71 protein-coding genes, 5 tRNA genes, 1 rRNA gene and 1 pseudogene are annotated in these 92,001 nt (G+C 66.8%); 60 read left to right on the plus strand and 18 right to left on the minus strand.

From position 1 onward, the window contains the following. The first annotated feature begins 287 nt into the window (after positions 1-287). The 7 genes from AC1AYD_RS09510 to AC1AYD_RS09540 all read left to right on the plus strand — a co-directional run bounded on the left by AC1AYD_RS09510 (position 288) and on the right by AC1AYD_RS09540 (position 8,631). Positions 288-716 carry a holo-ACP synthase gene (locus tag AC1AYD_RS09510; protein ID WP_476502861.1) on the plus strand — a complete coding sequence of 143 codons (429 nt, stop codon included), beginning with the start codon at positions 288-290 and terminating at the stop codon, positions 714-716. A gap of 277 nt (positions 717-993) precedes the next feature. After that, the gene (locus AC1AYD_RS09515) at positions 994-2,832 is read left to right on the plus strand and encodes an alpha-amylase family protein (protein ID WP_476502860.1); all 1,839 of its coding nucleotides are present in this window, start codon (positions 994-996) and stop codon (positions 2,830-2,832) included. A 247-nt stretch (positions 2,833-3,079) separates the two neighbouring features. Continuing rightward, positions 3,080-4,000 (plus strand): biotin--[acetyl-CoA-carboxylase] ligase, encoded by a 921-nt coding sequence (locus tag AC1AYD_RS09520; protein WP_476545078.1) that lies wholly within the window; start codon positions 3,080-3,082, stop codon positions 3,998-4,000. Between the two features lie 101 nt (positions 4,001-4,101). Beyond that, positions 4,102-4,175, plus strand: a tRNA-Gly gene (locus tag AC1AYD_RS09525). A gap of 294 nt (positions 4,176-4,469) precedes the next feature. Further along, the gene (locus tag AC1AYD_RS09530; RefSeq protein WP_476502858.1) at positions 4,470-5,153 is read left to right on the plus strand and encodes a hypothetical protein; all 684 of its coding nucleotides are present in this window, start codon (positions 4,470-4,472) and stop codon (positions 5,151-5,153) included. Positions 5,154-5,309: 156 nt separating this feature from the next. Next, the gene (gene rpsO, locus AC1AYD_RS09535; protein WP_034527929.1) at positions 5,310-5,579 is read left to right on the plus strand and encodes a 30S ribosomal protein S15; all 270 of its coding nucleotides are present in this window, start codon (positions 5,310-5,312) and stop codon (positions 5,577-5,579) included. A 313-nt stretch (positions 5,580-5,892) separates the two neighbouring features. Further along, positions 5,893-8,631 (plus strand): polyribonucleotide nucleotidyltransferase, encoded by a 2,739-nt coding sequence (locus AC1AYD_RS09540; RefSeq protein WP_476545079.1) that lies wholly within the window; start codon positions 5,893-5,895, stop codon positions 8,629-8,631. Positions 8,632-8,805: 174 nt separating this feature from the next. Here the strand turns inward: AC1AYD_RS09540 and AC1AYD_RS09545 are convergent, their stop codons facing one another. Next, complete coding sequence (locus AC1AYD_RS09545; protein WP_476545080.1) at positions 8,806-10,026, minus strand: trans-sulfuration enzyme family protein; 1,221 nt, start codon at positions 10,024-10,026, stop codon at positions 8,806-8,808. A gap of 426 nt (positions 10,027-10,452) precedes the next feature. Between AC1AYD_RS09545 and AC1AYD_RS09550 the strand changes: the two genes are divergently transcribed. The 4 genes from AC1AYD_RS09550 to AC1AYD_RS09565 all read left to right on the plus strand — a co-directional run bounded on the left by AC1AYD_RS09550 (position 10,453) and on the right by AC1AYD_RS09565 (position 16,687). Next, complete coding sequence (locus AC1AYD_RS09550) at positions 10,453-11,037, plus strand: LemA family protein (RefSeq protein WP_476502855.1); 585 nt, start codon at positions 10,453-10,455, stop codon at positions 11,035-11,037. A gap of 52 nt (positions 11,038-11,089) precedes the next feature. Then, positions 11,090-13,360, plus strand: coding sequence for a DUF2207 domain-containing protein (locus AC1AYD_RS09555; protein ID WP_476502854.1), 2,271 nt, complete (start codon positions 11,090-11,092; stop codon positions 13,358-13,360). A gap of 116 nt (positions 13,361-13,476) precedes the next feature. Then, positions 13,477-15,681, plus strand: coding sequence for a DUF2207 domain-containing protein (locus tag AC1AYD_RS09560; RefSeq protein ID WP_476502853.1), 2,205 nt, complete (start codon positions 13,477-13,479; stop codon positions 15,679-15,681). A gap of 142 nt (positions 15,682-15,823) precedes the next feature. Continuing rightward, positions 15,824-16,687, plus strand: a complete 864-nt coding sequence (locus AC1AYD_RS09565; RefSeq protein WP_476502852.1) for an aldo/keto reductase — start codon at positions 15,824-15,826, stop codon at positions 16,685-16,687. Positions 16,688-16,696: 9 nt separating this feature from the next. Here the strand turns inward: AC1AYD_RS09565 and AC1AYD_RS09570 are convergent, their stop codons facing one another. After that, the gene (locus tag AC1AYD_RS09570; protein ID WP_476502851.1) at positions 16,697-18,202 is read right to left on the minus strand and encodes an aminotransferase-like domain-containing protein; all 1,506 of its coding nucleotides are present in this window, start codon (positions 18,200-18,202) and stop codon (positions 16,697-16,699) included. A 486-nt stretch (positions 18,203-18,688) separates the two neighbouring features. Here AC1AYD_RS09570 and AC1AYD_RS09575 point away from each other — a divergent pair, with 486 nt between their 5' ends. From AC1AYD_RS09575 to pstB, 17 genes are all read left to right on the plus strand, one after another. Further along, a complete protein-coding gene (locus AC1AYD_RS09575) occupies positions 18,689-19,417 on the plus strand; it encodes a LysE/ArgO family amino acid transporter (RefSeq protein ID WP_476502850.1) in 729 nt (242 codons plus the stop codon). A 57-nt stretch (positions 19,418-19,474) separates the two neighbouring features. Further along, positions 19,475-21,100, plus strand: a complete 1,626-nt coding sequence (locus AC1AYD_RS09580) for a peptidase U32 family protein (RefSeq protein ID WP_476502849.1) — start codon at positions 19,475-19,477, stop codon at positions 21,098-21,100. 95 nt (positions 21,101-21,195) lie between these two features. Further along, positions 21,196-22,248, plus strand: a complete 1,053-nt coding sequence (locus AC1AYD_RS09585; protein ID WP_476502848.1) for a purine nucleoside phosphorylase YfiH/LACC1 family protein — start codon at positions 21,196-21,198, stop codon at positions 22,246-22,248. Positions 22,249-22,356: 108 nt separating this feature from the next. Continuing rightward, positions 22,357-23,181: an IspD/TarI family cytidylyltransferase gene (locus tag AC1AYD_RS09590; protein ID WP_476502847.1), complete on the plus strand. Its 825-nt coding sequence runs from the start codon at positions 22,357-22,359 to the stop codon at positions 23,179-23,181. Between the two features lie 79 nt (positions 23,182-23,260). Further along, entirely contained in the window at positions 23,261-23,917 is a 657-nt protein-coding gene (locus AC1AYD_RS09595; protein WP_476502846.1) for a pyroglutamyl-peptidase I, read from the plus strand. A gap of 200 nt (positions 23,918-24,117) precedes the next feature. Beyond that, positions 24,118-25,584, plus strand: a complete 1,467-nt coding sequence (locus AC1AYD_RS09600; protein WP_476502845.1) for a cell division protein — start codon at positions 24,118-24,120, stop codon at positions 25,582-25,584. Positions 25,585-25,735: 151 nt separating this feature from the next. Then, positions 25,736-27,085: a C1 family peptidase gene (locus AC1AYD_RS09605; RefSeq protein WP_476545081.1), complete on the plus strand. Its 1,350-nt coding sequence runs from the start codon at positions 25,736-25,738 to the stop codon at positions 27,083-27,085. Positions 27,086-27,690: 605 nt separating this feature from the next. Further along, positions 27,691-28,824 carry a 3-deoxy-7-phosphoheptulonate synthase gene (locus AC1AYD_RS09610; RefSeq protein WP_476545082.1) on the plus strand — a complete coding sequence of 378 codons (1,134 nt, stop codon included), beginning with the start codon at positions 27,691-27,693 and terminating at the stop codon, positions 28,822-28,824. Between the two features lie 84 nt (positions 28,825-28,908). Continuing rightward, positions 28,909-30,099, plus strand: a complete 1,191-nt coding sequence (locus tag AC1AYD_RS09615) for a 3-deoxy-7-phosphoheptulonate synthase (RefSeq protein WP_476545084.1) — start codon at positions 28,909-28,911, stop codon at positions 30,097-30,099. 359 nt (positions 30,100-30,458) lie between these two features. Continuing rightward, positions 30,459-31,778 (plus strand): MFS transporter, encoded by a 1,320-nt coding sequence (locus tag AC1AYD_RS09620; protein ID WP_476545085.1) that lies wholly within the window; start codon positions 30,459-30,461, stop codon positions 31,776-31,778. Between the two features lie 133 nt (positions 31,779-31,911). Beyond that, the gene (gene mtnN / locus AC1AYD_RS09625; protein ID WP_476545086.1) at positions 31,912-32,658 is read left to right on the plus strand and encodes a 5'-methylthioadenosine/S-adenosylhomocysteine nucleosidase; all 747 of its coding nucleotides are present in this window, start codon (positions 31,912-31,914) and stop codon (positions 32,656-32,658) included. 177 nt (positions 32,659-32,835) lie between these two features. Next, on the plus strand, positions 32,836-34,284 hold the full coding sequence (locus AC1AYD_RS09630) for a sensor histidine kinase (RefSeq protein WP_476545088.1): 1,449 nt from the start codon (positions 32,836-32,838) through the stop codon (positions 34,282-34,284). Between the two features lie 85 nt (positions 34,285-34,369). Next, on the plus strand, positions 34,370-35,077 hold the full coding sequence (locus AC1AYD_RS09635; protein ID WP_476545089.1) for a response regulator transcription factor: 708 nt from the start codon (positions 34,370-34,372) through the stop codon (positions 35,075-35,077). Positions 35,078-35,383: 306 nt separating this feature from the next. Beyond that, positions 35,384-36,511 carry a phosphate ABC transporter substrate-binding protein PstS gene (gene pstS, locus AC1AYD_RS09640; protein WP_476545090.1) on the plus strand — a complete coding sequence of 376 codons (1,128 nt, stop codon included), beginning with the start codon at positions 35,384-35,386 and terminating at the stop codon, positions 36,509-36,511. Positions 36,512-36,690: 179 nt separating this feature from the next. Continuing rightward, complete coding sequence (gene pstC / locus AC1AYD_RS09645) at positions 36,691-37,644, plus strand: phosphate ABC transporter permease subunit PstC (protein ID WP_476545091.1); 954 nt, start codon at positions 36,691-36,693, stop codon at positions 37,642-37,644. After that, on the plus strand, positions 37,644-38,642 hold the full coding sequence (pstA, locus tag AC1AYD_RS09650) for a phosphate ABC transporter permease PstA (RefSeq protein ID WP_476502835.1): 999 nt from the start codon (positions 37,644-37,646) through the stop codon (positions 38,640-38,642). Before pstC ends, pstA begins: the two co-directional genes overlap by 1 nt. A gap of 45 nt (positions 38,643-38,687) precedes the next feature. Further along, positions 38,688-39,467, plus strand: a complete 780-nt coding sequence (gene pstB, locus AC1AYD_RS09655) for a phosphate ABC transporter ATP-binding protein PstB (protein WP_055427879.1) — start codon at positions 38,688-38,690, stop codon at positions 39,465-39,467. 717 nt (positions 39,468-40,184) lie between these two features. On the opposite strand, the gene AC1AYD_RS09660 is transcribed toward pstB, so the two are convergent. Further along, entirely contained in the window at positions 40,185-41,579 is a 1,395-nt protein-coding gene (locus AC1AYD_RS09660; protein ID WP_476545092.1) for an NCS2 family permease, read from the minus strand. A 128-nt stretch (positions 41,580-41,707) separates the two neighbouring features. Here AC1AYD_RS09660 and AC1AYD_RS09665 point away from each other — a divergent pair, with 128 nt between their 5' ends. From AC1AYD_RS09665 to AC1AYD_RS09690, 6 genes are all read left to right on the plus strand, one after another. Continuing rightward, positions 41,708-42,469 carry a hypothetical protein gene (locus tag AC1AYD_RS09665; protein WP_476502833.1) on the plus strand — a complete coding sequence of 254 codons (762 nt, stop codon included), beginning with the start codon at positions 41,708-41,710 and terminating at the stop codon, positions 42,467-42,469. A gap of 376 nt (positions 42,470-42,845) precedes the next feature. Next, positions 42,846-43,367: a 50S ribosomal protein L10 gene (gene rplJ / locus AC1AYD_RS09670; protein ID WP_034527148.1), complete on the plus strand. Its 522-nt coding sequence runs from the start codon at positions 42,846-42,848 to the stop codon at positions 43,365-43,367. Positions 43,368-43,495: 128 nt separating this feature from the next. Then, a complete protein-coding gene (gene rplL, locus AC1AYD_RS09675) occupies positions 43,496-43,876 on the plus strand; it encodes a 50S ribosomal protein L7/L12 (RefSeq protein ID WP_101621482.1) in 381 nt (126 codons plus the stop codon). Positions 43,877-44,076: 200 nt separating this feature from the next. After that, positions 44,077-45,531, plus strand: coding sequence for an FHA domain-containing protein (locus tag AC1AYD_RS09680; RefSeq protein ID WP_476545094.1), 1,455 nt, complete (start codon positions 44,077-44,079; stop codon positions 45,529-45,531). Positions 45,532-45,544: 13 nt separating this feature from the next. Then, entirely contained in the window at positions 45,545-49,153 is a 3,609-nt protein-coding gene (locus tag AC1AYD_RS09685; protein WP_476533081.1) for a helicase, read from the plus strand. Then, a complete protein-coding gene (locus AC1AYD_RS09690) occupies positions 49,150-49,350 on the plus strand; it encodes a hypothetical protein (RefSeq protein ID WP_476502830.1) in 201 nt (66 codons plus the stop codon). Before AC1AYD_RS09685 ends, AC1AYD_RS09690 begins: the two co-directional genes overlap by 4 nt. A gap of 9 nt (positions 49,351-49,359) precedes the next feature. Here AC1AYD_RS09690 and AC1AYD_RS09695 read toward each other — a convergent pair whose 3' ends face one another. The 3 genes from AC1AYD_RS09695 to AC1AYD_RS09705 form a co-directional block, all read right to left on the minus strand. Then, positions 49,360-50,058, minus strand: coding sequence for an SAF domain-containing protein (locus AC1AYD_RS09695; RefSeq protein WP_476545095.1), 699 nt, complete (start codon positions 50,056-50,058; stop codon positions 49,360-49,362). Between the two features lie 218 nt (positions 50,059-50,276). Then, positions 50,277-50,462 (minus strand): FmdB family zinc ribbon protein, encoded by a 186-nt coding sequence (locus AC1AYD_RS09700; protein ID WP_034527156.1) that lies wholly within the window; start codon positions 50,460-50,462, stop codon positions 50,277-50,279. Between the two features lie 217 nt (positions 50,463-50,679). After that, the gene (locus AC1AYD_RS09705) at positions 50,680-51,312 is read right to left on the minus strand and encodes a 5-formyltetrahydrofolate cyclo-ligase (protein WP_476502827.1); all 633 of its coding nucleotides are present in this window, start codon (positions 51,310-51,312) and stop codon (positions 50,680-50,682) included. Positions 51,313-51,423: 111 nt separating this feature from the next. On the opposite strand from AC1AYD_RS09705, the pseudogene AC1AYD_RS09710 reads away from it, so the two are divergent. The 14 genes and pseudogenes from AC1AYD_RS09710 to dapC all read left to right on the plus strand — a co-directional run. After that, a pseudogene (locus tag AC1AYD_RS09710) lies at positions 51,424-52,086 on the plus strand (GNAT family N-acetyltransferase); the annotation flags it as partial. Positions 52,087-52,241: 155 nt separating this feature from the next. Beyond that, a complete protein-coding gene (locus AC1AYD_RS09715; RefSeq protein ID WP_476545096.1) occupies positions 52,242-53,648 on the plus strand; it encodes a hypothetical protein in 1,407 nt (468 codons plus the stop codon). A 159-nt stretch (positions 53,649-53,807) separates the two neighbouring features. After that, positions 53,808-54,101: a co-chaperone GroES gene (gene groES, locus AC1AYD_RS09720; protein ID WP_034527158.1), complete on the plus strand. Its 294-nt coding sequence runs from the start codon at positions 53,808-53,810 to the stop codon at positions 54,099-54,101. 148 nt (positions 54,102-54,249) lie between these two features. Next, entirely contained in the window at positions 54,250-55,200 is a 951-nt protein-coding gene (locus AC1AYD_RS09725) for an AAA family ATPase (RefSeq protein ID WP_476502825.1), read from the plus strand. Further along, positions 55,197-57,164: a DUF58 domain-containing protein gene (locus tag AC1AYD_RS09730; RefSeq protein ID WP_476545098.1), complete on the plus strand. Its 1,968-nt coding sequence runs from the start codon at positions 55,197-55,199 to the stop codon at positions 57,162-57,164. The genes AC1AYD_RS09725 and AC1AYD_RS09730 overlap by 4 nt, the downstream gene beginning before the upstream one ends. A 1,601-nt stretch (positions 57,165-58,765) precedes the next feature. Then, the gene (locus tag AC1AYD_RS09735; RefSeq protein ID WP_476545119.1) at positions 58,766-59,851 is read left to right on the plus strand and encodes a transglutaminase-like domain-containing protein; all 1,086 of its coding nucleotides are present in this window, start codon (positions 58,766-58,768) and stop codon (positions 59,849-59,851) included. 254 nt (positions 59,852-60,105) lie between these two features. Next, a tRNA-Tyr gene (locus AC1AYD_RS09740) sits at positions 60,106-60,187 on the plus strand. A 1-nt stretch (position 60,188) separates the two neighbouring features. Next, positions 60,189-60,260, plus strand: a tRNA-Thr gene (locus AC1AYD_RS09745). 4 nt (positions 60,261-60,264) lie between these two features. Then, positions 60,265-60,338 (plus strand) — tRNA-Met (locus AC1AYD_RS09750). 63 nt (positions 60,339-60,401) lie between these two features. After that, positions 60,402-60,569 carry a 50S ribosomal protein L33 gene (gene rpmG / locus AC1AYD_RS09755; protein ID WP_007053013.1) on the plus strand — a complete coding sequence of 56 codons (168 nt, stop codon included), beginning with the start codon at positions 60,402-60,404 and terminating at the stop codon, positions 60,567-60,569. 125 nt (positions 60,570-60,694) lie between these two features. Next, complete coding sequence (locus AC1AYD_RS09760) at positions 60,695-61,945, plus strand: UDP-N-acetylmuramate dehydrogenase (RefSeq protein WP_476545099.1); 1,251 nt, start codon at positions 60,695-60,697, stop codon at positions 61,943-61,945. A gap of 105 nt (positions 61,946-62,050) precedes the next feature. Then, positions 62,051-63,580 (plus strand): amino acid permease, encoded by a 1,530-nt coding sequence (locus AC1AYD_RS09765; RefSeq protein ID WP_476545100.1) that lies wholly within the window; start codon positions 62,051-62,053, stop codon positions 63,578-63,580. A gap of 77 nt (positions 63,581-63,657) precedes the next feature. Then, a complete protein-coding gene (gene fdxA, locus AC1AYD_RS09770) occupies positions 63,658-63,981 on the plus strand; it encodes a ferredoxin (RefSeq protein WP_034527169.1) in 324 nt (107 codons plus the stop codon). Positions 63,982-64,104: 123 nt separating this feature from the next. Further along, positions 64,105-65,277 (plus strand): succinyldiaminopimelate transaminase, encoded by a 1,173-nt coding sequence (gene dapC, locus AC1AYD_RS09775; protein ID WP_476545102.1) that lies wholly within the window; start codon positions 64,105-64,107, stop codon positions 65,275-65,277. Between the two features lie 73 nt (positions 65,278-65,350). Here the strand turns inward: dapC and dinB are convergent, their stop codons facing one another. Then, a complete protein-coding gene (dinB, locus tag AC1AYD_RS09780) occupies positions 65,351-66,625 on the minus strand; it encodes a DNA polymerase IV (RefSeq protein ID WP_476545103.1) in 1,275 nt (424 codons plus the stop codon). 66 nt (positions 66,626-66,691) lie between these two features. Between dinB and AC1AYD_RS09785 the strand changes: the two genes are divergently transcribed. Further along, positions 66,692-67,639 carry an EamA family transporter gene (locus tag AC1AYD_RS09785; RefSeq protein ID WP_476545105.1) on the plus strand — a complete coding sequence of 316 codons (948 nt, stop codon included), beginning with the start codon at positions 66,692-66,694 and terminating at the stop codon, positions 67,637-67,639. Between the two features lie 580 nt (positions 67,640-68,219). Here the strand turns inward: AC1AYD_RS09785 and AC1AYD_RS09790 are convergent. The 9 genes from AC1AYD_RS09790 to AC1AYD_RS09830 form a co-directional block, all read right to left on the minus strand. Further along, positions 68,220-68,375 (minus strand): hypothetical protein, encoded by a 156-nt coding sequence (locus AC1AYD_RS09790; RefSeq protein WP_476545106.1) that lies wholly within the window; start codon positions 68,373-68,375, stop codon positions 68,220-68,222. A 540-nt stretch (positions 68,376-68,915) separates the two neighbouring features. Then, positions 68,916-69,248 (minus strand): HNH endonuclease signature motif containing protein, encoded by a 333-nt coding sequence (locus tag AC1AYD_RS09795; RefSeq protein ID WP_476502817.1) that lies wholly within the window; start codon positions 69,246-69,248, stop codon positions 68,916-68,918. A gap of 314 nt (positions 69,249-69,562) precedes the next feature. Continuing rightward, positions 69,563-69,835, minus strand: a complete 273-nt coding sequence (locus tag AC1AYD_RS09800) for a hypothetical protein (RefSeq protein ID WP_476545107.1) — start codon at positions 69,833-69,835, stop codon at positions 69,563-69,565. Positions 69,836-70,204: 369 nt separating this feature from the next. After that, positions 70,205-70,393 carry a hypothetical protein gene (locus AC1AYD_RS09805; protein ID WP_476502814.1) on the minus strand — a complete coding sequence of 63 codons (189 nt, stop codon included), beginning with the start codon at positions 70,391-70,393 and terminating at the stop codon, positions 70,205-70,207. A gap of 138 nt (positions 70,394-70,531) precedes the next feature. Next, entirely contained in the window at positions 70,532-70,723 is a 192-nt protein-coding gene (locus tag AC1AYD_RS09810; RefSeq protein WP_476502813.1) for a helix-turn-helix domain-containing protein, read from the minus strand. Positions 70,724-71,984: 1,261 nt separating this feature from the next. Then, positions 71,985-74,591, minus strand: coding sequence for a toprim domain-containing protein (locus tag AC1AYD_RS09815; RefSeq protein WP_476545108.1), 2,607 nt, complete (start codon positions 74,589-74,591; stop codon positions 71,985-71,987). A gap of 212 nt (positions 74,592-74,803) precedes the next feature. After that, a complete protein-coding gene (locus tag AC1AYD_RS09820) occupies positions 74,804-75,013 on the minus strand; it encodes a hypothetical protein (RefSeq protein WP_476502811.1) in 210 nt (69 codons plus the stop codon). Between the two features lie 516 nt (positions 75,014-75,529). Further along, entirely contained in the window at positions 75,530-77,020 is a 1,491-nt protein-coding gene (locus tag AC1AYD_RS09825; RefSeq protein ID WP_476545110.1) for a tyrosine-type recombinase/integrase, read from the minus strand. A gap of 211 nt (positions 77,021-77,231) precedes the next feature. Continuing rightward, positions 77,232-77,319 (minus strand) — tRNA-Ser (locus AC1AYD_RS09830). A gap of 316 nt (positions 77,320-77,635) precedes the next feature. On the opposite strand from AC1AYD_RS09830, the gene AC1AYD_RS09835 reads away from it, so the two are divergent. The 7 genes from AC1AYD_RS09835 (at position 77,636) to rpsI (ending at position 85,037) form a co-directional block, all read left to right on the plus strand. Then, entirely contained in the window at positions 77,636-78,988 is a 1,353-nt protein-coding gene (locus AC1AYD_RS09835; protein ID WP_476545112.1) for a CapA family protein, read from the plus strand. Positions 78,989-79,024: 36 nt separating this feature from the next. Continuing rightward, positions 79,025-80,086 carry an NAD(P)-dependent oxidoreductase gene (locus AC1AYD_RS09840; protein ID WP_476545113.1) on the plus strand — a complete coding sequence of 354 codons (1,062 nt, stop codon included), beginning with the start codon at positions 79,025-79,027 and terminating at the stop codon, positions 80,084-80,086. After that, on the plus strand, positions 80,086-80,727 hold the full coding sequence (locus tag AC1AYD_RS09845; protein WP_476502872.1) for an IMPACT family protein: 642 nt from the start codon (positions 80,086-80,088) through the stop codon (positions 80,725-80,727). Before AC1AYD_RS09840 ends, AC1AYD_RS09845 begins: the two co-directional genes overlap by 1 nt. A 22-nt stretch (positions 80,728-80,749) precedes the next feature. Continuing rightward, complete coding sequence (locus AC1AYD_RS09850) at positions 80,750-81,361, plus strand: AbrB family transcriptional regulator (RefSeq protein WP_476533070.1); 612 nt, start codon at positions 80,750-80,752, stop codon at positions 81,359-81,361. A 149-nt stretch (positions 81,362-81,510) separates the two neighbouring features. Further along, positions 81,511-83,676, plus strand: a complete 2,166-nt coding sequence (gene malQ / locus AC1AYD_RS09855; protein ID WP_476533069.1) for a 4-alpha-glucanotransferase — start codon at positions 81,511-81,513, stop codon at positions 83,674-83,676. 399 nt (positions 83,677-84,075) lie between these two features. After that, positions 84,076-84,525 (plus strand): 50S ribosomal protein L13, encoded by a 450-nt coding sequence (gene rplM, locus AC1AYD_RS09860; RefSeq protein WP_476502805.1) that lies wholly within the window; start codon positions 84,076-84,078, stop codon positions 84,523-84,525. A 20-nt stretch (positions 84,526-84,545) separates the two neighbouring features. Next, a complete protein-coding gene (gene rpsI, locus AC1AYD_RS09865) occupies positions 84,546-85,037 on the plus strand; it encodes a 30S ribosomal protein S9 (RefSeq protein ID WP_034527187.1) in 492 nt (163 codons plus the stop codon). A gap of 137 nt (positions 85,038-85,174) precedes the next feature. Here rpsI and glgX read toward each other — a convergent pair whose 3' ends face one another. Further along, positions 85,175-87,940: a glycogen debranching protein GlgX gene (glgX, locus tag AC1AYD_RS09870; protein WP_476545114.1), complete on the minus strand. Its 2,766-nt coding sequence runs from the start codon at positions 87,938-87,940 to the stop codon at positions 85,175-85,177. Between the two features lie 351 nt (positions 87,941-88,291). On the opposite strand from glgX, the gene AC1AYD_RS09875 reads away from it, so the two are divergent. The 3 genes from AC1AYD_RS09875 to AC1AYD_RS09885 all read left to right on the plus strand — a co-directional run bounded on the left by AC1AYD_RS09875 (position 88,292) and on the right by AC1AYD_RS09885 (position 91,271). Beyond that, positions 88,292-89,296, plus strand: coding sequence for a zinc-dependent alcohol dehydrogenase family protein (locus AC1AYD_RS09875; RefSeq protein WP_476545116.1), 1,005 nt, complete (start codon positions 88,292-88,294; stop codon positions 89,294-89,296). Positions 89,297-89,434: 138 nt separating this feature from the next. Next, entirely contained in the window at positions 89,435-90,742 is a 1,308-nt protein-coding gene (locus tag AC1AYD_RS09880; protein WP_476545118.1) for an MFS transporter, read from the plus strand. Between the two features lie 127 nt (positions 90,743-90,869). Continuing rightward, complete coding sequence (locus tag AC1AYD_RS09885; RefSeq protein ID WP_476533066.1) at positions 90,870-91,271, plus strand: VOC family protein; 402 nt, start codon at positions 90,870-90,872, stop codon at positions 91,269-91,271. A 357-nt stretch (positions 91,272-91,628) separates the two neighbouring features. Here the strand turns inward: AC1AYD_RS09885 and AC1AYD_RS09890 are convergent, their stop codons facing one another. Further along, on the minus strand, positions 91,629-91,811 hold the full coding sequence (locus tag AC1AYD_RS09890; protein ID WP_476533065.1) for a hypothetical protein: 183 nt from the start codon (positions 91,809-91,811) through the stop codon (positions 91,629-91,631). 7 nt (positions 91,812-91,818) lie between these two features. Between AC1AYD_RS09890 and AC1AYD_RS09895 the strand changes: the two genes are divergently transcribed. Then, positions 91,819-92,001 (plus strand): 16S ribosomal RNA (locus AC1AYD_RS09895); the annotation flags it as partial.

The following is a 92,001-nucleotide window of genomic DNA, read 5'->3' on the forward strand; positions in this document are numbered from 1 at the left end:
CCGCATGAAACCATCGTCATAACGACGCCTGCGATTCCCGGACATGAGAAACCGCACCTCCAATCATCGAATCCGAATTACTTCAGTCCAACAATCAGGGTGCGGTTCAGACGAGGGGGCTGTCGGCGAAGCCGACTGGGGGAGAGACAGCGGAGTTCCCGCGGTCTCTCCTGATTGTCGTTTCGTGATATCGCCTCCTTCGTCAGAGGGAGGCTTTTTCATATTCGTACATATTCATGCATATTCGTATGCGTATCGATTCGCATGCACATCGATGGGAGGTCATCATGCCGGTGCTGGGACTCGGCCATGACGTGGTCGACGTGGCGGCGTTCGCCGAGCAGCTCGCGTTGCCCGGATCGCGCATGCGCGCGCTGTTCTCGGTGCGCGAGACGCGCCAGGCCGCGGCCCGCGCGGCGGCGAAGCACGACGGCGAGGCCGTGCATCTCGCCGCCAAATGGGCCGGCAAGGAGGCGGTCCTCAAGACGTGGTGCGAGGCCGTGGGGGAGGGGCCGTTGCCGTACACGATCGACGATTTCCCCTGGTCCGGCGTCGAGATTCTCGACGACGCGCACGGCCGCCCGCACGTCGCGCTGCGCGCCGACGTCGCACGCGCGTTGCGCGAGTCCGTGCCCCAGTCCTCCGCCTTCCGCTGGCATGTCTCCCTCACCCACGACGCCGGCGTCGCCTCCGCCGTCGCGCTCCTCGACTCATAACCCCATGGTGCGGTGAAATCCCCATGGTGCGGTGCTGCAAAACGGCCATTTTCCAACGATATGGAGATTGTGTGTTGCCGCACCATGGGAGTGATGGGCGATGGCGGACGGGCGTGGGGTGCAAACGCTGTTACCGTTGCGGCGACGCGTCTCGAAACGGTTTGACACGCCGGTTATCGAACCGGTTTGATAACACGCGCGCGCGACGATACACTGGACACCGTCATCGCATACAACCAACGACGAAGTTAGGCATCGCAGCTAAAAGGAGTCACAGATGGCCGAAACCACCGCAACCAAGTCCGCCCCCGCGACCGACGACGTGTTCGCCGCGCGACTCGCCCGCCATCACGACGAATTCGAATCCCTGTTCCGCATGCTGTACGGCGACTCGCCGGAGCTCGCCGTCTTCGAGCGCGCCATGGCCGAGGCCTACGCCGAGCGCCCCGCCGACCTCAAGGCCCTCGACATCGAGCGCGAGAAGGACCCCGAGTGGTACAAGCGCGGCGACATGTTCGGCATGACCATGTACACCGACCTGTTCGCGGGTGACCTGAAGAAGCTCGCCGGCAAGATCGACTACCTCAAGGAGCAGAAGCTCACCTATCTGCACCTCATGCCGCTGCTGAAGATGCCCCACCCGGACAACGACGGCGGCTACGCCATCGAGGACTTCGACACCGTCGACCCGTTGCTCGGCTCCAACGAGGACCTCGCCGCCCTCACCAAGAAGCTGCGCAAGGCCGGCATCAGCCTGTGCCTCGACTTCGTGATGAACCACACCGCCTCCTCCCACCGCTGGGCGAAGGCCGCCGAGGCCGGCGACCCCGAATACCAGGACTACTACTTCTGCTACGACGACCGCACCATCCCCGACCAGTACGACGCCGTCGTCCCGCAGGTCTTCCCGAACACCGCGCCCGGCAACTTCTCCTGGAACGAGAAGATGGGCAAGTGGGTCATGACCCAGTTCTACCCGTTCCAGTGGGACCTCAACTACCGCAACCCGAAGGTCTTCACCGCGATGATGACCTCCGTCATGCACCTCGCCAACCTCGGCGTCGAGGTGTTCCGCCTCGACGCGGTGCCGTACATCTGGAAGCAGTTCGGCACCAACTGCCGCAACCTGCCGCAGGTCCACACCATCGTGCGCATGATGCGCATGATGCTCGAGATCGTCTGCCCGGCCGTCGTCCTCAAGGGCGAGGTCGTCATGGCCCCCAAGGAGCTCGCCGCCTACTTCGGCACCCCCGAGCGCCCCGAATGCCACATGCTGTACAACGTGTCCATCATGGTGAACCTGTGGGCCGCGCTCGCCAGCGGCGACGTGCGTCTGCTCAAGCGCCAGGCCGACAAGCTCAACGCCCTGCCGGACAACTGCTGGTTCGTCAACTACCTGCGCTGCCACGACGACATCGGCTGGGGCCTCGACGAGGACGAGGAGGTGCGCCTCGCCATCGACCCGCTCAAGCACAAGGAGTTCCTGTACCACTTCTACGAGGGCACCGTGCCCGGCAGCTGGGCCATGGGCGAGCTGTACAACTACGACGAAGCCACCAAGGACGCCCGCAGCTGCGGCACCGCCGCCTCCCTGTGCGGCGTCGAGAAGGCGCTCATCACCCACGACAAGCCCGCCTACGAGAAGTCCATCGACCGCGACCTGCTGCTCCACCGCGCGATGGCGTTCCTGCGCGGCTTCCCGATGCTCAACTGCGGCGACGAGATCGGCCAGCTCAACGGTTGGGACTACAAGGAGGACCCGGACCGCGTGGCCGACAGCCGCAACCTGCACCGCAGCAAGTTCGACTGGAAGAAGGCCGCCGAACGCCACACGTCCGGCACGCTCCAGAACCGCCTGTGGGAGGGCATGGAGTCCCTGCGCGAGATGCGCGACGACCCGTGCTTCGGCCCGGACGCGTGGGTGACCACGTGGGACACCCACGACGACGCGATCCTCGCCGTCCTGCGCAAGGAGGGCGAGCGCACGATTGTCGGCCTGTTCAACTTCACCGACGCCGACACCTACGCCGTGCTCGACAGCACCGCCGACGTCACGCTCCCCGAGCGCGTCGACCTCAAGCCCTACGAGGCGAAGATCATCGTCGCCCACGAGTGAGCGCTCCCCGAATCGTCGTCGCGGGGTGACGCCGCACGCGCCGCTCCACGACGTACCATCATCGGCATCGTGTCCTGTTCCTCTCGGACGCGATGCCGTCCCACCTGTGGCCCCGGCCGCGCGGATCCCCTTCCCGCGCGGCCGGGGCCATCCATATTCCGGCGGCGATCCGGGCGGCGGGTCCGGCGATCCCGCGACGGTGGAAGAACCAGGTCATCGCCCGTCGCCGCGCGCTACAGTCGCGTACATGGGAATCATCGGGAACGATGCGCGCATGCCGCGCACGGAACAGGTCGCCGACCGCGTCGTCGCCGTCGACGAGACCGGATCGACGAACACGCTCGCGCGCGAGCTGGTCGCGTCGGGGAAATTCGCCGGGAAGACCGTCACCGTCGTCGCGGCCGACCGGCAGACCGCCGGACGCGGCCGCCTCGACCACACGTGGGAAAGCGCGCCGGGAGAGTCGTCCACCGTATCGTACGTCGTGACCGTGCCACGCGCGCTCGCCGTCGACGGGACGGTCAACGGCTGGCTGCAGATGACCGCCGGCCTCGCCACGCTCGACGGATTGCGGGCAGCGCTCGCGGAGGTCGGCGCGAAGCCGTTGCGCGATGCGGAATCCGGCGACGACGACGGTGACGACGGCGGTGTCGCGGCCGCCGGCCGTCTCGGACTCAAATGGCCGAACGACATCTTCGTCGGCGGCCTGAAACTCGGCGGCATCCTCGCCGAACTCGTGCCGTTGCCGGAACGTCCCGGAATCCCGGAATCCGACGACGTCGCCATCGTCTTCGGCGTCGGACTGAACCTCGCCGTGCCCGCCGACTGGCTGCCCACGCCGCAGGCCACGTCGTTGCAATTGCACTACGCGCCGTTGCCGTCGGGGGAGGAGATGCGCGACCGGATCGCCGCCGGGACCGTCGTCGCGCTGCGCCGCCGTCTCGCCGCGTTCGCCGCCGGGCCGCGCGACGCGGCGGCGGCGTTGCGGCGCGAGACGGCCGGCGTGTGCGTCACGCTCGGACGCCGCGCCGTCGCGCACTTCACCGACGGAAGTTCGCTGGAAGGCGAGGCCGTCGCGCTGAACGACGACGCGTCGCTCACGATCCGCGACGACGCCGGCGTGACGCACGTCGTGCGCACCGCCGACGTCGGCGTGCTGCCCGCGTGACCTGTGACGACGACACGACGGTGCCGCGCGGGTTGTGCGTCGCGCGGCCTTGTGTATAATGGCACGAGTTGTTTTATCGGAGTGATTCGATGAGACGATGCGCGGATGTAGCTCAATGGTAGAGCCTCAGTCTTCCAAACTGATTACGCGGGTTCGATTCCCGTCATCCGCTCCACTAAGAGCCGACGGGATTCCGCCGGCTTTCTGCGTTGTGAGGGGTGCATTCGAACTGTTCCGAATGCGTATCTTTGTTGCGAGGGGTACCTGATTCCGGATATCCCGGGTACGTGTGGCTTTATATCGGGGTTCATACTCGGGAAACTGGTCTGGAGGCACCCCTCGTAAGCCAGATGGATGTCCGTGACGCGTTCTTCTCCGGCGGCTTGCAGTATCGTGGACGGAAGAAAAACGGCGCGCGCCGTGGTCGGGCGCGACGGATGTGAAGGAACGACGGCAAGCGAGGCGGTATATGGCGGACGAGAGCGAACGCAACGAGGCCACCGAGATCGTGGACGGCAGGGTCGAGACGGTCGAGGTGTCGAAGCATCCGGAGGCGACGATTCCCGAGACCGACCTGTCGCTCGCGGACATCGAACGCGGACGCTCCCACCCCGTGCGCTGGGCCGTGTACGCCGTGGCCGTGCTCGTCGCGATCATCGCGCCGTACTGGTACGGGCGCGCGCTCGCCGTCAACGACACCGCGTGGCTGACCGCGCACCTCGACGAGTTCACGCCGCAGGGCATGACGTTCCTCTCGTGGACGGTCACCCTGACGGCCATCGCCATGCTGGGCGTCGCGATCGTCGACTCCGGGCGGTGGATCTGGCGCATCCTGTTCGTGATCGGGCTCGCCGCCGAACAGTTCGTCGCCGGCGTGGCGCTGCTCAGACTTGACTTCTGGTATTCGACGTACGTCGTGTACGGCGAATCGGCGACCGTCGCGAACGCGGCCAACCTCGGCATCATCGCCGCCGGATTCGGCGTGGCCGTGTTCGCCGTGATCTGGGTGGGTCTGCTCGTCGTCATCAGGAAGGAGTCGCCGCTCAACGTGCTCACGCGCAGCTGGGCGTCGTTCATCCTGTTCTTCGTGATCGAGGTGGCGGCGCTGCTCGTCGTCATGTTCGGCGGGCTGCTCTCCACCGTCGCCGCGTGATTCGTGGCGCGGACGGGCGAGGCGTGTTCGCCGTGCGCGTGACACGCACGTCCGCGCCGTGTCCTATAGTTTCCATTTGGCGTAAATCGCCCGCGGATAGAGAGCGCTCCACGCACCGAGCATGGGGCACCGCGCAACGACCATAAGGAGGATGCCGTGGCACTTACGGCTGAAGAGAAGTCCCAGATCATCAACGAGTTCGCGACGCACGAGGGCGACACCGGCTCCCCGGAGGTCCAGGTCGCGCTGCTCTCCAAGCGCATCTCCGACCTGACCGAGCACCTGAAGAAGCACCAGCACGACCACCACTCCCGTCGCGGCATGCAGATGATGATCGGTGACCGTCGCTCCCTGCTCGACTACCTCAAGCGCAACGACATCAACCGTTACCGTGCGCTGATCGAGAAGCTTGGTCTGCGTCGATAGTACAGACTTCCGCCCGGGCGCCTTACGGCGTTCGGGCGTTTTACATACGCCTGCCAAACGGCAACACAACCGAAGAGGGGACGGATTCGAGAGGACGGGCCGCAAGGTGCGGCCGACGAGAGAATCCGGTTTACGAATCGTGAGTTGACACGAGGGCGCGGCCGGGGGTCGCGCATGGCGACGGCGGGAGGCTCGATCGGAGGTCCGATCGGATGGGGCCGCGCCGCCGGAACGAAAGCGAATGTAAGAGCCTGGCCCGGCTGAAGATGGGCCGCATGGTTGTAGGAAAAGACAAGACAAAGGAGGAACCCTGATGGAGGGTCCCGAAATCAAGGCCGCAGAGGCCATCATCGACAATGGGTCGTTCGGCAAGCGCACGCTGCGCTTCGAGACCGGCCGTCTCGCCCAGCAGGCTGACGGCGCCGTCGCCGCCTACCTGGACGACGACACCATGGTGCTGAGCACCACCACCGCCGGCAACAGCCCGAAGGAGAACTACGACTTCTTCCCGCTGACCGTCGACGTCGAGGAGAAGATGTACGCCGCCGGCAAGATCCCCGGCTCCTTCTTCCGCCGCGAAGGCCGCCCGTCCAACGACGCGATCCTGGCCTGCCGCATCATCGACCGCCCGCTGCGCCCGCTGTTCCCGCACACGCTGCGCAACGAGGTGCAGGTCGTCGAGACGATTCTGTCCGTCAACCCGGATGACGCGTACGACGTGGTCGCCCTCAACGCGGCCTCCGCCTCCACCATGATCTCCGGCCTGCCGTTCTCCGGCCCGGTCTCCGGCGTGCGCCTGGCCCTCATCGACGGCCAGTGGGTCGCCTTCCCGACCTGGTCCGAGCGTGAGCGCGCCGTGTTCGAGATCGTGGTCGCCGGCCGCGTGATCGACAACGGCGACGTCGCGATCGCCATGATCGAGGCGGGCGCCGGCAAGAACGCCTGGCACCTCATCTACGACGAGGGCCAGACCAAGCCGGACGAGACCGTCGTGGCCGAAGGCCTCGAAGCCGCCAAGCCGTTCATCAAGGTCATCTGCGAGGCCCAGAACGAGCTCAAGGCCGCCGCGGCGAAGGAGACCCGCGAGTTCCCGCTGTTCCCGGAGTACACCGAGGACCTCTACAACCGCATCGACGAGATCGCCCACCAGGATCTCAACGAGGCGCTGACCATCGCGGAGAAGCTGCCGCGTCAGGAGCGCATCCACGAGATCAAGGAGCACGTGCGCGAGATCCTCGCCAACGAGTTCACCGACATGGACGACGCCGAGAAGGACAAGGAGCTCGGCAACGCGTTCAAGGAGCTGCAGCGCCAGATCGTGCGCCGCCGCATCCTCACCGAGGACTACCGCATCGACGGCCGTGGCCTCAAGGATATCCGCACCCTGTCCGCCGAGGTGGACATCGTGCCGCGCGTCCACGGCTCCGCCCTCTTCCAGCGCGGCGAGACCCAGATCCTGGGCGTCACCACGCTGAACATGCTCAAGATGGAGCAGCAGCTCGACTCCCTGTCCGGCCCGCAGTCGAAGCGCTACATGCACAACTACGAGATGCCGCCGTATTCCACCGGCGAGACCGGCCGCGTCGGCTCCCCGAAGCGCCGCGAGATCGGCCATGGCGCCCTCGCCGAGAAGGCCCTCGTGCCGGTGCTGCCGAGCCGCGAGGAGTTCCCGTACGCGATCCGCCAGGTCTCCGAGGCCATCGGCTCCAACGGCTCCACCTCCATGGGCTCCGTGTGCGCCTCCACCCTGTCGCTGCTGGCGGCGGGCGTGCCGTTGAAGGCCCCGGTCGCGGGCATCGCGATGGGCCTGGTCTCCGGCGACGTCGACGGCCAGCACATCTACAAGACCCTGACCGACATCCTGGGCGCCGAGGACGCGTTCGGCGACATGGACTTCAAGGTGGCCGGCACCTCCGAGTTCATCACCGCCCTGCAGCTCGACACCAAGCTGGACGGCATCCCGGCCGACATCCTCGCCGCCGCGCTGCAGCAGGCGAAGGACGCCCGCACCACGATCCTCGAGGTCATCAACGAGTGCATCGACGGCCCGGCCGAGATGAGCGAGTTCGCCCCGCGCATCATCACCACCTCCGTCCCGGTCGAGAAGATCGGCGAAGTCATCGGCCCGAAGGGCAAGATGATCAACCAGATTCAGGAGGACACCGGCGCCGAGATCGCGATCGAGGACGACGGCACCGTCTTCATCTCCTCCGAAGGCGGCGAGGCCGCCGAGAAGGCGAAGCAGATCATCGACTCCATCGCCAACCCGCATGTGCCGGAAGCCGGCGAGACCTACAACGGCAAGGTCGTCAAGACCACGTCGTTCGGCGCGTTCGTGAACCTCACGCCGGGCACCGACGGCCTGCTGCACATCTCCCAGATCCGCAACCTCACCAACGGCGAGCGCATCGACCAGGTTGAGGACGTGCTCAAGGAGGGCGACACCGTCGAGGTCGTCGTCCAGGGCGTCGACGACCGCGGCAAGATCTCCCTCGCGATCCCCGGCTTCGAGGATCAGGAGAACAACGCGCGTCGCGGCGGCGACCGTCCGGCCCGCGGCGAGCGCGACGACCGTCGCGGCTCCCGCGGCCCGCGTCGTGACCGTGACGACCGTCGCGACCGCGACGACGATTTCGATGATCGTCCGCGTCGTCGCCGTTCCGACGACCGTGACGACCGTCGCGATGATCGTGATTACGATGATCGTCCGCGTCGCCGTCGCGCCGAGCGTGACTACGACGATCGCGATCGTGATTACGATGATCGTCCGCGTCGTCGCCGTTCCGACCGTGACTACGATGACCGCGACGACCGTCGCGTCTCCCGCGCCGACCGTGATGACGATCGTCCGCGTCGTCGTCGTTCCGATCGTGATGACGACCGTCGCTCCGACCGTGACGACCGTCGCGGCGGCCGTGGCCGTGGCGGCTACGACCGCAATCCGCGCTACGCGACCGACGAGAACTATGACGAGTACCACGCGGACCGCATCGAGCGCACCGAGCGCCCGCGCCGCCGCGTCCGTCGCGACTTCGATCCGTTCGAGGACTGATTCGGACTGATCGGACTGTGGTCGCTGGTTCTCTCTCGGCCCCCCTCTGACGAGGGGGCTGTCAGACGAAGTCTGACTGGGGGAGAGACCTGAACGCAAAACGAGGGGTGGATGCCGACCCATATGTGGACCGGCATCCACCCCTCGTTTGTTCTCCCGCGTATGTCGACCGCGCTACAGCCCGGCCTCGGCGAGGGCGTGGTCGATGTCGCGGATGAGGTCGTCGGTGTCTTCCAGGCCGACGGCGAGGCGGAAGAATCCGCGATGGAACTCCTCCGGGTACAGGTACTGACGTTCGTCGTCCTCGCCGAGGAACACGATGAGGCTTTCGTCATGGCCGAGCGAGACGGCGGACGTGATTACGTTGAGCTTGCTGACGAACCGGTTGTGCCCGTCATGGTCGGTGTCGAGCCCGAACGAGAGGACGCCACCGAAGCCCGCGTCCGGGCGGGCGAGCTGTCGCGCCGCCACGTCGTGGTGCGGATGCGATTCGAGTCCCGGATAGGCGACGAACCGCACTTGCGGCAACGATTCCAGATGTTTCGCGATGGCCAGGGCGGAGGCGTTGTGCTGGCGCATGCGCAACGGCAGCGTGACGGATCCGCGGTTGATGAGCCACGCGTTGAACGGCGAGATGATGCCGCCGTAGTTCACCTGGTAGGTGAAGCGGATCTGGTCGGTGAGCTCCTTGCAGGTGGCGATGGCGCCGCCGAGCGCGTCGCCGTGTCCGTTGATGTATTTGGTGAGGCTTTCGATGACGATGTCCGCGCCGAGGTCGGCGGGGCGCACGTTGAACGGCGAGTTGAACGTGTTGTCGACGGACAGCAGCGCGCCGGCGTCGTGCGCGAGCTTGGCCGCCGCCTCGATGTCCGTGACCTTGAGGGTCGGGTTGGCGGGCGTCTCGATGTGCACGAGCTTCGTGTTCGGGCGGATCGCGTCCGCGATGTTCCGCGGATCGGACGTGTTGACGATCGACGTCTCGATGCCGTACTTCTCCGGCAGGATCTGGTTGAGCAGACGGTAGGCGGCGATGTACGTCGTGTCGGAGAAGATCGCGTGGTCGCCGCGGTTCAGCAGCGTGGTGAACGTGGCGGCGAGGGCGGCGACGCCGGAAGCGAGCACGACCGCGTCCTCCGTGCCTTCCAGGTTCGCGAGCTTCGCCTCCAGATAGCGCTGGTTCGGGTGGCCGTTGCGCGTGTACAGGTTCACGTCGGAGCTGGACCAGTTGATGTCGGAGGGGTCGTAGGGCAGGGCGTAGGCGTTCGCCAGCGTGATCGGACGGCGGATCGCGCCGGTCTCGGCGTCGACCCCGTTGCCGAGGTGGATGGATTTGGTCGCGAACCCGAGGGGCGTGCCGTCGAAGGATTCGCCATGATGTACGAGATCTGAGGTCATGGTTTCGGTTTACCAGCCGCTCGTCTCCCGCGCGAGTGCGCGTGGTCGGCGGGAATCCGCGGAATCGCAAGGTTTGATAGCCTCCCATAGGAAGAACCGTGCCCGATTGCGGTGCTCGCGCTTCTCCACGCGGGGAATCCCTCGCGCTCCGGGCCCATGGTGCGGCGAAAACCCCATGGTGCGGAAAACCGCTCATGGTGCGGTGGCGGGAAACGTTGGTATTCCGCCGTTATGGAGATTATGTGTTGCCGCACCATGGGAGTGTGGTCGGCGGTGACACGCCGGGCGGGGCGATGACCGGTGGATATCTACCGGTTTGTTGCGGGGCGTGGAAGAATGGGTGCAAGCGGTTACGGATGATCGCGGACGATTTGCGGGACATGGGCGCGTGGGTGCGGCCGTGTCCCCCGAGCGAAGGAGCGGGCCATGGGCGGTGCAGCGGTGGCGATAGTGATTGTGGTGGTGATTCTGGCGGTCGTCATCGGACTGGTCGCGTGGACGATCGCCGCCTATAACGGCCTCGTGCAGTTGCGCAATCGGGTCGGCAACGGCTGGGCGCAGATCGACGTGCAGCTGAAGCAGCGCGCCGACCTCATCCCGAACCTCGTCGAAACGGTGAAGGGGTATGCGGCGCACGAGTCCGGCGTGCTCACGCAGGTGACGGCCGCACGCGCCGGCGCGATGGCCGCCGCGGCCCCGGGCGCCACGATCGCCCAACGCGCCGCCGCCGAGAACCAGCTGTCGCGCGCGTTGCTCAACCTTACGGCCACGGCCGAGGCATATCCGCAGCTGCAAGCCAACCAGAACTTCGTGAACCTCCAGAACCAGCTGCAGGCGCTCGAGCAGAAGATCGCGTACGCGCGCCAGTTCTACAACGACGTGGTGATGAAGTACAACACGCGCATCGAGACCGTGCCGAGCAACATCATCGCGGGACTCTTCCACTTCACGCAGGCGCAGTACTTCGCCGCCGACGAGGCGAGCCGCGCCGTGCCGCAGGTGAGGTTCTGACCGGCGGCCGTACGGAACGGGGCGACAAGCTCGTGAAAGGAGGTGGACGACGATGCGCAGACGACTGATCAACGCCGTGTTCGGCGCGCTGATCGCCACGGCCGTCCTCGTGGGCATCCTCGTCATCAGCCATGTCGGCGGCGTCGACGGTGCGACGATGAGCTACCGGACCATCGACTACACGGCCGTCGCCACCGCCGACGGCGATCTCAAGGTCACCGAACACCTCGACTACAAGCTCAAGGCGCGCGAGGACGAGGACGGCCACACCAAACGCTGGAAGCAGCTCTACTGGCAGTACACGCTCGACCCGGAAAAGCTCACCGACATCACGGACATCAGCGTGCGCAACGCCACTACCGGCGAGACCTACACGCGCATCGAACCGCGGAACCCCGACCTTGTCGGCGACGGCACGTGGGACATCGAATACGCGAACCACTGGTACATCGCCGACGTGACCGACGGCGCCGACGACCCGCAGCCCTACGAACCCGGGGAGGACGGGCTCGCCACCGGCTACGGCGCGCCCAAGACCATCGAGATTGGCTGGAACATCCCCGCCGTCAAGGAGACCGACAGTCTGAGATTCGACGTCTCGTTCACCATGCACGACGTCGCCACGAAACACCCGGACGTCACCACCTTCCAATGGGAGCCCATCGAAACCAGCAACCAGGTGCCCGCCGGCGTCGTCACCGGCGTGGTGCGGTTCCCCGAAGGCGTCACGAAAGCCGACGCATGGAGCTGGCTGCACACCGAAAGCGTCAGCGGGACCAATACGGACGCCGAAGGGCGCACCGACGACGGCACCCTCCGCTTCACCGTCCACGACCTCAAGGCCGGCGGCTACATCAACGTCGTCGCCGCCTACGATTCCGAGCACGCCGGCACCGTGAAACGCTCCGATCCCCATATCGGGCTCGCCCGACTCAAAGCGGATGAGAAAGCCAAGGAACAGGCATGGCGGGACCGGCAACGCGGCACCGCCCGACTCCGCCTCGCCACATGGGCGGGCCTCGCGCTCGCGGCCGTCGCGCTCATCGCATGGGCGCTCGCCGCCGTGTTCCGCACGCGCCGTCTCGCCGGCTACCACGGCTCCATCGAATACTGGCGTGATCCTCCCGGCGTCAGCCCCGCCTGCGCCGCCCGCCTCATCGACGCGGTCGACACGCTCCCGTCCGGCAAGACGGGGAAGACCGACGACCGTGCGCTCGCCGCGACCGTGATGGCGCTCGCCGTGAAGAAGGCCATCGCCATCTACCCCGGTTCCGCCGACCTGTACCGCGGCATCGATCTGAGCCGGGCGGACGCGGTCGGCATCTCCCGCATGATCGGCGCCGACCTGGGCAGGATCAACGCCGCGCGCTCCACCAGCACCATCGTCATCCTGCCCGCCGCACTCGGCGCGGGGCGTCCGGGGCTCGGCCTGTGCCGCTCCGAATCCGCCTGCTTGGACCTGCTCATCGCCATCTCCTACCGCGTGGGAGGCCCGGTGTTCGATCTCATGCAGATGCGCGCCGCCTGCAGGAAATGGAAGGACGGCTACAAGCCGCTCGGCGGGTTCGCCGCAGCCGCGGAAAGCGAGTTCATCCTGCTCGACGCCACCCGGTCGACCGTTCCCAGCTACGCGACGCCCGGCATCCTCCTCGTGCTTCTCGGCTGCGCGCTGCTCGTCACCCCGGTCCTCACCTCGAACATCGCCGTGCAGCTGTGCGTGGGCGCCCCGTCGTTCTTCACCGGCGTGTTCACGTTCCTGGCCAGCGCGCCCCTCACGCTCACCGCGCGCGGCCAGGACCTCGGCGGCAGATGCCTGGGGCTCAAACGCTATATGGAGGATTTCTCCGACTTCACCGACCGCGGCGCGGCCGACCTGGCCCTATGGGACTGGTACATGGTGTACGCGGCAGCGTTCGGCATCTCCCGGCGCATGGTGGCCGAACTCGCCAAGGCATACCCCGAGGTTGCCGACCCCGATTGGCTCGACGCGAACGGTTCCGGCTCCCTCTGGTATTGGAGCTACCGTCCGTACCGGTGGCGGAGCCGCCATGACGGTGCGGACACGTCCGGCACGTCCGGTTCCCCCATCGGCGCGGACGGATTCGGCGGGCCGGGCTCCGGCGGCTTCATGTTCGGCGGCGACTCGTTCGCGGCCGGTCTGGGCGACATCGGTTCGCAGCTGAGCTCCGGATTCGCGTCCGTCTCCTCCACGATCTCGGCCGCGGCGCCGTCCTCCGACGGCGGTTTCGGCGGGAGCGGCGGTGGAAGCGGTTTCGGCGGAGGCGGCGGCGGGTCGGGCGGCGGCTCCGCCGGTGGTCGCTGATTCGCGGAACGCCGCGACGGGATGCCGCGGGATATGAACGGATGCGACGGGACACGCCGTACCGGTGGGATGATGGCGTACGGGCATGGAATCTCGAAGATCGGGGGCGACGGGACATGGCGACACGACATGGCAGGACGATGCGGCGGTCCGTCGGAAGACGGATCGGCGGCGCGCTGGTCGGCGGCCTCATCGTCGGGGCCTTGGTCTTCGCCGTGATGTTCGCATCCGTCCACTTCGCCGTCCGGACCTCGCCGATCGGCTACCGCAGTCTCGACTACGAGATGGCGGTGCAACCCAACGGCGACCTCAAGGTCACGCAGCACATCGACGTGAGGCTCGACAAGCGCGACGGCGACGATCCGTGGAGACAGCTCTTCCAACGCTACGAGATCAACAGTTTCGATCTGACGGACATCACCGACATCTCCGTGCGCGACGCCGATACCGGCCAGACGTACACGCAGGAGGATCCGATCTCGCCGACCGACGTTTCCGCCGACGCCCGATGGGACCGCTACCACGCCGGGCACTGGTACATCGCCGACACGGATGCCCCATGGACGGACACGGGCCCGCAGGCGTACACGCCCGGCCGCGACGGGCTCCCCATCTACGACGACCCCACGGAGTATCAGGACTACGCCAAGGTGCACGGACTCGACGACTCGCCGACCAAAACCGTGGAGATCGGATGGAACATCCCCACCACCGTGAAGGCGCGCAGCATGCGCTTCGACGTGACGATGACCCTCGTGGGCGCCGCCACCCTCTACCAGGACGTCGCATCCTTCCAATGGGAGCCGATATCCATCGACAACACAATCCCCATCGGCGCGGTGACCGGAACCATACGCTTCCCCGAAGGCGCCCGCGCGTCGGATTCATGGGGGTGGCTCCACTCCGCGGGAGTCTCGGAGATGTCGCGCGACACGGACGGAACCCTGCGGTTCGCCGTGCGCAACGTGAAGGCCGGGCGGCCTCTCGACATGGTCGTCGCCTACGACGCCGACGTGGTCCGGGACACCTTCCACGGCACGCGCGGCAGCCAATACAGGCCGGTCGGCACCTGGATACGGCACGATGACTGGGCGCAGCTGCCCTCGCTCAAACGGGAGGAGAGCGAGCGGGAACGGCAATGGCACGACCGTCAGCGGCGTAAGGCGACGACATGGGGCGTGGTCGCGGCGATCGGCGCGGCGCTCGCCATCGTCATGACGGCGTTCGCGCTGCGCGCGCTGCTCCGTTCGCTTCATCCCATGCCCGGCGGATCCGGCGACCCCGATGACACCACCGCGCCGGACCTCACGTATGTGCATGAGCCGCCGGATATCAGTCCGATCGGCGCCGCACGCATCGCGGAGATCCTCGGGCTGCCGGGGAAGGGCATGCCCGAAGGGCGTCGCCTGGCGGCCACCATCCTCGACCTCGCGCGCAGGGAAGCGATCGAACTCCGCACCGGTCCGGCGCAGGCCGTGACCATCACGATCCCGTCGCCACGCCGGGAGCACCACGACGGACCGCACCTGCGCCCGTACGAAGACAAGGCGCTGCTCCTGCTGGAAGGCGTTGCCGGACGTCTGGACCGTGACACGTTCGACCTGGACGAGATGCGCGCCGTCTGCAACACATGGAAGGACGGGGCCAAACTGCTCGACGACTACGAACGGGCCTGCAGACGCGAATGCCGGGGTCTCGGCGCTTCGGAACGCTCCGGGCGGATCGTCGGCGCGCTCGCCGCCGTCACCGGACTGTACGGCGTGGTCGCGGCGATCGTCGCCTGGAACGTCACCGGCGATCCCGCATCGGCGGCCATGTTCGTCGTCCCGTCGATCGCGATTGCCGTCGCCGCGGTGACGATCTGTCCCGACGAGACCCTCACCCGCAAGGGGCGGCGGTACGCCCGCCGGGTGTACGGGCTCTACCGCTATCTGGAGGATTCCGGCGGTTCCGCCGATCGTGACTCCGCCGATCGCGACTCCACCGATCGTGACGCCGCCGATGCGGCGTTCCGGGACCGTCTGCTCGTGTACGCGACGGCCATGGGAGTCTCCGGCAAGGTGATGCACGGGTTCGCCGGGGCGTCCGGCGCCATCGGCGGCATCGGCGCGCAGCTGCGCGATCAGCTCGCCAGGGTCGCCGTCGCGATTTGGGCGGCGTCATCGGCAGTGTCGTCGACGTCGTCATCATCGGGCAGTGGTTCCGGCGGTGGTTCCGATGGCATCGGGAGCGACGTCGGCGATGCCGGGAACGGCGGGTTCGACGGCGGGTTCGACGGGACGGACGGCGGTTCCGGCGGCGGATCGTTCGGAGGCCGGTGAGATCCACGGTGAGATCCACGCGGATGCCTACGCTGGAACCGGCATGACGCGCGTCCGCCGCCTCACGGCCAACGAGAGAACGTGAGGCGTGACGGGCGCGACGACGACCAGCCAAGACGGGAACGCAAGGAAGGAGCGCACCATGGCGCTGTACCGCAATCTGGGACCATTCTCCACCACCGCGATCGGCCACGGCGAGATGCCGCTGACCATCGAGAACAACCGCGGGCACGAGGTCGGCATCGAAACGCTGCACGCCTCGCTTGACGCCGGCTGCCGCCACATCGACACCGCGTGGGCCTACTACACGCCCGGCGAGGAGGAACAGACCGGCGAAAAGCTCGTGCGCGAGGCGCTCGCCACGTGGAAGGGGCCGAAGAGCGAGGTGACCGTCGCCACGAAGATCGGTCTGCGCCGCGCATGGGAGGGCGACAAGCCGGTCTGGCCGCGCGACGGCAAGCCGGAGCATCTCATCGAATACGGCAAGCAGTCGGCGATGGCGCTCGGCGTCGACACCATCGACCTGCTCTACCTGCACCGCCACGATCCGGAGGTGCCGTACAACGAGTCCGTCGAGGCGCTCAAGCAGCTCGTCGACGAGGGCGTGGCCCGCGTGGCCGGCGTGTCCAACGCGTCGATCGAACAGATCGACATCGCGCGTTCGATCCTCGGCGACAAGCTCGTCGCCGTGCAGAACCAGTACTCGCCGATCCATCTGGAGACGCAGGACACGCTCGACTACTGCGCGAAGCTGGGCCTCGTGTTCGTGTGCTGGAGCCCGCTCGGCGGCTACCGCCACCCGTACGACGAATCCAAGTTCGACCCGTTCCGCGAGGTCGCGGCCGCGCACGGCGTGAGCTACCAGCAGGTCACGCTCGCGTGGGAGCTCGCCAAGGGCGACCACATGTTCGTCATCCCCGGCGCCCATCGCCCCGAGACGATTCTCGACTCCCTCAAGGCCGACCAGCTCGAACTCACCCCGGACGAGATGGCCAAGCTCGGCTGATTGCCGGTCTCATACCAATCCGGCCAGTACCTGCGCCGCCCCGGCGAACTCCTCCGGGGTGGTGTAGGCGTAGCTCAGGCGCAGGGCGTTGTCGCCCTCGAAATCGTAGATGTCGCCCGGATTGAGCAGCACGCCGCGCTCGGCGGCCTGCTGGAACAGCCGTCCCATGCGCACCGGCTCGTCGAACGTGAGCCAGATGTAGAACCCGCCGTGCGGCACGTTCCAATGCGCGCGCCCGGCGAACAGCCGTTCCAGCGTCTCCAGCGCCGCGTCGCGCCGGCGGCGCAGTTCGGCGCGCAGACGCCCCAGATACTCCGTGTACAGCCCGCTTGTCAGGAACCGAGCGAACACCCATTGGCTGAGCGTGCTCGCGCCGTAATCCATCTGCATCTTCACGTCCGCGAGCCGGTGCACGATCCGCTCGTCGGCCACGATCCATCCGATGCGCAATCCCGGTGCGAGCGCCTTCGACGCGCTGCCCAGCGTGATCACCATGCCCGTCCCGTCATAGGATTTGAGCGCGCGCGGCGTGGACCCCTCGAAGACGAGATCCTGATACGCGCAATCCTCGATGATCGGCAGCCGGTGCGCCACGCACGCGTCGATGAGCGCGCGTCGGCGCTCCTCGGGCATCGTCACGCCGGTCGGATTGTGGTTCGTGGGAATCGTATAGAGGACGGCGTCGCCGGCGTGCTCGTCGCGTTTCGCCATCCGCTGAGGTCCGGCCGGCGCGTTCGTCTCCGTCGCGGCGGACAACAGTCCGTCCAGCGCGTCCACGTCGAGACCGTCGCCGTCCATCGGCACGCCGGCGAGCCGCATGCCCGCCGACTGGAACACCTGCAGCGACTTGATGTAGCTCGGCGCCTCCGCGTAGACGGTCGATCCGGCGGACAGCAGGCTCACCGAGATCATCTGCAATCCCTGCAATGCTCCCGAGGAGACGAGCACCTGTCCGGGGCGGCAGTCGACGCCCCAGTCGCGCATGTGCGCGGCGATCGCCTCCCGCAGCACGTCCAGACCCTCTGGCGGCGGGTAGCCAAGCGCGTCGATCTCGGCGGCCGCCTCGCCGGCCACGCGCCGCCACATGTCGCGCGGGAAGAGCCGTGGGTCGATCTCCCCGGTGCCCAGACGCGTCTTCGTGCGGTCGAATTCGAGCCGGTTGATGGTCTGGATGGTCGCGTTGTTCGCCTTGAAGAATCCGGATGAGACGTAGTCCGCCCAGTCGGGCGCGCCGGGCAGCATCAGCGACCACGTGTTGCTCGCGATGCGCGTGCCGGCCCCGTGGCGCCCTTCGACGATGCCGTAGTCGGCGAGCTCCTGGACGGCGGCGATGATGGTGGACCGGTTCACGCCGAACGATTCGGCCAACGCGCGCTGACTGGGCAGCCTCGCGCCGATCGGCCACGCGCCGGAGGCGATGCGCCCGCACATGTAGTCGACGATCTGCTCGGTGACGGGCGTGGGACTCGTGCGGTCCGGGGCCCAGTCGATGTCGAGCGGCGTGGTACGCGGCATATGCGGCTCCTTGGTGGCTTGTCGGGTGTGGATGTTCCGCTTTGCCTCCCCTCTGACGAGGGAGGTGGCATCGCGCAGCGATGACGGAGGGAGAGACCCCGGCCGTGGGCCGGTGGGGGAGGCGGATTCCGCGCCCCCTTCAGGGGGAGCTGGCGGCCGCAGGCCGGCTGAGGGGGTGTTTGGTTGGGTGGTAAATGCTTGCCTTGGCTGGTTGCCAAGTGTAATCGGTTGCGTAGGATATGGCAACGGCATTGGAATGATGCGGATTGCATGGCATGTGATTCGCATATGGCTGGTTGGCTGAACTGTGTTTGGCTAGTTTTGGCTGGGTGTGGATTGCCCAGCCAAAACCAAAAAGCCGGTTGAGGGGCTGCCGTGACTACCCCTCAGACGGCCTGCGGCCGCCAGCTCCCCTGACAAGGGGAGCCGAGGGACGGGTGGAACCGCGCGTGACGCGGGTGCCGGCCGAGGGAACGAGGAACGAGGATGGGACTGTATATTCAAGGGCTCACGATGGGATTGGCGTACATCGCGCCGATCGGCATGCAGAACCTGTTCGTCATCAATTCGGCGTTGACGCGCACGCGCCGCAACGCGCTCATCACCGCGCTCATCGTCATCTGCTTCGACATGGCGCTGAGCCTGTCCTGCTTCTTCGGCGTGGGCGCGCTCATGCAGGCGCACCCGTGGCTGGAGAACATCGTGCTCGGTCTCGGCGGGCTCGTCGTCATCCGCATCGGCCTCGGCCTCGTCCTCCCCAAGCGTCGCACTACCGAACGCACCGCCGTCTCCGCTCCCGCCGGCGGGAGCTCCCGCGAAGCGGGTGAGGGTGGTCCGGCCGCAGGCCGCTCATCCGCTCCCGCCGCGGACCGTCCGGAGACCGCCCATCCCGCCGCCCGTCTCGGCGCACGCGGACTCATCGACACGATCGGCACCGCCTGCGCGGTCACCTGGTTCAACCCGCAGGCCATCATCGACGGCACGCTGATGCTCGGCGCGTTCGCCGCCACGTTGCACGCCGGGCAGACCACCCCGTTCATCACCGGCGTGGAGACCGCCTCCGTGCTGTGGTTCCTCGGCGTCACGCTCGTCGTCAACGCGTTCGCCCACAAGTTCAGCCCGAGGATCATCGACGTGCTCAACCGCGTGTGCGGCGGCGTCATCGCCCTCTACGGCGTCAAACTCCTCGTCGACTTCGCCCTCGCCGTCCTCTGACGCCGCCCCGCGCCCGCCCCGATTCGTCTCCCCGCGGGCCGCTACACTGTTGGGGTGATGAATACGAATGGCAACAACCCCCTGCGCATGCGCCGCAAGCCCGAAGTGCTCGCCCCGGCCGGCAACCTGCGCGGACTCAAGACCGCCGTCGACTACGGCGCGGACGCCGTCTACTGCGGCGGCAAGGCGTTCGGCATGCGCAGCGCCCCCAGGAACCTCAGCCTCGAGGACTTCGAGGAGGGCGCTCGCTACGCGCACGAGCGCGGCAGCCGCGTCTACGTGACGCTCAACGTGCTGCCCCGCAACGCCGAGGTCGAGGCGATGCGCGACTACATCGGCCAGTTGAAGGGCACCGGCATCGACGCGATGATCGTCACCGACATCGGCGTGATGATGATGGCCCACCAGATCGCCCCCGACGTCGAGCTGCACGTCTCCACCCAGGCCGGCGTCACCAACTACGGCGCCGCGCAGGCGCTCTACGAGTTCGGCGCGCGCCGCGTCGTGCTCGCCCGCGAGATGGACCTGCAGGCCGTGCGCGACATCCGCGCGCGCATCCCCGACGACATGGACATCGAATGCTTCGTGCACGGCGCGATGTGCATGGCGTTCTCCGGCCGCTGTCTGTTCTCCAACTACCTGACCGGCCGCGACGGCAACCACGGCGAGTGCGCGCAGCCCTGCCGCTGGAAGTACTCGATCGTCGAGGAGAAGCGTCCCGGCCAGTACTTCCCGATCGAACAGACCGAGGAGGGCGCGTACCTGTTCAACTCGCAGGACATGTGCATGCTCGACCACATCGACGACCTGATCGACTCCGGCGCCACCAGCCTCAAGATCGAAGGCCGTTCGAAATCCGCGTACTACATCGCCGCGATGACCAACGCGTACAAGACCGCCGTCAACGAATACATGGTTCAGCGCGGCTTCGAGACCGCGGACGGCGACGTCGTCAAGCCGTTCCGCGACCGCGTGATCCGCCCCGGCGACCCTGATTTCGCGAGCACCGCCGACGACGCGATCGAGAAGAACGCCGACCGCGCGTTCGCCGGCGTTCCCGGCGAGCCGCCGGTCGAAGGCGACTCCGAAGACGCCCCCGCCTCCGCCGTCGCGCCGTCCAGGACCGAGGACGCGGCCGCCCGCTCCGCCGGCGGCGCGCAGCTCGACCAGCTGAGCTACAAGGCCCGTTCCGCCCGCCGCAAGTCGAACACGCGCGAGGAGGTGCTGCCCGAAGGCTGGCACCACGCGAAATGCCGCCCCGCGCCGCACGTCGAACTGCCCGGCTGGCTGCTCGACGAACCCGACAAGGTGGCCCACCGCGACTACTCCACCGGCTTCTACTATCCGGAGCGCAAGGTGACGCAGAACACCAACCGCTCCGCCTACTTCCGCGCGTGGATGGTCGTCGGCGAAGTGCTCTCGTGGAGCCCGGAACGCGGCGGCCGCGCGACCATCATGAGCCGCAACAAGATCGAACCCGGCCAGGAGGTCGAATTCCTGCTGCCCGGCGAGGCCCCGCTCGCCTACACGGTGCCCGGCACCGGGCTCGAGGACGCGGACGGCGTGCCCGTCGCCGCGATCAACAACCCGGCGCACGTGTTCTCGCTGCCATGCCCGCACGAGGTGCCCGAGAACGCGGCCATCCGCTCGCGCACGAAGAAACCCACGCTGAAGGCCGAATGACCATGCACCCCTCGCAACGAAGTCCGATCCCGAAAACCGGGGAAATCGACAGCGGACCCGCCTGCGAGGGGTACCCACCCCAAGGAGACACCATCATGAGTGAAATCGACGAGACGATCCTCGACTCGAACCAGATCAGCTCCACCGACAAGGCGGGCCGCCCCATCCCCGTCACCATCCCGATCGCGCTCGCGCCCGGCGTGACCGTCGTCTACACGACGCGCCTCGGGGGACTCTCGACCGGCGACTTCGGCAACCTCAACCTCGGCGGCAAGTCCGGCGACGACCCGGAGGCCGTCCTTTCGAACCGCATCGCGCTCGCCGAGGCGGTCGGCGCACGCCTCTCGCTCGTCTCGCAGGTCCACTCCGGCAAGGCCGTCGACGTGGATGAGGCGTTCGAGATCAACACGCCGTTCGGCTTCGACGTCTCCGGCACACGCACCGGCGAGGCCGCCGCCGAAGCGACCGGCGAGCCGACCGAACCGACCACGCCGACCGAGCCGTCCGCCGCAGCGGCCGATGCCGCGCCGCACGTCGTCGAGGCCGACGGCCAGGTCACCGCACAGACCGGCGTCGCGCTCGGCATGTTCGCCGCCGACTGCCTGCCCGTGCTGTTCGCCGACCCCGTGAGCGGTGTGATCGGTGCCGCCCACTGCGGCCGTCGCGGCCTCGAACGCGGCGTCATCCAGTCGACCGTCGACCTGATGGCCGCCAAGGGCGCGAAACCGGAGAACATCGTCGCCACGCTCGGCCCGTGCATCTGCGGTGACTGCTACGAGGTGGGCGACGAGATCGCCGACACGTTCGTCAAGCGTTTCCCGCTCACCAAGACCGCGACGCGCTTCGGCGGCGCCGGCATCGACATCGCCGAGGCCGCGCGCATCGACCTCGCGTTCGCCGGCGTGCACCGCATCGTCGATTCGATGCCGCGCATCCACGCCGCCACCGAATACCTGGAGGAGGACGCCGAACTCGCCGAACTGTGCCGCGCCGACGGCGAAGGTCCGACCGAGTTGTCCGCGCGCATCGCGGCCATCCGCCACAGCATGTGCACGCTCGAGAATCCGCTGTGGTACTCGCATCGCCGCGCCGCGAAGGCTGGCAAGCGTCACGAGGGCCGTCTCCTCGCGCTCATCGTGCGCCACTGAGCCGTCGTCCCGCATAACGCCCCGCGCCCCGCGTCCGGCGGATATTCCGTGCAGATGCGCGTGTGATTTCCGTCACCGTGCCGGGGCGCGTTCTACGGTGGAGGCATTATGACTGAGAGAGAGAATATGAACCAGCCCGCGCCCGTCGTGGCGGTGGTGCTCGCCGCCGGATTCGGCACGCGATTCGACCCCGACAACCCCAAGCAGCTCGTCTCCGTCGGCGGCAAGCCGATCGTGTGCTGGAGCATCGAGGCGTTCGAGCGGTGCGCGCGCGTCACCGACATCGTCGTCGTCGTCAACCCGAAGGTGCGCGGCGAGGTGGAGCGGCTCATCGGCGAGGCCGCCTACGGCAAGGTGCGCGTCGTCATCGACGGCGGCGAGGAGCGCGTCGACAGCACGGCCGCCGCGCTCGACATGCTCGCCGCGGCCGGCATCCCCGACGAGGCGAAGATCCTCATCCACGACGCGGTGCGCCCGTTCGTCTCGCAGGAGTCGATCGACGGCTCGATCGACGCGCTCGACGAGTTCCGCGCCGCGACCGTCGCGTTCGCGTCCACCGACACCGTGCTGCTCACGCGCGACCTCGGCGACCGCAAGGTCGTCGCGAGCGTGCCGGACCGTCCGGACACGTACCGCGCGCAGACGCCGCAGTCGTTCCGTTTCGCGACGATCCGCCACGCCTACGAGCTGGCCGCCGCCGACCCGGACTTCCATCCGACCGACGACACGCGCGTCGTCGTCGACTACATGCCCGACGAGCCGGTCGCGATCGTCGCCGGCAGCGAGACGAACCTCAAGATCACGACGCTCGCCGACATCCCCGTCGCCGAGCGCATCGCCGCCGACCTCACGCACCACATGACGCGCGAGGAGGCGAAGGCGCGCATGCACGCCATGTTCGCCGGCGCCGCCGCCCAGATGCACCGCCGCTGAGCGCGCGTCGCGCGTCGCGGCGTCGCGGCGGCGGTGCGCGTGCGCGACCGGCCGGCCGCGGACGGGTACACTGGGTGCCATGCAACAGCTCAGTGTCGTGATCTCCGGCTTCGACCACTATGACGACGTCCGCGTCAACCCGTCCTACGAGGTTCCGAAACTGCTCGCCGAACGCGGCGTCGACGGGCTCGACGACGTGGAACTCAGCATCCGCGCGGTGAGCCTGCCCGTCAGCTTCGCCAAGGCGTGGCCCACGCTGCTCGCCGCCATCGAGGAGGCGAAGCCGAACATCGTCATCGCCACCGGGCTCAAGCACGCGGCACGCGGCGTGATGATGGAACGTTGCGCGACCAATCTCATGGACGCCGCCAAGCCGGACGCCGACAACGTGGCGCCGCGGCGCAGGCCGATCGATCCAGACGGTCCCGCCGCCTACTGGACGCGACTGCCGCTGCGCGCGATCATCGCCGATTTCGCGCACGACGGCATCCCCGCGACGTTGAGCTCCGACGCTGGCACGTTCGTGTGCAATTCGCTGTTCTACAACCTGCTCAACTGGGCGCACGGGCAGGAGCGCGTGCTCGCCGGATTCGTGAGCTTCCCGCTCGTCAACGAGTCGCCCCACCCGCAGCATGGCCTGCCGCTGCGCCAGCTCGTCGCCGCCGGCGGCGACGTGGTGCGCGAGACGGTGCGCTACTACCGCCGGCCCAGTTCCAAGGAGATCCTCATCGCGTGACGTGCGCATGGTGCGTGCGTGTGGTGCGTGCGTGCGTGACGTGCGCGGTTGCGTGACGCGCCGGCATCGAACGAAAATGGATGATGCTGTGTGCATTACGGACGTGTTCAGCCTGTTCCCAGCCGCGATGGGATACGATTTTGCTCGATATGCCCGTAGGGCAAGGGTAGAGCGACGTGATGGAGCCGAAAGGATCAGACATGGATCAGTTCCCGATCGTGTTGAGGGGTTACGACAAGGACAAGGTGGACGAGGCCTTCGCCGCCGCGCAGGAGCGCGTGCGTCAGGCGCAGCGCACCCTCGCCGGCATGCGCGAGCAGATCGCGGCCGACGACGACCGCATCCTGCAGCTGCAGGCGCAGCTGGAGGAGGAGAAGAAGCGCAAGCCCACCAAGAACAGCTTCGCCTCGCTCGGCGCCAACGCGCAGCAGATGCTCGCCTCCGCCGAACAGACCTGCTCCGAACTGCTCGAACGCGCCAAGGCCGACGCCTCCACCACGCGCAAGGCCGCCCAGGCCCAGGCCCAGACGCTCATCAACAACGCCAAGCTCGACGCCCAGCACATCGTCGGCGACGCCAACCAGAAGGCCTCCTCGATCCTCGACCAGGCCAACAACGAGGCCGAGACCATCACCACCACCGCCCGCAACGACGTCGCCCAGCTGCGTGCCGAGACCGCGAAGAACGTCACCGAACAGCGCCAGACCGTCGAACTCGAACTGCGCAACTCCCGTGAGGAGCACAACAAGAAGCTCGCCTCCGAGCGTGCCTCGCAGGAGCGCGAGCTGTCGGACCTCAAGGCCACCGCCACCGCGCAGATCGCCGCCCAGCGCAAGAGCACCAACGAGGAGCTCTCCCGTCTCAAGTCCGAGGCGAACGACCAGATCGAGGCGGCGCTCGCCGAGGCGAACAAGAAGCTCGCCGACGTGCGCGAGCAGGTCTCCAAGATGATGACCGACGCCCAGCGCAAGGCCGGTGAGATCACCGACGAGGCCAAGTCGAAGGCGCAGGAGATCACCGACGACGCCGAAGTGCACCGCACGAAGACCATGAGCCAGGTGAACGCCGAGGTCGAGCAGATCCGCACCGACATCGCCGCCCAGCAGGAGGAGGCCACCAAGAAGGTCAGCGAGCTGCTCGACAGCCTCGAGGAGCGCCGCACCGCCGCCAAGGACGAGGCCGACAAGCTCATCAGCCAGGCCAAGACCGTGCGCGAGGAAGCCGACTCCTACGCCGCCGCCAAGCGTTCCGACGCGGACGCCCAGGCCGCCGCCATCCTCAAGAAGGCCGGCGAGGAGGCCGAGACCCAGATCGAGGAGCGCCGCACCGCCGCGCAGGTCGAGCTCGACGGCCTCAAGAAGAACATCAAGGAGCTGCAGCAGCGCGAGGCGCAGATCACGCAGCGCGTCACCGAGCTGCGCTCCATGTTCACCAACGTGTTCTCCGGATTCCTCAACGACCAGGCCGCCGCTCCGGACGTGCCGGTGAACAACGCCGTGGCCGACGGCCAGCAGGCCGACGGCGACGCCGCGCCCGCCGACGCCCCGGCCGGGAACGCCGCCGGTGCCGATGAGGTCGACGACATCCCGGAGATCACCGACGGCGACGCCGGCGACCAGCAGCAGCCGGCCGCGCAGGACGCGCAGGGCGCCGGGCAGCAGCAGTAGCGGCGGTACCGGCAGACGGCGATAGGAGCCCCTGCATGCCGACCAGTCCGGTCGGCATGCAGGGGCTCCCGTGTTTCCGTCATCGCCATACGTCGAGTAAGCTGGTCCCGGTTGTTATCCGCCCACAAGGAAATCAAGGAGATAATCGGACATGACTGAACTGCAGCCGTTGAGCACCGACGCGTTGGACACCCTGCGTGAGGAGTTCGACGCCGACGGCACCAACCGTATGGCGATGAACGCGGTGACCGCCGCCGGCATCGACACCGTTGCCAAGAACTACGATCGCGCGCGCCTGCTGCAGCGCCGCTTCTCCACCGTCGTGGACAACGGCGAGGCCACCCACCAGGACCGCTCCGGCCGCTGCTGGCTGTTCAGCTCCCTGAACGTGGCCCGCTTCGTCGCGAAGAAGAACCTGAACGTCAAGGAGTTCGAGTTCTCCCAGAACTACGCGATGTACTACGACAAGCTCGAGCGCGTCAACTACTTCCTGCAGGACGTGGCCGCCCTCGTGCGCGCCGGCGAGCCCGCCGACTCCCGTCTTGTCCAGCATCTGCTCGCCGACGTGATGGGCGACGGCGGCCAGTGGACGATGGCGATGAACGTCTACAAGAAGTACGGTGCCGTGCCGAAGGACCTCTACCCGGAGACCGCCTCCTCGAAGAACACGGGCGCGATGAACACGCAGCTGCGCCACATGCTGCACACCGCCGTCGCCCGCATGTTCGCCGCCGAGGCCGCCGGCGAGGACGCCCGCATCGACGAGGTCATCACCGAGGCCCGCGCCGCCGGCCACCGCATCCTCACCATCCACCTGGGCGAGCCGCCGGTCTCCTTCGATTGGGAGTGGACCGACGCCGACGGCGAGTTCCACCGCGACGGCGAGATCACGCCGCAGGAGTTCTGGAAGAAGTACGTGGGCTCCGCCGATTTGGAGAGCTACGTCTGCCTCGTCGACGATCCGCGCAAGGAGCACCCGAAGGGCCGCAAGATCGCCATCGAGCACCTCGGCAACGTGGCCGGCGGCGACGCCACCGAATACCTCAACGTGCCGAACCAGTTCATGAAGGACTGCGTGAAGAAGATCCTCGTCGAGCAGGGCATCCCGGTGTGGTTCGGCGCCGACTGCCACCCGTTCATGGACCGCGAGTCCGGCGCGTGGGCCACCGACCTGTTCGAGTACGGTTCGATCTACGACTTCGACTTCGACCTCGACAAGGAGGAGCGCGTGCGCTTCGCCGACTCCGCGATGAATCACGCGATGGCGTTCGCCGGCGTGGACGTCGCCGAGGACGGCGCCACCCGCCGCTGGCGCGTCGAGAACTCCTGGGGCACGAAGATCGCCGACAAGGGCTACTTCACGATGAGCGACGATTGGTTCACCGAGTACGTCTACGAGGTCGCCGTCCCCAAGGCGCTCCTGCCCGAGGAGTACCTCAAGGCCCTCGAAGAAGACGCCATCTCCCTGCCCGCATGGGATCCGATGGGCGCGCTTGCCTGAAAGGCAAGCGCGCCTGAGCCGACATGCCGTATAGCGAACAGCCCGGTGGGCTGTTCGTAGGCATGGCCCGCGGTCGTGAGACCGCGGGGAACGGCGAAGGCAGATCTGAGTCTGCCGAAGGCAGTCAATAATTGCAGGGCGCACTCGCGTGAGAAACTCGGCCCCCTCTGACGAGGGGGCTCCCGGCGGAGCCGGGTGGGGGAGAGACCGCGGCCGCAGGCCGCAGAAGAACGGAATCGGCCTTCGGCCGATGCGATTTTCCCGCGGCCTGCGGCCGCTCTTCCTCTCTCCCTCCGTCATCGCTTCGCGATGACACCTCCCTCGTCAGAGGGAGGCGATGGCAGCTGGCCTCACATCAGCTCGCCTGTCGGCTCGCACATCGCCTACAAACGCCTCCGGCGTTCGCTTCACGGCGAGGTCCCGTCAGGGGGAGCCCGATAACCCGCCGATTCCGGCCGGCCGTTCCACGAAACGGCCGGCCGGTTTCGCATTTCGGGCACGGCACACTACAGTGAAGTGGTCGCCGCACGGTGCGGCGCGTATCGCGCATCGCATGTCGCATGCGCATATATCGAATGACTCATGGTCAAGAAAGGAGAGTCGGCATGGCAGCACTTCGTGGTCCGGACAGTTCCGAGGACGCGCGTCGTTTGGGGGAGCAGGCCGTCTTTCCCGAGACCGTCGACGTCAACATCCGCCAGCTCGACCCGATTCCCGCGCCGCGCGCGTTCCTGAGGGAGCTGCCGCTCACCGACGAGATGAGCGAGCTGGTGCTCACCTCCCGCCAGCAGATCCGCGACGTCCTGCACGGCCGCGACGACCGTCTGCTCGTCATCGTTGGCCCTTGCTCGATCCACGATCCGAAGGCCGCGCACGAGTACGCGGAGAAGCTCGCCGCCGTGAACCGCGAGCTCAACGACCGCCTGCTCATCGTCATGCGCGTGTACTTCGAGAAGCCGCGCACCACAATCGGCTGGAAGGGCCTCATCAACGACCCGGACCTCGACGGCCGGTTCAACATCCGCAAGGGCATGTGGCTGGCGCGCAAGGTGCTCACCGACGTGCTCAACCTGGGCCTTCCCACCGCGACCGAATGGCTGGACCCGATCACCCCGCAGTACATCTGCGACCTGATCAGCTGGGGCGCGATCGGCGCGCGCAACACCGAATCACAGGTGCACCGCGAGCTCGCCTCCGGCCTGTCGATGCCGGTGGGCTTCAAGAACGCGACCGACGGCTCGATCAAGCCGGCCGCCGACTCCTGCTATGCGGCCGCGTTCGAACATCATTTCCTGTCGATCAATCTGGACGGCCGCGTCATCTCGGCGGAGACGAAGGGCAACCCGGACTGCCATCTCGTGCTGCGCGGCTCGAACCACGGCCCCAACTACGACAAGGCGTCCGTCGCCCAGGCGCTGGAGGACCTGAGGAAGTCGAAGGCGTCGGGTCCGAGCGAGCATGGTCTCGTCATCGACGCGGCGCACGGCAACTGCGGCAAGGACGAGGTGCGCGAGGCCGAGGTCGTCGAGGAGATCGCGCAGCGCGTCGCCGAAGGCGAACCGGGCATCCTCGGCGTGATGATGGAGAGCTTCCTCGGCGCCGGCCATCAGAAGCCGGCGCCGCTCGACCAGCTCGTCTACGGCCAGTCGGTGACCGACTCCTGCGTGCCGTGGGACCGCACCGAGGAGCTGCTGCATACGCTCGCCGACGCGGTCGCCGCCCGTCGCGCCTCCCGCTGAACCCATCCGCCGCACTCTCCCGCCGCGGGCGATATCCGCTATCCTTGGGCACTGGATATGTGAGCCAAGGGAGAAGCGATCGTCATGCAGCAACAGCAGCCACTCAACAAGCCGGAGGATCTGAAGGCCATCCGCGAGGCGATGGATGCGGGCAAGAACCCGCTCGTCGCCACGGACGTGCCGCGCTGGGAGGACCAGGTCGGCGTCAGCCGCATCGTGAACCGGCGCGTGCTGGAGTTCGAGGTGCTGCCCACCCCGGCCCAGGTACTCGCCGACCTACCGCTCGGCCCCGAGGCACAGGAGATCGTCGCCTATTCGCGTGACGAGATCCGCGCCTGCCTGTACGGGCAGGATGACCGTCTGCTCGTCGTCGTCGGCCCGTGTTCGGTGCACGATCCGGCGGCGGCGCTCGACTACGCGCGTCGTCTCGCCAAGCTCAAGGACGAGCTCGACGGCCAGCTGCTCATCGTCATGCGCGTGTACTTCGAGAAGCCGCGCACCACCGTCGGCTGGAAGGGCCTCATCAACGATCCGGACATCGACGGCTCGTGCAACATCCGCAAGGGCCTGCTGCTCGCGCGCAGGACGCTGCTCGGCGTGCTCGGCGAGGGCCTCGCCGCCGCCACCGAATTCCTCGAGCCGACCAGCCCGCAGTTCATCGCCGACGCGGTCAGCTGGGGCGCGATCGGCGCGCGCAACACCGAAAGCCAGGTGCACCGCCAGCTCGCGAGCGGGCTTTCGATGCCGATCGGCTTCAAGAACGCGACCGACGGCTCGGTCAAGGCCGCGTCCGACTCCTGCTTCGCGGCCGCGCAGCAGCACACGTTCTTCGGCATCGACCATCTGGGCCGCGCCGCCGTCGTCAAGACGCTCGGCAATCCCGACTGCCACGTCGTGCTGCGTGGCGCGAGTTCCGGTCCGAACTACTCGCGCGAGGACATCGCCGCCGCGTTGGAGACGATCCGCACACGCATGCCCGCCGACTCCGCCGCCGCGCACGGCGTGATCGTCGACTGCTCGCACGGCAACTCCGGCAAGGACGAGCATCGCCAGGCGCAGGTGGTGCGCGAGATCGCCGCGCGCATCGCCGCGGGGGAGCAGGGCATCACCGGCGTGATGATGGAGAGCTTCATCGAAGGCGGCAACCAGCCGGCCGCGCCGCTCGACCAGCTCGTCTACGGCAAGTCGATCACCGACAAGTGCCTGAGCTGGGAGGATACGGAGACGCTGCTGCGTGAACTCGCCGAAGCGGTCGCCACGCGCCGCTGGCGGTGAGGGGGGCCGGGGTCTACCCCTCAGTCGGCCTGCGGCCGCCAGCTCCCCTGTCAAGGGGAGCCGAACCGGTTCTCGTACACGATCGAGCCGGCTCCCCTGTCAGGGGGAGCCGAAGCTTGGTGATGCCGAGGGGTAGCCAAAATACATGGAACGTGGTCCACAATGTGAGCAGTCTCACCGCGGGGTCCGGACGGCGAGTAGACCAATAGGCAGCACAGCGGTGTGCGGACGCCGCTGCAGCCACAAGCCGCCAGCCCGCGCTCCGCGCACCCTGCCGATTCCCCGCGGCGCGACGCATACCGCGCATGGCCCGCGGGGATGAATCCGAGAGATTCATTCAAGAGGGGTTACATCACATCATGTCCGCAACCGCAGTCGCATCCACGGCAACCTCGGCGAAGAAGGACTCCGTTCCCGAGATCATCGCCGCATCGATGGTGGGCACCGCCATCGAGTTCTACGACAACTACTGCTATTCCATCGCGTCCGCCAGCTACTTCGGCGCGATCTTCTTCCCGGCCGCCACCAAGGCCAACCCGGCCATCGGCACCATGCTCGCGTTCCTCACGTTCGCCGTGTCCTTCCTCGCCCGCCCGTTCGGCTCCATGCTGTTCGGCCACTTCGGCGACAAGATCGGCCGCAAGACCACGCTCGTCGTCGCGCTGATGACGATGGGCATCTCCACGTTCCTCGTCGGCTGCCTGCCCAGCTACGACCAGTTGGGCGTGCTCGCCATCATCATCCTGTGCATCTGCCGCGCCTGCCAGGGCGTCGGCCTCGCCGGCGAATGGTCCGGCGCCGCCCTCGTCGCCACCGAGAACGCCCCGGCCCACAAGCGCGCCCTGTACGGCTCGTTCCCGAACCTCGGCGCCCCGATCGGCTTCTTCTGCGCCTACGGCCTGAACCTGCTGCTCGACTCCACGCTCGGCCCGGAGACGATGCAGGCCTGGGGCTGGCGTGTCCCGTTCCTGTGCTCCGCCGTGCTCGTCGCCATCGGCCTGTATGTGCGTCTGCGCATGACCGAGACCCCGATCTTCCGCAAGGCCGTCGCCAACGACCGCGTCGTCAAGCACCCGCTGCGCTCGCTCGTGCCGTACTGGAAGGAAGTCCTTCTCGGCACCTTCGCCATGGGCATCACCTACACGCTGTTCTACGTGCTCGGCACCTGGTCGCTGAGCTACGGCGTCAAGGTCATGCAGCCGGCGTTCACGCAGAACGAGTACCTCGCCATGCAGATGACCTCCGTGGTCTTCTTCGCGATCTTCATCCTCATCTCCTGCGTCTACTCCGACCGCATCGGCCGCAAGAAGGTGCTCATCACCACCACCGCCCTGACGTTCGTCTTCTCGCTGTTCGCGATGCATCTGCTGCAGCACAACGTCGTCACCGTCATGGTGTTCCTGTGCGTCGGCTTCGCGCTCATGGGCTGCCTGTTCGGACCGTGCGGCGCCTACCTGCCGGAGCTCTTCCCGACCAACGTGCGCTACTCCGGCGCGGGCCTGAGCTACAACCTCGCGGCCATCCTCGGCGGCGCGTTCGCCCCGTCCATCGCCACCGCCCTGGTGCAGTCGACCGGCTCCGTCGTGTCCGTCGGCTGGTACATGGCCATCATGGCCGCCCTCGCGCTCGTCGCCCTGTTCCTCATCAAGGAGAGCAAGGACAAGGACTACGAGGCCTGAGCCCATCCGATCCACACCCCCTCAGTCGGCTTCGCCGCCGGCTCCCCCTGAAGGGGGCGCGGAGAGAGATCTGACCATAATCTCCCCTATGCTCGGTTGCGGAAACGCACATCGAGCATAGGGGAGATTTCGTATGACCGGCAAGCATATCGCGTCCGCCGCGGCGGTATCCACCAGGACCATCGCGATCATCGGCGCGCTGGACGAGGAGGTGGCGCTCATCGCCGCCGCCCTCGAGCACGTCGAGCACGACCACGCCGCCAGCCTCGACGTCGTGCGCGGCACAATCGCCACGAACAAGGGCGAGGACCTCACCGTCGTCGCCACCGTGGGCGGCATGGGACTCGTCGCGGCCGCCGCGACCACGCAGCATCTCATCAGCACGTACGCGCCGGACGCCGTCGTCTTCTCCGGCATCGCCGGCAACCTCAACCGCGAACTGCACGTCAACGACGTCGTGCTCGGCGGCACGCTGCGCTTCCTCGACACCGACATGCGTCTCGTCGGCCAGTGGAAGCCCGGCACGCCGGACGAGCCCGTCACCGAATTCCACTCCGACGACCACCTGCTCCACATCGCCGACGAGGCGCTCGACGCGGCCGGCACGAAGCACATCACCGGCATCATCGCCTCCGGCAACTACTTCGTCGACTCGCCCGAGCAGGTGAGCCGCGTCATCCACGACACGGGCGCCGACGCGGTCGAGATGGAGGGCGCGGCGGTCGCGCAGGTCGCCGCGCGCAACGACGTGCCCGCGCTCGTCATCCGCGCCCTGTCCGACAACGCGGACACCGATTACGAGGTCTTCAAGGAGTTCGACATCAGCGAGTACGCGGACACCGCCGCCGCGCTCGCCGTCGACATCCTCAGGCGCATGTGAGCCCACGTCCCGCGGACGTCCGTTTTTCGCCGGAAAAAATGAACATCCGCTGAACTTACGTAGTCCTGCGTGAATCCTACGTGTTCTCCCGCTAGTCTGGAGGGGCAAACGTTTTCGGCCGGCCGTCGCGTCGACGTCCCGTCGCGCGCCGCCGGCCTCCCGTCAGTGAGGTGGAACATGGTCTGGTGGCAGGTGCTCGTTCTGGTCGTCGTCGCGCTCGTCGCGGCGATCGCCGCCTACCGCGACGGCATGGAGCGGGGCGAGCGCGTGGGGCGCGAGTCGCGCCCGCACGTCGCCGCCCCGGTCGACCCCGACGACGTGCTGTTCGGCGGCGAACCGTCGGTGCGCGCGCGGGAGGAGGCGTTCGTCGCGGCGATTCCCGAAGCGGTGATTCTCGTCGACGGCGAAGGCATCGTCCGCTACATGACGAAGGACGCCGCCGAATTCGGGATGAACGAGTCGCGTCATCTTTCGGACGACGACGCGCTCGGCATCCTCGCGCGCGTCGCCGCGGACGGCAAGACGCGCGAACGCGAGATCGAACTGCCCGTCGAGGGCGTGCACACGCTCGCCGGCGTGAACGGCGATTCCGGGCGCGGCGTCGAGGCGGGCAAGGCGATGCCGTCGAACATCCGCTATCTCAGGGTGCGCGTGAGCGCGATCGGCGACGACCTGTACGCGGTCCTCATCAGCGACATGAGCGAGCAGCGCCGGTTCGAGGCGATGCGACGCGACTTCATGACGAACGTCTCACATGAACTGAAGACGCCCGCCGGCGCCATCTCACTGCTCGCCGAGACGATCGGCGACGCCGCCGACGATCCGGACGCCGTGCGCTACTTCGCCGGACGCGTCTCCAAGGAATCGACGCGACTGACCGAACTCGTCCACCGTCTCATCGACCTGCAGAAGGCGCAGGACGCGGCCGGCGTGCTCGACCCGAAGCGTCTCGGCGTGCTCGCCGTCGCGCGCAAGGCCATCGCCGAGAACCAGGTGCAGGCGGACGGACGCCACATCGCGCTCGAACTGCACTATGACGGCGTGCAGGTGCCGGCCGACGCGCCCGGACCGGGGGAGAGGGACGCGATCGTCTCCTGCGACGAGGACTCGATCACCACCGCCGTGAAGAACCTCGTCGAGAACGCGATCCACTATTCGCCCGAACACACGACCGTGCGCATCGCCGTGGGCGCGCGCGACGGCAAGGTGCGCATCCGCGTCATCGACCAGGGCATCGGCATCCCGGCGGAATCCATCGACCGCATCTTCGAGCGCTTCTACCGGGTCGATCCGGCGCGCTCGCGCGCGACCGGCGGCACCGGTCTCGGCCTCGCCATCGTCAAGCATTGCGTCGCCGACTGCGGCGGCACCGTGTCCGTGTGGTCGCATGAGGGGGAGGGGTCCACGTTCACCATCGAGCTGCCGCTCGACGCGGACCAGACGCCGCTCGCCGGTCCGGCCACGGACGGTGCGGACGCTACGGACGCTACGGACACCGCCGGGGCCGCCGGTGCCGCGGACGTTGCAGATGATCGGGGAACGGACGCCCGGAAAAACGTAGTCGGCGATGATGGTGGTACTGATGATTCGCATGATACTGGGAATCACAATGAAAACGACGCGTAATTATTACGTAGTCGAGATTGGGGGCGGATGAACCGTGGGCGAACGACTAGGATTGTCCACGTAACAAAACAGGGGAAAGGTGATCATGACGCGCATTCTCATCGTGGAAGACGAGGAATCCTACAGGGAACCGCTGGTGTACCAGCTTACGCGGGAAGGATACGACGTCTCCGCCGCCGCGACCGGCGAAGAGGGGCTCGAACTGTTCACCAAGGGCGGCATCGACTTCGTACTGCTCGACCTCATGCTCCCCGGCATCGACGGCACCGCGCTGTGCCGCCGCATCCGCGAGCAGAGCTGCGTGCCGATCATCATGCTCACCGCCAAATCCACCGAGATCGACAAGGTCGTCGGGCTCGAGCTCGGTGCCGACGACTATGTGACCAAGCCGTACTCGTTCCGCGAGCTGCTCGCGCGCATCCGCGCCGTCATGCGCCGCAACCAGCAGCCCTCGGGATCGGGCGACGGCTCCGGCGCCGACGACCTGCCGCTCGTGTGCGGCGACATCTCGATGCAGGTCGGCCAGCATCAGGTCACCGTGCGCGGCGAGAACGTGTTCTTCCCGCTCAAGGAGTTCGAGCTGCTCGAATACCTGCTGCAGAACAAAGGCCGCGTCATGACCCGCCACCAGCTCATCGACCGCATCTGGGGCTCCGACTATGTGGGCGACACCAAGACGCTCGACGTGCACGTCAAGCGCGTGCGCGCCAAGATCGAAGAGGACCCGAGCCACCCCAAGTACCTCACCACCGTGCGCGGCCTCGGCTACAAGATCGACAAGCCGGCCGCGTGACCTGCGGCCACGCGCGATCCTTTTTGCCTGCCTTTCGGCAGGCCTTCGCCTTTCAGGCCCCCTCTGACGAGGGGGCTCCCGCGAAGCGGGTGGGGGAGAGACCGGGAAACGCCAAACTACGCGCAAGTCCCCGAAAACGACGTAGGCATTGATTGCGGATTGTTCATCGTCCGTTCACTGATTTCGGCCGGTGAAAGCCGTCGCTCCCTCTAGTCTTGAAGATGTCAAGAAATGACGGACGGTTCGGAATGCGTCTCCACACCACATCCGGATCGCCTCTTGCAAGTGATAGAGGGAAAAGAAACAATGCGTAAGAACATCCTCGTTCGCTCCATTGCCGCCCTGTCCGGCATCGTGATGCTGGCCGGCCTTGCGGCCTGCGGCGACAACACCGCCTCCACTTCCAACGGTGGCTCTGATTCCACCACCAAGTCCGAGCCCATCTCCGGCAACTTCGCCGGCGCCGGCGCCTCCTCCCAGCAGGCCGCCGTCGAGGCTTGGACCGCCGCCTTCCAGGGCACCAACCCGGACGCCAAGATCGCCTACAACCCGTCCGGCTCCGGCGCGGGCGTCTCCACCTTCCTCACCGGTGCCACCGCGTGGGCCGGCTCCGACAAGGCCCTGTCCGACGACGAGGTCGCCCAGTCCAAGACCGTGTGCACCTCCGGCACCGCCTTCGACGTCCCGGTGTACATCTCCCCGATCGCCGTGGTCTTCAACCTCAAGGGCATCTCCGACGCGGGCAAGCACATCGACCTCGACGCCTCCACCATCGCCAAGATCTTCGACGGCAAAATCACCAAGTGGGACGATCCGGCCATCGCCGACCAGAACAAGGACCTGAAGCTGCCCGACACCGACATCACCGTCGTGCACCGCTCCGATAAGTCCGGCACCACCCAGAACTTCGTCTCCTACTTCAAGGACGCCGCCCCGAACGACTGGAGCTACGACCTGTCCGAGAACTGGCCGAACTCCGTCGGCCAGGGCGCCAAGGGCACCTCGGGCGTGATCTCCACCGTGCAGCAGGCCGACGGCACCATCGGCTACGCCGACTTCTCCCAGGTCGGCAAGCTCGGCACCGTCGCCGTGAAGGTCGGCGACACCTACAACGAGATCTCCGCCGAGGCCGGCTCCAAGGTCATCGAGGATTCCGAGCTCGACTCCTCCGCCAAGGGCGAGAACCGCGTGGTCGTGAAGATCAACCACGAGACCACCGCCAAGGGCGCCTACCCGATCGTCCTCGTGTCCTACATGATCGCCTGCCCGGCCTACAAGGACGCGAAGCAGGGTGAGTTCGCTAAGGCGTGGCTCACCTACGTCACCTCCTCCGATGGCCAGAAGGCCGCCCAGGACGCCGCCGGCTCCGCGCCGCTGCCGTCCAGCCTGACCCAGAAGATCACCAAGTCGATCGAAGCCATCAAGACCAAGTGATGACCTTCCCGGTCGCCCATACGGGCGGCCCGGCACGGTCCGAACAGCTTAATTGAAGACACCGAATCTGTGAGCCGCAGTCGTGCGAACGGCTGCGGCTCACAGCCGGTTTCGGAAAACCGTGCCGTGAAGGCCCTCACGCACTCGCAACACGCACCAATTTCCACTAAGGAGAATCCGTGAGTTCGCAAGACACACCGGTCATGCAGCCGGCCGGCGGCAAAACGGCGGACAAGGTGTTCAAGGGCATCGCGTATGCCTGCGGCATCCTGATCCTCGTCGTACTCGCCGCTGTGTTCCTCTTCCTCTTCTTCCGCGCGTGGCCGCTCATCGGCGGTGATCAGGCCGCCAACAGCGCCACCATCTCGAGCTTCACCGGTGGCAAGACCAACAACTTCTGGGGCTATGTGCTTCCGCTGCTCTTCGGCACCGTGCTCGTCTCCATCCTCGCCCTGCTGATCGCCTTCTTCGTCTCGATTGGCATCGCCCTGTTCATCTCGCACTACGCGCCGAAGAAGATCGCCACCGGTCTGAGCTACGTGGTCGACCTGCTCGCCGCCATCCCCTCCGTCATCTACGGTCTGTGGGGCGGTCTGATTCTCGTGCCGGCCATCTACCCGTTCTGGAACTGGGTGGCCACCTACCTCGGCATCATCCCGATCTTCGCAGGCCCCGCCGCCAACCCGCAGCGTACCGTCGCCACCGTGGCCGTCGTGCTCGCCGTGATGGTCCTGCCGATCATCACCTCCATGTCGCGCGACATCTTCCTCCAGACCCCGACCCTCCAGCAGGAGGCTGCCTACGGTCTGGGCGCCACCAAGTGGGAGATGATCAAGCTGGCCGTGATCCCGTTCGGCAAGTCCGGCATCGTGTCCGCCTCCATGCTGGCCCTCGGCCGCGCCCTCGGCGAGACGATGGCCGTGTTGATGATCCTGTCCCCGGGCCTCACCTACTCCATCAAGCTGCTGCAGGCCTCGCAGAACCAGACCATCGCCGCGAACATCGCCGCGCAGTACCCTGAAGCGAACGATCTGGGCGTCTCCACGCTGATCGGAACCGGTCTGATCCTGTTCCTCATCACGTTCGTGGTCAACTACGTCGCCCGTAAGATCACCGAGAAAGCGAGCGTCTGATGGCTGAAGCAACCGCGACCAAGAAGAAGAACCTCGACGGCGCGCCCGTCATCGACTTCGACAAGTTCCGTCCGACCCGCTCCTCGGAGAACGCCCGCAAGCGCAAGGACTACTTCATGACCGGCCTGATCGGCCTGGCCTTCGTCATCGCCTGCCTGCCGCTGATTTCCGTGCTGTGGACCACCATCGTCAACGGTCTGAAGCGACTGAATCTCAACTTCCTGTCCTACAACATGACCGGCGTGGTCGGCGGCAACCCGACCCCGTCCGGCGGCTACGGCGGCGTGCTCCACGCGATCATCGGCACGCTGGAGATCACCGGCGGCGCCATGGTCATCTCCATCCCGATCGGCATCATGTGCGCCGTGTACCTCGTCGAATACGCGCACGGCGGCAAGCTCGCCATGACGATCTCCCTGCTCGTCGACGTGATGAGCGGCATCCCGTCCATCGTCGCCGGTCTGTTCGCCTTCTCGATGTTCACCATCGTGTTCGGCCCCGGTACGATCAACGGCTTCGAAGGCTCCGTCGCACTGTCGCTGCTCATGCTGCCGACCGTCGTCAAGTCCTGCGAGGAGATGCTCAAGATCGTCCCGAACGACCTGCGCGAGGCCTCGCTGGCCCTCGGCGTCACCAAGCAGCGCACGATTACCAAGATCGTGCTCAGGACCGCCCTGCCGGGCATCGTCTCCGGCTGCATCCTCGCCATCGCGCGAGTGATCGGCGAGACCGCCCCGCTGCTCATGACCGCCGGCTACATCTCCAGCACCAACGTGAACCTGTTCTCCGGCCAGATGACCACCCTGCCGGTGTTCGTCTACCAGGAGTACTCGAAGCTCAACGCGAACTGCCCGGCCCACGCGACCGCCGCCTGCGTGCCGACCATCCCGATGGAACGCGCCTGGGCCGCAGCCCTCGTGCTGATCATCATCGTGCTGCTCCTCAACCTCATCGGCCGTCTCGTCGCCAAGGTCTTCGCCGTCAAGACCGGACGCTGAGCCGCGAAACGTAACGCATCGTAAGCAACCAAAAGGAAATTCATCATGGGACAACGCATTGACGTCAACCACGAGAACATCTACTACGGCGACTTCCTCGCCGTGGAGGATGTGAACATCAACATCGAGCCGAACAAGGTGACCGCGTTCATCGGACCGTCCGGCTGCGGCAAGTCCACCGTGCTGCGCACCCTGGACCGCATGCACGAGCTCATCCCCGGCGCCCACGTCGAGGGCGAGGTCCTGCTCGAAGGCAAGAACCTGTACGACAAGGACGTGGACCCGGTCTCCGTCCGCCGTGACGTCGGCATGGTCTTCCAGCGCCCGAACCCGTTCCCGACGATGTCCATCCGCGAGAACGTGCTCGCCGGCGTGCGCCTGAACAACAAGCACCTCAACAAGTCCGACGCCGACGACCTCGTCGAGTGGGCCCTGCGCGGCGCCAACCTGTGGAACGAGGTCAAGGACCGTCTCGACAACCCGGGCATCGGCCTGTCCGGCGGCCAGCAGCAGCGTCTGTGCATCGCCCGCGCCGTGGCCGTCCACCCGCAGGTCGTGCTGATGGACGAGCCGTGCTCCGCCCTCGACCCGATCTCGACCCTGGCCGTCGAGGATCTGATCAACGAGCTCAAGGACGACTACACCATCGTCATCGTCACCCACAACATGCAGCAGGCCGCCCGTATCGCCGACTTCACCGCGTTCTTCAACCTGAAGGCCGTCGGCGAGCCCGGTCACCTCGAGTACTTCGCGGACACCACCACGATGTTCAACAACCCGCAGAACGAAGAGGCCGAGCGCTACATCTCCGGCCGCTTCGGCTGATCGCGCGACGGATATCGCCGTCACTGCATCGGAAAGCCCCGCCGCATACATATGCATTGCCTGTGTATGCGGCGGGGCTTTCCCGTTTCTGTGGCGTTCCTCTATGGGGAACACCACGCCAGCGGTGTCTGCGACGCGTCGGTGTTGCTAGGCATCCGTTTCGTTTCGCAGGGGCGCTTCCTAGTGAAGCATGTGGGGCTCAGCGTGTCCGTTTCGTTTCGCTGAGTTGGCTTCTATCTTCTGGTGAAACGCATGGGGGTTGTGATATCCGTTTCGTTTCGCTGAGCGGGGGAAAGGGGACGCCAGCGGTGTTGAAGGGGGACGCCAGCGGTGTTGAAAGGGACGCCAGCGGTGTCGGATATGCGCCGGTGACTCCGTACCAAACACCCGTTATCCGCTCTTTACAGTGCCAAACACCCGTTTCGAGGGGGTCGAACCGTCCATTTGGCGCTGTAGATACCTGATAACGGGTGTTTCAGCCGGGGAAAGGACAGCAGCGGCCTAGCCTTGGCACAGTTTCGATTTGGTCTCGCCCGGTCCATGCTTGGCCTTGATTCGCCTGGTCTAAGCTCCCTGATTCGTCCTCCGGATATGGAAAGACCCCGCCGAAGCGGGGTCCAGTCATCATGCGCCATGATGAACCAGCCGGCGGCCACCACGTGACCAGCCGACCGTCACCACAGGATCACAGGATCACAGGATCACAGGATCACGCGATCACAGGATCGCCATGCACACGAAGTCGATGACGAACAGCGCGGCCACGACCCAGATGATCGGGTGGACGTCCTTGGCCTTGCCCTTGCAGGTCTTCACGATGCAGTACATGATGAAGCCGCCGGCGATGCCGTAGGAGATCGAGTAGGAGAACGCCATGAAGGCGGTGGCGAAGAACGCGGGGATCGAGTCCTCGATGTTCGTCCAGTTCACTTCCTTGAGGGACGCGGCCATCATGCAGCCGACGATGACGAGCACGCCGGCGGTCGCGGCGGACGGCACGGCGGAGATGACCGGGGCGAGGAAGATGGACAGCGCGAAGCAGATGGAGACGACCACGGAGGTCAGGCCGGTGCGGCCGCCCGCCGCGATGCCCGCGGAGGACTCCACGTAGGTGGTGGTGTTCGAGGTGCCGCAGATCGCGCCGATGGAGGTGGCAATCGAATCGGCGAACAGGGCCTTGTCCATCTTGGAGGAGAAGCCGGAGCCGTTCTCCAGCGCCTTCTCGTCCTCGAGGGAGAAGATGCCGGTGCGGCGGCCGGTGCCGAGGAACGTGCCGAGCGTGTCGAACGTGTCGGACATGGAGAACGCGAAGATCGTGACGATCACGAGCGGAAGCCTCGCCGGGTCGGAGAACAGCGCGGGGAAGCCCTGCGGCGTGAAGATCGCGCCGAACGTGGTCGGCAGCTCGGAGAACGTCTGCGACAGGGACTGGGCGGAGCCGAAGTTGGTCACGCCGAACGGGATGCCGACGATCGTGGTGATGACGATGGCGAGCAGCATGCCGCCCTTGACCTTCATCACGGTGAACACGACGGCGAGGATCAGACCGATGAGGAACACCCACAGCACCGGGGTGTTGAACGTGGCGAGACCCGGCGTTGCGGCGGTGGCGAGGCCCTTGCCGGCGGCCTTCGTGTCCTTCGGCGTGAAGGTGATGAGGCCGACGTTGAGCATGCCCACGTAGGCGACGAACAGGCCGATGCCGCCGCCGATCGCCTGCTGCAGCTGCTCGGGGATCGCCATGATGATCATCTTGCGGATCTTGGTGACGGTGATGAGGATGTTGATCAGGCCGCACAGGAACACCATGCACAGCGTCTCCTGCCAGGTGAATCCGAGGCCGAAGCAGACGGTGTACGTGAAGAACGCGTTGAGGCCCATGCCGGCCGCCTGCGCGTACGGCACGTTGGCGAACAGGCCCATGACGAGCGTGCCGATAATCGCCGCGATGATCGTGGCGAGGAAGACGCCGCCCCACGGCATGCCCGTGGACGACAGGATCTGCGGGTTGACGACGATGATGTACGCCATCGCGAAGAACGTGGTCAGACCGGCCAGGATCTCGGTGGAGGCCGTCGTGCCGTTCTCCTTCAGGTGGAAGAACTTCTCCATATTCTCTTCTTTCCTTGGAATGGTTGGCAAAGCCGTGGCCGATTATATCGCGGGCGCGTTGCGCGGGAGCGGGGCCGGCGGGGTTAGACTGGGCGGCGGAACGATAGGTCTCGCATGATGGGGGAGCGATGGGCAAGCCGGCGGTAGAGGTGTCGATTCGCGCGTGGAGGAAGAACACGGTGCATCCGGGGCAGGAGCGTGGCCGCGTGCTGCTCATGCCGGGCACCGGCTACAACTGCGACCGTCCGTTGCTGTACTGGTCGGCGCAGGCGCTCGTGGAGGACGGCTGGCGCATCGACCGCATGAACGTCGCCCACGCCTCCGACGACCTGTCGACGGTGATTCCGGTATTGAACGGGGCGATCGACGGGTGGGTGGCTTCCGTACGCGCCGAGGCGGCGCCGTCGGAGCGTCCGCCGCGGCTGCTGCTCATCGGCAAGTCGCTCACGACGATGACCTATCCGCACGTCGCCACGACGTTCGGCCTGCCGTTCGTGCTGTTGACGCCGGTGCTGCATCACGCGGACTTCGACCCGTCCGCGCGCGTCATCCCGGTGCCGCGCGTCGGCGACGACATCATGGCCGAGCCGGACGCGCCGGCGGTCGGCGTCGCGCGCGCGGTCGTCGACGGCGACGCCGCCGCGCTCGCGGGCGGCGACGCCGAGCTGGAACGGTGGCGCACGTCGCGGTATCCCGGTCCGGCGCCGCTCGTGTGCGCCGGCACCGCCGATCCGTTCTATGACCGGGCGCGTGCGAACGCGTTGACCCCGCACGTGCACGAGTATCCGGATGCGAACCATTCGATCGAGGTGCCCGGCCACTGGCGCCGTTCCCTCGACTATCTCAAGGAGGTCGCCGCCTCCGTCGCCCAGTACGCCGCCACGATCTGATTGGTGATCGCGGCCGGGTCCGGCTCCCTCGATCGCGGCCGGGTCCGGCTCCCTCTGATGAGGGAGCTGTCGGCGGAGCCGACTGAGGGAGAGACGACCGCGGGGCCGGACGATGGACGACGCGACACGCCCATGTGACGCGTTGTCCGTGACCCCACGTAACTTATCCACTCGTAAACCACAGACCGTTGGTTGAGGTGCGCGTGAGTGCATCTCCGAAGTTCGGCACGCCGAGCCAACGCAGGTTGAGAGATATAAGCCCATTTACGGGTGAGCCGGAAACGGCCTTATGTTGCTCTGCCTGCGCGCAGGGCTTTTTTATTGCCCGGCGGGGCGTCCGAACCTCAGGTCAACGGCCGACTTAGGAAGGAACGCCATGAAGAGGCCCGAAAAGGAAGCGGTGGTCGCTCAGCTTACGGCTCAGTTCCGTGATGCTGACGCGGTCTACCTGACCGAGTACCGCGGGCTTACCGTTCCGCAGATCTCCGATCTGCGTGAAAAGCTAGGCCGCGATACTTCCTACACTGTGGCAAAGAACACGCTGGCACGCATCGCCGCCAAGGAAGCGGGCATCGAGGGTCTCGACGAGATTCTCGCCGGCCCGACCGCCATCACCTTCGTGAAGGGCGACTTCATCGAGGCTGCGAAGACCATCCGTGACTTCGCCAAGGAAAACAAAGCCCTCATCATCAAGGGCGGCTATGCCGATGGCACCGTCTACGACGCTGAAGGCGCCACCAAGCTGGCGGATCTCAAGTCCCGCCCGCAGCTGCTCGCCGAGTTCGCCGGCGACATCAAGGCCACGATGTCCAAGGCCGCGTACCTGTTCAACGCCCTGCCGACCAAGGCCGTGCGTACGATCGATGCGCTGCGCGAGAAGCAGGAGAAGGCCGCCTGATTCATGCCTGGCGCGGGTTCGTCCCCGCCGCGTGAACCGAACGGTCATAACTGAAAAGAAACCAAGTTTTTAGGTGGCGGACGCCCCTCTTCAATCTGTCCGCCGCCAAAGATCGAAAGGAAGCCATAATGGCTAAGTACACCAACGATGAGCTGCTGGAAGCCTTCGGCGAGATGACCCTGGTCGAGCTCTCCGAGTTCGTCAAGGCCTTCGAGGAGAAGTTCGACGTCGAGGCCGCCGCCCCGGTCGCCGCCGTTGCCGCCGTTGCCGGTGCCGCCGCCCCGGCCGAGGAGGAGAAGGACGAGTTCGACGTCATCCTCTCCGCCGTCGGCGACAAGAAGATCCAGGTCATCAAGGCCGTCCGCGCCATCACCAACCTGGGCCTCGCCGAGGCCAAGGGCCTCGTCGACGGCGCTCCGAAGGCCGTCCTCGAGAAGGCCAAGAAGGAAGACGCCGAGAAGGCCAAGGAGCAGCTCGAGGCCGCTGGCGCCACCGTCGAGCTCAAGTAATGCACGCGGTCGGGAAGGCCGCTCATTACCAGCTTCGCACGTTTCTTCGTGCAGGAACCCCGCATCCGTCGCTTCGGATGCGGGGTTTCCCGTATCCGGGCGGATTCTGTCGATTCGTCGGACGATAATGCGAACAAATGCGCCGGGGCATGACACAATAGGAAACAGTGCGTGAAATCATCAGAAAGGGAGGCCGCGCGGTGAGTGAGCAGACGGCGAGCCAGTGGCGATTGAAGGTCGCGGGCGGGGACCAGGTGAACGTGCGTCCGGGCGAAAGCCTCGAAATCGGCCGCAAGCCGCTGCGCCCCCTGCCGGATGAGGGCATCGCCCGTCTGGAGGTCGACGACGCGACCAAATCCATGTCGAAGCGCCACGCCCGGTTCTCCGTGGCGGCCGATGGCGGCGCGGTGCTGCGCGACCTGAATTCGACGAACGGCTCCTACGTGGTGAACGAGAAGGGCGAGCTCATGCGTCTGCCCGCCGGCCGCGACGTGCCGCTGCCCTCCTCGCCGATGCGCATCCAGTTCGGCGACGTGCCGGTCGATTTCGTCCGCGTCGAGCCGGATACGCGCCCCGAGACCGAGGTGCCGAACCTGTTCGACTATTCCACGGCCGCGACGACCCGCCAGGAGCCGGATGCGGCGGACATGTCCGTCGACGAGATCCTCGACCTGCGTGCGGGCGAGCCCACGGCCGTGTTCAACGCGCAGAACGCCCGTCACGCCGCGACCTCCTCGCCGTTGGCGCGCATCGCCGACATCGAGCCGCTCACGTTCGCGCAGGTCACCTCGCCGTCCGACCGGCAGGATGATGCGGACGATCGGGATGACGAGGAGCCGCCGATCGTGTTCTCCGAGGCGGATTCGCGTACCGATCTGCCCGTGACCCCGGCACCGGACGCCGCGGCCGTCGTCGTGCCGGACGATTCCGGAACCGTGAGGAACGGCGCGGACGTCTCCGCAGCCTCCGATGCCTCCGATATCCCCGTCGTGCGGGAGCCGTCGACGGATTCGGTGCCGCTGCACGTCGTCGAGGCGGCCGATCCGGTATCGCCCCGCGACCTGTTCGCCGACGCGATGAACAAGCCCGCCGCCACCGCGCCGGAATCGGCCGCGACGCCCGTTGCCTCGTCGCCGGAGCCCGTCGTGTCGGCCAGGCCCGTCGTGTCCTTCGGGGCCGTCGCGTCGTCCGGCGCCGTCGCGGCGTCCGACCCCACCGTGTCGCCGGAACCCTCCGTGTCGCCCGATGCCGAGGCCGAATCCGCACCGTCCGAGGACACGACCACGCCGATCGTCGTCGGCGCGGCGCGGGAGACCGTGTCCGTCGGCTATGACGATGATGCCACCGGCGTCTACAAGCCCGCCTTCGAACCCGGTTCCGTGTTCGACAAGGTCTCCAAGGGCGAGTTCGGCAAACCGCAGACCCCGATGATCGAAGTGGACGGCCTCACCTCCGAGGACGCGCGCCACACCACCGACATGACCCTCCAGTTCGAGATGGCCCGTCACGCGGAACTGCTGCCCTTCCTCGCGATGAACCCCGCGCTGTACGACGACCTGTACGCCTGGCTCGCCGCGCAGGGCGACGCCGACATCGACGAGGCGCTCGCGCACAACGTGGGCTACCAGGACTACCGTGAAGCGGTCGGAAAGTGAAGGAGAGCGGACGATGAGCGCACAATCCACGAAACCCACGCTCGACTGGCTGCAGCAGTGGCATGACCAGTACAAGGCGGCACTCGTGCCCTCCCCGCTGGAGGACGTCAACCAGCTCGCCGCGCAGCTCGACCTGACGCACGCGCACCCCTCGGGCATCGCCCAGCTGTTCGCGTCCGGGCACGTCACGCTCGAATCGCTGTTCCGCGACAACGGCATGCTGCGCGCCGCGGAACGCCGTCTCGGCCGCGTGCTCGACGACCGCGCCGCCAAACGGCGCGTGAGCGGCGTCGCCGAACTGTCGCTCGTCGTCGGCATCGCCACCTGGCACGGCAACGCGCGCCCGGTGCTGCTCTACCCGGTGCAGGCCGTCGCCTCCACGACGCCCGGACAGTCGACGATCGCGTTCACCGGCACCGTGACGCTCAACGCGTCGTTCGTCGACGCGATGCGCGAGGCCGGCGTCACGCTCGACGCCGACTACCTGTTCGACGGATCGCACTACGCGTCCGGGTCCCCCGAGACGTCCGCCGTGTTCGCCGAGATCGCGAAGCGCGTGAAGCCCGCGGTCGGCGACTTCAACATCGAACGCCATATCATCCTCGGCTGTTTCATGGAGCCGTCCACGCAGATCCTCACCGAGACGCAGCGCATCATCGACCAGCTGGGCGAAGGCCCCAGCGGCAACACGCTGCTCGACGCGCTCGCCGGCGACCGGGATGCCGCCGACACGCTGCGCGGCGCGCCGATTCCCGACTACAGCCCGTTCGACGCCGACCCGCACAGCGAGTACGAGGTGGGCGACGTCGACAACACGGTGCGCTACGCCGCCCAGCTCGCCGCGTCCGGCCACAGCGTGGCCGTCGACGGCGCGGTCGGCAAGGACACGGTCGAACAGGCCGCGGCCATCGCCACCCGTTGCGTGATGAACGGCCGCACCGTGCTGTACGCGCCCGGCGTGGCCGAGCAGAAGCGGCGCTTCATGCAGGTCATGCGCGCCAACGAGACGTCCGGCATGGTGCTCGACATCGCCGACGAGCAGGCGAACGCGGACATCGACCGCCAGCTCATCGCCGCCGTCGGATTCCGGTCCGGCGTGGCCACGCAGCATTTCGACCAGCTGGCCGACGAGCTCGTCGGCGTGCGCTCGCGGCTCACCCGCTATCTGGGCGACCTGCATGGGGTGAGCGAGAAGTGGGGCGTGTCCGCCTACCAGACCATCCAGAACCTGGCGGCGATCTCCGTCGCCCCCACCCACCCCTCCACGCACGTGCGGCTGTCCGAGAACACGGCCCGCAGCGTCGCCGGGCACATCGACGAATGGACGGCGAAGCTCGAACGGGCGGCCGCCGTCGGCGAATACACGATCGGCCCCGACGACACCGCCTGGTACAAGGCGTCCGTCACCAGCGAGCAGGAAGCGGTGGACACCTACCAGCGCGTCGTCGACCTGCTGCAGAAGGTGCTGCCCGCCGTACGCGAGCACGTCGCCTCCACCGTGCAGGCCTGCGGATTCCCCGTGCCCGCCACCGCGCGCGAATGGGAGCGCCAAATCATCGTGCTCAAGAACCTGAGGCGCGTGCTCGACGTGTTCCAGCCGGAGATCTTCGAACGCGACATCGATTCGATGATCGAGGCGACCAAATCGAAGGCCGACCGCAAGGCCGAAGGCACCACGATGGGCTTCTGGGAACGTCGCCGCCACACCCGCGAGGCGAAGTCCCTGCTGCGCGTCGGCGCCCAGGTCGAGGACCTGCACGGCGCGCTCATCATCGTGAAGAAGCAGTCCGAGCAGTGGCGTTCGCTCGTGCCGCACGGCGGATGGCCGGTGCTGCCGCCCAAGCTCGACCAGATGATCGCCGCGCAGGAGACCATGTCGCGCCACATGACCGCGCTCGACACGGTGCTCAGCACCACGCCGAAGGGCGGCGAACTCGAATCCCAGGACTTCAACGACGTGGAGAGCCGGCTCAAGGCCCTCTACGACGACCACAAGTCGCTCGACGACCTGCCCGAACGCTGCCGCCTCGAGAACGAGTTCCAGGCCGTGGGCCTCAACGACCTCGTCGCCGACTTCTCCAACCGCCACGTGGACGCCTCCGCCGTGGGCGCCGAGCTCCAGCTCGCCTGGTGGACCACCGTGTTCGAGGACATCGTCCGCTCCTCGCCGATCATCTCCAACCAGGACGGCTCGGTGCTCGCCAACGCGACCGAGCGTTTCGAGCAGGTCGACGTCGAACACGTGCGCTCCATCGGCCCGATGGTGGCCCAGGAGTCGATGCGCCGTCTGTGCGACCTGCTGTTCGCCCGCACGCAGGAGGCGAACCTGCTGCACACGAAGCTCGCCGGCCGCGGCCACATGCCGCTCGACCGCATCCGCCGCGACCATGCGGAGATCCTCGCCGCCGCCAAGCCGATCCTCATGGCCACGCCGGACACGCTCGCCTCGCTCACCGAGCCGAAGCCGCTCGCCGACGTCGCCATCATCGACGCGTGCGCGCACATCCCCGCCATCCAGCTGCTCAGCATCGTCGTGCGCGTCAAGCAGATCGTCATCATCGCCCATAGGGACACCGTCACGTGCCCGGGGCTCAAGCGACTCATCGACGCGTTGCCCGTCGTCGAGGTGAAGTCGCACCCGGTGCGCCGCGCCCCGAGGCTCAGCGCCTTCCTTGAATCCGAAGGCTACGGCGCCGTCCGCTACGACGTGTGCACCGACGCGGCCCGCGGCCGCATCGCCTACCACAAGGTCGAGGCGACCGGCACGCCCGTGTTCGCCACCGGACTGGTCGAATCCAGCCAGCAGGAGATCGACGAGGTGGTGCGGCTCATCACCGAGCGCGCCCACTCGTTCACCATCGTGCCGGCCAGCTACCTGCTCACCGTGGTCTCGCTCACCGACGTGTTCCGCGTGCGTCTCGGCGCCGAGCTCAAGGCGCTCGCCGCCAAGGACAAGTCGATGAACAGCTTCCTGCGCCATGTCCGCCTCGTCGGCATCCGCGAGGTGGCCGGCGCCCGCGCCACCGACGTGATTCTCGCGATGTGCTACGCGAAGACCTCGCACGGCCGTCTGCTCCAGCAGTTCGGCGCCCTGGAGGACACGGGCGGACGCGGCATGCTGCTCGACGCGCTCGCGCTCGCCGACCATCACGTCGACATCGTCGCCGCGTTCACCTCCGACGAGATGGAGGACGAGCGCATCCACGCGCCCGGCGTGAAGCTGCTCAAGACGCTGCTGACCTGGGCGGAGCATCTGCCCGACGAGCCGGCGCTGCCGGCGTGCCGCGAGTCCGGCAGCAACACGCTGTTCAACGATCTCGCGGACCGCATCCGCGCCCGCGGACTCGACGTCGCCATCGACTACGGCTACGACAACGGCCTGACCATCCCGATGGTCGTCGGCCTCAAGGGCAAGCCGTTCGCCTTGGCCGTGCTCACCGACGACGCCGGGTACATGTCCATCCAGTCGACGCGCGAACGCCACCGCATGCTCACCGCCGACCTGATGACCCTCGGCTGGTCCGCGGTGACCGTGTGGAGCGTCGGCTCGTTCGTCAATCCGGAGAAGGAAGTCGACCGCATCGTCGCCAAGGTCGGCGAGATCTACCGGGAGGTGCAATGAGCGAGTACTCGTCCACCCGACGCACGCCGCGCAAGCACAAGCGCGTCGTGCGCGAGGGCACCGAACGATTCGACGCGGACGGCGTCAAGCTGGAGCCTTCGGACATGATGACCGAGCGCCAGCGCGAGGCCGACGACGACAAACGCATCCTCGGCGAACTGCCGCCGCACTGGGCCGTGTTCAACGAGAAGAGCTGAGCTTCGGCATCACCGGGTCACGGCGACAATCGCGCCGAGCTCGGCCGACGCCATCACCCTGACCGCGGCCTCGGGCGTCATGGCCATCGTGACGACCGCCGTGCCGGCGCCGTTCTCGTCGTGCCGCGCGCGTTTCATCACCAACGCGTCCTCGGCGATCGTGCAGGTTCCCCCGTCGCTGTCCGGTCCGTCGGCCGATTCCCCTGACGGTGGATCGGCCGGGCCGCCGTCGGACGATCCACCGTCGGCCTGGCCGCACCCCACGGCGGACACCAGCCGCACCGTATCCCCGGCGACCAACGCCGAGGCGTCGTTCGACACCGCCACCTGGAGCACTGTCCGGCCGCCCGGCACGACCGGCGCGTCGCGGGCGTTCGTCGGGAAAAGGGGCTGACTTTCGTCCACATCGTTCTGCGCGATCCGCCCCACCACATCGTCGGTACGGGAGAACGCCCCCGCGACGACGGGGGAGCGGGGCGTCTCCACCACGGCGACGTCGCCGGCCCCGATCACGTCGCCGTGCCGGATCGCGCGCGTCGCGACGACCACATCCGTCGTCGCGACCAGAACGTCCACCAGTATCACCGCAATCACCGCGACGACGATGACGCAGCATGCGACGACGATTCGGGTGAGCCGCGCGCGGGCACGCCGCGCGGCGAGCGTGGGGCGTGTGAGCCTCGCCCAAGGCGGATCGGGTATTCTCATATGCCCAGCGTCGGGCATCGGCACGGTCGGGCGCAAACCGTACCGGCAATGTGGACAGAGCCCCCGGAAATCTTCACATCCTGTTCGAACGTGTACGGCGACCGCCGGCACCGCCGGCGCGCCTTGGGCCCCGAACCGGATACGACGAAGGCGGCGTACCGGATGACATCATCCGATGCGCTGCCTTTCCGCGATGCGCCGCCGGCGCGGCGCGGACCTCACTTCTTGCCGGAATCGGTGCGGTAGAAGCCGCTGCCCTTGAACTCAATCGGCACGGCGGAGAAGATCTTGCGCACCTGCTCCTCGTGGCACTGGGGGCAGACGGTGATCGGCGCGTCATCGAACGACTGGCGCTCGGTGAAATCGTAGCCACAGCTCTTGCAACGGTAATGATAGGTAGGCAACGTAATCCTCCAACGAAACGAATCCGGCCCGGAACCCCACGGCATGGCCACCCGGCGAAAAGCCCGCGGCTCCCCGCGTGTCCCGGCATATGCAACCGTACATATCCTAATCGCCCGCGCGACACGTCCCGCCGGAAGCGAACACCGGTTTCCAGCATGCGGAACGGTAGCCGGAACGGGCGGACGGTAGCCGGAACGGGCGGCGAGGCGTCGGGCGTCACGCGAACATCGTCACGCCGTCCGGCGTGAGCGCGCCGTCCACCGGCAGATCATGCGGCTCGCGGGGCAGCGGGTCCGCATCCGCGTCCAGCAGCTCCCACGGCCAGCAGACGGCGACGACCGGCGCGTCGGGCGCGCGATGTCCGAGCGCGCGGTCGTACCATCCGCCGCCGCGTCCCAGCCGGGTCCCCGACCGGTCCACCGCCAACGTGGGGACGATCACCAGTCCGGCCTCGCCCAGCGCCTCGGGTGGCAGCGTCGGCACCGTCGGCTCGTCGGGCCGGTGATGCCCGTTCCCGCCCGCATCCACCGCACGCAGGTCGTCAAGATTGCGCAGCACGCCCCAGCCGACATCCAGCCCCGAGCCCAGCAGCGGCACGAGCACGCGTGCGCCGGCCTCCAGCAACGCGCCCAGCAACGGACGCAGCTCGACCTCCGACCCCATCGAGACGTAGGCCGCGACCGTCATGCCGGCGAGGTCGTCCGTGGGCCAGGGCAGGTCGCGCATCAGCGCGGCCAGACGCGTCCCCGCCTCGGCGCGCTCCCCGGCGGGCACCGTCTTGCGCCTGGCGATCGCCTCATGGCGCAGCCGCCGCTTCGTCTCGATCCGCTCGTCCCGTTCGACGTCCATCGTCCGTCCTTTCGTCCGGTTCCATCCGTTGCGTCCACGGCCGCCGGCGTCGCCGTCCGGCCGTTCATGACGCGCAACCATACGCCGTCGGTTTTTCGCGCGCGTGGCACAATGGTGGGCGTGTCAGTATTCCAGACCATCCGCCACGCGTTCGCGCCCGCCGACCCGAACGCCATCCGCACGCCCGTCGTCCTCAACGCACCGGCTGGAGCGCCGCCGATCACGCTGCGCACGATGAGCGCCGACGACGAGGCCGAGTGGAGCGAGGTGCGATGGAACAACGACGCATGGCTCAGGCCGTGGGAATCCGGCGACCCGATGCACGGACCGGGCATCACGTTCAACCAGTGGATGGCCATCCAACGCCGCAACGAGGAACGTGGCACGGGCATCGTGCTCCTCATCGAACATGGGATGCGCATCGTCGGGCAGATCTCGATCGGCGCGATCACCTACGGCGCGATGCGCACCGGCGTGGTCGGCTACTGGGTGGCGCAGGACGCCGCCGGGCACGGCATCGCGCCCATGGCGCTCGCCATGCTCGCCGACTGGGCGATCGGGGACCCGACCGGGCCCCGCCTGCACCGTCTGGAGATCGCGATCCTGCCGGACAACGCGCGTTCCCTCGCCGTGGTGCGCAAGGTGGGCGCACGACGCGAGGGGTTGCGCGCGAACTATATGTATGTGGCCGGCCGGTGGCGGTCACACGAGACGTTCAGTCTGATCGCGGAGGACATGGGCTCCGGGTTCGCCGCGCGTCTCGTCGCCTGCGGCGGCGACGCGTCCGAGACGGCGGCGCAGGCGGACCCAGCGGCCGCCGACGGTCCGGCGCCCACGGACGCCGCCACGCCGTCCGCCCCTACGCGGGCAATCGACACGCCGCCGCACAATGCGGACAATGTGACGACCGTCTCCTATTCTTGAGCATTATGGGTTACGAGCAGTTGAGCACGATCATCGTGCTCGTCATCGTACTCATCGGAATCGTGGCATGGCTGCCGGTGCGCACGGCCAAAAGCATGCGGCATGTGGAGGAACATCGCGAGGATCGCTTCTCCTCGTCGCTGCATCTGGTCGATGAGCACAGCGGCACGCGATTCAGCGATGACGGTACCTACGCGAAAGGGGTCTTGATGCAGCCGAACGAGAGGCGCGCGAACACGCTTACCCCCGAGCGCATCGCCGAAGTGCGGCGGTTGCGCCGTCAGGCGGTACGACGTCGCCAGATCCTCGTCGTGTCGTTGCTGCTGATCGCCGTCGTCGTCGCCGTGGTCGCGTTCCCTCTGCATTTCAATCCGTGGTTCGCCCTGATCCCCGTCGCCCTCGACGCCGTCGTGCTCGTGCTGGGCGCCCATGCCGCCGGCCAGGCCCGCGCGTGGGAGCGCAAGGTCGCCAGGGCGCGCGCCCGCGAACGCCGTTCGCGCATGGCCAGGACCCGCGCGCAGGCGCGGAACGTCGACGCCGAGACCGCCAAGGTGAAGATGGAGGCCGACGGGCTCAGGAGGTCCGCCGAGGCGATGGCTTCGGCGATCGCCGATGATTCGTCCGCCGCCGGTGCTGTCCGGGGCGAGGAGGTCCCGACCGCCGAAATGGAACGTCGTGAGATCCGCAGCGTGCTGCGTCAGGCGGAAATCGAACAGCGTCAGGCGCTGGCCGCGCACGGCAAGCTCGATGCGCCCGAGGTGCAGGTGGTCGACGTCTCGGCCGCGGGTGCCGAGGCGGCCGCCGCCGGGCGGGATACCTCCGTTCCCGCCGCCACGCCCGCCGCCGCGCAGCAGGACGCCCGGACCGTGCCCTCCGACGCCACCACGGAACTTGCCGAAGTGCGCCCGGCGAAGGCCCTTGACGCGTTCGACATGGCCATCGCCTCGCCGGACCTCATCTCCTTCTCGCTGGGCGAGCCGCGCAACGTGGCCGAAGACAAGCCCGCCGCGCCGGAAAGCCGCGAGATCAAGTCGATGCGTCAGGTCGCCAAGGCCGATCCGGTGGACGCCGACGAGGAGAAGAGGCTCGCCGAGGAGGCGCGCATGGAGACCGAACCCGCCAAGGGCTCGGGCGATGGCGTCGCATCCGACGCCCAGGCCGGGGAGACGACCGGGAAGACGTCGGACGACGCTTCCGTAGCCGCCGACGCATCATCCGCCGTTGCCGACGCTTCCGCCGCGTCCGACGCTTCGGACGGCAGCGTGATCGCCGCGGTGCCGCAGGATTCCGGCGTCTCCGACGTGAACGCGTTCCACGAGTCCGAGGAACAGGCGAGGGTCGCCGTGCCCGCCGCCACCTCCGATTCGCTGGGCCATGACCTGCAGGCCATCCTCGCCCGCCGCAGCTCCTGACGTTCGTTTCTCTCACAGCGTTAGCACTCGAGTTGGCAGAGTGCTAAAAACCGCGCTACCATGTGAGGCAGTGCTTGGGATCGTGCAAGTGATCGTCAGCCTCTTGGGCGTTTCCGGCGCGAAGACATCGAACCTACAAGAAATACGAGGTGACCCACAGTGTCGATCAAGCTCACACCGCTGGAAGACAAGATCATCGTCAAGCAGGCCGAGGCCGAGACCCAGACCGCGTCCGGTCTGTACATCCCGGACAACGCCAAGGAGAAGCCGCAGCAGGGCGAAGTCCTCGCCGTCGGCCCGGGCCGTCGCGATGACAAGGGCGAGCGCATCCCGGTCGACGTCAAGGTCGGCGACAAGGTCCTGTACTCCAAGTACGGCGGCACCGAAGTGCACTACGAGGGTGAGGACTACCTCATCATCGGCGCCCGCGACGTGCTCGCCATCCTCGGCTGAGACACCCGCGCATACGCGTATATCGATTGCGAAAGCCCCGGCGGTCAGCCGGGGCTTTTCTCGTATCCGCTCGCAGCGTATTTGAGACGCCATGCCCGCCGGCCGTACACTGGATGCGGATTCGAGCCCCCGTCGAAGGAGCGCAGTCATGATAGACACGCCCGGCATCCCCTCGCGCATCGCCGCGATGCTCCGCGACGCCTTGTCCTGCCCGCCGGACGTCATCGAGCTCGCCGTCCTCACGTTCGTCGCCGGTGGTCATCTGCTGCTCGAAGACGTGCCGGGCGTCGGCAAGACCACGCTCGCCCGCGCGTTCGCCCGCGCCATCGACGGCGAGGTCAGCCGCATCCAATTCACCCCCGACATGCTGCCCGGCGATCTGACCGGCGTGAGCATCTGGTCGCAGGGCGAAAGCCGGTTCGTCTTCCACCCAGGTCCCCTGTTCGCGAACATCGTCATCGCCGACGAGATCAACCGCGCCAACCCGAAGACCCAATCGGCCATGCTCGAGGCGATGAACGAACGCCAGGTGAGCGTCGACGGCGAAACCCACCCGCTGCCCGACCCGTACTTCGTCATCGCCACGCAGAACCCGATCGAACTGGAAGGCACCTACCCGCTGCCGGAAGCGCAACTCGACCGGTTCATGACCTGTACGGCATTCGGCTACCCGACCGCCGAAGCCGAGGCGCTGATGCTCACCGCCGGCGACTGGTCGCACCCGCTCGACCGTGTGGACCGCGTCTGCTCCGCGGCCGAGGCGGCCGCCGTCCGCCGCAAGGCTCGCGAAGTGACGCTCGAACGTCCGGTCGCCGACTATATCGTCGCCATCACGCAGGCCACACGCGGGCGCGACGGCGTGCGCTACGGCGCATCGCCGCGCGCCAGCCTCGCGCTCGCCGCGATGGCCCGCGCCCGTGCGTTCGTCGACGGACGCTCCTACGTGCTGCCCGACGACGTGCGCACGCTCGCCGTGCCCGTGCTCGCCCACCGGCTCGTGCTCGACGAGACCGGCATGGGGTATGCCGACGGCACGCTGGAACGGGCGCGCGCCGTCGTCGCCGACGTGGTGCGCGGCACCGCGGTCCCGAGGGCATGACCATGCGACGGCCGGGGCGTTCGGAGTGGGGGAGGGGAATCGCCCGGCAGCATATTCCGCGGCTTGACCTGTGGGACCTTCGCCATCATGGTCTGATTCGTCCCACGGCCGCCTGCCTGGCATTGGCCGTGTTCGGCGCGCTCGCCTGCTATGCGGGATTGCTGTTGGACGAGCGCACGCTGATGGCCACGGTCATCGTGGCCGGCTCTCTGATCGTGCTGTCGCTGTCCGCCGCGGTGGTCCAGTGGGCGATGGCCGGGCACGGGGACACGGCACGATCGCCGCGGCTGTTGCTGCCGTCCGAGGTGACGGCCACGGCGTTGTATGAGCGCCTCGACCAATACGGGAACGTCGTCGACCGGTGGGCGGGCGCGTTGCCCCGTGAACGCGGCCTGTACCGGCGGGTCGGCACGCTGCTGCGCTGGCGCTCGCCGTTCGGCCTCTTCGTGGTGCGTCGTCGCGTCGCCGCCGCGGGGGAGACGATGGTGCTGCCCGAGACGGCGGATGCGGCCGCGCGGGAGACGGGCGCCGTCGTCTCCGGGCGGACCGTCGCCTTGAGGGACGCGGAGGATTCGGGGGCCGTGCGCGGCTACGAGCCCGGCGACCCGATCAGACGGATCGCATGGCGGCACAGCGCCCGTCGCGGCAAGCTGATGACCCGTGAGAGCGAGGGGAACGAACGCGCCACGCTGCTGCTGGTCGTGAACGTGGACGGTTCGGATGGCGTGGATGCGCGGCGGCTCGACGGCGCGGTCGCCGCGTTGCTGCCGTATGCGCAGGCATGCCACGGCATGGGGCGCGGCATGGGTCGCGGCATGGACGTGGTGGCCACCGACGGCGTCCATGTGGCCGAAGGGAAGCGGGCGGTCCTGCGGTTCCTGGCCGCCGCGCGTCCGGTCGGCGGGCGGGGTGATGCGCGTGGCCGCGATCGGCTCCGCGGGTGTCTCCGCGAACGAGTGTGTATGGTTCTTGCCCGAGCGTGTATGGTCCTCAGACGTATGTGCATGGTCCGGGGCGCAACCTGCACGATTCCGCAGGCAACATGCAGCATTTCCGCGGCGACCTGCACGGCGTCGGTGGGAAACATCGTCCGGCGCCGTTCCGGGCCGGTCGGGGTGCTGGTCTGCGATGCCGGTGATTCCAACGGTTTGGCGGATGCCCTACGTCGCTCGTCGCTCGCCGCCTCGGTGCGTGTACTCGACCCCACCCCGCAGGAACGGGTCGTGATTACGCAGGAAGGGTCCGAAACCCCGCACGTTCGACCCGAAACCATGCAGGTCCCCTCCCGAACTCCACAGGTTCACCTCGAAACCAAGCGGATCCGCCCCATCGGACCGCGTACGGCCCTGCGGACGCCCCGAATCGTCGCCTCGCTCGCCCTGCTGACGTACTTCGGCGTCATGCTCAAGGCGCTCGTCGGGCTTGTGGAACCCACGGGCTGGTGGATATGGTTCGCCGCCGGGGCACTCGCCGCCGCCGTTCTCGCCTCGACCGTGCCGATGCCGTCCGGACACCCGGTCCGATTCTCTCTGATCCGCGTGTCGGCTTTCGCCTTCGCGGCGGGAATCACGGCCGTCGTACTGGTCGTTGCGCGATTACGCGACGGATCCGGCTCGGTGGGAGGCGGCTCCGGTGCGGGTGGCACAGGCGGTGCGGCCGCTACGGGCTCGGGCGTGCAGGACGGTCTTGCCGGATTCCCGACCCGCCTCGTCGACGCGCTGTCCGTCGGATTCGACCGGCTCGACCGCCAGCTGCCGCCATTGAAGGTCGTTCCGGCGTCCGACATCCTGCTGATCCTCGTCGTCTTCGCGGCCGCCGTCCTCATCCGCTGCCTGCTCCTGTGGCGTCCGGCCGTCCCGTCGTTCGCTGTCCTCCCGTCGTCGCGCTCGCCGCCGACTCCGCGATGCTCGGCCATGTCGCCCCCTGGTGGGCGGTCGCCCTGCTCGCCGCCGCCTTCCCGATGAGCGTGTGGGCGTCGGCGTCCCGTCCTCGCTCCGGTTCAGGTCCCGGTTCGGGTCCCGCATCCGCGACGCCGGCCGCCGCCTGCAACGCGCCGGCCGCCGCCGCACCCGTCCCCTCGGAACCGCCGCGGGCCCTGCGCGCCGCATTCGCCGCGCTTCTGGTCATGGCCGTCACCTTGGCCTGCACCCCTGCCGCCGAGACCCTCGCCTACCGGGTGCCGCTGTCAATCGGCGAGGGCGGCGGCATGTTCTCGTCGAACACGGTCAGCCCGCTCATCGACCTGAAACGCAACATCGACGCCGGTTCCGATTCGGTCGTGCTCGGCTATTCCGCCGACCGCCGCCTGTACCTGAAGCTCACCACACTCGACGCGTTCGATGGCGACACGTGGGGCTACGACCGGGAGCTCGCCATCGACGCCGGTCTGTACGGCTCGGGCATCCGTCTCGGCCGCGACGAGTCCGACGAGCTCACGATGGAGCAGCGCCGTGCCGGCGACCCGATCGGCATCTACGCGTGGCTGCTCGGCTACGCCGGCTACACCGCATCCACCTCCGGCACTGGCACAGCCACCGACGGCACTGACGGCACCCGCATCGACGAGCACACGCTCGAACGCTACGAGACCACCGCGAACGTGCGCATCGACACGCTGCGTTCGCGTTTCCTGCCCGTCCCCGGCATCGCCAGCGGGGCGAACGGCGTCGGCTCCTCATGGCTGCGCTACCGTGACGGCAGCATGGTCAACCGCACCGACGCGACGTCGTCGGGCATGCGGTACGCCGTGTCCGGCACGTATCTGGATCCCATCTCGTCGGCGTCCGGATTCTCCGAGCTCGATCCGGTGCGCGAGGTCGTCGCCGCGCTGGAGCGGCAGCGCGACGATTCCGGCGGCCAGCTTGACGGCTGGCTTGAGGCGCGTCGCGCGATCGCCGATTCGGGACTGGGGGAGACACGCGACGGGTTCGCCGTGATCCGCGCCTCCATCGACGCCGACGGCGTCGTGAGCGCCCCCGACGGCACGCGCATCGGCAAGGTGAGCGCCTACAGCATGGCGTTCTCCGGCGAGCAGGACAACGACCGTGTGTGGGGCGGCGGGACGACGACGCCTTCCGCGGGCCGATACTCCCAGCATCCCTCCCACATCGTCTTCGACGATGCATTCGAGGCGCGATACGGTGCCGACGGCGCCGGCATCGTCTACGGCTTCTCCGAGAACGGCGACGCCGTGACCCTCGTGATGCCCCTTACGAACATGACCGGCTCCGACGGCTCTTCCGACGGCACGCGCGGTTCGTCGCCGTCGATCGACGGCAGGTCCGGGTCCGGCGCGTCGACCGTCTGGGCGCAGAACGCCATCACCATCCTCTTCCAATCCGACACCACCATGTCCATCGCCGTGGAGGCCGGATCCGCCGCCGACGACCGCCGCATGGCGCGCCGCATCCTCGCCATGGTCGCCGCCTCCGACGAGGAGGCCCGAGCGGGCCGCTACACGTCCCTGCCGAAGTCGCTGCCGGCCAATGTGCGCGCCGTCGTGCGCCGGGCGCGCGCGGCCGGCGTCGCCGCGAAGGCCGGGACCTACGACGAGCAGGTGCGCGCCATGCGCTGGCTCGTCGGGTATTTCGCCGACAAGGCCAACCATTTCACGTATTCGCTGGATGCGCCGGACGGCGACGGCCGCTCCAACATGCAGGTCGTCGACGACTTCCTCGACCCCGACACCGGCCATGCCGGCTACTGCCAGCACTACGCCGCCGCGCTCGCCGTGCTCGGGCGCGCGCTGGGCGTGTCGACGCGCATCGTGCTCGGCTACAACGCGGGCACGAACGCGCGCGATGCCGACGGCTATTTCCCGGTGGCGTCGCGTCAGTTGCACGCATGGGTCGAGGCGTATCTGGACGGCGTCGGCTGGGTGCCGTTCGACGTGACGCCGCCGAGCGAGGAGAACGGCATGCTGACGGCCGACGGTTCGCCCGCCGCGTCTGACGCGTCGTCCGCCGGATCCTCGGGCACGTTGACCGGCGACGACGGGTCCGCCATCACCGAATTCGATACGACGGGGAACGACGGCGCGTCCACGCGACGGAACGGCGCGGACGGCGGCGCGTCCGCGAAATCCGACGACACCGTCTCCCGCGACAGGGATACGGGCGGTTCGTCCGAGGCGTCCGGTCCACCCGTCTGGCTTGCACGGCCCGTGGCATGGTTCGCGGCATTGCCGGTCCGATGGCGTGTCGCGCTCGCCGTCGGCGTGGCCGCGGCGGCGCTCGTCGCGTGCGTGGCCGCACCTCGCGCCGTACGCGCCTGGCGTCGCCGGCGTTGCGTCGCCGCCGCGCGCCGCGCCGAGTCCGCTTCCAGCGGCGGTTCCGGTGGCGATGATTCCGGTGATGGCGATGCCGCCGCGTCCGCCGCGTCGCGTGCAGCCGCGTGGCGTATGGCGTGGGCCGAGATCCGTCGCGAGGGGCGTGCGGCCGGTGCACGATGGGATGACGCCGCCACCGACCTGATGATCGCCGATCGCGTCGCCGCCGTATGGCCGGGAGGATCGGATGACGATCGCGGGCATCGCGCCGTGATTCTCCGGGTGGCCCGCGCCGCCGATTCGGTCGCGTTCGGCGGTGGCGCGCCTCCGGTCGATGGTCTGGCCGACGGACTCGATGCGCTGTTCGCGGCGACACGCCGATGAACGGGATTCGGAAGTGGTTCGGACGGCTTTCCGACGTCCTGATTCGGTGCCGGAACCCTGGAAATGGCGTCGCGACACGCCGATGAAGCCGAAAAGTTGCACGTCCTTGTTTCGTTGGAATTCCAACGATTATGACGTATATGGCGGGTGATTTCGCGGGGTGTTCGCCATGTCCGGGTTGCGCGACCGGGAATCCCGTGGCATGATGTTCGAGTTGCCTGACGAGGTCAAGACCTCGGAGGGAAACAGAGACTGGCGGATTTCCCAAGCGGTCAAAGGGAGCTGACTGTAAATCAGCCGCTTCGTGCTTCAGTGGTTCGAATCCACTATCCGCCACGCCCCGATAGCTCAGTGGTAGAGCACTTCCTTGGTAAGGAAGAGGTCGTGAGTCCAATTCTCACTCGGGGCTCTCTGGCGGGGTAGCTCAGCTGGCTAGAGCGTACGACTCATAATCGTAAGGTCAAGAGTTCGAGCCTCTTCCTCGCTACAAATCGCGCCCACCAACCGGTGGGCGCATATTATACCTAGTAAAACACAGAGGTGAATGACAATGGCTAAGAGCGCCGACATCCGTCCGGGCATCACGCTGGCCTGCACCGAGTGCAAGGAGCGCAACTACATCACGACGAAGAACCGTCGTAACACGCCCGACCGTCTCGAGCTGAAGAAGTTCTGCCCGCGCTGCGGCAAGCAGACCGTGCACCGCGAGACCCGCTGAGCGCATTCGAGATTTGCGAAGACCCGACCGTATGGCCGGGTCTTTTCGTATTCCCGGAGGTTTTTCCCGCTTTGTTCATGCCGCTTGCGGGCGAGCCCGCCAAGCCGCGGATAGGATAGGCAACTATGACCAGCTTTGCAGAGATCACCACGATCGGTGTGGGCGGCGAGATCGCCCGTTTCGTCGAACCGACCACGCGCGTCGGCGTCATCGAGGCCGTCGAAGGGGCGGACGCGCACGGACTGCCCCTGTGCGTCATCGGCGGCGGCTCCAACATGCTCGTCTCCGACGAGCCGTTCCCCGGCGTCGTCGTGCGCGACGCGCGCCGCCGCATCACCGTGCCCGACGAGGCGGCCCCCGTCGAAGGAAGCGACCGCACCGTGCACGTGAACGCGGAGGCGGGCGCCAACTGGGACGATTTCGTCGCCTTCACCGTGGAACTCGGCCTGGAGGGCGTCGAGGGCCTGTCCGGCATCCCCGGCACGGTGGGCGCGTCCGTCGTGCAGAACATCGGCGCCTACGGCCAGGAGGTCGCCACGTCCGTCGAATCGGTGGAGGTGTGGGACCGCGAGACGAAGACCACGCGAGACCTGCTCCCCGCCGACCTCAAGTTCGGCTACCGTTCCTCCGCTTTGAAGTCGAGCATGTACGCGGCCCCCGCCACGCCGGCCGACCGCTTCTTCCCGACGCCGCGCTACGTGGTGCTGTCCGTCACGTTCGCACTGCGCCACAGCGCCGAGGGCACGGTCGGATTCGGCCAGCTGGCGAAGGCGCTCGGCGTCGAGGTGGGCGCGCGCATGGCCACCACCGCCATCCGCGACGCGGTGCTCAAGGTGCGTGCCTCCAAGGGCATGCTCGAGGACCCGACCCGCTACGCCCTGCCGGTCATGTCCGACACGAAGCGCGAAGGCAACATCATCGCCGACCTGAAGCGCCTCGCCGCCGCCGGCGCGTCGGCCGACGACGGTTCCGGCCTGCCCGCGCCCGACTGGGACCGCCACAGCTGCGGATCGTTCTTCATGAACCCGATTCTGCCCGAAGCCGAGGCCGCGCGCCTGCCCGAGGACGCGCCGCGCTTCGCCGCCGCGCTGCCCGACGGCACGCCCGGCGTGAAGACCTCCGCCGCATGGCTCATCGATCACGCCGGATTCCACAAGGGATTCGCCGTGGGGGAGCCGGACGGCTCGGAGACCGCGGGGCCGGCCGCGCCGGCGAGCCTGTCCACGCACCATACGCTCGCCCTGACGAACCGCGGGGACGCCACGGCGTCGGATGTCGTCGCCCTCGCCAAGACCATCCAGCAGGGCGTGAAGGAACGGTTCGGCGTGGCGCTCGTGCCCGAACCCGTGTGCATCGGCATCGACCTGCGCCCCTGACCGGCGTCGCGTCCCGAATGTGGGGAAAGGGCCTTCGCGTCGCAATCCGGTGGGCATATACTATGCCGTTGAACCTAACCGGAGAGACAAGAAGGTCCCAGCACCATGCAGATATTCCGAACGAAATCCGTCGAGCAGACCATCGCCGAGACCGGCGAAGAGGGTCGCACGCTCAAGCGCAACCTCACGTGGTGGGATCTGTCCATCATGGGCGTCGCCGTCGCCGTCGGCGCCGGCATCTTCTCCGTGGGCGCGCAGGCCGCCGCCTTCCATGCGGGTCCGGCCGTCATCATCAGCTTCCTCATCGCCGGCGTCGTATGCGGCGCGGCCGTCATGTGCTACGCCGAATTCGCCTCGATGATCCCGGTGGCCGGCTCCGCGTACACGTTCACGTACACCACCGTCGGCGAGGTCGTCGCGTGGATCATCGGCTGGGACCTCATCCTCGAGATGATGATGGCCGGCTCGGTGATCTCCAAATACTGGGGCGTCTACCTGGACGACTTCTTCCACCTCATGGGCTGGGGCGTCGACACGAATCTGACGTTCGGCTCGTTCCACATCGACATCGCGCCGATCATCATCGTCGCGTTCTTCACCACGCTGCTCGTGTTCGGCACGAAGATCGGTGCCCGCGTCGACGGCGCGATGACCGTTCTCAAGATCGCGATCGTCCTGTTCGTCGTGGTCGTCGGATTCTTCTACGTGAAGATGTCGAACTTCACGCCGTTCATCCCGCCGAGCCAGCCCGCCGACTCCCTGCCCGGCAGCTCCGTCGCCGCCGACGTGCTCAACCAGCCGCTGTGGCAGTGGGCGACCGGCATGGTCCCGAGCGTGTACGGCGTGCCCGGCATCCTGTCCGGCGCGGCGCTCGTGTTCTTCGCGTTCCTCGGCTTCGACGTGGTCGCCACCGCCTCCGAGGAGACCGTGAACCCGCACCGCAACGTGCCGCTCGGCATCGGCGTGGGCATGGGCCTCATCATCGTGATGTACATGCTCGTCGCGTTCGTCACCACCGGCATGGTCTCCTACAAGGACCTCGCCAAGCAGGACAGCCCGTCGCTCGCCACCGCGTTCGAGCTGGTCGGCGCGAACTGGGCGGCGAAGATCATCAGCTTCGGCATCGTGCTGGGCCTCGCCACCGTGGTCATGGTGCTGCTGCTGGGCCTCACGCGCATCGTGTTCGCGATGAGCCGCGACGGTCTGCTGCCGCGCGGCCTGTCCAAGACGGGCAGGCACGGCACCCCGGTCGCGCTGCAGATCGGCGTCGGCGTGGTCGTCGCGCTCGTCGCCGCCTGCTTCGACATCGGCGTGCTCGCCGACATGGTGAACATCGGCACGCTCTCCGCGTTCACGCTGGTCGCGATCTCCGTGCCGATCATGCGCGCGCGCCGCCCCGAACTGCCGCGTGCGTTCAAGATGCCCGGCAACCCGTGGGTGCCAATCCTCATCGCCATCGCCAACCTGTGGCTGATGCTCAACCTGTCCGTGCTCACCTGGCTGCGTTTCGTCGTGTGGCTGGTCATCGGCTTCGCGATCTACTTTGGCTACGGCTACTGGCATGCCCGCCTCGGCAGGGGAGCGCTCACCGAGACGCTCTCCGAGGAGACCGACAGGGCCATCAACACCGACTGACGGAGTGTCAAACCGTCCCCGCACGCGCCTAGACTGGACGGTCAGAGTAGTCAGGAACGTGTTCTAAGGAGAATCCCATGCCGTACGTTGTCGCCCAGCCTTGCGTGGACGTGAAGGACAAGGCCTGCGTGGACGAGTGCCCGGTCGACTGCATCTACGAGGGCGATCGTTCCCTGTACATCAACCCGAACGAGTGCGTCGACTGCGGCGCGTGCGAGCCGGTGTGCCCCACCGAGGCCATCTTCTACGAGGATGACCTGCCGGAGGAGTGGGCCTGGTACAAGGACGCCGCCGCCAACTTCTTCGCCGAGGTCGGCGATTTCGGCGGCGCCTCCGCCCACGGTCCAATCGGCAAGGATCCGGCGCAGGTCGCCGCCCTGCCCCCGCAGAACCAGGACTGACCGATTGATTGGATGACTCCCCGCTCCCGGGGAGTCATCGTTGTTTTTATCATGCTCCCCCTTTCCCAGGGGGAGTCGTCGGCTTCGCCGACTGAGCGGGGTTCTCCCCGGAGAGGCATCACCATGGGCTTCCACACCTACTCCTCGCCATACGACTGGTCGCGCATCGCCGGCTACAAGACCACCGCGAAGGCGGTCGACGGGGGCATGATCGACCTGTCCGTCGGCTCGCCGGTCGACCCGGTGCCCGCCAGCGTGCGTGACGCGCTCGCCGCCGCGGCGGACGCGGCGAACGCGCACGGCTATCCGGCGACCATCGGCACGCGCGACCTGCGCGACGCGATCGACGGCTGGTTCCGCCACCTGCGCGGCGTGGACCTGAAAGCCGTCAACGCGGCCGTCGTGCCCACCGTCGGATCGAAGGAGGGCGTCGCGCTGATGGCGTCGCTGCTGCACCTCGGCCCGGGCGACGTGGTCGTCCAGCCGAAGGTCTCCTATCCGACGTACGAGATCGGCACGCAGCTGGCCGGCGCCACCGTGCTCAAGGTCGACGACGTCGCCGACGTGGACTCGTGGAGGAACGTGCCGGGCGTGAAGGCCGTGTGGGTGAATTCGCCGTGCAATCCTTCCGGCGACGTGCTCGGCGCCGACTGGCTCGCCGGCATCGTCGCGGCGGCGCGCGCGATCGGCGCGGTCGTCCTGTCCGACGAATGTTATGCGCTGATGGACTGGCGTTCGAGCCGTGGGGCGGCCGACTCCAACGAGCCCGCCTCGGCGGACGCGTTCAGCCTTTCCGCCACGCCGTGCGCGCTGAGCCCGCAGGTGTGCGAGGGCAGCGCCGACGGTATCCTCGTGCTGTACTCGCTGTCCAAGCAGAGCAATATGGCCGGCTACCGCACCGCGCTCATCGCCGGCGACTACCGTCTCGTCACCGAGATGGCCGAGTACCGCAAGCAGATCGGCGAGATCATCCCCGGACCCGTCCAGGCCGCGATGGCCGCGGGCCTGCGCGACGTCGAAGCGGTGCGCGTGCAATGGCAGCGCTACCGCACGCGCCTGTCGAAGCTCGTCGCCGCGCTGCGCGCGTACGGGTACGACGCGGCGATGCCCGACGGCGCGCTCTACGTGTGGGTGAAGGCCAAGTCCGGCGACTGCTGGACGGACATGGCCGATCTCGCGAAGCTCGGCATCATCGCCAGCCCCGGCGAATTCTACGGAGCCCCCGCCTATCTGCGCTTCTCCGCCACCGCCACCGACGAGGCGATCGAAGCCGCCTGCGCCCGCCTCGCCGCCTGATAGGCCCCCTCTGACGAGGGGGCTGTCGGCGAAGCCGACTGGGGGAGAGACCCACTTATCCGGGTACATGGCCTCACGCGCCGAACCGGGCCGCACCTTTTCCGAACCTCCGGCGCACTTCGTCCAGCGCGCTCTCCGCGCGGCGCTGCCGGTCCGAGACGGTGCTCGCGTCGGCGCTCGTCGCCTCCTCGAGCATGTCGTCCAGTGACGGCTGCACGGCGGTCGCGGCGGCGGCTCCCAGTCCGCTCGCGCTCATCCCCGCCAACCGGATGAGCTTCGGCAGCGGCGCGTCGGGGGAGGAATCTTCGGGCATCCCCAGCATCCCGTGCAGCAGCCGCACGCACACCGGATACAGCGCGCCCGCCGTGTCCACCGGGCGTTCCAGCGTCCGTGACCGCGTCCGGTAGCTCAGATCAGCGAACCGCAGTTTCACCGTCACCGTGCGTGCCACGAACCCTTTGCGGCGCAACGTTCCGGCCACCTCGTCGCACGCCTCGCGCAGCAATCCGAGCACGACTCGCTGATCGGTGGTGTCCTTCAGTAGCGTCTCCTCCGAGCCGACCGACTTCTCCTCGTGCACCGGCGTGACCGTGCGTTCGTCGAGACCATGCGACGCCATCCACAATCCGCGAGCCGCCGCGACCGAACCGGTCGCCTGCTCCAAGGCCCGGGGACTCATCGCCGCCAGATCGGCCACCGAATCCACGCCCCACGCATTGAGACGCTTCTCCAATGACGGCCCGATGCCCGGGATGCCGCGCAACGGCATCATCTGCACGAACTCGGCGGACCTGGCGGCGGGGATGAGCAGCATGCCGTTCGGTTTCGCATTCGTCGACGCCATCTTCGCGACGAGCTTGTTCGCCGCGACGCCCACCGAGCAGGTCACGTGGAAACGGCGCTCCACTTCGGCGCGGATCCATGCGCCGATCGCCGTCGGGCGCTTCCATGCGAGCAGCGCGCCTGAGACATCCATGTAGCCCTCGTCCACCGACACCTGCTCCACCCGGTCGGTCACGGCGTGGAACACCTCGGTCATGATCCTGTGCGAGACCGCGCGGTAGTAGCGCATGTCCACAGGGAGGAACACGCCGTCCGGGCACAGCTGCCGCGCGCGGGCGGACGGCATCGCCGAGTTGATGCCGTAGCGTCGCGCCTCGTAGCTCGCGGCGGACACCACCGAACGCGGCCCCGTGCCGATGATCACCGGCCTGCCCGTGAGTTCGGGGTGACGCGCCACCTCGAGCGAGGCGTAGAACGCGTCCATGTCGATGTGCAGCACCGTGCACCCGGTCTCGTCATGCCCCCAATCGCGTTTCGCGGCGGCCAGTCTTGGTGCGGTGCTCATACCGCCATTCTACGGTCGTGCGTGGCGGGTCGGGATATTACCGTAGGGGATATTACCGTAGGGGATATGAAGCGAGTGGTTGTGAATGCGCTGAACCATGTGCCGGTGGTCGCCATCGTCGTGTGCGAGGCGATCGTCATCTACAGTGCGACCGCCGTCGCGAAACTCGCGTTCACCCAGCTCGACCCGCTGTACGCCGTGTGGTACCGTGTCGGGTTCATGGCCGTGCTGATGCTGTTGTGGCGGCGTCCGTGGCGGGCCGACAAACGTGCGGCGCTGCTCCGTCATGATGCGCGTGGCTGGGGGTTGGTGGTGCTGTTCGGCGTCTCGCTCGCGCTGATGAACACGATGTTCTACGTGGCGATCTCCAACATGGATTTGGGCATCGCCGTCTCCCTCGAGTTCCTCGGACCGTTGTCGGTCGCCGTGATCACCGGTCGCAGCTGGCGTGAACGCCTCGGCATCGGCATCGCCGCGATCGGCGTGGTCCTGCTCGCCGGCATCTCGCTTGCGGATCCGGAGAGCGGCGGCAGGTTCCTCGTCGGTCTGATTGCGATCCTCATCGGCGGGTCGATGTGGGGCGTGTACATCGTGACCGGCAGACGCATCGCCGCGGGCGGCAATTCACTCGACAATCTGTGCGTCGCCGTCACGATCGGATGGGCGGTGCAGTCGCTGTTCCTCGGCGTCCCGGCCGTCACGTACCTCGTCCATCCCAAGGCGACGGCCACGTGGGCGGCGGCTCCCGGCGGCCCGTTGAAACTGTTCGCGCTGCTGTTCCTCGTGTCGTTCCTCGCCTCGTTCGTCCCGTATGTCATCGAGCAGGTGACGCTGCGTCGTGTCACGCCCGCCACGTTCTCCGTCATGCAGTCCATCAACCCGGCCGTCGCCATCGCCGTCGGCCTGGTATTGGGGGAGGTACCCGGATTCGGCGAGATGGCCGGCGTCGCGTTGGTGATTCTGGCCGTCGTCATCACCTTCTCCGGAGACAAGGCCCCCGCCCCGGGGCGATGATCGCACTGCGGCCGACGACGCCGGCGACGCGGAATCCTTTTGCCCCGGATGAGATGGTCTGTGCAACGGGGCCATCCGCGGACATCCATTTGGCTTACGAGGGGTGCCATCGGTTCGGTTTCCGGCGCATGATCATTGGTTTCAAGCCTCGCATACTCAGGATGTCCATGATCAGGTACCCCTTGTAACACGGATACGTGTTGGGAATGACCATGATGTACCCCTTGTAACGCGACATGGGAGCTGAATCGATTTCGTTACCCCGCTATGTACCCCGCACCGTCCCCCGTTTTCGGCATGAAAAAAGGGATTCACGCGAAACCGTGAATCCCTAGCGAGCGGAATGAGGGGGATTCCGTACCGATATGGTCTAAACCGTTGAAAACATTGACATTCAAGGATTCTCTTAAAATCCGTACCCCACTAGGTACCCCACAATCGGCAGTTATCGGCGTGTCGCCACGCGCCAATACGCGCCTTCGCCTATCCCCATCGTAACGCCGTCGCGCTCGCCGGCGAGCGCCGGGGGTTCAGGGTTCGGGCGCGACGCCCACGTGGGACGCCGCGCCGCTGATGACCGCTACACGAGCAGTCGCAGCAGTTGGTACAGCTGCCATATGCTGCACACGTTGAACCGTGTGCCGTCAACCGTGGCGAACATCTCGCCGTCGCCCATGTGGACGACGACTGTCCGCCCGTTCACGGTCAGACTGCCGTGCATCGTGATATGCTTCATCTTGAACCCTTTGGTTAGGGGCGTAAGCCGATAACCAGTCAAGGCCCGATGTCGCAAGCGTCGGGCCTTTTCTTATCGGCTCGCGCCGATTTCGGCCCGTCATATCAACGGGAACGCCGCATGTCACGGCGTCGCGCTCCAGCTTAGCAGCACATTGGGCGGTGGGCACGGGGGAGTGCCCCCACCCCCTACGTGCCGGCTCCTCCCGGCGCATAGCGCCCATCTCTCCCCGCTGAACTTTCCGTAACGCTGAAATGCTGTGAACCGTTGCCGTTATTGATTTTCAGCCTTATAAGCGTTACGTTTCCGTCACCCGTTCCGTCACCTTGTTGCGTCACCGTTAACCGTTAACGTCACGCTTAATGTCACGGTTAACGGTCGATGTCACGGCGTCGCGCCTACTGCCGTAACGGTTTCCGACGATTCGATAACGTAACGCGATAACGTAACGCCGAAAATGCCGGGGGGATATCGGCCCTGCGCCCGAGGGGGCCGCGACGGGGCGGGCGGGGGATGGCCCCCCTACCCGTCGCCCGTGGTCTACCAGTCGCCGCTAGTGGTGAACGGCAACGACGTGGCGCGCGGCAGCGGCTCGCGTGCCAACAAGGCGCGTGCGCGCGTGTCCGTCCCGTCGCTCTTGAGCCTGTTGCAACGGCGGTGGACTAGGCGGCAGTTGGCGAAGCTCAATGGGTCGCCGCCGCGTGACACGGGTACGAGTTCATCGACTTCGGCGCTCATTGGGTGGGGCGTCCTCAACGTCTTGTCCACCGGCCGGCCGCATATGGCGCACACGTCGTAGGCGGCGAGCACGCGCGCCCTCAGTTGCCGGCGTCGCCACCCGTTGCGGTTCCTCGGATTGCCTCTAGTGGTCATGTCCTCCAGTATGCGCGCCCATGACGGGCGACGGGTAGGGGACGACAGCCCGTGTATGCGGCGTGGCGTGGTGGCTGTGTGGTGGTTTGGGGGCCGCGAAGCCAACGATTGCAGTGGTTGCGCGCTCGCGGGCGTGTGGAAAATCGGCCGTGGGGAAAACGGCCCTTCACCCGAGGTGGCCGTGACGGGTCGGGGTAGGGGGTGCCCCCCACCCCGGATATGAGAGAAGCGCCCGTGACGATGACGGTCGGGGTGCTTCCCTCGGGGCGGGGGCGTCATGCGGACGCTTGCCGCGCGTGGTGCTTGAAACGGCGCTATCCGTTGACTCGCTCGACGGTCAGGCCGGGGTAGAGGCCGGTCAGGTGGGCTACCACGGTGCCGATGTCGTCAAGCCATTGTTGCAGCATGTCCGTCTTGTCGGCGAGCGCCAATGGTTCCTTTTCGGTCTCGAACGCCCAATAGGCGACGCTGCCGGGCAGCATGGCGAACGACAGCATGGGGCGCGGCTCGCCTTCGGTTCTCCAGCTTACGCACGCCGTGAAGTCGAGGTTGAACGGCTCACACGTGCTGTCGAACAACGACAACATGCCGTCCTGTTCGTCCGTCTTGCACTCCCAGCCGGGCGTGTGCTCCAGTTGCAGGCGGGGGGGGGGTGTTGTTCCGGGCGGTGTCGATAATGTCGGCCACCTTCCACGGGGCGTGCTTCGGCGGTGCGTAGGCGCGTCCGTCGATTACCGTCATGCGTGTGTAGTCCGTCGTGGCCGCGTTCACCTCGGCCGCTAGGGACTGTTCCGGCGTCTGGCACGCGGGGCACATGAACCCGGTGACGACGCCGTGGGTGAAGGTCACGTTCCACAGGCCGGCGTCGTCCGCGTCCGACCTGTAACGCGCCCCGCATACGCCGCATACGGCACTGGCGGCGAGCGCTTCGGCGCTTACGGGGATGCTCGTGAAGCTCATCGCGTCACCTCCGTGAGCCATGCGGCGAGACGCCGCGCCTGAACGTGGTCGAGGTCGGCCACGACGTCGGTAATGCCCATGTCGCCCATTCGGATTTCAACGCCGGTGGCGCTCGCGGTCAGCTTGAGGGGGCGTGCGGGGTCTCGCGTGTTGTCGAACGCGAGGGATTGCGTGGTGGTTGTCATGGTGTGTTCCTCTCCAGCCGGAACATGCCCCGCGATACGATTGGGGGTGCTTCCGGCTAATGATTTGTTCTAGGTAGGGATTTCGTTATCTGTGAAGCGCTCGGCCCGTTGGTGTTGCAGCACCTTCGGGCCATTTCGCTAATCTCCGATGTGGCGTAGGTCTTCGCAGCCGAGCGCGTCGGCGAGCGCTATAGCCCGCCCCAGCGGCATGTTTTTCCAGTCCTTCGCGCCGTTTTCGTAGGCGCTTATCACCTGTTGCGGCACGCCGCTGACCTCGGCTAGATGTGTCTGTGTCCAGCCCTTCGCCTCTCGGAGTTCCTTAAGGGTCATTCTCACCTCCCACTCTTCGCATATACCTACATTCTACATAGTTATCTATAAACAATCAACTAGATAACTATGTGTAGTGGATGTCGTGACGTGTCCAAGTGGTCGCGGGAATGGTCGGTCTGGTTGCGGAAACGGTCGATTGGACACCCGAAAACGACCAGCCGGACGCCATAACGAACACCCTTGGGCGGCGGTACGACACCGGCGATGCCGGCGTGTCCGCAAATCTTTGAACCCCGCGTACATCTCGGAGACCTCACCGGCGGTCTCGCCCGCGCCGGAACGCACCCCCCCGGTGTGCCGGCGACGCTCGCCGACGCGGCCACGGTATTTGCTTCGCAATCGTCACGAACGCGCGTCATCGCCCGTTGTTCTTACTGCCGCAGCGGTTCCGGCAATTTCATAACAGGGGATAAAACCGAGGTTCGCCACGTATGTACGGGCGGACATGCCACCCGGCGGTCATGGGCCGGCGCGTTCGGAGTCCTCCCCCACGGGGGCCGGTGTCGTCGGCGTGGGGTTGCCGCAGCATGTCCGTCGTGAGCCATGAAGACTCTACGGCGTTGCGCCGGCTGCTGCCGGCGTCGGCGTGCGCGCCCCTCGCGCGCATGATGGGGTACCCCGTCACGGGGAGGGAGGGACACGGGCCACGCGGATAGTGTTCCGGCCGTGAGCGCGATGGGGATTCGACCGCCCCCTCGGTGTCGGCGGCTCCAATGGTCGGCAGCGTCGGCGGGCGCTGCACGTCGGTGTGTACGTCGCGGGCTGCTCCATGCCGCCGCGTGATGGCTGCCGGCGCTCTTGGCGCAAGTGCCCCTATATGCGTCCCGTGGCATCGCCTAGGCGCGTTCCGTGTTCCGTGCGATGGGATTCCCCGTGTCGTGGCTGTCGGGCGTTCTATGGGCCGGTTCCGTGACGTTGCGATGTGGGCGGGGTGTGGTTGTGGCGTTAACGAATGGTTCACGGTTTGATGTGCGCGCCGGTGTGTGCCGACCTAATGCCAAACGATGGTTCATGCCGTTCGAGGGGTGGGGCTTGCTTCATGTGGTGTGTTCCGTGTGGCGTCTACTCTCTCTCACATCCGTGTAGACGCGTCTACACGTCTACACGTTGCGGCAGTAGGGCTAACGGGCGTCTACAGGTGGCGTCTACCCGTCTACCGGGCTGGTCGCTGGTCGCGTCCGGTAGACGGGTAGACGCTGAGTGTAGACGGGTGGAAACCGTTGCAATCATTGATGTAGACGGGTAGACGCGTCTACATTCACTCGGCACCCTCCCGCAAGCACCATAGGGAACCCGAAACCGTGGCTCCGGCCTTCACGCAAGACACCTTCGCGTCATCCTGTTTCGCCATGTCGGCGAGCGCGGTGTTAACGAATGGTCTCCACTTCGGACGTAACCCGTTGCGTATCTGTCTGCCGGTGAGCGATTGCCCGCGTCGTCGTTCGAGGAACTGGAGAATCTTCACGGGCGTGCCTTCGCGTAGTTCGTCCTGTTCGTCGCGTGCCTCACGGGCGGCGGATTGCTTGAGCTTCGCGAGGTCGGCGGCGCGTTCGCGGCTACGGTCGCGCTCCAGTGCCATGCATTGCCGGCGCACCATCTGCGAGTAGGCGAGTACTTCGCCCGATAGTCTCCAGTCATCGACGGTCACGGTCAGCGGGTCAATACGGTCGGGGTCGAGCCACGGCAGCAGGGCGGCTACCTTGAGGCGTACTAGGTTGCCGTGCATGTCGAGACGGTCGCCCGCCTCTCCCGCCACGATGGCGCGCCGCTGCTCGAACGTGGCGCGCCGCGCCTCTTCCGGGTATCTGACCTCGGTCAGAGGGTAGGCGCTGCCGTGGCCCATCATCGCGTAGCGGTCGCCTTGACGGTACAGGGTCTGTATCGCGTCGGTGTCGTCGGGGAACCGTGTGGCGTCGAGTAGCGGGGCCATGCCCGTATGCCCCCAGTCGTCGTACTGGATGACGTGGGCGGGATTGTCGCGCATGTCGGCCCATAGGAACCGTTGCGGCAGTCCCGTATCCGATTGGGAGAACAACAGGCCCGCGTTACCCGGCTGCACACCCGTTATGAGGTTCAGCCGGTACCCGTATCGGGGCACGCGATACGTGTCGGCCGCGTGCTTGGTGCGGCTCCCCAATGGCTCCCCGCTCCATGCCTTCGTCAACTCGCCCGCCAACGTCGAACCCTGACGGGCCATGACCGCACCCAACGTACTCACCTCGGGCACGCTCAACAGGGCTCGACGGTTCACGCACCGCAGCACGGTACGCGGCCCATCCCCGTCCTTGTCGCCGCTCTCATCGGCGACGCGCTCGCAGAACATCGTGGCTAGGCTCTCCCCGCTGCCGGGCTGGGAGGTCACGGCGTCGCGGATGTCCGGCAGCAGAGCGGCGGCGACGCTCTCGGCCGCACCCTTGCCCATACCGCTCGCGCCCACGAGCGCCACGAACGTGTTCAACGACGCGCCGCCCGCGCCAACGAACGGCGGGATTATCACGTGAGGCGGCAGCACCGTAGCCACACGCGCCAATAGGGACATGAATACGCCCCACGGGCTGGTGAGCGACTGCCGGGCCGCGTCACGAATCACGGTCAGATACGGGGCCTCAAGCCAAAACCGCTCAAACCGTTCCATATCCGCCGTATCCACGCCCGTACCATCGTCGTCCGGCTCCACGTCCTCCACGGACACGGCCGTATCGGCGAGCGCCGCCGCTGTGTCCGATATGGGCGTTGGCATGGGTTGTGGCAGTTGCTCGAACCGTTCGCGCAACATCACCGCGTCCGAAGCGTCGTGCGCGGCACCAGCGGCCCGCACCACCGTAAGCGAGCCGGCCACCGGCGTCAGCAGCTCCACCACCTGAGAACGCCACTTGCAGCCCGTCACGTCCCTATCGGCCACGGCGATTACGCGCCCGTCACCTAGCGTGGCCGCGACGTTCTCCACGTCGAGCACGCTTGAGAGATTGCCGCCGCCGCCCGGCGCGGTGGTCGCCGCATACCCGCAAGCCCACAACACGGCCGCGTCCTTCTCGCCCTCCACGAAAAACACCGGATTACCGGCCTTCGCATAAGGTGCCACACGGTCGGCCAACCACAACGAGTGCCGGCCACCGGTATTGCCGTGCTGCCGTATCCGCTTCGCCGGCGAACGCGATACCTCCAGCCCGTCCCCGTACTCGTACACGGCACCACGGGGATTGTCGTAAACCATGACCTCGCGCCCGTTCGAGCCCACGCACGCCGTATCCGCCTGTAGGGCGCTCGCGAGCGTGCCGGCGTAATCCTCGCCGCCGCCGCATGATTTGCACCGCAACAGGGTGGCCGTCGTGAACGGCGCATACAGGACACGCAACGCGTCCGCCTCGCCACACACGGGACACGCGGCAGCAGTCGGCCCATAGGCGGGCGTGACCTCCAGTCGGGTACACAAGTCCCGGAACGGCGTGGAAAGCGTTCCACGCGCCGATTCCGGCACATACGGGGCGGGTATGTCGAACGGCTCCCACTTCACCGCGTCCGCTTCGCGCTGCCGTGTCCTGTCGGCGAGCGCCCGCAACTCTTCGGGCGTGAGGGTGGAATACGTGCGTCGGTAGGCGGTGCGGGCCGCGTCGCGTGTGGGGCGGGGCTTGTCGAACAGGTCGCCCCAGTCCAGTCCCAACGCCTTCAGGACGTCGAGAGGTGTACAGTCCGCGAAGCATTTGAGCAGCACGCACCCGCGTTCGCGCCTGTAGACGACGTGCAGTGAAGGCGCGTCGTCGTCGTGCGCGGGGCATTGAACCATGTAGTCATCGTCTCGGCGGGTCTCTATGCGCAAGCCGTGGGCGCGCGCCGCGTCAAGAATCCTGTCTATCGACGTGCTCATATCATCCCCTCACATATGGCGCGGTGCATGGCCGCGAAACCTTGCGGCGAGCGCCTGTAGGGCTTTCGGGATAGGCGGGTATCGGGCGCGCGTCGAGACCGGCGCATAGCGGCATGAACCGTATCGACGGGCGGCACAGGGGGTGAAAAAAGGTGCGCTGGGTTAGCCCCTCGCGGTTGGCGGGGGCTGTGTTCTCAATGGTCATGGCGGCGTCAGCACCCCACGAACTTGTCAAGAGATGCGGTGGTAATCATCACGCGCGTACCGACCTTGATGGCCTTGAGCTTGCCTTCACGCACGAGACGCATGGTCACGCGTTCATCCTTGAATCCCAACGATTCCGTAGCGGCCTTCAACGGCTCCAGACGGCGGCGCGACGCGGCGTGAGTCGGATTCGTATAGACGGGGGTATTAGTATCCATTATTGACCTCCTTGACGAAGCATTTGCTTCGCGTTTGCTTCAAGCAATTGCTTCGAGCAAATGCTTAAGCAATTGCTTTGTGAGATGTACAGGGTGCGCGTCGGATTTGCGTCCGACGCGCGGGGGGTTGTTGAGCGCTCCGAAGGTACCAGCTTCGGGGCGCTCGTTTTTCTGTTATCGGCGACGGTAGAACGTTTGTGCGGTTCCACGCGTCAGTAAGTAAATATACCGCGCCGCCACGCGACGGTACTTTTCTACTCACGTTTTACTGGAGTGTCGCGGATAATCTACCATTTCCCGTGTTCGATTTCGGGCGGGGAACCGGCGTAGATACGCCATAGAGCGCATATTTCGGACGCGGGGCGATACTTTTTGGTGCATCTGTCAGCATTTGCGCCCATATGCACCTTGTTAGAACAAACATTCGATTCCCTTCCAATCGCACGCCGTAGTGGCGTGTCGCCGAAAGTGATTGTCTCTGGTGTGTGCCGTCGCTTTGTCGTTATTGTCCCTAGGTCATGCAAGTACCTCCCCTAATAGTCCCGTCATGGTCTCCACGCGCACATGTGACGGCAGCAGCTCCAGCACGCGCGCCCGACGCTCCACCGGCAACGGCCGCAGCACGGCTACGCGCTCCACGGTCTCCATGCCGGCGAGCACGTCGGCGAGCGCTCGCAGTTCTCCCGTATCGTCGCCCGTGTTGGCGTCCGAAGCGGTGGCCGGCCCGTCCGACGTCGGTACGGTCGTGGTGTCTGTCGCGCTCGCCGGCGCGTCGTTTCCGTTGTCGTATGCGTTCATGCGGGCCATGACCTCGCCTAGGTGTTGTTCGCCGGTGACTTGGTAGCGGCTCGCGACGGCCATTGTGGTATGCCCGCCCTGTCGCATGACCTCGCTCACCGTGGCTCCCAGTTCCATCATGCGAGAGAGACAGTCCTTGCGGAGGTCGTGCGGGCGCATGGTCTCAAGGCCGGGCACCTGTTCGCGTGCTTTGGCGAACGCGTTGCGGTAGTGCTGCCCATAATGCACGTCGCCGGTGCGGTCGGACGTGAACAGGTGCGCGTCAGAGTCGGTGATTCCACGCTGTTCCATCCATGCGGCCAACCGGTCGGCGAGCGCGCGGGTCATGGGGACGGTACGGATGGAGGAACGGGTTTTCGGTGTGAGTATCGCCGTATCGCCCTTGCCGGTCTTGGGATTCTTCACGCGCTGCACCTGTTCGACCACGTGAATCGTCAACCCGTCAAGGTCGATGTGACGGCGGCGCAATCCCAGCGCCTCACTTTCACGTAGGCCCGCGCCGTTGCATAGCAGCACCACCAGCCGCACCCATTCGGGCATGACGGCAATCAACGCGTCGAGTTGTTCGCGCGTGGGGCGCACCGGCACGTGCTTTACGGCCGGCTTGCCGACCTTCAGCCGGCACGGGCTGGACGGTATGAGCGTGTGTCCTTCGTCGTCTATTGGTGTTTCGGCGGCGCTCTTCATCATCGTGGCGAGGTGACGGTACACGTGGGCGCGCCTGTCCTCAAGGTCGGCGTCGAGCTGCACCGGCCGGAACGCGTCGAACCACCGTTGCACGACTGCCGGGGTTATCGAGGTCATGGGCATATCGCCGAAGAACGGCAGCAAATACAGTTCCAGCGATTCACGGTACTTCTGTTTCGCGGTCTCTTTCAGGTCGGTGCCGTCCGGCTTCTTGCGGTGTTCCACCCACGGGCCGGCATACTCGCGGAACGTGACGGATTCACGCCGGGCCTGTTCCCTCTCCGATTGCGGCGGTGTCCAAGTGCCGGCCTTGATTGCGGTCTGTGCCGCCGTCAACCACGCTTCGCCCTCCCACTCGAACTCTTTCGGCACCATCTTGTAGCAGCGCTGGGGGAGTCCCGGCCATTGGGCGAACGCGTCAATAGGGGTCGCGTATGAGAACTCTAGGTAGTCCCGGCCATGCTTGCGCGTGGGCTTCACGTGGCCGAACGCGCGCCGCTTGCGCTTCGCCTGTCTCGCCATGCAGCACCTCCATGTGGCTTAGTGGGGTACGAGCGTCCCCGGCCGATTTCGTTACCCCACTATGTACCCCACACCGTCCCCATATCCACGCGCCAATACGCACCATCGCGCGAACGGCCGGCGAGCGCCGGAACGGCCCGGAACCGTTGCAATGCCGCCGTTTTCGGCATGAAAAAAAGGGATTCACGAGAAACCGTGAATCCCTAGCGGGCGGAGTGAGGGGGATTCGAACCCCCGAGCCGCTCAAAGCAGCTAACACCTTAGCAGGGTGCCCCTTTCGGCCACTCAGGCATCACTCCACATTGTGTCATGAACACAACAGCATGAAACTATACACCACCCCTCGGATGCGACCCGCCGTATTCACAAAATCCATGATTTTCGCATACCCACATACTGACAGGGAACCTCCGGCACCGCCATCGTGCGTCATGTGTCGCATACCGCGTCGCATGCATATAGGCGGAGCCGGAGGTACGCCATTGTCCGTCCGTCTCCTGCGGGCCATTCTATCCCCAAACGTCGCGCGACACCCGGTTCCCACGGCAATCCCCGTGGCGGCATGGGCGGCGGTATCCTCGACGGAAAGAGCGGGAGAAGAAAGGCAGAGCAGCCATGAGACACATCAACGGCGTCGGTCGTCATACGCCGCCGTCCAACGGACCGTCACACGTCAGGACCATCGTGGTCGTCGCGCTGGTCGCGGCGATCGTGCTCACGTTCAGTGGAGGCGCGTGGGCGGTATCCACCGGCCGGATCGGCGCGGTCGGGGAGACGCCGGAAGCGGCGGAATCCACGGAATCCCGGATCAGGCAGGCCGTGCCCAAGCCCGCCGCCGAGCATCACGGCAACTCCCCGGACTGCCCGGACACGGACTGCATCGCGATGCTCGTCAACGGCGACCTGCTGTTCCGTGAGGGTCTGTGGGAGCATTTCGCGGGGCCGGACACCACGGCCACCGACGGCACCGCGTTCGACTTCGACCCGCTGTTCGAGCCGATGAGGAAGTACATCCAGGCCTCCGACATCGCCGTATGCGAGTTCGAGACGCCGATCGCCCCGCGCGGCGGCCCCTACTCCGCGTACCCGGTCTTCAACATCCCGCCCGAGGTGGCGGACGCCGCCAAGCACGTCGGCTACGATGCGTGCACGCACGCCACGAACCATTCGTGGGACCAGGGCTCCGACGGCATCGCGCGCCTGTGGGACACGCTCGACTCGCTGGGCATCGCCCAGACCGGCTCGTACAAGACCGAGGCGGATTCCGTCAAGCCGCTCGTCATCGACTCGCCGACCGGCGGTGGCAAGCTGGGCCTCGTCACCGGCACCGTCTCGCTCAACGGCCAGACTGCCGACCAGGATTGGCGGGTGGACCGTCTGCGCGAAAGCGGCGACCCGCACCATGATTCCGACATCCAACGCGCGGTCGACAAGGCGGACAAGGCGCGCGAACAGGGCGCCGACGTGGTCGCCATCGCCATGCACTCGGTGCAGGAGTACCTCGACTACGCGGATTCCTGGCAGGTGTCCGAGGCGCACGAGCTCGCCGATACGGGCGCGTTCGACGTGATCTATGGCGCCGGATGCCATTGCGCGCAGCCGATCGAGCATTACAACGGCACGTGGATCGTCTACGGTCTCGGCAACGCGGTCACCGTCACCTCGTACATCCCCGGCAACGAGGTGAACAACCAGGGCGTCACCGCGCGCGTCCAGTTCGCCGGCAAGAAGGGCGTCAAGGGGTCGTGGCGCGTGAGCCGCATCGACTGGCTGCCCACCGCGAACATGCGGCAGGGCCAATACGTGTGGTGCCCGATCTCCTCCGACCGCCCGGACGGCGTGTGCTGGAACGAGACGGAGGACGCGAGGCAGCGCCAGCGCATCTCCGACGTCATCTATGCGATGGGCGCCGACCCGAACGTCGTGCGCGAGTGGAACATCACGGACGAACGACAGGCGACCCGGTGACGCGCACCCACGCCGGCCCGCGCTAAGGTAGGCTCCATGACCATGCCGCACACGCCATCCGCCACATCCCCGATCATCCTCGACACGCAGCCGGAGCGCACCGACCTGCCGCTCGTCGTCATGCCCGCCGTGCTCGGCTCGATGATCGCGCCGCTCACCGCGCAGCTGGAACGTCTGCATGACGTCGCCCGCGTGCGCATGTACGGCGACTTCACCGAGGACGAGGACCTCATCGCCAGTCGCGTGGCCGGCGCGACCGTCATGCTCAACGGCGGTCCGCACATCTCCGACGCGCTGCTGCGCCGCCTGCACGCGGACGGCCTCAAGTGCATCGTGTTCTCCGGCACCGGCGTCGCCAGCTACATCGATCTGGCGCTCGCGCGCGAGCTCGGCATGCGCATCTGCAACGCCGTCCACTACGGCGACGCCGCCGTCGCCGAACACACGTTCGCCCTCCTGTTCGAGCTCACGCGGCATGTCGGCGCGCTCGACGCGGGCGTCAAGGCGGGCGGCTGGTCCGGTCCGTTCGCGGACGGCATGCAGCTCGCCGGCCGCCGTCTCGGCATCATCGGCCTCGGCGGCATCGGCGGCGCCGTCGCGCGGATCGCGCGGGCGCTCGGTATGGACGTGTCCGCATGGTGGACCGGGCATACGCCGGTCGACCGGTTCACGCGGTACGGCGTCACGCCGGTCGACGACCTCGGCGCGCTCATCGCCGCCTCGGACGTCGTCACCGTCCACCTGCCGCTCATCGACGGAGCGACGCGCGGCATCGTCACCGCCGACCATCTCGCACGCCTCAAGCCCGGCGCGTTGTTCGTCAACACGGCGCGCGCCGAGGTCATCGCGCCGGGCGCGCTCGCGGAACGTCTCGCGCGCGGCGACGTCCACGCGGCACTCGACGTGTTCGACAAGGAGCCGCTTCCCACCGACGACCCGTTGCGCGCGATGGACAACGTGATCCTCACGCCGCACGTCGCGTGGCGCACCGACGGCGCGTTCGCCGACCTCACCAGGCAGATGGCGGACGCCACGCTCGCCTACCTCACGGGCGGCGACGTGAACGTCGTCGTCTCCGAACACAATCGCGAGGCGTGATGCGGACGATCCTCGACCCGACGGACCAGCCCGCGCACGACGCGTTCGTCGAGAAGAAATCCGAGTTCATCGGCGACGCCGCGCACGTCGCGACGCTCGACGAGGCGCTCGCCTTCGTCGAGCGGATCCGCGAGCGGCATCCGAAATCACGTCATGTCGCCTACGCGGCCGTCTGCGGCGGCGCCGACGGCCGCGTGGCGGAGCGCATGAGCGACGACGGCGAGCCGTCCGGCACCGCCGGCAAGCCGATCCTCGACGTGATCCGCGCGAACGACCTCACCGACTGCGTGGTCGCCGTGACGCGGTATTTCGGCGGCATCCTGCTCGGCTCCGGCGGGCTCATCCGCGCGTATTCGACCGGTGCGTCGATCGCCGTGAAGGCGGCGCGGCAGGCGGCGATCGTGCCGTGCCGGCGCTACCTCGTCGCGTTGCAGTACCCGCAGCTCAAACGGTTCCAGCAGATCCTCGCCACGGTGCACGGCACGCAGTCCGACGAGACGTACGCGGCCGACGTGACGCTCGTCGCGTCGCTGCCGGTCGACGAAGCTCCGCGATTCGAGGATCTCGTGCGCGAGACGTTCAATGCGACCGTCGTGCCGGAGCCGCTCGACGTGGTGAACCGCGCGGTCGCGCAGGACTGACACGCGCGGTAGGCTGGGGCGCATGAGCGACACCGATTTCGAGCCGTTGACCGTCACCTACGAGCATCTGCGCCATAGCGAGGATTCCGCCGAACTGTCCGAATTCGCGCGACGCGAGCTGCCCGACCGCGCCGACCAGGCCGCGTTCTCGCGCGCCACCGCACTGCTCGAGGCCGTCGGCGGCAACCCGCATACGCCGGTCGCCGACCGCGTCTTCCTCGCAGAGACGATGCCGTTCCCGAACGTGCTCGTCAAACTCGCCGCCGACCCGGAACCCGAAGTACGCAAGGCGGTCGCCGGCAACGAAAGCGACAAGAACTGGCTGGTCGGGCGCCTCACCAAGGACCCGGTGCCCGAAGTGCGCGACGCGGCGCTGCGCAACACGAAGACCTCGTGGAAGATGCGGCTCGAAGGCGCGCAGAACCCCGAGGTGGACGCGGCCACGCTCGCCTTCCTCGCCACGCTCGGCACCGAGCTCGAACCCGGCGCGCCCGCCGTGCTCTCCTCGATGGTGCGGCGCGCGGTGGCGCTCAACCCGAACGCCACGCCCGAGACCGTGGCGAAACTGGCCGACGACCCCTCCGCCGAGGTGCGGCACGCCGTGGCGAAGCGCAAGGCCGCGCAGGCGGGCTGACGGGCCGGCGGGGCCGACGGGATCAGAGAGGCCTTCTCGGGGCCGGCGGGCCGGCCCGAGGCGGCTCACGCGCGCGAGTAGTGTACGGCATCGCCCATGTAAACCCCACGTGTCGGCGTTTTCTCCACCTCGGCGTTACACTGGGAGCCATGACTGAGAGAACGGAAAGCGCTGAGCGGCTCGCCCGTCCGCTGATTCAGCTGGCCAAATTGGTGGGCATCGGCACCAGCTATGTGGGGATGAGCGACGACTACCACGAGATCGAGGACGATGTCCTGGTGGATCTGCTCGCCGCCTTGGGCATCGACGCCTCCGGAGAGGATGCGATCCGCGGTTCCATCAAGCACATCCGCGACGCGCGTCGCAGCCGCCTCGTACCGCCCACCGTGCTGCACACGGTCGGCGAGGACACGCGCGTGCTCGTCAACGGCGGCGTGTTCGACCTGCCGAAGGCGACCATCACGCTCGAAAGCGGCGAGGACTACGGCAGGACGCTCGACTACGGTCCCGGCGACGGCTCGAGGGCCTACGTGCTCAACGACCGGTTCATCACCACGTCGTCGATCACCATCCCCGCCGACCTGCCGGCCGGCTACCACACGCTGCACGTCACGGTGGGCGAGACCACGCAGGACGCCACGCTGATCAGCGCGCCGTCGCGCGTCGAACTGCTCGACGAGATGAAGAACGGCCGCCTGTGGGGCTGGATGGCGCAGCTGTACTCCATCCGCTCCGCGAACTCGTGGGGCGTGGGCGACTTCCAGGACCTCGCCGACCTGCTCAAGGAGGCGAAGCGCCGCACGGGCAGCGACTTCACGCTCATCAACCCGGTGCACGCCGCCGAACCCGTCTCCCCGCTGACGCCGTCGCCGTACCTGCCGATCGCGCGCGGTCTCGTCAACTTCACGTACATCCGCCCCGAGACCATCGAGGAGTACCAGCTGCTCGGCAAGGAGAGCCTCGCGCAGGTCGAGGAGCTGCACTCCTCCGTCGAGCCGCTCAACGGCGACGCCCAGCTCATCGACCGCGATTCGATGTGGCGCGCGAAGATGCACGCCCTGTGGATCATCTTCAAGCTCGGCCGTTCCCCGGAGCGCCAGCAGGCGTTCGCCGACTACTGCAAGGCCGCCGGCGACGACCTCGAAGGCTACGCCACCTGGTGCCTGTGCTACGACAAGTGGGGCGCGCCGACCCGCGAGCTCGACAACTGGGAGCAGAAGTTCACCAAGGATTCGCCCGAGGTCCAGGGGCTCAAGCAGCAGTTCCCCGACACGCTCAACTTCTACCGCTGGCTCGAATGGATCGCCACTGAACAGCTCGACCGCGCGCAGCGCGAGGCCCGTGAGGCGGGCATGCGCATCGGCCTCATGGCCGATATGGCCGTCGGCGTGCACGCGCTCGGCTCCGAGGTCTGGTGGCATCCGGAGAACTTCGCGAAGGGCGCGACCGTCGGCGCCCCGCCGGACATGTTCAACCAGCAGGGCCAGGATTGGAGCCAGCCGCCGCTGAGCCCGATCGCCCTGGAGAACACCGGCTACGCCCCCTACCGCAACCTCGTGCACAACATGTTCGCGCACGCGGGCGCGGTGCGCATCGACCACATCCTCGGCCTGTTCCGCCTGTGGTGGGTGCCCGCCGGGCGCAAGCCGGTGGACGGTGCCTACGTGCACTACGATTCCGAGACGATGCTCGGCATTCTCGCGCTCGAGGCCTCCCGCGCCGACGGCGTGGTCGTCGGCGAGGATCTGGGCGTCGTGCCCGCCTACGTGGCCGATTCGCTGTCCAAGCACGGACTGCTCGGCTGTGCCGTCGAATGGTTCGAGCAGCGCGACGGCAAGTTCCGCGCGCCTTCCGACTGGCGTCCGTACGCGCTCGCCTCGGTCAACACGCACGACCTGCCGCCGGCGGCCGGATACCTGGAGCTGGAGCACGTCGAGCTGCGCGAGCGCCTCGGCCTGCTCACCGAGCCGAAGGAGAAGGTCGAGCAGGACGCCATGAACGAGCAGAACGCCATGCTGGAGATGCTCGTGCGCGAGAACTACCTCGACGCCGACTTCGCCGACCATCGCGAGGACCACGAGCAGGACATCATCGAGGCGCAGTACCGCGCGCTCAAGGGCTCGCCGTGCAAGCTGCTCGCCGCCTCCATCACCGACGCGGTGGGGGAGAAGCGCGCGCAGAACCAGCCGGGCACCAACAACGAGTACCCGAACTGGCGCATCCCGCTCGCCGACGACAAGGGCGACGTGGTTCCGGTCGAAGGCCTGTTCGAGCGCGAGTCCGTGCAGCGCCTCGCCGCCATCATGAACGGCTGACGCGTTCGGACGAACGGTTGATGTGCCGTCCGTGTCCCTGACGGCCGAAAGTCCGCTCCCTTCACGGGGAACGGACTTTCTTTATTCTGCGCCCCCTTCAGGGGGAGCTGGCGGCCGCAGGCCGACTGAGGGGGTGCCGGGAGCGTCGGGGCGGAACGGCCCCGCCCGACTCCCGATTCTCACCGCCACGACACGCCCGGGGTGATGTCAAGGCCGGCGATATACTAGTGGATTGTTGTGTTTCCCTAAGGGGTCCTTCAAAGCGCTTTCCCACTCGCCATCGAGGACTTTCAGGGAGCCCACGGATAAAGAGGTCTGAAGCTTATCGGATCGCGCGCCCTAACCAAGCGCACACCGAGCAGCCGAAGCCCGGAACACAATAGTGAAAAGGTAGATACAGTGAAGACTTTCACTCCGAAGCCAGCTGATCTGACTCATGACTGGTACATCGTCGACGCTTCCGATGTGGTGCTCGGTCGTCTCGCCTCCCAGGTCGCGAACCTGCTGCGTGGCAAGAACAAGCCGACCTTCGCGCCGCACGCCGACTCCGGCAACTACGTTATCGTCATCAACGCCGACAAGATCGCGCTGACCGGTAACAAGCTGGGCAAGGAACTGTACTCGCACTCCGGCCGTCCCGGCGGTCTGCGTCGCGACAAGTACTCCGAGCTGCTCAAGAACAAGCCGGAGCGCATCATCACCTCCGCCGTCAAGGGCATGCTGCCGAAGAACCGTCTGTCCAAGGTGCAGCTCGGCCGTCTGCGTGTCTTCGCCGGCTCCGAGCATCCGCACGCTGGCCAGAACCCGCAGGTCTTCGAGATCCAGCAGGTTTCTCAGCAGGCTAAGTGAACCGAAGGGAGATAGAGAACATGGCTGAAAACACCAACAACTCCGCGGTTCAGGAAACCGAAGAGGAGCTCACCAGCTACACCACCGAGACCAACGCCGGCGCCGGCACCGGCACCTCCGCGATCGAGCCGGGCTACGGCACCGGTCGTCGCAAGGAGGCCGTCGCCCGTGTCCGCCTGATCCCGGGCTCCGGCAAGTGGACCATCAACGGCCGCACCCTGGAGGAGTACTTCCCCTCCAAGCTGCTGCAGCGTGAGGTCAACTCCCCGATTGTGCTCCTCAAGCTCGAGGGCAAGTTCGACGTCGTCGTCCTCGTCGACGGTGGCGGCACCACCGGCCAGGCCGGCGCCATCCGCCTCGGCGTGGCCCGTGCGCTGAACGCGATCGACCGCGACGCCAACCGCGCCGAGCTGAAGAAGGCCGGCTTCCTGACTCGCGACGCCCGCGTCGTCGAGCGCAAGAAGGCTGGTCTCCACAAGGCCCGTCGCGCCCCGCAGTTCTCCAAGCGTTGATTCGCCTGGGCGCTGCCCATCACGACAAGGAACCCCGTCACCGTTCATCCGGTGGCGGGGTTCCGTCGTTTTCGTGGGGGGCTTACGGAGCGTCCCGGGATCTCGCGGAAGACCCCGGGAGCTTGGGACCCCGGTCCTCAGCTCAGCTGCTTCATCAGGCTGATGCTGAGTGCGGGGAACGTCCACACGTTCGTGTCCGGCTCGGATTCCGTCTCGGCCCCGGTCGCGGCCTCCGGCTGCGCCGGTGCGGCGGTGGGTCCGGTGGGTCCTGCGGATTCCGGTCCGGAATCGGCGACGGACGCGTCGGCGTCCTTCACGTTTGCGGCGTTCGTGCCGTTCGTGCCGTTGCCGTTCGCGACGTCCGCGCCACCCGTAGCGAGCGGCGTCGGGATGGCGCCGGCCATGGCGTGCGCCGCCTGCTGCGGCTCCGGCGCGTGCCGGTGCAGCAGCAGTGCCGCGGCCTTCTCGGCTTTCGCCCGTTCCTCCTTCTCCGCGGCGGCCTTCGCCTCCGCGTGGGCGATCGCCTTCATGTCCGCGTCGAGCGCGTCGGACAGCTGGCGCGCGGTGGCGCCGTCGCCCTCGCCCTGCATCCGTTCGACCAGATCGTGGATCTCGCTGCTTTCGGGCACGCTGATCGTCCACAACGTCTGCTGGCCGTCCAGTTTGAGATCCGCGACGGCGCGGCCGCGGCCGGGCATATGGCCGGTGCTCTCCGCCGAGCACCATGCGGGCGTCCATTCGCTGTCCGAGGGGAGTCGGAACTGCTTGTCCTCCGGCACGCCGTTGATGACGATGAGGATGTCGGTCTCGCTCGCGTCGAGCAGCTGCATCGCGAAACTGCGCTGGCCGAGGTCGAACCAATCGCGTTCCATCGGCGTGGTGCCGTTCGGCAGGAACCATTGGATGCGGCTCGACGGCTTGAGCAGGCCCAGCTGCGTGAGCCTGGTGAAGAAGCCCTCCTGATGGTACAGGTCGAGCGACTTGCGCAGGGCCACCAGCTTCGACACGGTCTCGAGGCGGTGCATGTGCCAGCTCTTCTCCGGCTGGTACAACCAGTCCCATTTCAGGTAGCTGATCGGGCTGTCCTGGCAGTAGGCGTTGTTGTTGCCGTCCTGCGAGTTGCCGAATTCGTCGCCGGCGAGCATCATCGGCGTGCCGAGGCTGAGCAGCAGCGTGCCGAGCATGTTCATCGCCGCGCGTTCGCGCCGCGCCACGACCGTCACGTCGTCGGTCTCGCCCTCCACGCCGAAGTTCGCGGAATGGTTGACGTTCGATCCGTCGTTGTTGTTCTCGCCGTTCGCCTCGTTGTGCTTGTTCGCGTAGCGGGTGAGGTCGGTGAGCGTGAACCCGTCATGGCAGGTGACGAAGTTGATCGACGATGCGGCGCCGCGGCCCGGATCGGTGGCGAACAGGTCGGCGGATCCGCACAGACGCGTCGCCATCTCCTGCATGCCGATGCGTCCGACACGTCCGCCGCCCTCCACGTCGGTGAGCCAGAACTGGCGTGACGTGTCGCGGAAGCGGTCGTTCCACTCGGCGAACGGCACGGCGAACTGTCCGGTGCGCCAGCCGAGATTGCCCAGATCCCATGGCTCCATGATGAGCTTGAGGTTGCCGAGCAGCAGGTCGGCGCGCAGCGCGTACAGGAACGGGTGGTGCTGCGTGAACTCGCCGTTGAGGCGGGCGAGCGAGACGCCCAGGTCGAAGCGGAATCCGTCGATGCCGATGCGTTTCGCCCAGTAGCGCAGCGAGTCGATCGCGAACGTGACGACGTGCGTGTTCGTGAAGTCGAACGTGTTGCCGCAGCCGGTCGTGTCCTCCAGGCGGCCGATGTTGTTCTTCTGCCGCCGGTACGTGGAGATTGCGTCGAGGCCGCGCCAGCAGACGGTCGGTCCCTCCACGCCGCCTTCGCACGAATGGTTGTAGACCACGTCCATGATGACTTCGAAGCCCGCCTCGTGCAGGGCGCGTACCATGTCGATGACCTCCTGGCGCACCGCCTCGGCTCCCGCCTCCTGCGCGGCCTTCGTGGCGTAGGAGGGCTCGGGGGCGAAGAATCCGAGCGTGTTGTAGCCCCAGTAGTTCACACGGCCGCGTTCCTGAAGGAACACCTCCGGCTGTTTCGCCTGGATCGGCAGCAGCTCGATCGACGTGATGCCGAGCCCCTGCAGATAGGCGAGCGTGGTGGGATGGGCGAGGCCGGCGTAGGTGCCGCGCAGCTCCTCGGGCAGCCATGGCGCCTGCGCGGTGAAGCCCTTGACGTGCAGCTCGTAGATGACGGTCTTGCTCCACGGGATGTGCGGATGGTCGGGGTCGGCGTCGTGCTTGGTCTTGTCGCGGTCGTCGATGGCGACGGATAGCGGCATGTGGCCGAGCGAATCGACGGTGCTCATGTTGCCGAACGCGGAGCCGGTGACGCGGTTGTCCTTCACCTCGCACTCGTAGGAGAAGGCGGCGGGGCACAGTTCCATCGTGCCGTCGATGCCCTTCGCGTACGGGTCGAGCAGCAGCTTGTACGGGTTGAACCGCACGCCGTGGCGCGGGTCCCATGCGCCGTCGACGCGGAAGCCGTAGCGCATGCCGCTCCACGCCTTCGGGATGTGCACGTACCACAGGCCGTAGTTGGGGCCCTGCATACGGAACAGGGTCTCACGCACGTAGAGATCCTCGAGGATGCGCATGCAGACGGGGAATTCGCGGATCTGGTCGACGAACGGCACGTTCGGCACGTCGAACAGTCGGATGGCGTCCTGATAGAACACCGTGGGGTCGTCAAGCGATTCGATCACGCTCAGCCACACCTGATCGGCGGTCTCGGAGCGGACGACGACGTCCGCGCCGCCGTCCTCGGTGAAGTAGAAGCCAGGGCGGGTGGCGTAGCGATGCAACGGTGGGTTTCTCATACACCCATTGTAGGCGTGTCGGGTTTTCGCGGGGTCTTCCGGTGGTTTCCGCATGTGCGCGGCGTTCGTGCGGGTCGCGTGCGGTGCGTGTTCCGCGTCGATGCGTCGTTTTGGTGATTGTCGGGTGGTCGTTGGGTGGGCATCGGGAACGTTGGAATTCCGGGCGACACGCCGATGCGATTCGGTTTTAGAAAACGAATTTGCAAAACTCGGGAAAAGAAGTTATAGTGTGTATCAACACCTCGCAGGGAACGCGAGATGAACGAACTTCAACACCGTCGGTGACGACGGAAGAACAAGGAACAACAAGCAACAGTCTTCGCAGTCGAAGACGCATCGAAAGGAACCATCATGAAGGCACTCGTGCTCACCGGCGTCAAGCAGTTCGAGATCCAGGACCTGCCTACCCCCGAGATCGCGCCGAACGAGGTACTCATCAACACCGCCTACGCCGGCGTGTGCGGCACCGACCACGACCTGTACGCCGGCCGCCCGGGCTCCGCCGCCGCCGTCCCGCCGATCGTCCTCGGCCACGAGAACTCCGGCATCGTCGAGGCCATCGGCTCCGAGGTCACCAACGTCAAGCCCGGCGACCGCGTCGCCGTCGATCCGAACATCTACTGCGGCCAGTGCGAGTTCTGCCTCACCCAGCGTCCGGAACTGTGCGACCACCTGTCCGCCGTCGGCGTGACCCGTGACGGCGGCCTCGCCGAGCAGTTCACCGCCCCGGCCACCGTCGTCTACAAGCTGCCGGATAACGTCTCCCTCAAGGACGCCGCCGCCATCGAGCCGATCTCCTGCGCCGTGCACGGCGTCGACCTGCTCAAGCTCAAGCCGTACCAGAAGGCCCTCGTCATCGGCGATGGCTTCATGGGCCAGCTCTTCGCCCAGATCGTGCAGGCCTACGGCGTGCATCAGGTCGACCTCGCCGGCATCTTCGACGAGAAGCTCCAGCGCAACCAGGAGCTGTTCGGCGTGAAGAACATCTACAACACCACCCGTGAGGCCATTCCGGAAGGCGCCTACGACGTGATCATCGAGGCCGTCGGCCTGCCGCAGACCCAGGCCCAGGCCGTCGCCGCCGCCAACAAGGGCGCCCAGGTGCTCATGTTCGGCGTCGGCCCGCAGGAGGCGCACTTCGAGATGAACACCTACGACATCTACAAGAAGCAGCTGACCATCCAGGGCTCCTTCATCAACCCGCTCACCTTCAAGGACGCGATCAGCCTGCTGGAGTCCGGCAAGATGAACGTCGACCCGCTCATCAGCCACGAGCTCGAGCTCGAGCAGGTCCAGGACTTCCTCGACGGCAAGATCAAGGGCGTTTCCAAGGCCGTCGTCAAGCTCGCCCACTGAGTTCCGCAGCCGGGGCCCTCGCCCCGCTCCGTTTCATAGACTTGGCCGCCGGTTTTCCCCTTTTTCCCGGCGGCCATTACACTTTTCGGTCAATACACCGCCCCTTATCCGACAACGACGTTTATGTAGGGATTATTCATGATTCGCTTCTTCGAAAAGTTCGGCATCCCCCGTGTGCTGCTCCTCGGCTTCCTCGCCGTGGCCATCTTCATGACGGGTGACGGCTTCGAGCTCACCTTCCTGTCCAAATACATGGTCGACCAGGGCTTCACCGCCGCGCAGGCTTCCGGACTGGTCACCGTCTACGGTCTGTTCGCCGCGCTCGGCGGCTGGACCGCCGGCGTGCTCGCCGAGATGTTCGGCGCCCGGCGCGTCATGATGTTCGGCGCCTGCTGGTGGATCGGCGTCCACCTGGTGTTCCTCGCCCTCGCGCTGCCCAGCGGCGTCTACCCGTTCATCCTCGCCGTCTATGCGGTGCGCGGCATCGGCTACCCGCTGTTCATCTACTCGTTCGTCGTGCTGATGGCGCAGTACATCACCCCCGCCCGCCTCGCCTCCGCCACCGGCTTCTTCTGGACCTGCTTCTCGCTGGGCATCGGCGTGTTCGGCGCCTACCTGCCGAGCTTCATCATGCCGCACTTCGGCGAGTACAGGACCTTCTGGTTCGCGCTGCCGTTCTCGATCGTCGGCACCATCATGTGCTTCCTCTTCGTCCCGAAGAACAAGATCGTCAAGGGCGAGGGCCTGAGCACCAAGGAGAAGCTCAGGGAGCTCACCGACGGCGCCACCATCCTGTTCACCAACCGCAAGATCGCCACCTGCGCCATCATCCGCATCATCAACAACCTGCTGCTCTACGGCTTCCCGGTCATCATGCCGCTCTACCTGTGCACCACGAAGTACGGCGGCATCAACATCTTCAAGACCGAAGAGTGGATGCGCATCTGGGGCTTCGTGTTCGTCGTCACCCTGATCTTCAACACCTTCTGGGGCTGGTTCATGGACCGCTTCGGCTGGGTCTGGCCGATGCGCTGGTTCGGCTGCGGCGTGCTCGCCGTCGGCTCCGTCGCCTTCTACTACATCCCGCAGTGGTTCGGCGCGAACGCGCTGATGATGATCGTCGCCTCCATCATCGTCGGCATCGGCACCTGCGCGTTCTCCTGCCTGCCGACCATCATGACGCTCGAAGCCCCCGACAAGCAGGGCGCCGCACTGTCCGCCTACAACCTGGCCGCCGGCCTGACCACGTTCGTCGGCCCCGGCATCGCCACGGTCCTGCTGCCGTCGATCGGCATCGAAGGCATTTGCTGGACGTACGCGGCGCTGTACGTGGTGGCGCTGCTGCTCACCTGCACCCTGCATCCGAAGCAGCCCGGCTTCGACGAGAAGGGCCACCGCATCAAGGAAACGAAGACCGAGACGGCGGAGTCTGCGATCGCGGCCTGATCGGCAACGAAATACCAATGATCGATTATTCGGGCGGCATGGCGTCGGCCACGCCGCCCGAATGACGGATTATCCTGAACCTGTCGAGACAATCGAATCAACCATCACCATTCAAAGGAGAATCATCATGGCCAAGAAGATGACCGAATTCACCACCGACCTCCAGCACTCCGGCATGATCGCCAAGGACCTGGACGAGACCATCAAGTTCTACACCGAGACGCTCGGCTTCGAACTCGCCGGCCTGTTCCACAACGGTGAGAACCGTTGCGCCTTCCTGCGCTACGGCCACCTGACCATCGAGACCTGGGAGGGTGATCCGGCCCCGCTGACCACCGGTGCGATCAACCACTGGGCGTTCGACGTTCCGGATATCGAGGCCGCGTGGGAGAACGCGAAGGAACTCGGTCTGGAGATCAAGGAGGATGAGATCCAGTCCATTCCGAGCTTCTGGGACAAGGGCATCCGCTACTTCAACGTCTTCGGCCCGAACCGCGAGACCCTCGAATTCTGCGAGATTGTCAAGTAACCCGCTCCGCCTCTCCATCCAACCAACAGTCTGCGCATGGCCGACGCGTTCATCCGCGTCGGCCATGCGCATTCGTGCCTATGGAACGGATTGTGTCGCGTGGTGTTGTGGTGGTGTCTGGTTGTTTCCTCCCGCTGGCGGGAGGTGGCGCGTAGCGCCGGTGGGTGGTTGTTGGTTGCGTGTTTTCGACACGCCGGTGTTTTGGCTTGTTTCTGGGGTTTTTGGGGTGTTGTGTTGGTGTTGGTTTGCGTTGTGGTGGTTGGTGGTGCGAGTTTGTCACTCGCTGCCGCTGAGCGGTCCGGTTGCCTTCTGTTGGTTGGTTTCCGGGTTGTTCGGTGTGTGTGGTGGTTTGAGAACTCAAGAGTGTGTTGTACTACTTACTTCTTTATAGTCAATGATTGCCAGTCCGATGCCGGCTCCGGGGTTTTCTGGAGTGCCCGGGGGGGTTTGAATGGTGTCGGGGTTTTTGTGCGAACCTCTTTCCTTATAAGGGGTTCCGTCTTTTTTCTTTTTGAGAGTCATTTGTTTGGTTCTCTTCATGAAGTTTTTTGTGGAGGGTTCGATTCTGGCTCAGGATGAACGCTGGCGGCGTGCTTAACACATGCAAGTCGAACGGGATCCTGCCAGCTTGCTGGTGGGTGAGAGTGGCGAACGGGTGAGTAATGCGTGACCGACCTGCCCCGTACTCCGGAATAGCTCCTGGAAACGGGTGGTAATGCCGGATGTTCCA

Source organism: Bifidobacterium sp. LH_426 (assembly GCF_056356875.1).

Excerpts from the sequence above, each read along its gene's own strand:
- AC1AYD_RS09570 (WP_476502851.1), bottom strand. The coding sequence starts at position 18,202 with ATGCCGCGTACCACGCCGCTCGACATCGACTGGGCCCCGGACCGCACG.
- dapC (WP_476545102.1), top strand. The coding sequence starts at position 64,105 with ATGGGCTTCCACACCTACTCCTCGCCATACGACTGGTCGCGCATCGCC.
- AC1AYD_RS09515 (WP_476502860.1), top strand. The coding sequence starts at position 994 with ATGGCCGAAACCACCGCAACCAAGTCCGCCCCCGCGACCGACGACGTG.
- AC1AYD_RS09735 (WP_476545119.1), top strand. The coding sequence starts at position 58,766 with ATGCGCTGGCTCGTCGGGTATTTCGCCGACAAGGCCAACCATTTCACG.
- AC1AYD_RS09800 (WP_476545107.1), bottom strand. The coding sequence starts at position 69,835 with ATGTTGTCGTTGTTCGACAGCACGTGTGAGCCGTTCAACCTCGACTTC.
- AC1AYD_RS09550 (WP_476502855.1), top strand. The coding sequence starts at position 10,453 with ATGGGCGGTGCAGCGGTGGCGATAGTGATTGTGGTGGTGATTCTGGCG.
- AC1AYD_RS09520 (WP_476545078.1), top strand. The coding sequence starts at position 3,080 with ATGGGAATCATCGGGAACGATGCGCGCATGCCGCGCACGGAACAGGTC.
- rpmG (WP_007053013.1), top strand. The coding sequence starts at position 60,402 with ATGGCTAAGAGCGCCGACATCCGTCCGGGCATCACGCTGGCCTGCACC.
- AC1AYD_RS09725 (WP_476502825.1), top strand. The coding sequence starts at position 54,250 with ATGATAGACACGCCCGGCATCCCCTCGCGCATCGCCGCGATGCTCCGC.
- glgX (WP_476545114.1), bottom strand. The coding sequence starts at position 87,940 with ATGAGAAACCCACCGTTGCATCGCTACGCCACCCGCCCTGGCTTCTAC.
- AC1AYD_RS09600 (WP_476502845.1), top strand. The coding sequence starts at position 24,118 with ATGGATCAGTTCCCGATCGTGTTGAGGGGTTACGACAAGGACAAGGTG.
- AC1AYD_RS09890 (WP_476533065.1), bottom strand. The coding sequence starts at position 91,811 with ATGAAGAGAACCAAACAAATGACTCTCAAAAAGAAAAAAGACGGAACC.
- rpsI (WP_034527187.1), top strand. The coding sequence starts at position 84,546 with ATGGCTGAAAACACCAACAACTCCGCGGTTCAGGAAACCGAAGAGGAG.
- AC1AYD_RS09880 (WP_476545118.1), top strand. The coding sequence starts at position 89,435 with ATGATTCGCTTCTTCGAAAAGTTCGGCATCCCCCGTGTGCTGCTCCTC.
- AC1AYD_RS09840 (WP_476545113.1), top strand. The coding sequence starts at position 79,025 with ATGACCATGCCGCACACGCCATCCGCCACATCCCCGATCATCCTCGAC.
- AC1AYD_RS09660 (WP_476545092.1), bottom strand. The coding sequence starts at position 41,579 with ATGGAGAAGTTCTTCCACCTGAAGGAGAACGGCACGACGGCCTCCACC.
- AC1AYD_RS09760 (WP_476545099.1), top strand. The coding sequence starts at position 60,695 with ATGACCAGCTTTGCAGAGATCACCACGATCGGTGTGGGCGGCGAGATC.
- AC1AYD_RS09715 (WP_476545096.1), top strand. The coding sequence starts at position 52,242 with ATGGGTTACGAGCAGTTGAGCACGATCATCGTGCTCGTCATCGTACTC.
- malQ (WP_476533069.1), top strand. The coding sequence starts at position 81,511 with ATGACTGAGAGAACGGAAAGCGCTGAGCGGCTCGCCCGTCCGCTGATT.
- AC1AYD_RS09575 (WP_476502850.1), top strand. The coding sequence starts at position 18,689 with ATGGGACTGTATATTCAAGGGCTCACGATGGGATTGGCGTACATCGCG.
- AC1AYD_RS09665 (WP_476502833.1), top strand. The coding sequence starts at position 41,708 with ATGGGCAAGCCGGCGGTAGAGGTGTCGATTCGCGCGTGGAGGAAGAAC.
- AC1AYD_RS09630 (WP_476545088.1), top strand. The coding sequence starts at position 32,836 with ATGGTCTGGTGGCAGGTGCTCGTTCTGGTCGTCGTCGCGCTCGTCGCG.
- AC1AYD_RS09815 (WP_476545108.1), bottom strand. The coding sequence starts at position 74,591 with ATGAGCACGTCGATAGACAGGATTCTTGACGCGGCGCGCGCCCACGGC.
- rplJ (WP_034527148.1), top strand. The coding sequence starts at position 42,846 with ATGAAGAGGCCCGAAAAGGAAGCGGTGGTCGCTCAGCTTACGGCTCAG.
- AC1AYD_RS09635 (WP_476545089.1), top strand. The coding sequence starts at position 34,370 with ATGACGCGCATTCTCATCGTGGAAGACGAGGAATCCTACAGGGAACCG.
- AC1AYD_RS09690 (WP_476502830.1), top strand. The coding sequence starts at position 49,150 with ATGAGCGAGTACTCGTCCACCCGACGCACGCCGCGCAAGCACAAGCGC.
- AC1AYD_RS09785 (WP_476545105.1), top strand. The coding sequence starts at position 66,692 with ATGAAGCGAGTGGTTGTGAATGCGCTGAACCATGTGCCGGTGGTCGCC.
- AC1AYD_RS09540 (WP_476545079.1), top strand. The coding sequence starts at position 5,893 with ATGGAGGGTCCCGAAATCAAGGCCGCAGAGGCCATCATCGACAATGGG.
- AC1AYD_RS09820 (WP_476502811.1), bottom strand. The coding sequence starts at position 75,013 with ATGGATACTAATACCCCCGTCTATACGAATCCGACTCACGCCGCGTCG.
- AC1AYD_RS09835 (WP_476545112.1), top strand. The coding sequence starts at position 77,636 with ATGAGACACATCAACGGCGTCGGTCGTCATACGCCGCCGTCCAACGGA.
- AC1AYD_RS09695 (WP_476545095.1), bottom strand. The coding sequence starts at position 50,058 with ATGAGAATACCCGATCCGCCTTGGGCGAGGCTCACACGCCCCACGCTC.
- AC1AYD_RS09565 (WP_476502852.1), top strand. The coding sequence starts at position 15,824 with ATGGCGCTGTACCGCAATCTGGGACCATTCTCCACCACCGCGATCGGC.
- AC1AYD_RS09610 (WP_476545082.1), top strand. The coding sequence starts at position 27,691 with ATGGCAGCACTTCGTGGTCCGGACAGTTCCGAGGACGCGCGTCGTTTG.
- AC1AYD_RS09705 (WP_476502827.1), bottom strand. The coding sequence starts at position 51,312 with ATGGACGTCGAACGGGACGAGCGGATCGAGACGAAGCGGCGGCTGCGC.
- rplL (WP_101621482.1), top strand. The coding sequence starts at position 43,496 with ATGGCTAAGTACACCAACGATGAGCTGCTGGAAGCCTTCGGCGAGATG.
- AC1AYD_RS09530 (WP_476502858.1), top strand. The coding sequence starts at position 4,470 with ATGGCGGACGAGAGCGAACGCAACGAGGCCACCGAGATCGTGGACGGC.
- pstB (WP_055427879.1), top strand. The coding sequence starts at position 38,688 with ATGGGACAACGCATTGACGTCAACCACGAGAACATCTACTACGGCGAC.
- mtnN (WP_476545086.1), top strand. The coding sequence starts at position 31,912 with ATGACCGGCAAGCATATCGCGTCCGCCGCGGCGGTATCCACCAGGACC.
- AC1AYD_RS09605 (WP_476545081.1), top strand. The coding sequence starts at position 25,736 with ATGACTGAACTGCAGCCGTTGAGCACCGACGCGTTGGACACCCTGCGT.
- AC1AYD_RS09885 (WP_476533066.1), top strand. The coding sequence starts at position 90,870 with ATGGCCAAGAAGATGACCGAATTCACCACCGACCTCCAGCACTCCGGC.
- AC1AYD_RS09805 (WP_476502814.1), bottom strand. The coding sequence starts at position 70,393 with ATGACAACCACCACGCAATCCCTCGCGTTCGACAACACGCGAGACCCC.
- AC1AYD_RS09850 (WP_476533070.1), top strand. The coding sequence starts at position 80,750 with ATGAGCGACACCGATTTCGAGCCGTTGACCGTCACCTACGAGCATCTG.
- AC1AYD_RS09730 (WP_476545098.1), top strand. The coding sequence starts at position 55,197 with ATGACCATGCGACGGCCGGGGCGTTCGGAGTGGGGGAGGGGAATCGCC.
- AC1AYD_RS09555 (WP_476502854.1), top strand. The coding sequence starts at position 11,090 with ATGCGCAGACGACTGATCAACGCCGTGTTCGGCGCGCTGATCGCCACG.
- AC1AYD_RS09560 (WP_476502853.1), top strand. The coding sequence starts at position 13,477 with ATGGCGACACGACATGGCAGGACGATGCGGCGGTCCGTCGGAAGACGG.
- AC1AYD_RS09510 (WP_476502861.1), top strand. The coding sequence starts at position 288 with ATGCCGGTGCTGGGACTCGGCCATGACGTGGTCGACGTGGCGGCGTTC.
- AC1AYD_RS09875 (WP_476545116.1), top strand. The coding sequence starts at position 88,292 with ATGAAGGCACTCGTGCTCACCGGCGTCAAGCAGTTCGAGATCCAGGAC.
- AC1AYD_RS09595 (WP_476502846.1), top strand. The coding sequence starts at position 23,261 with ATGCAACAGCTCAGTGTCGTGATCTCCGGCTTCGACCACTATGACGAC.
- AC1AYD_RS09580 (WP_476502849.1), top strand. The coding sequence starts at position 19,475 with ATGAATACGAATGGCAACAACCCCCTGCGCATGCGCCGCAAGCCCGAA.
- AC1AYD_RS09615 (WP_476545084.1), top strand. The coding sequence starts at position 28,909 with ATGCAGCAACAGCAGCCACTCAACAAGCCGGAGGATCTGAAGGCCATC.
- AC1AYD_RS09845 (WP_476502872.1), top strand. The coding sequence starts at position 80,086 with ATGCGGACGATCCTCGACCCGACGGACCAGCCCGCGCACGACGCGTTC.
- dinB (WP_476545103.1), bottom strand. The coding sequence starts at position 66,625 with ATGAGCACCGCACCAAGACTGGCCGCCGCGAAACGCGATTGGGGGCAT.
- AC1AYD_RS09765 (WP_476545100.1), top strand. The coding sequence starts at position 62,051 with ATGCAGATATTCCGAACGAAATCCGTCGAGCAGACCATCGCCGAGACC.
- fdxA (WP_034527169.1), top strand. The coding sequence starts at position 63,658 with ATGCCGTACGTTGTCGCCCAGCCTTGCGTGGACGTGAAGGACAAGGCC.
- AC1AYD_RS09545 (WP_476545080.1), bottom strand. The coding sequence starts at position 10,026 with ATGACCTCAGATCTCGTACATCATGGCGAATCCTTCGACGGCACGCCC.
- AC1AYD_RS09825 (WP_476545110.1), bottom strand. The coding sequence starts at position 77,020 with ATGGCGAGACAGGCGAAGCGCAAGCGGCGCGCGTTCGGCCACGTGAAG.
- pstA (WP_476502835.1), top strand. The coding sequence starts at position 37,644 with ATGGCTGAAGCAACCGCGACCAAGAAGAAGAACCTCGACGGCGCGCCC.
- AC1AYD_RS09810 (WP_476502813.1), bottom strand. The coding sequence starts at position 70,723 with ATGACCCTTAAGGAACTCCGAGAGGCGAAGGGCTGGACACAGACACAT.
- AC1AYD_RS09590 (WP_476502847.1), top strand. The coding sequence starts at position 22,357 with ATGACTGAGAGAGAGAATATGAACCAGCCCGCGCCCGTCGTGGCGGTG.
- AC1AYD_RS09620 (WP_476545085.1), top strand. The coding sequence starts at position 30,459 with ATGTCCGCAACCGCAGTCGCATCCACGGCAACCTCGGCGAAGAAGGAC.
- pstS (WP_476545090.1), top strand. The coding sequence starts at position 35,384 with ATGCGTAAGAACATCCTCGTTCGCTCCATTGCCGCCCTGTCCGGCATC.
- AC1AYD_RS09685 (WP_476533081.1), top strand. The coding sequence starts at position 45,545 with ATGAGCGCACAATCCACGAAACCCACGCTCGACTGGCTGCAGCAGTGG.
- AC1AYD_RS09585 (WP_476502848.1), top strand. The coding sequence starts at position 21,196 with ATGAGTGAAATCGACGAGACGATCCTCGACTCGAACCAGATCAGCTCC.
- AC1AYD_RS09795 (WP_476502817.1), bottom strand. The coding sequence starts at position 69,248 with ATGACCACTAGAGGCAATCCGAGGAACCGCAACGGGTGGCGACGCCGG.
- AC1AYD_RS09790 (WP_476545106.1), bottom strand. The coding sequence starts at position 68,375 with ATGAAGCATATCACGATGCACGGCAGTCTGACCGTGAACGGGCGGACA.